106 protein-coding genes, 1 tRNA gene, 1 other RNA gene and 1 riboswitch (1 of these 109 cut by a window edge) are annotated in these 111580 nt (G+C 63.8%); of the genes, 51 read left to right on the top strand and 57 right to left on the bottom strand.

Annotation, left to right across the window (positions count from 1 at the left end):
• The 3 genes in view from RA24_RS01045 to RA24_RS01035 are tightly spaced (at most 10 nt apart) and all read right to left on the bottom strand, a layout consistent with a single transcriptional unit that may run on beyond the window.
• Positions 1-813 carry the 5' portion of an ABC transporter permease gene (locus RA24_RS01045; RefSeq protein ID WP_039189135.1) on the bottom strand. It extends 294 nt beyond the left edge of the window, so the window shows 813 of its 1107 coding nt (coding positions 1-813); it begins with the start codon at positions 811-813; its stop codon lies beyond the left edge, outside the window.
• Between the two features lie 3 nt (positions 814-816).
• Complete coding sequence (locus RA24_RS01040) at positions 817-1902, bottom strand: microcin C ABC transporter permease YejB (protein WP_039189132.1); 1086 nt, start codon at positions 1900-1902, stop codon at positions 817-819.
• Positions 1903-1912: 10 nt separating this feature from the next.
• On the bottom strand, positions 1913-3826 hold the full coding sequence (locus RA24_RS01035) for an extracellular solute-binding protein (protein ID WP_019298217.1): 1914 nt from the start codon (positions 3824-3826) through the stop codon (positions 1913-1915).
• A gap of 228 nt (positions 3827-4054) precedes the next feature.
• Here RA24_RS01035 and RA24_RS01030 point away from each other — a divergent pair, with 228 nt between their 5' ends.
• Positions 4055-4279 (top strand): putative hemolysin, encoded by a 225-nt coding sequence (locus tag RA24_RS01030; protein ID WP_241480876.1) that lies wholly within the window; start codon positions 4055-4057, stop codon positions 4277-4279.
• A 97-nt stretch (positions 4280-4376) separates the two neighbouring features.
• On the opposite strand, the gene RA24_RS01025 is transcribed toward RA24_RS01030, so the two are convergent.
• A complete protein-coding gene (locus RA24_RS01025; protein ID WP_019298219.1) occupies positions 4377-4886 on the bottom strand; it encodes a c-type cytochrome in 510 nt (169 codons plus the stop codon).
• Between the two features lie 118 nt (positions 4887-5004).
• Here RA24_RS01025 and RA24_RS01020 point away from each other — a divergent pair, with 118 nt between their 5' ends.
• Entirely contained in the window at positions 5005-5838 is an 834-nt protein-coding gene (locus RA24_RS01020; RefSeq protein WP_039189131.1) for a prephenate dehydratase, read from the top strand.
• A gap of 100 nt (positions 5839-5938) precedes the next feature.
• Here the strand turns inward: RA24_RS01020 and ffs are convergent.
• Positions 5939-6037, bottom strand: an RNA gene (ffs, locus tag RA24_RS21870) — signal recognition particle sRNA small type.
• Between the two features lie 63 nt (positions 6038-6100).
• Positions 6101-7954, bottom strand: a complete 1854-nt coding sequence (locus tag RA24_RS01015) for a 5'-nucleotidase C-terminal domain-containing protein (protein WP_039189129.1) — start codon at positions 7952-7954, stop codon at positions 6101-6103.
• A gap of 334 nt (positions 7955-8288) precedes the next feature.
• Here RA24_RS01015 and nudC point away from each other — a divergent pair, with 334 nt between their 5' ends.
• Together nudC and RA24_RS01005 are read left to right on the top strand one after the other, a co-directional pair.
• Entirely contained in the window at positions 8289-9272 is a 984-nt protein-coding gene (nudC, locus tag RA24_RS01010) for an NAD(+) diphosphatase (RefSeq protein ID WP_019298222.1), read from the top strand.
• A gap of 56 nt (positions 9273-9328) precedes the next feature.
• Positions 9329-9796, top strand: coding sequence for an SRPBCC family protein (locus RA24_RS01005; protein ID WP_019298223.1), 468 nt, complete (start codon positions 9329-9331; stop codon positions 9794-9796).
• Positions 9797-9807: 11 nt separating this feature from the next.
• Here the strand turns inward: RA24_RS01005 and RA24_RS01000 are convergent, their stop codons facing one another.
• A complete protein-coding gene (locus RA24_RS01000) occupies positions 9808-10686 on the bottom strand; it encodes an alpha/beta hydrolase family protein (RefSeq protein WP_039189127.1) in 879 nt (292 codons plus the stop codon).
• A 70-nt stretch (positions 10687-10756) separates the two neighbouring features.
• On the opposite strand from RA24_RS01000, the gene RA24_RS00995 reads away from it, so the two are divergent.
• Entirely contained in the window at positions 10757-11377 is a 621-nt protein-coding gene (locus tag RA24_RS00995; RefSeq protein WP_039189125.1) for a TetR/AcrR family transcriptional regulator, read from the top strand.
• An 18-nt stretch (positions 11378-11395) separates the two neighbouring features.
• A riboswitch (cobalamin riboswitch) is annotated at positions 11396-11618 on the top strand.
• Positions 11619-11726: 108 nt separating this feature from the next.
• The gene (locus RA24_RS00990) at positions 11727-12131 is read left to right on the top strand and encodes a hypothetical protein (RefSeq protein ID WP_152612453.1); all 405 of its coding nucleotides are present in this window, start codon (positions 11727-11729) and stop codon (positions 12129-12131) included.
• 55 nt (positions 12132-12186) lie between these two features.
• Here the strand turns inward: RA24_RS00990 and RA24_RS00985 are convergent, their stop codons facing one another.
• Positions 12187-12702 carry a protein-tyrosine phosphatase family protein gene (locus RA24_RS00985; RefSeq protein WP_039189123.1) on the bottom strand — a complete coding sequence of 172 codons (516 nt, stop codon included), beginning with the start codon at positions 12700-12702 and terminating at the stop codon, positions 12187-12189.
• Between the two features lie 237 nt (positions 12703-12939).
• Between RA24_RS00985 and RA24_RS00980 the strand changes: the two genes are divergently transcribed.
• The 3 genes from RA24_RS00980 to RA24_RS00970 are packed head-to-tail and all read left to right on the top strand — an operon-like array spanning position 12940 to position 15468.
• A complete protein-coding gene (locus RA24_RS00980) occupies positions 12940-14739 on the top strand; it encodes a DNA polymerase III subunit gamma/tau (RefSeq protein WP_039189120.1) in 1800 nt (599 codons plus the stop codon).
• Positions 14715-15113 carry a hypothetical protein gene (locus RA24_RS00975; RefSeq protein ID WP_039189118.1) on the top strand — a complete coding sequence of 133 codons (399 nt, stop codon included), beginning with the start codon at positions 14715-14717 and terminating at the stop codon, positions 15111-15113. Before RA24_RS00980 ends, RA24_RS00975 begins: the two co-directional genes overlap by 25 nt.
• A 10-nt stretch (positions 15114-15123) precedes the next feature.
• A complete protein-coding gene (locus RA24_RS00970) occupies positions 15124-15468 on the top strand; it encodes a YbaB/EbfC family nucleoid-associated protein (RefSeq protein ID WP_019298230.1) in 345 nt (114 codons plus the stop codon).
• 63 nt (positions 15469-15531) lie between these two features.
• Here the strand turns inward: RA24_RS00970 and RA24_RS00965 are convergent, their stop codons facing one another.
• Positions 15532-16035, bottom strand: coding sequence for a GNAT family N-acetyltransferase (locus RA24_RS00965; protein ID WP_052269498.1), 504 nt, complete (start codon positions 16033-16035; stop codon positions 15532-15534).
• 135 nt (positions 16036-16170) lie between these two features.
• Between RA24_RS00965 and recR the strand changes: the two genes are divergently transcribed.
• Positions 16171-16770 (top strand): recombination mediator RecR, encoded by a 600-nt coding sequence (gene recR, locus RA24_RS00960; protein ID WP_039189113.1) that lies wholly within the window; start codon positions 16171-16173, stop codon positions 16768-16770.
• Between the two features lie 72 nt (positions 16771-16842).
• On the opposite strand, the gene ltaE is transcribed toward recR, so the two are convergent.
• Together ltaE and RA24_RS00950 are read right to left on the bottom strand one after the other, a co-directional pair.
• A complete protein-coding gene (gene ltaE / locus RA24_RS00955; protein ID WP_052269497.1) occupies positions 16843-17892 on the bottom strand; it encodes a low-specificity L-threonine aldolase in 1050 nt (349 codons plus the stop codon).
• A complete protein-coding gene (locus tag RA24_RS00950) occupies positions 17889-18566 on the bottom strand; it encodes a hypothetical protein (protein WP_039189110.1) in 678 nt (225 codons plus the stop codon). Before RA24_RS00950 ends, ltaE begins: the two co-directional genes overlap by 4 nt.
• Before the next feature lie 137 nt (positions 18567-18703).
• Between RA24_RS00950 and RA24_RS00945 the strand changes: the two genes are divergently transcribed.
• Positions 18704-19591: a LysR substrate-binding domain-containing protein gene (locus RA24_RS00945; RefSeq protein WP_039189108.1), complete on the top strand. Its 888-nt coding sequence runs from the start codon at positions 18704-18706 to the stop codon at positions 19589-19591.
• Between the two features lie 103 nt (positions 19592-19694).
• On the opposite strand, the gene RA24_RS00940 is transcribed toward RA24_RS00945, so the two are convergent.
• Both RA24_RS00940 and RA24_RS00935 read right to left on the bottom strand, forming a co-directional pair.
• Entirely contained in the window at positions 19695-21839 is a 2145-nt protein-coding gene (locus tag RA24_RS00940; RefSeq protein ID WP_241480874.1) for an ATP-binding protein, read from the bottom strand.
• A gap of 324 nt (positions 21840-22163) precedes the next feature.
• On the bottom strand, positions 22164-22934 hold the full coding sequence (locus tag RA24_RS00935; RefSeq protein ID WP_039189100.1) for a DUF1013 domain-containing protein: 771 nt from the start codon (positions 22932-22934) through the stop codon (positions 22164-22166).
• 146 nt (positions 22935-23080) lie between these two features.
• On the opposite strand from RA24_RS00935, the gene RA24_RS00930 reads away from it, so the two are divergent.
• From RA24_RS00930 to RA24_RS00920, 3 genes are all read left to right on the top strand, one after another.
• Positions 23081-23728: a ribonuclease T2 family protein gene (locus RA24_RS00930; RefSeq protein ID WP_039170481.1), complete on the top strand. Its 648-nt coding sequence runs from the start codon at positions 23081-23083 to the stop codon at positions 23726-23728.
• A 75-nt stretch (positions 23729-23803) separates the two neighbouring features.
• Entirely contained in the window at positions 23804-24340 is a 537-nt protein-coding gene (locus tag RA24_RS00925; RefSeq protein ID WP_039151593.1) for a hypothetical protein, read from the top strand.
• A 134-nt stretch (positions 24341-24474) separates the two neighbouring features.
• Entirely contained in the window at positions 24475-25332 is an 858-nt protein-coding gene (locus RA24_RS00920) for a DUF2189 domain-containing protein (protein ID WP_019298240.1), read from the top strand.
• Between the two features lie 67 nt (positions 25333-25399).
• Here RA24_RS00920 and RA24_RS00915 read toward each other — a convergent pair whose 3' ends face one another.
• The 3 genes from RA24_RS00915 to RA24_RS00905 all read right to left on the bottom strand — a co-directional run bounded on the left by RA24_RS00915 (position 25400) and on the right by RA24_RS00905 (position 28191).
• Entirely contained in the window at positions 25400-26383 is a 984-nt protein-coding gene (locus RA24_RS00915) for an NAD(P)H-quinone oxidoreductase (RefSeq protein WP_039189097.1), read from the bottom strand.
• Positions 26384-26521: 138 nt separating this feature from the next.
• Positions 26522-27337 carry a methyltransferase domain-containing protein gene (locus RA24_RS21625; RefSeq protein WP_052269496.1) on the bottom strand — a complete coding sequence of 272 codons (816 nt, stop codon included), beginning with the start codon at positions 27335-27337 and terminating at the stop codon, positions 26522-26524.
• Positions 27338-27489: 152 nt separating this feature from the next.
• Positions 27490-28191 (bottom strand): COQ9 family protein, encoded by a 702-nt coding sequence (locus RA24_RS00905; protein ID WP_039151597.1) that lies wholly within the window; start codon positions 28189-28191, stop codon positions 27490-27492.
• A gap of 116 nt (positions 28192-28307) precedes the next feature.
• On the opposite strand from RA24_RS00905, the gene rpsU reads away from it, so the two are divergent.
• Positions 28308-28514 (top strand): 30S ribosomal protein S21, encoded by a 207-nt coding sequence (gene rpsU / locus RA24_RS00900; protein WP_005614280.1) that lies wholly within the window; start codon positions 28308-28310, stop codon positions 28512-28514.
• Between the two features lie 737 nt (positions 28515-29251).
• Entirely contained in the window at positions 29252-30439 is a 1188-nt protein-coding gene (locus tag RA24_RS00895; RefSeq protein WP_039170479.1) for a CAP domain-containing protein, read from the top strand.
• Between the two features lie 67 nt (positions 30440-30506).
• Here RA24_RS00895 and ppk2 read toward each other — a convergent pair whose 3' ends face one another.
• Complete coding sequence (ppk2, locus tag RA24_RS00890) at positions 30507-31424, bottom strand: polyphosphate kinase 2 (protein WP_019298245.1); 918 nt, start codon at positions 31422-31424, stop codon at positions 30507-30509.
• 193 nt (positions 31425-31617) lie between these two features.
• On the opposite strand from ppk2, the gene RA24_RS00885 reads away from it, so the two are divergent.
• Complete coding sequence (locus RA24_RS00885) at positions 31618-32457, top strand: CPBP family intramembrane glutamic endopeptidase (RefSeq protein ID WP_039189094.1); 840 nt, start codon at positions 31618-31620, stop codon at positions 32455-32457.
• 68 nt (positions 32458-32525) lie between these two features.
• Here RA24_RS00885 and RA24_RS00880 read toward each other — a convergent pair whose 3' ends face one another.
• The gene (locus RA24_RS00880) at positions 32526-32984 is read right to left on the bottom strand and encodes an Lrp/AsnC family transcriptional regulator (RefSeq protein ID WP_008556791.1); all 459 of its coding nucleotides are present in this window, start codon (positions 32982-32984) and stop codon (positions 32526-32528) included.
• A 139-nt stretch (positions 32985-33123) separates the two neighbouring features.
• On the opposite strand from RA24_RS00880, the gene ald reads away from it, so the two are divergent.
• From ald to RA24_RS00855, 5 genes are all read left to right on the top strand, one after another.
• Entirely contained in the window at positions 33124-34242 is a 1119-nt protein-coding gene (gene ald, locus RA24_RS00875) for an alanine dehydrogenase (RefSeq protein ID WP_039151601.1), read from the top strand.
• Between the two features lie 138 nt (positions 34243-34380).
• Positions 34381-34977 carry a LysE family translocator gene (locus tag RA24_RS00870; protein ID WP_039151643.1) on the top strand — a complete coding sequence of 199 codons (597 nt, stop codon included), beginning with the start codon at positions 34381-34383 and terminating at the stop codon, positions 34975-34977.
• A gap of 193 nt (positions 34978-35170) precedes the next feature.
• Positions 35171-36064 carry a hypothetical protein gene (locus tag RA24_RS00865; protein WP_039189092.1) on the top strand — a complete coding sequence of 298 codons (894 nt, stop codon included), beginning with the start codon at positions 35171-35173 and terminating at the stop codon, positions 36062-36064.
• Positions 36065-36210: 146 nt separating this feature from the next.
• Complete coding sequence (gene mscL, locus RA24_RS00860) at positions 36211-36642, top strand: large conductance mechanosensitive channel protein MscL (RefSeq protein ID WP_039189089.1); 432 nt, start codon at positions 36211-36213, stop codon at positions 36640-36642.
• A 78-nt stretch (positions 36643-36720) separates the two neighbouring features.
• Positions 36721-37527 (top strand): mechanosensitive ion channel family protein, encoded by an 807-nt coding sequence (locus tag RA24_RS00855; RefSeq protein ID WP_019298252.1) that lies wholly within the window; start codon positions 36721-36723, stop codon positions 37525-37527.
• A 98-nt stretch (positions 37528-37625) separates the two neighbouring features.
• On the opposite strand, the gene RA24_RS00850 is transcribed toward RA24_RS00855, so the two are convergent.
• The 5 genes from RA24_RS00850 to RA24_RS00830 all read right to left on the bottom strand — a co-directional run bounded on the left by RA24_RS00850 (position 37626) and on the right by RA24_RS00830 (position 40647).
• Positions 37626-38162 (bottom strand): hypothetical protein, encoded by a 537-nt coding sequence (locus tag RA24_RS00850; protein ID WP_019298253.1) that lies wholly within the window; start codon positions 38160-38162, stop codon positions 37626-37628.
• A 175-nt stretch (positions 38163-38337) separates the two neighbouring features.
• The gene (locus tag RA24_RS00845) at positions 38338-38865 is read right to left on the bottom strand and encodes a GNAT family N-acetyltransferase (RefSeq protein ID WP_019298254.1); all 528 of its coding nucleotides are present in this window, start codon (positions 38863-38865) and stop codon (positions 38338-38340) included.
• Positions 38862-39311, bottom strand: coding sequence for a YtoQ family protein (locus RA24_RS00840; RefSeq protein ID WP_029205037.1), 450 nt, complete (start codon positions 39309-39311; stop codon positions 38862-38864). The genes RA24_RS00845 and RA24_RS00840 overlap by 4 nt, the downstream gene beginning before the upstream one ends.
• On the bottom strand, positions 39302-39964 hold the full coding sequence (locus RA24_RS00835) for a phosphoribosyltransferase (protein ID WP_039170475.1): 663 nt from the start codon (positions 39962-39964) through the stop codon (positions 39302-39304). The genes RA24_RS00840 and RA24_RS00835 overlap by 10 nt, the downstream gene beginning before the upstream one ends.
• Before the next feature lie 47 nt (positions 39965-40011).
• Positions 40012-40647: a class I SAM-dependent methyltransferase gene (locus RA24_RS00830; protein ID WP_039189088.1), complete on the bottom strand. Its 636-nt coding sequence runs from the start codon at positions 40645-40647 to the stop codon at positions 40012-40014.
• An 87-nt stretch (positions 40648-40734) separates the two neighbouring features.
• Here RA24_RS00830 and RA24_RS00825 point away from each other — a divergent pair, with 87 nt between their 5' ends.
• On the top strand, positions 40735-41628 hold the full coding sequence (locus RA24_RS00825) for a LysR family transcriptional regulator (protein ID WP_039189085.1): 894 nt from the start codon (positions 40735-40737) through the stop codon (positions 41626-41628).
• A gap of 104 nt (positions 41629-41732) precedes the next feature.
• Here the strand turns inward: RA24_RS00825 and pheT are convergent, their stop codons facing one another.
• Positions 41733-44129, bottom strand: coding sequence for a phenylalanine--tRNA ligase subunit beta (gene pheT, locus RA24_RS00820; protein WP_039189082.1), 2397 nt, complete (start codon positions 44127-44129; stop codon positions 41733-41735).
• 89 nt (positions 44130-44218) lie between these two features.
• Complete coding sequence (locus RA24_RS00815) at positions 44219-45034, bottom strand: alpha/beta hydrolase family esterase (RefSeq protein WP_039189079.1); 816 nt, start codon at positions 45032-45034, stop codon at positions 44219-44221.
• Positions 45035-45213: 179 nt separating this feature from the next.
• Between RA24_RS00815 and RA24_RS00810 the strand changes: the two genes are divergently transcribed.
• Complete coding sequence (locus tag RA24_RS00810) at positions 45214-46344, top strand: DUF2652 domain-containing protein (protein ID WP_039189075.1); 1131 nt, start codon at positions 45214-45216, stop codon at positions 46342-46344.
• Positions 46345-46929: 585 nt separating this feature from the next.
• Here the strand turns inward: RA24_RS00810 and pheS are convergent.
• Positions 46930-48003, bottom strand: a complete 1074-nt coding sequence (gene pheS, locus RA24_RS00805; protein ID WP_039189073.1) for a phenylalanine--tRNA ligase subunit alpha — start codon at positions 48001-48003, stop codon at positions 46930-46932.
• Positions 48004-48125: 122 nt separating this feature from the next.
• The gene (locus RA24_RS00800; RefSeq protein WP_193747100.1) at positions 48126-49019 is read right to left on the bottom strand and encodes a LysR family transcriptional regulator; all 894 of its coding nucleotides are present in this window, start codon (positions 49017-49019) and stop codon (positions 48126-48128) included.
• A gap of 100 nt (positions 49020-49119) precedes the next feature.
• On the opposite strand from RA24_RS00800, the gene RA24_RS00795 reads away from it, so the two are divergent.
• From RA24_RS00795 to RA24_RS00785, 3 genes are all read left to right on the top strand, one after another.
• Positions 49120-49572, top strand: coding sequence for a PACE efflux transporter (locus RA24_RS00795; RefSeq protein ID WP_193747099.1), 453 nt, complete (start codon positions 49120-49122; stop codon positions 49570-49572).
• Positions 49573-49660: 88 nt separating this feature from the next.
• Positions 49661-50296: a DUF1326 domain-containing protein gene (locus tag RA24_RS00790; protein WP_039189068.1), complete on the top strand. Its 636-nt coding sequence runs from the start codon at positions 49661-49663 to the stop codon at positions 50294-50296.
• A 108-nt stretch (positions 50297-50404) separates the two neighbouring features.
• The gene (locus RA24_RS00785; protein WP_342586252.1) at positions 50405-50770 is read left to right on the top strand and encodes a GFA family protein; all 366 of its coding nucleotides are present in this window, start codon (positions 50405-50407) and stop codon (positions 50768-50770) included.
• A 3-nt stretch (positions 50771-50773) separates the two neighbouring features.
• Here the strand turns inward: RA24_RS00785 and RA24_RS00780 are convergent, their stop codons facing one another.
• Together RA24_RS00780 and RA24_RS00775 are read right to left on the bottom strand one after the other, a co-directional pair.
• Positions 50774-51940: a sterol desaturase family protein gene (locus RA24_RS00780; protein WP_039189247.1), complete on the bottom strand. Its 1167-nt coding sequence runs from the start codon at positions 51938-51940 to the stop codon at positions 50774-50776.
• A 98-nt stretch (positions 51941-52038) separates the two neighbouring features.
• Positions 52039-52806, bottom strand: a complete 768-nt coding sequence (locus tag RA24_RS00775; RefSeq protein WP_039189065.1) for an AraC family transcriptional regulator — start codon at positions 52804-52806, stop codon at positions 52039-52041.
• A 68-nt stretch (positions 52807-52874) separates the two neighbouring features.
• On the opposite strand from RA24_RS00775, the gene RA24_RS00770 reads away from it, so the two are divergent.
• The 3 genes from RA24_RS00770 to RA24_RS00760 all read left to right on the top strand — a co-directional run bounded on the left by RA24_RS00770 (position 52875) and on the right by RA24_RS00760 (position 56563).
• Complete coding sequence (locus RA24_RS00770) at positions 52875-53477, top strand: pyridoxamine 5'-phosphate oxidase family protein (protein WP_039189064.1); 603 nt, start codon at positions 52875-52877, stop codon at positions 53475-53477.
• Positions 53478-53627: 150 nt separating this feature from the next.
• Entirely contained in the window at positions 53628-54677 is a 1050-nt protein-coding gene (locus tag RA24_RS00765; RefSeq protein WP_241480873.1) for a PAS domain-containing sensor histidine kinase, read from the top strand.
• A gap of 146 nt (positions 54678-54823) precedes the next feature.
• Positions 54824-56563, top strand: a complete 1740-nt coding sequence (locus RA24_RS00760) for an adenylate/guanylate cyclase domain-containing protein (protein ID WP_039189062.1) — start codon at positions 54824-54826, stop codon at positions 56561-56563.
• A gap of 58 nt (positions 56564-56621) precedes the next feature.
• Here RA24_RS00760 and rplT read toward each other — a convergent pair whose 3' ends face one another.
• The 4 genes from rplT to pyk all read right to left on the bottom strand — a co-directional run bounded on the left by rplT (position 56622) and on the right by pyk (position 59071).
• Positions 56622-56987: a 50S ribosomal protein L20 gene (rplT, locus tag RA24_RS00755; protein ID WP_008557989.1), complete on the bottom strand. Its 366-nt coding sequence runs from the start codon at positions 56985-56987 to the stop codon at positions 56622-56624.
• Positions 56988-57002: 15 nt separating this feature from the next.
• Positions 57003-57203, bottom strand: a complete 201-nt coding sequence (gene rpmI / locus RA24_RS00750; RefSeq protein ID WP_019298273.1) for a 50S ribosomal protein L35 — start codon at positions 57201-57203, stop codon at positions 57003-57005.
• Between the two features lie 116 nt (positions 57204-57319).
• Positions 57320-57541 carry a hypothetical protein gene (locus tag RA24_RS00745; protein WP_019298274.1) on the bottom strand — a complete coding sequence of 74 codons (222 nt, stop codon included), beginning with the start codon at positions 57539-57541 and terminating at the stop codon, positions 57320-57322.
• An 84-nt stretch (positions 57542-57625) separates the two neighbouring features.
• A complete protein-coding gene (gene pyk, locus RA24_RS00740; RefSeq protein ID WP_039189061.1) occupies positions 57626-59071 on the bottom strand; it encodes a pyruvate kinase in 1446 nt (481 codons plus the stop codon).
• Between the two features lie 120 nt (positions 59072-59191).
• Here pyk and RA24_RS00735 point away from each other — a divergent pair, with 120 nt between their 5' ends.
• From RA24_RS00735 to RA24_RS00725, 3 genes are all read left to right on the top strand, one after another.
• Complete coding sequence (locus RA24_RS00735) at positions 59192-59929, top strand: N-formylglutamate amidohydrolase (RefSeq protein ID WP_039170462.1); 738 nt, start codon at positions 59192-59194, stop codon at positions 59927-59929.
• A gap of 122 nt (positions 59930-60051) precedes the next feature.
• Positions 60052-60291, top strand: coding sequence for a DUF6868 family protein (locus RA24_RS00730; RefSeq protein ID WP_039170461.1), 240 nt, complete (start codon positions 60052-60054; stop codon positions 60289-60291).
• Between the two features lie 80 nt (positions 60292-60371).
• Complete coding sequence (locus tag RA24_RS00725; protein ID WP_019294972.1) at positions 60372-60686, top strand: DUF1244 domain-containing protein; 315 nt, start codon at positions 60372-60374, stop codon at positions 60684-60686.
• A gap of 109 nt (positions 60687-60795) precedes the next feature.
• Here RA24_RS00725 and RA24_RS00720 read toward each other — a convergent pair whose 3' ends face one another.
• Positions 60796-61284, bottom strand: a complete 489-nt coding sequence (locus RA24_RS00720; protein WP_237754612.1) for a winged helix-turn-helix transcriptional regulator — start codon at positions 61282-61284, stop codon at positions 60796-60798.
• 73 nt (positions 61285-61357) lie between these two features.
• Between RA24_RS00720 and RA24_RS00715 the strand changes: the two genes are divergently transcribed.
• Positions 61358-62185: a dienelactone hydrolase family protein gene (locus RA24_RS00715; protein ID WP_039189059.1), complete on the top strand. Its 828-nt coding sequence runs from the start codon at positions 61358-61360 to the stop codon at positions 62183-62185.
• A gap of 34 nt (positions 62186-62219) precedes the next feature.
• On the opposite strand, the gene RA24_RS00710 is transcribed toward RA24_RS00715, so the two are convergent.
• From RA24_RS00710 to RA24_RS00685, 6 genes are all read right to left on the bottom strand, one after another.
• Positions 62220-63056: an alpha/beta hydrolase family esterase gene (locus RA24_RS00710; protein WP_019294969.1), complete on the bottom strand. Its 837-nt coding sequence runs from the start codon at positions 63054-63056 to the stop codon at positions 62220-62222.
• 170 nt (positions 63057-63226) lie between these two features.
• On the bottom strand, positions 63227-63463 hold the full coding sequence (locus RA24_RS00705) for a hypothetical protein (protein WP_019294968.1): 237 nt from the start codon (positions 63461-63463) through the stop codon (positions 63227-63229).
• Positions 63464-63786: 323 nt separating this feature from the next.
• Positions 63787-64647, bottom strand: coding sequence for a D-amino-acid transaminase (locus RA24_RS00700; RefSeq protein ID WP_039189057.1), 861 nt, complete (start codon positions 64645-64647; stop codon positions 63787-63789).
• A gap of 10 nt (positions 64648-64657) precedes the next feature.
• Entirely contained in the window at positions 64658-65623 is a 966-nt protein-coding gene (dgcA, locus tag RA24_RS00695) for an N-acetyl-D-Glu racemase DgcA (protein ID WP_039189056.1), read from the bottom strand.
• 152 nt (positions 65624-65775) lie between these two features.
• Positions 65776-66777 (bottom strand): N-acetyltransferase DgcN, encoded by a 1002-nt coding sequence (dgcN, locus tag RA24_RS00690; RefSeq protein WP_039189053.1) that lies wholly within the window; start codon positions 66775-66777, stop codon positions 65776-65778.
• 110 nt (positions 66778-66887) lie between these two features.
• Positions 66888-68159, bottom strand: coding sequence for an MFS transporter (locus tag RA24_RS00685; RefSeq protein ID WP_039189244.1), 1272 nt, complete (start codon positions 68157-68159; stop codon positions 66888-66890).
• Between the two features lie 174 nt (positions 68160-68333).
• Between RA24_RS00685 and RA24_RS00680 the strand changes: the two genes are divergently transcribed.
• Together RA24_RS00680 and RA24_RS00675 are read left to right on the top strand one after the other, a co-directional pair.
• Positions 68334-69293 (top strand): L-malyl-CoA/beta-methylmalyl-CoA lyase, encoded by a 960-nt coding sequence (locus tag RA24_RS00680; RefSeq protein ID WP_039189051.1) that lies wholly within the window; start codon positions 68334-68336, stop codon positions 69291-69293.
• Positions 69294-69359: 66 nt separating this feature from the next.
• A complete protein-coding gene (locus tag RA24_RS00675) occupies positions 69360-69974 on the top strand; it encodes a hypothetical protein (RefSeq protein WP_039189049.1) in 615 nt (204 codons plus the stop codon).
• Positions 69975-70411: 437 nt separating this feature from the next.
• Here RA24_RS00675 and RA24_RS00670 read toward each other — a convergent pair whose 3' ends face one another.
• Complete coding sequence (locus RA24_RS00670) at positions 70412-70864, bottom strand: Lrp/AsnC family transcriptional regulator (protein WP_039189047.1); 453 nt, start codon at positions 70862-70864, stop codon at positions 70412-70414.
• 73 nt (positions 70865-70937) lie between these two features.
• Here RA24_RS00670 and RA24_RS00665 point away from each other — a divergent pair, with 73 nt between their 5' ends.
• Positions 70938-71534, top strand: coding sequence for a LysE family translocator (locus tag RA24_RS00665; RefSeq protein ID WP_029204689.1), 597 nt, complete (start codon positions 70938-70940; stop codon positions 71532-71534).
• Positions 71535-71622: 88 nt separating this feature from the next.
• Here RA24_RS00665 and RA24_RS00660 read toward each other — a convergent pair whose 3' ends face one another.
• Positions 71623-72456, bottom strand: a complete 834-nt coding sequence (locus tag RA24_RS00660) for an AraC family transcriptional regulator (protein WP_039151552.1) — start codon at positions 72454-72456, stop codon at positions 71623-71625.
• Between the two features lie 126 nt (positions 72457-72582).
• Between RA24_RS00660 and RA24_RS00655 the strand changes: the two genes are divergently transcribed.
• On the top strand, positions 72583-73545 hold the full coding sequence (locus RA24_RS00655; protein WP_039170453.1) for an acetyl-CoA carboxylase carboxyltransferase subunit alpha: 963 nt from the start codon (positions 72583-72585) through the stop codon (positions 73543-73545).
• 107 nt (positions 73546-73652) lie between these two features.
• On the opposite strand, the gene RA24_RS00650 is transcribed toward RA24_RS00655, so the two are convergent.
• Both RA24_RS00650 and RA24_RS00645 read right to left on the bottom strand, forming a co-directional pair.
• Positions 73653-74858 (bottom strand): tetracycline resistance MFS efflux pump, encoded by a 1206-nt coding sequence (locus RA24_RS00650; RefSeq protein ID WP_039189044.1) that lies wholly within the window; start codon positions 74856-74858, stop codon positions 73653-73655.
• Positions 74859-74945: 87 nt separating this feature from the next.
• The gene (locus RA24_RS00645; RefSeq protein ID WP_019294956.1) at positions 74946-75359 is read right to left on the bottom strand and encodes a winged helix-turn-helix transcriptional regulator; all 414 of its coding nucleotides are present in this window, start codon (positions 75357-75359) and stop codon (positions 74946-74948) included.
• Positions 75360-75448: 89 nt separating this feature from the next.
• Here RA24_RS00645 and RA24_RS00640 point away from each other — a divergent pair, with 89 nt between their 5' ends.
• Complete coding sequence (locus RA24_RS00640) at positions 75449-76210, top strand: YdhR family protein (RefSeq protein WP_039189041.1); 762 nt, start codon at positions 75449-75451, stop codon at positions 76208-76210.
• Positions 76211-76241: 31 nt separating this feature from the next.
• Here RA24_RS00640 and RA24_RS00635 read toward each other — a convergent pair whose 3' ends face one another.
• From RA24_RS00635 to RA24_RS00620, 4 genes are all read right to left on the bottom strand, one after another.
• Positions 76242-78479 (bottom strand): tetratricopeptide repeat protein, encoded by a 2238-nt coding sequence (locus RA24_RS00635; protein ID WP_039189039.1) that lies wholly within the window; start codon positions 78477-78479, stop codon positions 76242-76244.
• A 55-nt stretch (positions 78480-78534) separates the two neighbouring features.
• Entirely contained in the window at positions 78535-79191 is a 657-nt protein-coding gene (locus tag RA24_RS00630; protein WP_019294953.1) for a GntR family transcriptional regulator, read from the bottom strand.
• A gap of 52 nt (positions 79192-79243) precedes the next feature.
• Positions 79244-81100, bottom strand: a complete 1857-nt coding sequence (locus RA24_RS00625) for an adenylate/guanylate cyclase domain-containing protein (protein WP_039189036.1) — start codon at positions 81098-81100, stop codon at positions 79244-79246.
• An 84-nt stretch (positions 81101-81184) separates the two neighbouring features.
• On the bottom strand, positions 81185-81871 hold the full coding sequence (locus RA24_RS00620) for a M48 family metallopeptidase (RefSeq protein WP_019294951.1): 687 nt from the start codon (positions 81869-81871) through the stop codon (positions 81185-81187).
• A gap of 100 nt (positions 81872-81971) precedes the next feature.
• Here RA24_RS00620 and RA24_RS00615 point away from each other — a divergent pair, with 100 nt between their 5' ends.
• Complete coding sequence (locus tag RA24_RS00615; protein ID WP_039151541.1) at positions 81972-82298, top strand: TIGR02300 family protein; 327 nt, start codon at positions 81972-81974, stop codon at positions 82296-82298.
• Between the two features lie 185 nt (positions 82299-82483).
• A tRNA-Ala gene (locus RA24_RS00610) sits at positions 82484-82559 on the top strand.
• Between the two features lie 138 nt (positions 82560-82697).
• Here RA24_RS00610 and RA24_RS00605 read toward each other — a convergent pair.
• From RA24_RS00605 to pcaQ, 3 genes are all read right to left on the bottom strand, one after another.
• A complete protein-coding gene (locus RA24_RS00605) occupies positions 82698-85352 on the bottom strand; it encodes a methyl-accepting chemotaxis protein (RefSeq protein ID WP_039189033.1) in 2655 nt (884 codons plus the stop codon).
• A 214-nt stretch (positions 85353-85566) separates the two neighbouring features.
• Positions 85567-87225 carry a transcriptional regulator gene (locus RA24_RS00600; RefSeq protein ID WP_039170442.1) on the bottom strand — a complete coding sequence of 553 codons (1659 nt, stop codon included), beginning with the start codon at positions 87223-87225 and terminating at the stop codon, positions 85567-85569.
• 304 nt (positions 87226-87529) lie between these two features.
• Positions 87530-88456 (bottom strand): pca operon transcription factor PcaQ, encoded by a 927-nt coding sequence (gene pcaQ, locus RA24_RS00595; RefSeq protein ID WP_039189030.1) that lies wholly within the window; start codon positions 88454-88456, stop codon positions 87530-87532.
• 86 nt (positions 88457-88542) lie between these two features.
• Here pcaQ and pcaC point away from each other — a divergent pair, with 86 nt between their 5' ends.
• The 4 genes from pcaC to RA24_RS00575 are packed head-to-tail and all read left to right on the top strand — an operon-like array spanning position 88543 to position 91134.
• A complete protein-coding gene (gene pcaC, locus RA24_RS00590; RefSeq protein ID WP_241480872.1) occupies positions 88543-88938 on the top strand; it encodes a 4-carboxymuconolactone decarboxylase in 396 nt (131 codons plus the stop codon).
• A complete protein-coding gene (gene pcaH, locus RA24_RS00585; protein WP_019294945.1) occupies positions 88935-89672 on the top strand; it encodes a protocatechuate 3,4-dioxygenase subunit beta in 738 nt (245 codons plus the stop codon). The genes pcaC and pcaH overlap by 4 nt, the downstream gene beginning before the upstream one ends.
• The gene (gene pcaG / locus RA24_RS00580) at positions 89672-90292 is read left to right on the top strand and encodes a protocatechuate 3,4-dioxygenase subunit alpha (protein WP_019294944.1); all 621 of its coding nucleotides are present in this window, start codon (positions 89672-89674) and stop codon (positions 90290-90292) included. Before pcaH ends, pcaG begins: the two co-directional genes overlap by 1 nt.
• 11 nt (positions 90293-90303) lie before the next feature.
• Positions 90304-91134, top strand: coding sequence for a 3-keto-5-aminohexanoate cleavage protein (locus RA24_RS00575; RefSeq protein ID WP_019294943.1), 831 nt, complete (start codon positions 90304-90306; stop codon positions 91132-91134).
• 99 nt (positions 91135-91233) lie between these two features.
• On the opposite strand, the gene cueR is transcribed toward RA24_RS00575, so the two are convergent.
• On the bottom strand, positions 91234-91623 hold the full coding sequence (cueR, locus tag RA24_RS00570; RefSeq protein ID WP_019294942.1) for a Cu(I)-responsive transcriptional regulator: 390 nt from the start codon (positions 91621-91623) through the stop codon (positions 91234-91236).
• Positions 91620-94127 (bottom strand): heavy metal translocating P-type ATPase, encoded by a 2508-nt coding sequence (locus RA24_RS00565; RefSeq protein WP_039189027.1) that lies wholly within the window; start codon positions 94125-94127, stop codon positions 91620-91622. The genes cueR and RA24_RS00565 overlap by 4 nt, the downstream gene beginning before the upstream one ends.
• A 356-nt stretch (positions 94128-94483) precedes the next feature.
• Here RA24_RS00565 and RA24_RS00560 point away from each other — a divergent pair, with 356 nt between their 5' ends.
• A complete protein-coding gene (locus RA24_RS00560; RefSeq protein ID WP_039189239.1) occupies positions 94484-95596 on the top strand; it encodes an S-(hydroxymethyl)glutathione dehydrogenase/class III alcohol dehydrogenase in 1113 nt (370 codons plus the stop codon).
• Positions 95597-95671: 75 nt separating this feature from the next.
• Here the strand turns inward: RA24_RS00560 and RA24_RS00555 are convergent, their stop codons facing one another.
• Genes RA24_RS00555 through RA24_RS00545 form a run of 3 tightly spaced genes read right to left on the bottom strand, consistent with a single transcriptional unit; the run spans position 95672 to position 100463 of the window.
• Positions 95672-97186, bottom strand: a complete 1515-nt coding sequence (locus tag RA24_RS00555; protein WP_039151528.1) for a SpoVR family protein — start codon at positions 97184-97186, stop codon at positions 95672-95674.
• Entirely contained in the window at positions 97173-98510 is a 1338-nt protein-coding gene (locus RA24_RS00550; protein WP_039151526.1) for a YeaH/YhbH family protein, read from the bottom strand. The genes RA24_RS00555 and RA24_RS00550 overlap by 14 nt, the downstream gene beginning before the upstream one ends.
• Before the next feature lie 18 nt (positions 98511-98528).
• Positions 98529-100463 carry a PrkA family serine protein kinase gene (locus RA24_RS00545; RefSeq protein ID WP_019294937.1) on the bottom strand — a complete coding sequence of 645 codons (1935 nt, stop codon included), beginning with the start codon at positions 100461-100463 and terminating at the stop codon, positions 98529-98531.
• A gap of 730 nt (positions 100464-101193) precedes the next feature.
• Between RA24_RS00545 and RA24_RS00540 the strand changes: the two genes are divergently transcribed.
• The 4 genes from RA24_RS00540 (at position 101194) to RA24_RS00525 (ending at position 108614) form a co-directional block, all read left to right on the top strand.
• Complete coding sequence (locus RA24_RS00540; RefSeq protein WP_039189236.1) at positions 101194-103746, top strand: Ig-like domain-containing protein; 2553 nt, start codon at positions 101194-101196, stop codon at positions 103744-103746.
• A 76-nt stretch (positions 103747-103822) separates the two neighbouring features.
• A complete protein-coding gene (locus tag RA24_RS00535) occupies positions 103823-105112 on the top strand; it encodes a TolC family protein (protein ID WP_039189024.1) in 1290 nt (429 codons plus the stop codon).
• A 29-nt stretch (positions 105113-105141) separates the two neighbouring features.
• Positions 105142-107439, top strand: a complete 2298-nt coding sequence (locus RA24_RS00530; protein ID WP_152612785.1) for a type I secretion system permease/ATPase — start codon at positions 105142-105144, stop codon at positions 107437-107439.
• Positions 107436-108614: an HlyD family type I secretion periplasmic adaptor subunit gene (locus RA24_RS00525; protein WP_039189018.1), complete on the top strand. Its 1179-nt coding sequence runs from the start codon at positions 107436-107438 to the stop codon at positions 108612-108614. The genes RA24_RS00530 and RA24_RS00525 overlap by 4 nt, the downstream gene beginning before the upstream one ends.
• A 62-nt stretch (positions 108615-108676) precedes the next feature.
• Here RA24_RS00525 and RA24_RS00520 read toward each other — a convergent pair whose 3' ends face one another.
• Positions 108677-109390, bottom strand: a complete 714-nt coding sequence (locus RA24_RS00520) for a trypsin-like serine peptidase (RefSeq protein WP_019294932.1) — start codon at positions 109388-109390, stop codon at positions 108677-108679.
• A 571-nt stretch (positions 109391-109961) separates the two neighbouring features.
• Between RA24_RS00520 and RA24_RS00515 the strand changes: the two genes are divergently transcribed.
• On the top strand, positions 109962-111580 hold a 1619-nt coding region (locus RA24_RS00515; protein ID WP_052269494.1), incomplete at its 3' end, for a HAMP domain-containing protein.

Raw genomic sequence — 111580 nt, 5'->3', positions numbered from 1 at the left:
GTTGCCGACCCCCAGCGCCTTGGCGGCGCGGACGTATTCCAGGTTGCGGGCGCGCAGGAACTCGGCCCGCACCACGCCGACCAGCGCGGTCCAGCCGAACAGCACCATCAGGAACACCAGCAGCCAAAAGCTGCGGCCAAGGATCGCAAACATGATGATGATGACATAAAGCGAGTTCACCGAGCCCCAGACCTCGATCACGCGCTGGAACACCAAGTCCGTCAACCCGCCGAAATAGCCCTGCACCGCACCGGCAAGAATGCCGATGAGGCTGGCCGCACCCGTCACCATCAGGGTGAACAGGATCGACAGGCGGAAGCCGTAGATCACCCGCGCCAGCACGTCGCGCTTGGTATCATCGGTGCCCAGGAGGTTCAGCCCGCCAGGCGGCAGCGGCGCCGCGCCGGGACGGTCCACGGTGGTGTTGAAGCTGTAGGGGATCGGCGGCCAGAGGGTCCAGCCCTGGTGGAAATCTTCGCCCGTATAGGTGCCAGCGGCGATCTGCTCCAGGATGGTTTCGGGCTCGTCAAAGCAGTCCTCGATGCCGCCGGAGCGGATCAGGCATTCGACCTCCGGGTCGCTGTAGACGGCTTCGGTCTGGAAATCTCCGCCAAAGGCGGTTTCGGGGTAAAACTTGAACACCGGCGCATGGAGTTCGCCGCGGTAGCTGACGAGGATCGGTTTGTCGTTGGCGATGAACTCGGCAAACAGCGACAGGCCAAACAGCACCGCGAAGATCCAAAGCGACCAGTAGGCGCGGCGGTTGCGGCAGAAGTTGCGCCAGCGGCGCTGATTGAGGGGGGAGAGCGCCATGGATCAGCCCTCCCGCTTTTCAAAGTCGATGCGCGGGTCGACCACCACATACATCAGGTCGGAGATGATGCCGACCACCAGCCCCATCAGGCCGAAGATATACATGGTGCCGAACATCACCGGGTAATCGCGCGCCACCGCGGCCTCGAACCCGAGGCGGCCAAGGCCGTCGAGCGAGAAGATCGTCTCGATAATCAGCGAGCCGGCGAAGAACACGCCGATGAACACCGCCGGGAAGCCCGCGATCACGATCAGCATCGCGTTGCGGAACACATGGCCGTAAAGAACCCGGTTCTCGCTCAGGCCCTTGGCGCGGGCGGTCATCACGTATTGCTTCTTGATCTCGTCAAGGAAGGAGTTCTTGGTCAGCAGCGTCAGCGTCGCAAAGGCCGCGATAGTGGAGGCGGTGACCGGCAGCGCGATGTGCCAGAAATAGTCCATGACCTTGCCGAACAGGCTGAGGCTTTCCCAGTTGTCGGATGTCAGGCCGCGCAAAGGGAAGATCTGCCAGTAGGAGCCGCCGGCAAACAGCACCAGCAGCATGATGGCAAACAGGAAGCCGGGGATTGCATAGGCGGCGATGATCACACCGCTGGTCCAGGTGTCAAAAGGCGAGCCGTCGCGCATCGCCTTGCGGATGCCCATCGGGATTGAGATCAGATAGGCAATCAGCGTTGACCACAGGCCCAGCGAAATGGACACCGGCATCTTTTCCAGCACCAGATCGGTGACACCGATCTTGCGGAAATAGCTCTCGCCGAAATCAAAGCGGGCGTAGTTGCCGAGCATGGTCAGAAAGCGTTCCAAAGGCGGCTTGTCGAGGCCGAACTGTTCTTCCAGCTCCTTGATCAGCTCCGGCGGCAGTCCCTGGCGGCCGGCGTAATTGTCATTGGAGCTGATCGCCTCGGTGCCAGTATCGCCGCCGCCGCCGGCAAAGCCCTCGAATACGTCGCCGCCGCCCTCGAGCTGGGCAATGATCTGCTCCACGGGGCCGCCGGGCACAAACTGAACCAAGGCAAAGTTCACCACCAGGATGCCGAACAGCGTCGGGATCACCAGCAGCAGACGCCGGAGGATATAGGCTGCCATCTCTGGTCCCTTACCGCAGCGCGCCGGCGGCTTTGAGTTCCGCCTCGCGCGCCGCATCAATCCACCACAGGTCCAGCAGGCCGGTGTCATAGGGCGGCAGGTTTTCCGGCTGGCGGTACATGTCCCAATAGGCAACCCAGTTCACATCCAGATACCAGGTTGGCACCATGAACCTCTTGGCCCGCAGCACCCGGTCCAAAGCACGCACATTAGCACGCAGGTCTTCCAGGGTTTTGGCCTCGATAACGCCATCAATCAGCACGTCTACTGCCGGATCGGCCAGCCCGGCCGGGTTGAACACCGAATACTCATGCGCCTCCGAGCCGAAATACTGTTGCAGACCGGTCGACGGCTCCAATGACATCGGGAAAGCAGTGAAAATCATGTCGATCTCCTTTTCCCGGCGGCGGCTGGTAAACTGGGCGTAATCGACCCGGTTGACCACCGCATCCACACCCATGGTGCGCAGGTTCGCGACATAGGGCTGCACGATGCGCTCGATGGTGGGGCTGTCCACAAGGAATTCGATCTTCAGCGGTGTGCCTTCTGCGTTGCGGCGCATGCCGTCATCGCCGACGGTCCAGCCGGCCTCGTCCAGCAGCTTCATTCCCCGGCGCAGGTTCTTGCGGTCGCCGGGGCGCGACGCCTTGGAGGCATGCGCCATCACCGGCTCCGACGTCAAAATAGACGGGTCGATCTGATCGCCGAGCGCCTCCAGCAACTCTTTCTCGCGGCCCTCTGGCAGGCCGGTGGCAGCCAGTGGCGTGTCCTGCCAGAAAGAGGAGCGATGCCGGAACAGCCCGTATTGCAGGCTTTCGTTGGTCCATTCGAAATTGAACGCCAGCTGCATCGCCTCGCGCACACGGATGTCCTGAAACTTGGGCCTCAGCAAGTTCATCACGAAACCGGCGGCAGCAGGCACATTTCCGTCTGGAATTTCCGCTTTGATTACCAGACCGTTGTCAACCGCGGCAAAGTCATAAGCGGTTGCCCAGCTCTTCGAATTGCTTTCCGTACGCAGCGTGTAGACACCAGCCTTGAAGCCTTCCATTGCAGCGATTGCATCGCCGAAGTACTCGACCCGGATGCGGTCGTAGTTGTGGCGGCCGGTATTCACGTTCAGATCCTTGCCCCAGTAGTCCGGGTTGCGCTTGTAAACGATGCGTTGGTTCACATCAGCGCTTTCCAGCACATAAGGCCCGGAGCCGATGCCCGGATCGAGGCGTGGCTCGTCAATGCGGCGGTTTTCCGGGTCCGCCTCGAACCAGGCTTTGGAAAACACTGGCGTGCCACCAACCTGGGAGATCATCGCCCGGCGCGGAAAATCCGGGGAAAAGTGGAATTTGACCCGGTGCGGGCCCAGCGCCTCTGCCTTGGGGATGCGTTTGCGGACGGCCTCGGCATAGGACTTCAGCCCCTGATCCAGCAGGATGTTGTGGGAGAATACGACGTCCTCGGCGGTGACAGGTGTACCGTCTGAGAACCTGGCCTCAGGCCGCAGGTTGAAAATCACCCAGTCCTGGCTTTCGGGGTATTCCAGGCTTTCGGCGACCAGCCCGTAGTATGAACCGGGCTCGTCATAGGATTCCACCAGCAGGCTTTCGTAGTGGCTGGAGGCAAGCATCCCGGCGCGGCCCTTGCGGGTGAACGGGTTCATGCTGTCAAAGGTGCCGACTGCGGAAATCGACAGTTCACCGCCTTTGGGGGCTTCTGGATTGACGTAATCGAAATGAGCGAAACCTTCCGGGTATTTCAGCTCCCCGAACTCGGCAAAGCCATGCGCCTTGATGATCGTCTCATCCGCCCTAGCCAGCGTCGCGGCGGCCAGCGCCAGGATCATACCAAAAGCAAGCGCGGCGGCGGCCTGCAGCGGGGTCACTCTGTCCTTGGCGCGCACCCGCGCCGCTGCTCGAGCGGTGTTCATCTGCCATGACCTCCTTTGTCCGGAATTCGGGCCCGGATTTCTCGCCCCAAGCTAATGGCCGGGGGTGGTAACATTCAAGTTGAGATTAGGTGATATCCCCGGCTCTCTTGGCACAAAGCAGCCGAAAACCGTGCTTTTTCAAGGCCGCGCTTGCCCGCAATAAAATTGCCTGCCAGCCTCATATCACGATTGCGTTATGAAACGAGGGAGTTTGCGATGCTGAAGTCAATGAGATTTGCCGCCCTTGCGGTTGCCGGGGCCGCCGCGCTCAGCGCCTGCGCCCAGCAGGAAGAGGAAGTCGTCTACACCAGCCCGGAAGAGGCCTATTGCGTGCAGACCGGCGGCAGTTACGTGCTGCGCAGCGGCAAGGCGGGCACCATCGGCGTCTGCATCCTGCCCGACGGCACAGAGCGCGACGCGCTGGCCTATTACCGGGAAAACAACCCGGCCTGATCCGGCCGCTCACGGAACACCACTCACGCGAACATCAAAAAAGCCGCTGCGATTTGCAGCGGCTTTTTCAATTGGAGTGCTGGGACAGCGGTCCGGCTTAGCCGTCCAGGCTGTCCAGATAGGCGATGAGGTTCACCCGGTCGGCCTGCTTTTTCAGGCCGGAGAACGACATGGTGGTGCCGGAGGCATAGGCCGACGGCTTGGCCAGGAAGGCGTCCAGCTCTTCCGGGGTCCAGGCCTTGCCGGCCAGGCCGGTCAGCGCGCCGGAGTAGCCGAAGCCGGATGCGGAAGCGATATCGCGGCCAACCACACCGTAGAGATACGGGCCGGTTGCGTTGGCGCCGTCTTCCAGCTTGTGGCAGGCGGAGCACTTCTTGAATACCTTGGCGCCTTTGGCGGCGTCGGCGGAGGCCATCAGCTCTTCAAAGCTGACTTCCGGCTCGTCGCTGCCGGCATCTTCGGCCGAGGCGACTTCGATCACATAGGAAGCCTCACCGTGGCTGTCCATGTGATACAGTACTTCTGCGCCCCATTTGCCCAGAAGGAATACCAGGAACGCGCCGCAGATGCCTGCGGTCGCTTTGGTGAGGGTCATCGTGTCAAACATGATCGCGAGTCCATTTAGCTGTCTGCAGGGGTGTCTAAGGCTTCCCCTCCCAAGTGGCAAGGTATAGACAGCGCGACGAAACGCCCAATTCTTGAAGTTTTGCACGGGGAACACACCCATGAGCCGCAAAATCGCCATTCAGGGGGAGCTTGGCTCCTACAGCCACGAGGCCTGCCGCATTGCCCGCCCCGGTATGGAGGTGCTGCCCTGCCGCACGTTCGAGGAGATTCTGGAGGCGGTGCGCAGCGGTGAGGCGCAGCAGGCGATGCTGCCGGTGGAGAACTCCACCTACGGGCGGGTGGCCGACAGCCACCGGCTGCTGCCGCACAGCGGGCTGCACATCATCGACGAGGCCTTTGTGCGGGTGCATATCAACCTGCTGGCGGTGCCGGGCGCGAAACTGGAGGATATCCGCGAGGCGCATTCGCATCTGGTGCTGCTGCCGCAGTGCGGGACGTTCCTGCGCGAGCACGGCATCCGCGGCCGCGTCAGCCCCGACAATGCCCGCGCCGCCCGCGACGTGGCCGAGGCCGGCGACATCCACTCTGCCGCGCTGGCCAGCGAACTGGCGGGCGAGATCTACGGGCTGGACGTGCTGGCCCGCCATATTGAGGACAATGGCGACAACACCACCCGCTTCCTGATCATGGCCAAGGATATTGATTACACCCGCCGCGGTGCCCACAACATGATCACCAGCTTCGTCTTTCAGGTGCGCAACATCCCGGCGGCGCTCTACAAGGCGATGGGCGGCTTTGCCACCAACGGCATCAACATGACCAAGCTGGAAAGCTACATGGTGGACGGCTCGTTCACCGCGACCCAGTTCTATGCCGATATCGAGGGCCACCCCGAGGATGCCAATGTGCAGCTGGCAATGGACGAGCTGAGCTATTTCACCACCAATGTGGAAATTCTCGGCGTCTATCCGGCAGACAACGGCCGGTTCTAGGCCAGCCGGAATTCGGCGCGAATTCCGGCCAGGAAAAATCGATTTTCCTGGCCGTTTTCCTCGCAGGAAAACGGCGTCTCGATCACAGCGCGGCGGGGATAAGTGAGAGGCTGGACATCGACCCAAGCGGGGCTCGTTGTGGCTGCTTCCTTCCGGACCTGACCAGGTTGGCGAGGCGCTTGCCCGCGCCAACCTCTCGAATCCCGATATAAGGACCGCTGCCGGGATTGGCAAGGGCCACTCCGGCACCTCCTTTGGATGCTTAAAGCTGCAGCTCCAGCTCCCAGAATCCGCCGCTGTTGAAACCGCGCGGCGCGGCCAGCCCGGCGGGCAGTTCCTGCAGGTGCTCCGCTGCGCCAGGGCCGGTCACGGCCACTGCGCTGGTGCCCGGCACCGGCGCCAGCTGCCAGGGATAGGGCATCTCTGCCAGCGGCTCCGGCGGCAAACGCCCGGCAATGTAGTCGCGGATCGCCTGGCGGATACGGACCGGCGGCAGCGGCAGCACTTCCGCCTCCTCGAGCATCCGGAACCGGCCGCCGCCGCTGACCCGGTAGCTGTTGAGCGCAACCGCAAAGCGCTGACCGGGGTCCACCGGACGGCCCTGCCAGCAAAGATCGGTGATCCGCGCGGCCTCAGGATTGAGAAGATCCCCTGATGCGGAATACCGCGGCGGCTGGGAGACGTCGATCCGGTAGCTGAGGCCGAAAATCACATCGAAGTTGTGCCCGGCCCGCAGCGGATCGGTCAGCCGCTGGCCGGAGCTGCCCGGCGCAATCCGGTTGAACAGCCCGGCTGACATTTCCAGCCAATCCCGCAGCTGTGCGCCAGTAACGGCCACCGCCCGCAATTCGTTCGGGAAGACCTGCAAATCCGCAATATTGCGGGCACAAAGCCCGCCGGCCGCAATGTCGGTGTAGGATTGCGGCCCGGAGCGGCCTCCGAATTTGCCCGGTGCCGCTGCCGACAAGAGCGGCAGGTCTTCGGCGGCAGTGCCGCGCAGCAGCACCCGCGCTGCGGCGGCCTGGGCGCAGGCTGCCAGTGTCAGGCCCCGGTCCGGTGCAAAAAAAGTGAAGTAGGAATGCATCGCCACCGGGCTGTGGCCTGCCGGTTCCTGCATCCGCTCCTGAGTGCGGGTATGATCCTCTGCCAGCGCCTGCACAAGGACAGGATCCTCTTTTGCCAGCGGAGTTGCGGTGCCGGCTGCGCCAGGCTGCGAAACCGGCTGCAAACAGGCAGAGCCGCCAGCCATCTGCCAGCCGCCAGCAGCATACTCCAGCTCCAGCCGGATCACCCCCAGATGCGACCCATGCGCACCGGGCATCACCACTGGCTTGGCAAAGGGGTGGTCCGGGTGCGGCAGTGTCAGGTGGGTGTGTCCGCCGACCACGGCGTCGATCTCCGCCAGGGCTGCCAAGTCTTCCAATGCGTTTTCGCTGCTGTCGCCGCCCGCCGCTGCCAGCCCGGTATGCGCCAGCGCCAGCACCAGATCGCAGCCTTCCGCCTTCAGCTGCCGCGCCCGCTCTGCTGCGGCTTCAATAATGCCGTCTGCCCGCAGCTGCCCCTCCAGCGCTTGCCGGCACCAGGCCAGCGTCTGCGGCGGCAGCACAGAGATCACTCCGATTTGCACCGGAGGCAGGTCCGGGCAGCAAGGCACTGTCCGCTCCAGCACGGCCGAGGCTGCAAAGGGCAGCGCGCGGCCGGGATCAGCCGCTGACAGGTTGGAGCACAGGACCGGACAGGGCGCGTCCTGCAGCACATTTGCCAGCGCCTCCAGCCCGGAATCGAAATCGTGATTGCCCAGGCCGGCGGCATCATATTCCAGAACCTGGAATGCACGCACCAGCGGATGCGGACCGGACGCCTGCGGCAGAACATCTCCCAGCGGCGCCCCCTGCAAACCGTCGCCATTGTCGACCAGGATACAGGCCGCCCCGCTTTGCGCAGCCTCAGCACGCGCTTGAGAAATCAGGGTTGCGACCCGCGACAGTCCAATGGCCGGATCCGGCCTGTTGGCATAGTAATCATGGCTCAGCAGATTGCAGTGCAGGTCCGTGGTGGCCAGCACATGCAATTCCCCGGCACTGCGGGGCTTGGAGGCCGCCGGCCCGCCTGTCATGTCCAAAATACTGCTGACACCGCCTGCCCGCCGCTCCTCTCGCACCATTCGGCGCCATTCTTGTTCGGCGCTATTTGAATCAGCGTTTTCAGAATTTGCAAAGAATCCTTTTCTCTGCGTATTAACTTTTTCGTAGACGCCCTGAGGCGGCGGCGCGGATGCCCCTGTTCTGCTGCAAAATGACCCTACGTCAACGATGCCAGGTGTGGCGGCACTGCGACAGGCAAGCACAGATCGCAGGCAAATGCTGGCAACGGCTGCGGCACACTGTCATGCATTGCCGCATTTCCCCGTTGAGCGCGGCCAGACGTCCGCCAGCCATAGGAGAATTGCCATGAAACGCGCGGAACAGGTGACCTTTGGCGGCGGCGGGCTGGAGCGCGCGGCGCATCTGCGCACGGACACGGCGGCGCTGGAGGCGGCCTGGAACAGCTCTGAGGCGCAGGTGCTGCTGATGTGGCGCGGCAAGCCGCTCACGCGGCGTGCAGCGGAGGGAGATCTGCCCTGCGGCCTGGCTTGGACCCCGCCCTCGCATCCGCTGGCGGCGGACCGCAAGGGTGACGCAATTTACCTGGGCCAGGCCCCCGGCGGCACGCATTGCTTTGCCTGCGACATCAGCGATTGGCAGCCGCAGGACCTGGACCAGGATGCTCTCAACAGCTTTGCCGACGCCAGCGAGCAGCAGCATCCTGAGCTGCCGGACACACATGTATTTGCAGAGCTGCGCCGGATCATGACCCGCCTCACCCCGCTGGAGGCGGAACTGGCCACCACCGCCAAGGCACTCTTGGCATGGCACCGCAGCCACCGGTTCTGCGCATGCTGCGGCGCGCCCAGTGACATGGCGCAGGCGGGCTGGCAGCGCGTCTGCCCGTCCTGCAAGGCCCCGCATTTCCCGCGCACCGACCCGGTGGTGATCATGCTGATCACCCATGGCGACAGCGTCCTGATGGGCCGCTCCCCCGGTTGGCCTGAAGGCATGTACTCGCTGCTGGCAGGCTTCGTCGAACCGGGCGAGACGCTGGAGGCCGCGGTGCGCCGTGAGGTGCTGGAGGAAACCGGCGTGCGGGTCGGCCCGGTCAGCTACCTGTCCAGCCAGCCCTGGGCCTTTCCGATGTCGCTGATGTTCGGCTGCGCAGGCGAGGCGCTGAGCCGTGAGATCACCATAGACCCGGAAGAGATCGAGGACGCCATGTGGATCAGCCGCCAGGAGATGATGACTGTCTTTGCAGGCGAACACCCGGTTCTGAAACCCGCACGCAAAGGCGCGATTGCGCAGTTTTTGATCAAGAACTGGCTTGCAGACACGCTGGACTAAGGCGCATATTTGCCGGAAACGGCACCGATCCCAAGCCGCAGACGAGGCAGGCGAACATGGAATTTCACAGCAAGGAAGACATCGAAGCCCCGATTGCAGAGGTGTTTGCGGCGATCTCCGACTTCGGCACGCTGGAGCGGTCTGCCCTGCGGCGCGGCATCGAGCTGCAGCGCACCGGCGACCCTGCCCATCCGGGAAATGGCCTGGCCTGGGACCTGTCCTTCAGCTTCCGCGGCAAACCGCGCGCGATCAAGCTGACGATGGCCTCCTACACGCCGCCGTCAGGCATGGCGCTGGATGGCAGCGGCAGCGGGGTTGACGGGCGGATGGAAGTCGAGCTGCTGGCGCTGTCGCCGCAACGGACCCGGATGGCGGTCCGGCTCAAGCTGTCGCCCACCACCCTGACAGGGCGCTTGCTGGTGCAATCGCTGAAACTGGCGCGCAGCAACCTCAATCGCCGCTTCAAACTGCGGCTGGCGGATTATGCCCGCTTGACTGAAGAGCGTCTGAGCCGGACAGCCTGAGGAAGCCCCGGTCAGGCCTGCGGCAGCAGCCGCGGCCACAGCGCGGCATTGGCGCGGGCAAAGGCGCCGAGATGACCGATTTTCTTGACGCCGGCCTGCTGCGGATCCAGCACAATCCGGCGCTGCGGCACATCTCCATAGGCATCGCCCAGCCGCCAGACCGCTAGCGGCGGCACCACGTCGTCATCCGCCATCGCAAACAGATCCACCGGGATGCCGGTTTCCGCCCAGCGGGGCTGCGGCAGCGTGGTGCCGGTCTCCGGCAGGTAGCTGCCCGGCGTGGTGCACCAGCGCCGCCACTGCCAGTAGACACCAGCTGGCAAGTCGGCCCCGAACCCCACCGCGCGCCCGGGCAGATAGCCCAAGGCACGGACCAGCGCCGGCACATGGCCGAACCAGAAGGCCAGCGCCAGCGCGCGGTAGGGCCAGGGATGATCGTGGTGATGCACCAAGCCGCCCGCAACCACGATCATGCGGGCGACGTCCGTCAGGCCTTCCTGCAGGGGCATCAGCATCGCCCCCAGAGAATGGCCAATCACATACATCGGCACGCCCGCATAGTGCCGCTGCATTTCTGTCCGGGCGGCTGGCTGATCCGCCAGCGCCCAATCACCCATGGTGGCCTGTGACCGGCGCGGGTGCATGCGCGCCGAGGCCCCGAAGTCCCGGTAATCGTAGGTGAGGCAAACCATCTGCTGCTCTGCCGCCAGCCAGCGCGCGAAATGCCGGTAATAGCCCTGCGGCACCCCGGTTGCGCCATTCAGCACCACCGCTGCCCTGGCAGGTCCCGCAGGGTGATAGAGCCGCCCGGCCAGCGCCGCATCTCCGGCAGCAAAGCGCACGTCCTCCACCCGGATATCCGCGCTGTGTTCCGCATGGCTGTCGAGCATGGCACCCTCCTAGACCGATTGGTCTATTCCACCTCTGGACCATTCGGTCTAATGCTGTCAACCTGCCGCCATGACTGACGTGACGACACCCTCTGCCGCCCCGGACGGCCCCGTCCCAACCCGCGAGCGGTTGCTGCGGGCGGCCGCCGGCCTGTTCCGCAACAAGGGCTACAGCGGCACCGGCCTGGCGGAATTGCTGGCCGCGGCGGAGGCGCCGAAGGGCTCGCTCTACCACCATTTCCCGAACGGCAAATCCGATCTGGCCCTAGCTGCGGCGGACTGGGCGTCGGAGCAGATGCTGGTGCTGATCGACGCATCTTTCACTCCTGCCCCGACGTTTCAGGAAGGCGCCAAGACGGTCTGCTACAAACTGGCGAAACTCTTTGACAAACAGGGAAAATGGAGCGGCTGCCCGGTGTCCGCCACCCTGTTCGAGGGGCCGGAAAACGAGGCCTTCCACCAGCACGCCGCCAAACTGTTTGAGGGCTGGATCATTGAAACTTCGACCCACGCCCAGCGCCTCGGCCTGGCCGAGGCAGAGGCCCGCGCGGCTGCTGAGAATTTCTATATCCTGCTGCAGGGCGGCTGGCAACTGGCCCGGGTGCGGCGCGATTCGGATGTGATCCGGGGGCTGCACCTGCAGATGCACAGGCCCCTCCCCGCCCATGTGCAGCCGCAGAAAAACGATTGACGACTCGAGGCGGAAGCCGCTACCGCTTGTGGCGATGGTTCCCGCGCCACAGAATCTTGTGTCCGGGATGAAAAGGGAACACGGTGCGGCCCGCCTTCCGGCGACGCCAATTCCGCGACTGCCCCCGCAACTGTAAGCGGCGAGCGACCCCGATAGAGCCACTGGCCCTCTAAGAGGCCGGGAAGGATCGGGAAAGCTGCGACCCGCAAGTCAGGAGACCTGCCATCGAATGTGAAACTCGAACCCGGGCGGGGTGTCCGGACAGGGTCTGATGGCACCGCGGGCTTTCCGCTTTTTCATCCGGTCTCTTGTCCCCAAAACCCCCGCACCACGCGCGGAGGGCGCAAACATGATGTGGACGGACAAGACGCATTTCTATGCGGCAACGGATTGCAAATACCTGGGGCGGCCCTGCCCCGCAGCGGAGCGGATGATCGCCAAACTGGCCGAGGCGATGACCAAGGCCAAGCCGCTGACCCAGGAAGATTTCGAAATCACCGGCACCAGCGCGCTGGACGGATGCCCGCGCAACTGCCCGGCGCAGTTCGTGGCCAGCCATGACCGGATCCGGCTGTTCTGCGGTGTCGGAGAAGAGGCCCCGCGCGAGGGGCTGGACCGGTTTGCCGATGCGATCCTCAGCCGCGACGGCACCGGTTTTGCAGCGTCAAAACTGGACGCCCGCCCCTGCGCGCTGATGGAGGCGCTGCCGAAAACGGCAAAGGCGCATCAGGCAGAGCAGATGCTGGCGCTTTAGGCCAGCAGTCAGGGCACAGGAAAAAAGGTTCGGCAGGCCGCACTGGGCTGCCGCCTTATTGCGGCCGGAACCCCGCGGAACGACCGGCGTAGGCCCATTCCATCTGAGCCTGCGTCTCCACCGCGCAGGGGCGCACGGCCCGCAGCCGGGCCAGCGCCTGCGCAGGATCCTCGCCGCATTCGATCATCAGCCGCAGCACCGCCATGCCGGAGCGGCCGCAGCCGCCTTTGCAATGCACCAGCACCCGGCCGCCGCCCTCCAGCGCCATCCGCGCCGAGGCGCTGGCCTTGGGCCATTTCGCTGCAACCTGCCGGGATGGCACGTCAAAGTCCGGCACCGGCAGATGGATCCAGCGGCTGGCCATGCTCTGGATGTCGCAGCCCAGCCGGTGGCTGCCCGCTGCCGCGTGCTCCTCAGCCGTGGTCATGGAGATCACGAGCCCGGGTTTCCAGGCATTGATCCGGCCCATGTCGCCAGGGTAGTCGCCGCCCTTGCCAGGCAAGGGGCACAGCGCCAGCATCCCGCCCGCGACGGGCACCTCGTATATGGAAATGTTCACAGGCACAGGCATCTCCTGCGCCGCAGTCCCAGAGACTTCGTCAGATCGCATGCCGCCTCCTCGCGTTGCGTTCCAATTCCCACTCCCGCCCAGGGTCTTGCAAGGGGATTCTAACCGCCAAACCCGCCAAATCCAAAACCTTTTCTTGGCCGCACGCTGCCTGCCCTTCTGCGGTGGACGAACCGGCTGCGCTTGAATACCCTGCGCGGAACGCGGGACACCCCCACACCGAATCCGGCACGAGACATCATGAACGATACCCCCACTGGCAGCACCCCCTCCAAGTACCAGGTCCTGGCCCGCAAATACCGGCCCGAGACCTTTGCCGATCTGGTGGGCCAGGACGCCATGGTGCGGACGCTGAAAAACGCCTTTGCCGCCGACCGGATTGCCCAGGCGTTTATCATGACGGGTATCCGCGGCACCGGGAAAACCACCACCGCGCGGATCATTGCCAAAGGCATGAACTGCGTCGGCGAGGACGGCCAAGGCGGCCCCACCACCGATCCATGCGGCAAATGCGAGCATTGCGTGGCGATCATGGAAGGCCGCCATGTGGACGTGATGGAGATGGACGCGGCCTCGCGCACCGGTGTCAACGACATCCGCGAGATCATCGACTCGGTGCAGTACCGCGCCGCCTCGGCCCGCTACAAGATCTACATCATCGACGAAGTTCACATGCTGTCGACCTCCGCCTTTAACGCGCTGTTGAAGACGCTGGAGGAGCCGCCCGCGCATGTGAAGTTCATCTTCGCCACTACGGAAATCCGCAAGGTGCCGGTGACGGTGCTGTCGCGCTGCCAGCGGTTTGACCTGCGCCGGATCGAGCCGGAGGTGATGATTGCCCTGTTGCGCAAGATCGCCACTGCCGAAGGCGCGGAAATTGCCGAGGACGCGCTGGCGCTGATCACCCGCGCTGCTGAGGGTTCCGCGCGCGATGCGACCTCGCTGCTGGATCAGGCGATTTCCCATGGGGCTGGTGAAACCACCGCCGATCAGGTCCGCGCCATGCTGGGCCTGGCCGACCGCGGCCGGGTGCTGGACCTGATGGACATGATCCTGCGCGGCGATGCGGCGGCGGCGCTGACGGAACTCAGCGGCCAGTATGCCGAGGGCGCCGACCCGCTGGCGGTGCTGCGCGATCTGGCAGAGATCACCCATTGGGTCTCGGTGGTGAAGATCACGCCCGATGCCGCCGAGGACCCCACTGTCAGCCCGGACGAGCGCGCCCGCGGCAAGGCGATGGCGGATGCGCTGGCGATGCGCGTCCTGACCCGCATGTGGCAGATGCTGCTGAAGGCGCTGGAGGAAGTGGCCGCCGCGCCGAACGCGATGATGGCCGCGGAAATGGCGGTGATCCGCCTGACCCATGTGGCCGACCTGCCCTCGCCTGAGGAGCTGATCCGCAAGCTGCAGGACACGCCCCCTCCGCCGCCCCCCGGTCCAGGCGGCCCTGGCGGCGGCATGCAAATGCAAGGTATGGGCGCCCAGGCGCTTGGCGGTGCTGCACCGCAAGGCGGCCCGGCAGGCGGCTCATCCGGCGGCGTCCCCATGGCCCACGGCGGCGGCGGCACGGTGACAGCGCTGGCACCGCAGGTCAGCTCCGCGCTGGCCCGCTATCCGTCCTTTGAACATGTGGTCGAACTGATCCGCACCAACCGCGACGTCAAGCTGCTGGTCGAAGTCGAAACCGGCGTGCGGCTGGTCTCCTACCAGCCGGGGCGGATCGAATTCACCCCCTCGGCCCAGGCGCCGCGCGATCTGGCCGCCCGGCTTGGCTCGGCGCTGCAGAATTGGACCGGTGCCCGCTGGGTGGTCTCCATCGCGCCGGACGGCGATGCCGCAACCATTGCCGAGATCCGTGATGCGGCTGAGAACGCCCTGCGTGAAGAGGCGACTGCGCATCCGCTGGTGCAAGCCGTTTTAGAGAACTTCCCCAAGGCCAAAATCACCCGCATCCGCACACCGGAGGAACTGGCCGCCGAAGTTGCCGCCGAAGCCCTGCCCGAGGTGGAGGACGAATGGGATCCCTTCGAGGACGGGTGACGGCGGGCCTGACGGCCCTCTTGCTCAGCTTGCCGGCAGCCGCCTTCGCCACCACTTGCTTTGACACAGGGGAAGCACAAGACAGCGCATGGGATGTCCTTGTGCGGCTCTCGTCCAAACCTGTTGCATTGGCCCTCTTTGCCCTTGCCGGATTCGCACTTTATAGCGGAAAGCGACTGCCGTTTTCACTCGCGGGCGCGCTGTGGGGCCTTCTGGCCTTCGTCATAGCCGTAGATAACCACGAGCTTTTCTTTGATGATAAGAAGGCCTTGGGCATAATCGAAGACTGCACCGCTTCCCCCCACTTGTTCATCGCGCTCGCAATTGCGATATGTGCGGGGATGACTTACGGCGCCCTGCGCCCCCGCACTTAGGAGAACACAGATGCTCAAAGGCCTCGGCGGTCTTGGCGACATGGCCAAGATGATGAAATCGGCACAGGAACTGCAGACCAAGATGGCGCAGATGCAGGAAGACCTGCACAACGTCATGGTGACCGGCGAGGCCGGCGCCGGCCTGGTCAAGGCAACCGCCTCCGCCAAGGGCGACCTGAAAGCCCTGGACATCGACCCGTCGATCTTCAACGGCGACGACAAGGAAGTGGTCGAGGACTTGATCCTGGCCGCGATCAAGGACGCCCAGGCAAAAGCGGCGGAAAAGGCGCAGGACGAGATGGCCAAGCTGACCGAAAGCATGGGTCTTCCCAAGGACATCAAGCTGCCGTTCTAAGAACCGGCAAGCTGAATGCAAAAGAAGGCGGCCCGTCTGGTGCCGCCTTTTTCTTTGCCCGCCTCATCCAGTCTCGAGCCGGAACTTCAAAAAACGCTGCCCCTCGTATTGCACCGCCCCGGTCTGCACCGCCCCCAGCCGTATCAGCGGCAGCAGATGGCGGCGGGTCGGCGGCAGCAGGAAGGTGACAAAGGGAATGCGCGGATCCTGGCGGGCAAACGCCAGTGCCTTGCGCGCGATTGCGGGGCCAAGGCCAAAACAGTCCGCCCGCAGCACCAGCCCGAAATCCCACTCTGCGCCTTCTTTCTGGAACCCGCCCCAGCCGAGGTAATCTTCCCCGCGCAAAAACGCCCAATGGCCCAGCCCGTCGCGCTGCCAGCAGGCCTCCTTGGCCGCCACGAAATCCTTGGCCGCCTCCTCATCCCACGCCCCTGTCAGCAGCGGCATATGCTCGGCCATCCGCGGGTCTGACATGTGGCGGGCAATTTCCTGCGGCGGCACCTCCGTCAGCCGGGCAAAACGCAACTGGGGAACGTCTCCTGCGTCTCGCGCAATCCTGCCGTCCATTCCGAACCCTCCGCCTTTGCAGGCAAGGCATAGCGCCGCGCGCCAGAAAAACAAACCCCGAACATTTTGCCGCCCTGCCCTTGCGCTTCCCTGTCCCGATCAGCCTATATGGCTGGGAAGCAAAGGGCCCAAGGCATGATCAAGAACTCCACCACTGGCATCGAAGACCTGATTGACCTGATGGCCAAGCTGCCGGGGCTGGGGCCGCGCTCGGCGCGCCGCGCGGTGCTGCATCTGATCCGCAAGCGGGCCTTGTTGCTGACGCCCTTGGCCGACGTGATGGGCGAGGTGGCCGCGACAGCTCGCGAATGCCTCAACTGCGGCAATGCCGGCACCAGCGAGATCTGCCCGATCTGCACCGACGAGGTGCGCGGCAACGGCGAGCTGTGCGTGGTCGAGGATGTGGCCGACCTCTGGGCGATGGAACGCTCCGGCGTGTTCAAGGGCCGCTATCACGTGCTGGGCGGAACCTTGTCAGCGCTGAACGCGGTGGGACCGGAGGATCTGCGCATCCCGCGGCTGATCGACCGCGTGGCGACCGAAGGCATCCGCGAGGTGATCCTGGCCTTGAACGCCACCATCGACGGCCAGACCACGGCGCATTACATCGCCGACCAACTGCAGGGACAGGTGAAGCTCACCTCCCTGGCGCAGGGCGTGCCGATCGGCGGTGAGCTGGATTATCTGGACGACGGCACAATTTCCGCCGCGATGCAGGCCCGCAAGGAAATCTGACGCCGCGGCCGGGCGCAGAAAATTCTTTAAATGAATTTTGGCCGGAAAATTCAAATTTTCCGGCGCCCGCAGCTAGCCGTAGAAACGCCGCAACCCCTGCACCATCTGCGCCAGCGCGGCGTCATCCACATTCTTATGCAGCACCATGCGAATGGCACCGGAACTGCCGCCGCCGATCACCAAGCCCTCTGCCGCCAGGTGCATCCGCAGATCGTCGTTGCGTCCGTCACCCGGCGTGAAGAACACCATGTTTGTGGCCTGGGACACGTCACCCGCGCCCAGGCCCCGCAGCACCCCGGCCAGGTCCGCCGCCCGCGCGTGATCCTCCGCCAGCCGCCCCGCGTTATGCTCCAGCGCGTAAAGCCCGGCCGCCGCCAGCACGCCCGCCTGCCGCATGCCGCCGCCCAGCATCTTGCGCCAGCGCCGCGCCTTGGCGATCAGATCCGCTGGCCCGACCAACACTGATCCTGCAGGCGTGCCCAATCCCTTGGACAGGCAGACCGACACCGTATCCGCCAGCCCGGCCAGATCTGTTTCCGAACACCCCAGCGCGGTGATCGCGTTGAAAAACCGCGCCCCGTCCAGATGCACCGACAACCCGGCAGCCCGGCCCGCCTCTGCCGCCGCGGCCATATCCGCCAGCGGCACCGCCAGCCCGTTATGGGTGTTCTCCAGCGACAACAGGCGGCTGATGGGCAGGTGCGGATCATCCTCCTTCACCGCAGCCCGGATCTCTGCCGGGTCCAGCGCCCCGTCCGCGCGCACCGGCAGAGGGCATAGCGCAATGCCGCCCAGCACCGAGGCGCCCGCCGCCTCATAGGCGTTCACATGATAACCCCTGCCGCAGATCACTTCCTCGCCGCGCTGGCAATGCGCCAGCATGGCAGTAAAATTGCTCATCGTGCCAGTAGGAAGGAAAAGACCGGCCGCCTTGCCCAGACGCTCGGCCAGCGCAGCCTCCAGGCGGTTCACCGAAGGGTCCTCGCCAAAGACGTCATCGCCCAGTTCCGCCGCAGCCATCGCCCGCAGCATGCCCGCATCGGGCCGCGTCACCGTATCGCTGCGCAGATCGCACAGGGGTGCATCGCCCCCTGCCCCCGCCAGCCCTGTGTATTGGCTCATTCCGTCACCTGCTCATAAGCCAGCGCCGCCACGATGTGGACGCGCCGGGTTTCGCCTCCGTTCAATGCGGTGTGGTAGCCGCGGGTGTCAGTGAAATAGACCGAACCGTCCGCTGGCAAGTGGGTGACGTGATGATTGACGATGAACAGGGAACCGGGGTTTGTGACAACCGGGATATGCAGCCGCGGCTCCGGGTCGCGGTGCCAGGAGTTGCAGTTATAAAGGCCCTTGGACAGCACCCGCGTGCGCCCGATCGGAAAGCGTTTGGCCAGCTCGCTGTGCACATGCTCGAAATAGGTGCCGGCGAACTTCGGATTGAACTCGGAAAAATCCACCTCCGGCACCAGATCCTCGCGCGGCTCCTCGACATAGCGGTCGTCGGCGCGCAGCCAGTAACGGCCCGACAGGTCGTTGGCGGTCCACTCCGTCTGCCCGGGTCTCTGGGTCAGCGGCAGCGCGGCAAACCCCTGGTCTTGCATGCCGCCCATGAAGTCCTCGCGGCGCAGGCATTCCTCCAGCGCCTCTTGCAGCAGCTGGATGTCGAATGCCAGCTCCAGCCGCTGGATGCCCGGCCCCGGCACAAACTCCGCCACAGAGGCGGAGTCGGGCATGGTTTGCATGGCCCGGGCCACGGCCCCGGCATCGGCGTCGTTGATCTGCGGAACAAATGTCATGCCGCGCGCTCCCAAATTTCGTGCTGTACGTGAGTGGTGATGCATTCGGCGCCATCGTTGCAGGCAGATACGTCTGAATAAAGCCGGGCTTTCGCAAATAGTATTGCAAAAAATGCAACAAGTGGCAGGGTAACCTCATGCGCCGCAAGATCCCGCCCATCTCCGCCCTCTTGTGTTTCGAGGCCGCCGCCCGCTCCGGCAGCTTTGCCCAGGGCGCCCGCGCAATGAACCTGTCGCAAAGCGCCTTCAGCCGCCAGATCCAGGGGCTGGAGGCACAGACCGGCCAGACCCTGTTCAAGCGCGAACGCCAGCGGGTGCAGCTGACCGGCGCCGGCGAAATGCTGCTGCAGGAGCTGGCGCCGCAGCTGGAGGCGCTGGAGGCCACGTTTTACCGGCTGCGCACCCGCGACAATCCTTACGGCGCGCTCAACATCGGCACCTACCCGACGCTGGGCAGCCGCTGGCTGATGCCGCGGCTTGCGGAACTTGCTCAGGCACAGCCGCGGCTGACGGTCAACACCATCACCTATCTGGACAATGCCCAGGTGGATGCCAGCCTGGTGGATCTGGCCATCGTGCAGGGTGATCCGCCCTGGCCGGGTTTCCGCGCCGACCTCCTGATGCCGGAAACCCTGGTGGCAGTGGCGGCGCCCGGCCTGCTGGAGGCACCACTGCAGGACGCCGCCCGGCTGCTGGATCATCCGGCACTGCAGCACAGCACCCGCCCGCTCAGCTGGCAGATCTGGTTTGAGGATCTGGGCGAGGCGCTGCCCGCCCGCCCCGCCGGACCGCTGTTCAGCCAGTTCGAAATGCTGATCGACGCGGTGAAGTACGGCCACGGCGTGGCAGTCCTTCCAGAGCTGCTGGTCCGCCGCGAGCTGGCCGAAGGAACGCTGATCCTGGCCCACCCCCACCGCTGCACGCCTGCCAGTGCCTATTACCTGCTGACGCCGCAGGCTAAGGCCGGGACCAGCCGGATCGAACGGGTCCGGGCCTGGCTGCTGGAACAGGCGCCTTCCGGCTAGACGCTGGCGCGCCGCGCATCCGCGCGGCGCCACGCCCAAGGCTGCCAAGGGGGCCGCAGGGGCACCTGCAGGCGCGGGAGGCCACCACCCGAACCTTTTATCCCTAGCGGAACAGTGCCTTGTAGAGTTTTTCCTTGGTAAAGGGCTTATCCAGCACCTGCACGCCGTTCAGTTCCGGAAACCCCGCCTCCGCCGCGCTGAAGGCAAAACCGCTCATCATCACCGCGTTCAGCCCGGGCTGGACCTGCAGCAGCCGCGCCAGCGTCTCCCAGCCGCCCCGGCCCGGCATGCTCATGTCGATCACCGCGCCGTCAAACGGTCCTTGCGCCTGCAGCTGCGCCAGCGCCGCGTCATAGCCGTCGGCCTGCACCACCTCGCAGCCGCGCAGCTGCAGCAAGCCTGCCACGGCCCGGCGCACCGTATCTTCGTCATCGACCACCAGGAACCGCCGCGCCTGATCCCTGCGGAGAACCGGCCTGGCAGCGGCGTCAGGCGTCCGCTCCGCGTCTGCCGTGCCCGCCGGGAAATAGAAGCGGAAAATGCTGCCGCCGCCCTCCCGGCTGTCCACGGCCAGCCCGCCCCGGTGGCTGCTGATGATGCCCATGGCCGCCGACAGCCCCAACCCGCGGCCGCCGGGCTTGGTGGTGTAGAACGGGTCGAATATCCGCGCCATTGTGTCCTGACCCATGCCGCCGCCGGTGTCGCGCACCTCCAGCAGCAGGCAATCGCCCGCGGGCATCTTCCGTCCCTTCAGCAGCCGCCGCCGCTCCGCCGCACTCAGGCTGATGCGCCGGGTTGCGACCGTCACGGTGCCTGCGCCGGGGCCGATCGCCTCCACCGCATTCAGCACCGCCTGCATCAGCAGCTGGCCTGCCTGCGCCGGGTCGATCTGAGCAGTCAGTTCCCCGCCCGCCAGATCCAGCACCACCGCCTTGCCCAGCTTGCACTCTGACGGCACCAGCGCCAGCGTCTCACGCACGATCCGGTTCAGATCACAGGCCTCCGGCTGCGGCGTGCCGCCGCCCCGGGCAAAGCCCAGCAGCTGCCGCATCAGCCGCGCCGAGTCGCGCAGCCCGTCCCCCACCATCTGCACATGCGCAACCGCCGGGTGGGCCGCCTCCAGATGCGCCAGCGCCAGTTCGCTGCCGCCCTGCATCGAGGCCAGCAGATTGTTGAATTCATGCGCGATGGTGCCTGCCAGCAGCCCCAGGCTTTCGGTCTTGTGGCGCAACAGCAGCGCCTGTTCCGCCTGGCGCCGCCGCCGTTCGGCCCGGCGGCGCTGCAGCACCAGGCCGGCCCGCCGGGCAAACACCCCGATCAGAGGGTCCTTGCTGATATCTTCCCCGATTTCCCGGTCGTGCAGCAGCGCAAAATGCCCGGCCAGCTGCCCCTCAGCATCCCGCAGCGGCACGCCCAGATAAGAGTGCAGCCCCGGCGCCCGCATGTGCGCCTGCGCCGGAAACATCTCCTGCAGCCCCTCCGGCACCAGGAACGGCTCCCCCTCCCGCAGGAAACTGCAGGGGGTGCCCTGATAGGGCACAACGGCATCCTCAATCCCGGCCACGGTCGTCCCGCCCTCGCAGGCGGCCAGCACCCGGTAACCGTCAGGGCGGTCCGCATTGAATTCAGCTATGAAGGCAAACCGCACCCGGAAGGCCTTCTGCAACTGCTCCGCCAGCTGCTGCAGCGCCGCCCGCAGCGGCAGGCTGCCCGGCCCCTGGGCAAGCGCCGTCAGCGCCGCCACCTGCTGCAGCCCGGCCAGCTCCGCCCCCAGGCGCGGGGCAAACTGCTGCATGTGAGCCACAGCCTCCGCTGCCAGTGCCTCTCCCGGTTCCTGCCGCCAGGCCGCCTGCACCAGGCCGACCACGGCGCCAGCGGCGTTTTTCAGCGGCACCCCGGCATAGCTGTTGATGTTTTCCTCGATGAACATCGCGTCTTCGGGATACAGCTGCTGCACCCGGTCCGGAACAACCTGTGCCGTACCGCTCAGCACCACATCGTGGCACGGCGCTCCGCGCGCGTCATATTCGAAGTCCCCCAGCTGCAGCCCGTCAAACCAGCTGGCCACCACCTTCAGGTAGTCGGCCTCCGCGACCTGCAGCAGGCTCACCGTGACCAGATCCGCGCCAAATCCCAGCGCCATCTGATCCGTGAATGCCTGGCAAAACTCCCGGCCGCTCAAGACCGACAATTGCCTTAGATCCAAGCGGCAGCTTTCCCCAAGCGCCGCACCCCCGGATGCGTCCATAACCAATACTCCTGCCATCCCTGCACGGACCGGCCCAAGAGACCGGACCTTTGGCATAACTCGCTAACCACTGTCCCTTTCACATCGCGGAACAGCCCCTTTTCCAGAGACCTGCCCCGCAAACAAAACACCCGCAGGCGGCCTGGAACACGGCCGCGCTGCAACATCATGCTGCGCGAAATACCAGCGCGCAGTCAACATCTTGTATGGTTGAGACTCAATTCTAACAGAAAAAGCCGCAAATCCGGAGCATCGGATCTGCGGCTTTTTACAGATTTTCCGTTTGCCGGGCAGCCCGGCTGCCCTAGGCCGGACAGATCCGGATCAGAAGCGGCTGTCCTCTTCGTCATCCTCGTCATCGCCGCCGGACGGCAGGTTGAAGAAGCTGTCGGCGTCCAGGACGTTCTCTTCCTTCTTCTCTTCGTCGTCGTCATTGAGGCCGCCGCCCAGGGTGAAGGTTTCCAGCCCCTCGATGGCGCTCGGGATCTTCGGCTCGGCATCCATCTCCAGCGACTGCTCGGTCGACACCAGCTTGCGGCGCTCGTCGTCGCTCATCACGCCGCCTTCGGCTGCCTTCTTGGCCGCGGCCTTCTGCACGGCAGAGTCCAGCTCGGACTGTTTGCACAGGCCCAGCGCCACCGGGTCGATCGGCTGCATGTTGGCAATGTTCCAGTGGGTGCGCTCGCGGATCGACTGGATGGTCGGCTTGGTGGTGCCCACCAGCTTGGCAATCTGGCCGTCGCTGAGTTCCGGGTGGAACTTGACCAGCCACAGGATCGAGTTCGGACGGTCCTGACGCTTGGACAGCGGGGTGTAGCGCGGACCGCGGCGCTTTTCCTCGCCGGCCGCGGCCGGGTTGAACTTGAGCTTCAGCTTGTGCAGCGGATTGGCCTGCGCCTTGTCGATCTCTTCCTGGGTCAGCTGGTTGTTCGCCATCGGGTCGAACCCTTTGACGCCGACCGCCACTTCACCGTCGGCGATGCCCTGGATCTCCAGCTCGTGCATGCCCACGAAATCCGCGATTTGCTTGAAGCTGATCGTGGTATTGTCCACCAGCCACACGGCGGTTGCCTTGGCCATCAACGGTTTTGCCATGTGCTCATCTCCTTAAAACACCTTTGATCCCCGGATACATCTCTCCCGCCGCCTGAAATGGCGTCCCCGGCGTTCCGGGGCAGGTTTCCGTTGTCGGGGAACTTCCGCCCTATATAGTCGGCATCATTGCATAAGGAAAGAGGCCAATGCGCAAGTTGTTCACAGGTGTTTTTGCGGCCCTTCTTGCCTTGCTGCCCGCCCTTGCCGCGGCAGACGGCGAACCTGCGGGCGACTTCGACTATTACGTGCTGTCGCTCAGCTGGTCGCCGAACTGGTGTGCGCTGGAAGGTGATGCGCGCAATGCGGACCAATGTGACGCCCGCCATGACTACGGCTGGACCCTGCATGGCCTCTGGCCGCAATACCACCGCGGCTGGCCCAGCTACTGCCGCACCGCAGAGGCCCCGCCCAGCCGTGCAATGAGCCGGGACATGGCCGGCATCATGGGCAGCGCCGGCCTCGCCTGGCACCAGTGGAAGAAACACGGCACCTGCTCCGGCCTCAGCGCGCGGGACTATTACACAGCCATGCGCGAAGCCTACGGGCGCATCACCCGCCCCGCTGCCTTCCGCAGGCTTGAGAAGCCCGTGACCCTGCCGGCCTCTGTCGTTGAACAGGCGTTCCTGCAGGAAAACCCGGACCTGACGCGCGACAGCCTGACCATCACCTGCCGCGACGGCGCCATCCAGGAGGCCCGCATCTGCCTGTCCAAGGCACTGGAGCCGGTGCCCTGCGGGCGGGACGTGATCAAGGACTGCACGCTGAAGAACGCCCGCTTTGCTCCTATGCGCTGAGACCACCTGCTGTTTTCGGGGGACCGATGACACACTGGCGCCAGTTTGCTAGACTGTTGCGCAGGAGAAATTACGATGAGGGTCCTCTTTGCGCTTCTGCTGACAGTCGCTGCGGCGCCATCCTCTGCGCAGGACAGGCTGACTGCAGGCCGCATTTCCTGTCTTGCGGTCGGCAGCGACTATGTTGCCACGGACGGACCCCGGCCCGGCGGAAAAACCGGGCACAGCAGGATAATTCCGGCAGAAACCTCCCTGATCTTTGAGTACCTGCTCGATCATTCCGGTCGCCTGGACGTCTTTTTCAGAGAAGAAAACCACGAAGCCGTGTATTTTGAGGATCCATTTCTGGCTCAGGGGTTCGAAGGCTTCTTGCCCTTTGCCGGGGTGGCGGAGTTCAATTCAAACTACCGTGAGTTCTCCTTGGGGCGCCACCACATCAACTACAGCGGCAACGACCAGCTCTTTCTGAAAAGATGCTCCGGAACGGGCTGGCGCGGCCACTATGTCCAGACGTTTTTCGGGGGCCATAGCACACAGGTCACCAAACTGCTGTGCGAAACCGAAGTGGAGGCAATTGACGAGGTTCTCGCCCGCCTTGGAGCATTGAACTGATCCAAGACAATTTTACCGGCAGTAAATAGCCTGTGAAGCGGAAATCGCCGCATTTCGTGCTACAATTACCCTTGTGCCGCGCCCGGCCCTGCCTGAACGGCACTCCGTTTTGGTCAGCGAGAAGGAGGAAGCGCATGGCAAAAACAATCGGTAACCCGCTCAGCTGGCTTCTGCAGGGTGCAGAGACCACCTCCCACCACGTTGGCCAAACAGTCGGCGAGATGCGCAGCACCGGCGCCGCGGCAATGCCCGAAGCACGCAAGCTCAGCATGGACGACATCATCCATTCGCTGGCCGCCGGGCTGGAGGATTTTGCCGCCTGCCGCTCCGACGCGATGTTCCTGGTGCTGTTTTACCCAATCATCGGCATCGCGCTCATCGTGATGAGCCTGTCGATGAACCTGCTGCCGCTCATCGTGCCGATGATCATGGGCTTCGCCATTCTCGGACCCGTCGCAGCGGTCGGGCTTTATGAAATGTCCTCGCGCCGCGAGGCCGGGCTGGAGACCCGCTGGATGGACGCCTTTGCGGTGATCCGCTCGCCCTCCTTTGGTGCTATCCTGGTGCTGGGCCTGTATCTGGCAGCCCTGTTCATCATCTGGCTTGTGGCGGCGGACATGATCTACAGCCGCACCCTGGGTCCGGAGCCGCCGGCCTCGATCATGGGCTTTATCGGCGATGTGCTGACCACCCGCGAAGGCTGGATGATGTCGATCAGCGGCGGCATCGTGGGCGCGGTTTTTGCCTTTGCCGCATTGGCGATGAGTCTGGTGTCCTTCCCGCTCCTGATGGACCGCCATGTCGGCCTGCCGGTGGCGGTGGCAACCTCGATCAAGGTTCTGCGCAAGAACCCGATGGTCTGCATGGCTTGGGGTGTGATCGTCGGCGTTTCGCTGATCGTCGGATCAATCCCCTTCCTGGCCGGGCTGATCATCGTAGTGCCGGTGCTGGGGCATGCAACCTGGCATCTGTACCGGCGCGCGGTGGAGTGAACATGTGACGCCAAAAAAACAAGGGCCGGCGCATCCGCCGGCCCTTTGCTGTGACTGATTGAGGCCGTCAGGCCACCTTCAGGACGATCTTGCCGATATGGCCGGAGCTTTCCATCCGGGCGTGGGCCGCAGCGGCCTCCTCCAGCATAAATTCGCTGTCCATCACCGGCGCCACCTTGCCCGCTTCGATCAGCGGCCAGACCGCCTCCGCCAAATCCTGCGCAATCTGCGACTTGGCCAGGTCGCTCTGCGGGCGCAGGGTAGATCCGGTCAGCGTGAGCCGCTTGACCATCATCAGGGCAAAATTCAGCTCCACCTTGGGGCCTTGCAGAAAGGCGATCTGCACCAGCCGCCCGTCCTCGGCCATCGCCTTGATGTTGCGCGGGATGTAATCGCCGCCGACCATATCCAGCACCAGATCGGCGCCGCCTTCCTCCCGCATCACCTTGACGAAGTCCTCGTCACGGTAGTTGATCGCCCGCTCCGCGCCCAAGTCCAGGCAGGCCTGGCATTTTTCATCCGAACCCGCAGTTGCAAACACCCGCGCCCCGAACGCCCTGGCCAGCTGGATGGCGGTGGTGCCGATGCCGGAAGAGCCGCCATGCACCAGGAACCGCTCGCCCGCTTTGAGGCCGCCGCGGGTGAAAACGTTGGACCAGACGGTAAAGAAGGTCTCTGGCAAACACGCTGCCTGTTTCAGGTCCAGCCCTTCCGGCACCGGCAGGCAATGCGCCGCAGGCGTAGCCACATATTCCGCGTAACCGCCACCGGGCAGCAGCGCGCAGACCAGATCGCCCACCGCAAGGCCGCTGACGCCTGCGCCCACCGCCACCACCTCGCCGGAGGCTTCCAGCCCCGGCAGGTCGCTGGCGCCCTTGGGCGGATCATAGGCGCCTGCGCGCTGCAGCGCATCGGGGCGGTTCACGCCGGCGTAGGCCACCTTGATCACCACCTCGCCGTGGCCCGGCTGCGGCACCGGGCGCTGGCAAAGCTGCAGCACCTCCGGCCCGCCGGGTTTGGTGATCTCCACCGCGCGCATCATCTCTGTCATCGGCTGATATCCTCCTGATCCTTGCCTCCTGCCTAGCATCCGGCCCGATGCGCGCAAACAGCAAAGGCGCCGCAGTTGGGGCGGAATGCGGACAGCGCCATCCCGGGGCCTTGCAACAGCAGGGCGGATTCCCCGTTGTCAGGGCTTGCGCAGGATATAGGACACGAAGTTGCAGGACCCGAAAAAGGTTCCCGCGGCTGAGGCTGCATGATGCGTCTCCGACCACTGCCGCGCTGCCGCTTCGCTGATGTGGCCCGCCGCCACCATCGCGGGCCTGTAGCTGTCCAGCATGCTCTCGAAAAACTCCGCCTTACCGGCCTCGGCGAGAATCTCAGGCAGGAAATCCGCCAATTCCAGGCCCGACCCGGCAACCAGTTCAGGGAACTGGCGCATCGCCCGCGGGTGGGCCACAACGGTTTTCAGCAACGCCTGCAGCGCTTCGTCATTCAGAGCCGGATCGCCTGCGCCGAATGTGATCGAGGCATAGTCGCCGTCAAAGACCACCACATGGCCACCCGGGGCAGTGACACGGGCGGCCTCCTTCAGAACCTGGGCGGGGCTGGTGACGTGGCTGAGCAGCGTATGCAGCACAACCAGGTCGTACTGGTCCTGATTTGCCTCGGTGCCGTGACTATCGGCAACGTCAAATGAGATCCGGCCGTCAAGACCCTCCTCGGCAGCCAGCCGCCGGGCCACCCCGATCAGCTCTGCAGAAAAGTCAGTCCCTGTCAGATTGGCTCCGCCTGCAAGTCTTGCCGCCAGGGCTCGGGTGACAACGCCGGTTCCGCATCCCATGTCGAGCACCTCGCGGCAGCGCTCCAGCGGCAGCCGGTCAAAATACTGTTCCCGCATGGCAACAAAAGGCGGGTAGGTGCCCCGGTACTCCAGACGGTCCACGACCATCTGCAGTTTTTCACTGTCGAGCGTATCGAGCGACTGAAAGATATCCGCCATCGTGTTTCCTCTCCAACCGGAATACCAAGTAAAGGGAACTTGGCACCAATTCTGGAATCACATCGGCATTCTGTCTACACCCGGTGCCCGCGGGCGGGTGAACCGGATTTCTCAATCCAGCGGGAAGCAGCAAACCGGGCCAGCCCGCTGCCCTACCGCCGGGGATCAACCGACCCCGGCAGATCATCGCGCCCCTTTGGCGGCTTGATCTGTTCGGCCAGCCAGTTCGGTCCCACCAGCAAGGGCTTCAGGAGCGGGTTCTTCTGCAGACCGGCCTTCAGCTTCTCGAAGTCCATCACATTATCAATGCGCCGCTCCAGAAAATCCCAGGTCGCCTGATGCTCCAGGCTGTCATCACCCAGCCAGTACAGCACGGTGGCGGAATAGACACCGGCCAGCGAGGCGCGCTTGGTGTACCAGTTCAGATCGTCCGATCCGTCGCCCAGCGTGTCCCAGATCAGATCGCAGGTGGTCCAGATCGCCTTGACGCCATCGCCGGCATATTGCGGCAGCGCCAGCAGGGTGGTGCCGCGGCGCACCGCCTCCTTGTCCTCGACCGCTTCCAGCCGGAACCGCACCGCCGCCGCCACCTTGTCGCGGAACCGCATCCCCGACAGGTCCTCGGCCTCCAGCCGCTCCAGCATCCGCGAATCGCCGCGGGCGTGAAACGCCAGCGCCAAGTCTACGCCGCCGCGCGGACAGACCGCATGGGCCAGCACCTCCGGCACATCCGCATCCTGGCAGGCGGCGCGGAAGGTCACCTCCGACCAGCCGTCAAACGGCACATGATTCAGCGCCGCATCCAGCAGTTTATCCTTGATATCGTCCTGTGCGTGATCGTGGTCTTCGGTCATCTCACCCTCCCGCTTGCGGCGTGCTGACACCCTACTAGACAAAATTTGCGCACTTTGCTATACGGCCACCTCCTGCAAATCCTTGCAACTCAACTTAGAAAGGTGGTGAAAACCACATGCAGGTTAGTGTTCGCGACAACAACGTCGATCAGGCGCTCCGTGCCCTGAAGAAAAAGCTGCAGCGTGAAGGCGTCTTCCGCGAAATGAAGCTCAAGCAACATTTCGAAAAGCCGTCCGAGAAAAAAGCGCGCGAGAAAGCTGAAGCGATCCGCCGTGCCCGTAAACTGGCACGCAAGAAAGCCCAGCGCGAAGGTCTGCTCTAAGCATACCCTTGCTCTCCAGCTTTGGACAGCACTACGGCAGATCCCCGGATCACGCCGGAACATACGTTCAGACGACCCCCGCGGCCCTGCCCGGGGGTTTGTCATTTGCGGCACCCCTTTCGGATAGCCCAGCGCCCCGGCAGGCCGGTCTGCCCCCTTTGCGGCACACGTAAAAATATCAAATTGATTACAAATACATCTTTAGGGTGTATTTCCCTGCCACCTTCTGCTATACAGGGATCACGGCAGGGCAAATCAGTTGCGTTTCCCTAACCATTGCCCCGCCGGCCGGGCTTGGAACTCCCGGTTACCCGAAACCCTGGGCAGACGGCGCTTCCCCCCGATTACCGGCGCTGGTCTTGGTCCCTGCAAACAAGGCTCGTCTCTCCCGGGTTTTCAATTTTACCGGACGCTGCCACCCCCCGGCAGCGTCCGGACCGTTTCCAGGCCTCTGATTCCATCCTCGCCGCCTGCCTGCTGCCCGTGCGCCAGGGCGAATCCCCTGCCCCCGTCAAGTGGCCGGCAAGGCAGCAGACAATTGCCGCCGGCCTCCGTGGCGGGGCCGCAACGGTCCAAACCGGCAAAACGCGCAGAAATCCGCGTACCATCCGCCGCTCAACGGGCAGGCCTCCGCCGTAAAACCGCAAAACCGCCCCGTCCGACTTCCGGCGGAAACAATTTCCTTTAACCGGATGGCGCACCGCCGGAGGTCCGGCACACTCATGGAGCAGTTAACGATGTCACAGGCAAGCGAACTCGAGCGGCAGATGCTCGAGCTGATCAACGCCGAGCGCACTTCGCGCGGGCTTAACCCGGTACAGCTGGAGCTGCGGCTCAATGATTCCGCCGAGGATCACAGCGAATGGATGCTGCAAGCGGATGTGTTCTCGCACACCGGTTCGGGCGGCTCCAGCGCCGGCGACCGGATGAAGGACGCGGGCTTTGTCTTCTCCGGCAGCTGGACCTGGGCGGAAAACATCGCCTGGCAAAGCGAGCGCGGCGCGCCCGGCCTGGCCGATGACGTGATCGACCTGCACAATTCGCTGATGAACAGCCCCGGCCACCGCGCCAACATCCTGAACGCCAATGTCGAAGTGATCGGCATCGGCATCGAACAGGGCAACTTCAAAGGCTGGGATGCCGTGATGGTCACCCAGAACTTCGCCAAGACCAGCGCCGAACTGCAGCTGGACACCGGGTCGGGCGGCGGCTCCGGCGGCGGTGGCGGTGGCGGCGGCACAAGCCAGCCCACCATGGGCGACGATGTCCTGACCCTGGGCAGCGCCGGTACGCTGGACGGTCTGGACGGCGACGACAAGCTGACCGGCAGCGGCGGCAACGACAGCCTCAAGGGCAACGAAGGCAATGACACCGTCTATGGCGAGGGCGGCAACGACAACCTGCGGGGCGGCAGCCAGGGCGACCGCATGTACGGCGGCACCGGACGCGACACCTTGCTTGGCGATGAAGGCTACGACAAAATCTCCGGGAACGGCGGCGATGACTCCATCGGCGGCGGGGCCGGCTACGACCGGCTCTGGGGCGGCAGCGGCAACGACACCATGCGGGGCAGCTACGGCAATGACAAGCTGTGGGGTGGCACCGGCAATGACATTCTGTATGGCGGCAGCGGCAAGGATACCCTGGACGGCGACGACGGCAATGACCGCCTGACCGGCAAGAGCGGCGCTGACCTGTTTGTCTTCAGCAACGGCAATGACACCGTCACCGATTTCAGCGTGAACACCAGCGGCGAGCGGATCGACCTGGGCGATGCCGACGGTATCACCAGCTACAGCGACCTGATGAACAACCACACCACTCAGACCGCTAACGGCCTGCTGATCACCGACAGCGATGGCGACAGTATGCTGCTGGCCGGCATCACAGAACAGCAGCTGAACTCCGGCGACTTCCTGTTCTGATACTCCCACCGGGCAAACAAGAAAGGGGCGCGCCTAGGCACGCCCCTTTCTGCTGTTCCGTCATGTCTCAGTAGATCTTAGGCACATACAGTTCATCCGGCAGCACCTGGCGCTCGTAATCCGGATTGTACTTGCGGTCCGGCAGCTCGACCTTCTCGTGCTGCACCTCTTCATAAGGAATCTTGGTCAGCAGGTGCTCGATGCAGTTCAGCCGCTCGCGCTTCTTGTCGTTGCCCTCGACAATGTACCAGGGCGCCTCGGGGATGTTTGTGCGCTTGAACATCGCCTCCTTGGCCTTGGTGTACTGTTCCCAGCGGATCCGGCTCTCCAGATCCATCGGCGACAGTTTCCACTGTTTCATCGGGTCGTGGATGCGCATCAAAAACCGCAGCTGCTGTTCCTCATCGGTGATCGAGAACCAGTACTTCAGCAGGATAATGCCAGAGCGCACCAGCATCCGCTCGAATTCGGGAACGTCCTGAAAGAACTGTTCGACCTGGTCTTCGCTGGCAAAGCCCATCACCCGCTCAACGCCGGCCCGGTTATACCAGGAGCGGTCGAACAGCACGATCTCACCGCCTGCGGGCAGATGCGGCACATAGCGCTGGAAATACCACTGGCTTTGCTCGCGGCGGTTCGGCGCCGGCAGTGCCACAACCCGCGCCACCCGCGGGTCCAGCCGCTGGGTGATCCGCTTGATTACCCCGCCCTTGCCGGCGCTGTCGCGGCCTTCCATCAGAATGCAGACCTTGGCGCCGGTGTGCTGCACCCAGTCCTGCACCTTAATCAGCTCCGCCTGCAGCCGCAGCAGGTTGCGGAAATAAACCTGCCGGTCCAGCATCTCCGGGTGCTGCTCGCGGTAGACCTTGCGGATCTCCTGGCTCAGCATCGGCTCGGAAAACTCGATCTCGATGTCCTCGTCCAGCGTGTCCTGCAGTTCCGCTTCCAGCCAGTCGAGGGAGGCGGTTTCAAATTCGCGGGTCACGGGCGGGTTCCTTCCTTGTCAGCTGGTGCAAGTGCTGCTTTCTAGCGGTTCCATATGACGGCTTGATGTCACCCGCCCGGCTGCAGCTCCCTTTAAGGCAAGCGGAATTCCCGGGCAGGTTCAAGCGCAAAAAGAGCAATGCCCCTGCGCCACCTGCTGGAAACCGGGCAGATGAGCGGTTTATGTGCACGCCATGAGCTTTGTTCTATCCTCCCTGCCCCAAACCTGGCCCTGGCTGATCCTGATGGCAGCGCTTGCTGCAGGCTGGAGCGGCCAGCGCGGACTGGCCTTTGCCCTGCTCGCGGTCTTCGGCGGCGTTGCTTTGGCCCTCGGGCATTTGGAACCAATCGCGCTGATGGCGCTGGCCACCGGCCTGCTGTTTGCCGCCTTCATCCCCCGCACCCGCGGCCCCGCCAGGCTGATCGGCCACGCGGTGCTGGTGCTGTGGTCGCTGGCGCTTGGCGCACATCTGCTGCCGGGAGTGCGCAACCTTCTGATCCTGGACCAGGTGCAGGCCGGTCCCGCCAGCGCGCCCTACTCCCTGCACCTGAACCTCGACAAGCCGCTGGTGGTCTTCGCTCTGCTGCTGGCCTGGCCTGCCCTGTTGCAGCGCAATGATCCGGCAGGCAGGCGCGCCTTGATCTCCGGCCTTCTGATCCTCGCCGCCCTGCTGCCGCTGGCCCTGCTCACCGGCGCGCTGGAACTGGAGCCGTCGCTGCCGGACTGGCTCCTCCTGTGGATGGCCTCAAACCTGCTGCTCACCTGCCTGGCAGAGGAAGCCTTCTTCCGCGGCTACCTGCAGCAAGGCCTCAGCCGCCGCTTCGGCCCGGCGGCAGGCATCGCCGCCGCCAGCCTGCTGTTCGGCCTCGCCCACATCGGCGCCGGTCCTGCAGTGGCCGCATTCGCCGCGCTACTGGGGCTGGCCTGCGGGCTGGGCTATTGGGGCGCGGGGCGGTTTTACGTGCCGGTTGCGATGCACTTTGCCTTCAACCTCACCCACCTTTTGCTGTTCACTTACCCCGGTCCGGCCTGAAAATCCGCCTTACCGGTGCACAAGGGGTGCACAGGGGGTGCACGCATGCCACCCCCCAATATCCTGCCTCAGACCGGCAGCGCCGTGGTCTTGAACACCGTGCGCAATGCAAAGCTCGACTGCATCTGCGCCACCCCCGGAAGCCGCGCCAGATGCTGGCGGTGGATGCGGGCGAAATCCTCGGTGTTCTCCGCCACCACCTTGAGGATGTAATCCGCCGTCCCCGCCATCAGATGGCACTCCAGCACATCCGGAATCCGCGACACCGCCTTCTCGAACGCGTCCAGAACTTCGTCCGCCTGGCCCGACAGTGTGATCTCCACAAACACCGTCGACGGCACGTTCATCTTGCGCGCGTCCAGGAGCGCGACATAATCACGGATATAACCCTCCGCCTCCAGCCGCTGCACCCGCCTGTGGCAGGCCGAGGCCGACAGGTTCACCCGCTCCGACAAGTCCGCGTTGGAGATGCGCCCCTGCTTTTGCAGAACCGAGAGTATGCGACGATCTGTTTCGTCCAGCGACATTTTGCGAAGATCCTTGCTGTGTCCTGCCATATTACGCGAAGAATCTTCGAAACGCATGTTTTTATTCTGCCCAAATAAGCAGCACATTCCGGGCCGCCTGCGGCAATATGACCGCAGAGAGTTTTGAGGAGATACTCAGATGAAAATCGGCTGCCCCACCGAAATCAAACCGCAGGAATTCCGCGTCGGCATGACCCCGGACGCCGCCCGCGAGGCCGTCCTGCGCGGCCACGAGGTTGTCATCCAGCAAGGCGCCGGCCTGGGCGCAGGCTTCACCGACGAGGACTATGTCTCCGCCGGTGCCGTGATCCTGGACACTGCCGAGGAAATCTTTGCCACCGCCGACATGATCGTCAAGGTGAAGGAACCCCAGGCGGTTGAGCGCAAGATGCTGCGCGAAGGCCAGCTGCTGTTCACCTACCTGCACCTGGCACCCGATCCGGCACAGACCCACGACCTGCTGGAAAGCGGTTGTACCGCAATCGCTTACGAGACCGTCACCGACGACCGCGGCGGCCTGCCGCTGCTGGCGCCGATGTCGGAAGTGGCCGGCCGTCTGGCGCCGCAGGTTGGCTCGTACACCCTGCAGAAGGCCAACGGCGGCCGCGGCGTGCTGATGGGCGGCGTACCCGGCGTGGCCCCGGCCAAGGTCGTGGTGATCGGCGGCGGTGTTGTCGGCACCCATGCAGCCAAGATCGCGGCTGGCATGGGCGCGGATGTCACCATCCTCGACCGTTCGCTGACCCGCCTGAAGTACCTGGACGACGTCTTCGGCCGCACGTTCAAGAACCAGTACTCCACCGCCGGCGCCACCGCTGAGCTGGTGCGCGACGCTGACATGGTGATCGGTGCGGTTCTGGTCCCTGGTGCGGCAGCCCCGAAACTGGTGTCCCGTGCTCAGCTCTCTGAGATGAAGCCGGGCGCAGTGCTGGTGGACGTCGCCATCGACCAGGGCGGCTGCTTCGAGACCTCCAAGGCAACCACCCACGCAGACCCGATCTATGAAGTCGACGGCATCATGCACTACTGCGTGGCCAACATGCCGGGCGCCGTTGCGCGCACCTCGACCCAGGCACTGGGCAACGCGACCCTGCCGTTCATGCTGAACCTGGCCAACAAGGGCTGGCGTCAGGCCTGCGCAGACGACCGTCACCTGCTGAACGGCCTGAACGTGCACGCAGGCAAGCTGACCTATGCCGCGGTCGGCGAGGCCCTGGGCCTGGACTGCATCTCTGCGGAAGACGCAATCAAAATGTAACTTCCCGCTGTAAAGCAGGAAATCCAAAGAAAGCCCCGCCAAACCGGCGGGGCTTTTTCTGTGCCCCTTTACGCAAGAACCGGATCGACCGGACCTGCGGAAATGGCGTTTCTGGAGCCGCACCAAGAGGTTTTCCAGATGCTCCAGACCGCCGCCGCTCTGATCGTGTTTCTGTTTCCGCTGGCCTACAGCCCCGGTCCCGGCAACCTGTTCTTTGCCGCCAATGCCGCGCGCTTCGGCTTTGCTGCAACGGTTCCGGCCAATGCAGGCTACCACCTGGCGACCTGGATCGTGACAGCTGCGATCGGGCTGGGCTTCCTGACAGTGATGGACCAGGCGCCGCAGCTGTTTGCGGTGCTCAAGACCGCAGGTTCTCTCTATGTCCTGTGGCTCGCCTGGAAACTGGTCCGGGCCGGGGTGCTGAGCGGCGCACAGGAGCCGCAGCCGGCCGGTTTCACAGATGGCGCGGTGCTGTTGGTGCTGAACCCCAAGGCCTACGTGATCATCGCGCTGATGTTCTCGCAGTTCCTGGCCCAGGAGGAGGACGGCCGGCTGCTGCCGGTGCTGCTGATCACAACCGTCTTCACTCTCAACAACCTGCTGGCCTTCACGGTCTGGGCCCTGGCCGGCGGCAGGATCGCCAAGCTGTTCCGAACCTCCGCCGGCGCCCGTCGGCTGAATGTGCTGTTCGGCGCCGTTCTGGCGGCGGTTGCGGTCTGGATGCTGCTGCCCTGAAGACCGGAACGACTCATTTGCCGTTTATCCAATGGAGACAATCAGCCAGCTTTGTTCCCGCAGAGGTGGTTTTTAGCTCACCTCAATTTTGTTAAAAATGAGGCAAATTTGTGAAATTGCGGCATGTCCGGACAGCAGCGGCCGGCAGGGCAAGCCTGCGCAACCATTTCCGGTCACGAGTGAAAGCAAATCAATGCCCGAGACTTCCAAGATCTTTACCTACGCGGTGGACGGCCTTGCCTACACCGTCACCGTTTACGAGGAAAACGGCGAATTCTTTGCTGACATCACCGTCGACGAAGGCGCCATGGACGTGAACGCCATCTATTTCGGGGATGATGATTTTTCCGGCTCCAGCGTGTCTCTGAGCGGCCCGCTGAACATGAACGGCACCCGCCTGGACGGCGAAAAGGTGCAATGGGACGAAGCCACGGAGCTGAGCAACCCCGGCCTGGGGCCGGAGGGCGAAGATAAGGAAACCTACCTGCAGACCGGTGACACGATGACGGTCTCGCTGGACATCGAAAGCCTGGACGAGATCGACATTTTCGGCATCCGCGCCACCTCCACCACCAATGACGCAGGCTCCATCAAAGGCGTGAGCGGCGATCCGGAGGAGCCGGAAGAGCCCGAGGACCCGGAAGAGCCCACTTATGAGAAGGTCTTCTTCGGCGAGGTGTTCTCGGACTCCGGCGACCCGCTGGGCGGCACCTTCATCCTGGACGAAGAACCGGACCCGAACCCCTACAGCATCCCCGCCCTGCCCGAAGGCACGGAACCGACGTTTGACAACTACCTGTCCTACTTCCTGTCGGAAGATATCGGCGGTGACCTGCCTGCTGTGCAGTCGGTGGTGTTTTACGGAACCGGAGAGGACGGCGCGCAGGAAGAGCTGTTCCGCATCGACGCGCCGGAGGGCGGCTTCCAAAGTGCGGACGACCTGCTGGCCGCCTATGACGACGCTCTCGAAGCCACCGGAGACCTGGCCGGTCAGGACCTGATGGCAGCACTGAGTTTGGAGGATCACGCAGAGGCAGATCCGGAGGCTGAAGAGGATCTGGGTGCAGACGAATTCGAGCTGCTATGATCTCCCCAGGGGCGGCCCGGCGGCCGCCCCTTATGCCGCCCTGCGGTTGAGGCGTTTCCAGCCTGATATTCCCCGTTTACAGAGTGAAACGCCGCTCCTAGCCTGAAGCGCATAAACAGCGCGGCAGGGATGGAAAGGAAACGGATATGCTGGACGAGTTCAAGGCCTTCATTGCCAAGGGCAATGTGATGGATATGGCGGTGGGGGTCATTATCGGAGCCGCTTTCACCGCGATCGTGAAGTCCATGGTTGATGATCTGATCAACCCGATCATCGGCCTGTTCACCGGCGGGGTGGATTTCACCAACAACTTCGCCGTGCTGGGTGGCGATGGCGCCAGCTACAGCTCGCTGGAGGCCGCGCGCGAAGCCGGTGCCTCGGTCTTTGCCTACGGCTCCTTCCTGATGGCGGTGCTGAACTTCCTGATCATCGCCTGGGTGGTGTTCCTGCTGGTCAAGTCCGTGAACCGCGCCCGCGACGCGATGGAGAGGCAGGAAGAGGCTCCGGCAGAGGAAGCGCCCGCCGGGCCGACAGAACTTGACGTGCTGCTGGAAATCCGCGACTCGCTGAAAAAATAACGCCGGTGCACCGGCATCAAGGAATTGCAAAGGGGCGGGCTTCCGCTCCTTTAGCGCGTTTGCAAGGGATTGAAACTGATGGAACAATTGATTGAACAGGCCGGGGCCTACTGGCCGCTGCTGGTAAGCGGCGTCAAGGCGCTGGTGGTGCTGATCCTCGGCTGGATCGCCACCGGCTGGATCAGCGGCGCAGTACGCAACCGCATCAACAGGACCCCGCAGATCGACCCGACGCTCGGCAATTTCGCTGCCAGCATGATCCGCTGGGCGCTGCTGGCGGTGGTGCTGGTCGCCATCCTCGGCATCTTCGGCATTCAGGCCACCAGCCTGGTAGCGATGCTGGGCGCCGCCACACTGGCGATCGGCCTGGCGCTGCAGGGCACGCTTAGCGATCTGGCGGCGGGCTTTATGCTGATCCTGTTCCGCCCTTACAAGATCGGCCAGTATGTGGACATCGGCGGCACCGCCGGCACAGTGAAGGACGTGAACCTGTTCGTGACCGAGCTGGCAACACCGGACAACGTGCAGATCATCGTCCCCAACGGCCAGGCCTGGGGCTCGGTTATCACCAACTTCTCGCACCACCCTACCCGCCGTGTCGACCTGGTGTTCGGCATCGACTATGGCGACAGCGCCGACACCGCCAAGGCGGTCATTCTGGCACAGGCCACCGCAGACGCACGGGTTCTGCAAGATCCGGAACCCTGGGTGCGGGTCACCAACCTGGGCGACAGCTCGGTCGATCTCACAGCGCGGGTCTGGTGCAAGGCGGATGATTACTGGGAGGTGAAATTCGCCCTCACTCAGGGCGTGAAGGAAGCCTTTGATGCCAAGGGCATTTCCATCCCCTACCCCCATGCGGTGGAAATCAAGAAAGCGGGCTGAGGCGCTCCCGCCTGACTTTGGCCCCTGCCGGGGCCGCACCCCGTTGGGCCTGGCGCCCCGCCTTTGGCGGGGCGTTTCCGCGTTCCGGGTTCAGGAGATCAACGTTCCCGCGCGGCCTGCATAGCGCGAACAGCCGCATTCCGGGCTCTGGCCTCCCGCGCGCGGTCCTGCACTCTGTTTTCAGGTTCTGCCGGCGGCCAGCCGGCCAGCACCTTGTACCCCTCAAGATCGGTAAACGCCCACTGCGCCGCAATAAGCTGGTAGCTCTTCACTTCCCAGCCGGAAGCGTCTGGCTGAAACCGGAAGCGCCAGGTGCCACGCACCTGCACCGGCAGCCGCAGCTGGCGGATCTGCATCATCGCCTGATGGCCGTTCAGGGCGGCACGCGCGCCCTGTGCCCGCAGCTTTCTCATCCGCTCCACCAGGCTGGCCGCTTCGCGCAGGCGGCGGCCGGCAAAGATCACCTCAATCTCGGCGCCCGGGCTGACCAGCCCCTTCACCACCAGATCGCCGCGGTTGTTACGGCTGAACACCGGCACCAGCTCCACCGGCACATCGCGCACCTCGCGCTTGAACAGCCCCGCATCTTCGACCAGCGGGGTGACTTGCATGGGAGGGCGGCGGCGGTTCGTCATTCAGCAGTCCCGATCACCGCCCTCCGGAGAGAGCGGTGCCATTTCGATCTATTATTTGTCACGGGAAAACTAGCCCGCTCCCGTTAAAGAACCGTTGCTCCGTTCCAGCGATCACAGCTTTTCCAAGTGCAATTCGAACACCGCAAAACATTGAAATACAGGAATGTTTCCAGCTTCACCGGCTGACAGGCCGTTTCATGACCAAAGTTGGGTTGCCCCGATACAGGGCCTCGCCCGCAGGTGCATACCCCAGCTTCAGCGCCACCCGGTGCGACACCGTATGGGCCGGATCGAAGATGCAGGCGGTTTCCGCCCAGTCCGTGGCCTCTGCCGCCCACTCGTGGATGCACCCAACCGCTTCGGTAGCCATTCCCCGCCCATGCACTTCCGGCGCCAGCACCCAGCCCGCTTCCGGCACCCCTGCCAGCGGCGGCTCCATGCTGCGCTGGTAGTCGGCAAAACCCACCTCGCCGATGAACCGGCCACTCTCCCGCAGGGTCACCGCCCAGTAGCCATAGCCCAGCGCCTGCCAGTGACCGATGTAACGCAGCAGCCTTGTCCAGCTTTCCTCCGGCGCCGAGGGTGTCCCGGAGATGAAACGCACCACCTCCGGCTCCGCCCAAAGTGCCGCCACGGCTTCGAAATCCTGCACCCCGTGCGGGCGCAGGATCAGCCGTTCCGTCTCAAGCACGGGAGGTGTCATGCAGGCAGCTTGCCGGTCAGCACATAGGTGAGGATTTCGACCACCTGGCGCGGCTCCTCTGCCACCGCCAGCGCAGCGGCATGAACCTCTTTCAGCGCATGCTGATGCTCCGGCGGGCTGAGCACGATGATCGACTTGCCCAGCGCCGCGGCATAGCCCGCGTCAAAGGCCGCGTTCCACTGCTTGTACTTGTCCCCAAAGCGCACGACCACGACATCGGCGTCCGCAATCCCCTTGCGGGTGCGGATCGCGTTGACCATCGCGCCCTTGTGGTCGTGCCAGTACTTGTTCTCTTCGGCCCCCAGCACCGCCACGCCGCAATCATCGCTGGCATCGTGATCCGTCACTGGTGCGCTGAAGCTCACCTCCAGCCCTTTTGCACCCTCAACGATCTGTTCCCGCCAGTCCGTGTGAATCTCGCCCGAGAGATAAACATTCAATGCCACGTCTTGTCCTTTCCTGCGCCAGCGTCCGGGGCCGCGGCCAGTGCGGCCATGACCTCGTCATCGCTGGTTTGCGTAAAATCCCTGTAATGCGCGCCGACCGCCCAAAACTCCCTGGGGCTCAGCAAACAGACCAGAGTATCCACCAAGGGACGCAGTTCGTCCACCGCTTCCGGCGGCGCAACAGGAACCGCCAGGATCACATTCGCGGGCTTACGTTCCTTCAGCCAGAAATGTGCCGCCATAAAGGTAGCGCCGGTGGCAATCCCGTCGTCCACCACGATCACGGTGCGCCCTTCCAGCACGATCGGGTCGCGCCCTTGCAGATAGCGGGCGCGGCGGGCGGCGTTCTCCTCCCGCGCTTCGGCGACCTGGGCGGCAAAATCCTCTGACCTCATACCCGTGGCCTTCAGCAGAGCACCGTTGAAAATGGGATTGCTGCCTTCGGCCAAGGCCCCCGCAGCCAGCTCCGGGTTGGAGGGCATGCCGATCTTGCGGATCAGGATCAGATCCAGAGGCGCGCCCAGCTGCTGCGCAATGGGAAGTGCCACAGGCACCCCGCCCCGCGGCAGCGCCAGCACCACGGGGTCCGTCATCGGCAGTTCAGCCAGTTCCTTGGCCAGCTGAAGCCCGGCGGAAATCCGGTCCTCGAACATTTCGGCCTCCACCCCGTTACCTAGCGCGGAAGCTGCAAAGGCAAACCTCAGCGCCGCCGCGCCACCAGGTAGCGCCCGGGGGTATCGGCCGGGTAGTTCCCGGTCTCGATGATCTCGAACCCTGCCCTTTGCACCGCGGCCTCCAGCCTGCGGATATCGATGAAGTCCACAAAGCTGGGCGCCTTGCCTGCCAGCCGCATCAGCGGAATGGCGGCCGAAAACAGCCAGTATTTCCAGCTGCCCCGCATTTCGCCCAAGCAGGGAGTCTTTGAGATGAACAGCCCGCCGGGCTTCACCCGTGCCGCGACGCCGTCCAGGACCTCCTCCAGATCCGGCAGCAGATGCAGCAGGTTATGCGCCAGGACCGCATCAAACGGCCCCTCAGGCGCCTGCCCGGCACTGCAGCATTGAAACTCGACATTGCCGGCACCTGCATCCCAAGCCCGCTCTCGGCCGACCTCCAGCATCGCCTCAGACAGATCGGTTGCAAGAATTTTGGAGACGCCGCTGGCCAGCTCAATGGCGGTGGAGCCGGTGCCGCAGCCCAGTTCCAGCACGGCATCCTCCGCCTTGAGATAGGACCGTGTCCGCTCCAGCGCATAGCGGTAGGCGTCCATGTCGCGGATCTTGGACTTGGCGTATTTCGGGGCGATCTTGTTCCAAAAGCGGGCATCAGCGGTCATCGCATGTCTCCTTGGCTGCCCGCACCCTATCTATACATTAACCACGGATAAATTGCCGAAATCCGCAGGGGTGTTATACGTATTTGCATGATTAGCCCCGACTGGAACCATATCCGTGCCTTTCTCGCCACCGCTGAAACCGGCTCACTGTCGGCAGCAGCACGCAAGCTTGGTCTCACCCAGCCGACATTGTCGCGCCAGGTTGCGGCACTGGAGGCAGAGCTGGGCGTGCTGCTGTTCGAACGGCTGGGCCGCTCGCTGGCCCTGACCGAAGCCGGGCGGGAACTGCTGGCGCACAGCCGCAGGATGGGGGAAGCCGCCGACGGGCTGGCCCTTGCGGCAACCGGCCAGGCGCAGACCATCGAAGGGCTGGTGCGCATCACCGCCAGCGACGGCATCTCGGCCCATATCCTGCCCGGGGTGCTGGAGCGGCTGCGCCAGCAGGCGCCGCGGCTGCGGATTGAGATTGTTGCCGCGGACGACATCCGCGACCTGCAGCGGCGCGAAGCCGATATTGCCGTCCGCCACGTCCGCCCGGAGCAGCCGGAGCTGATCGCCCGCAAGATGCAGGACACCACTGCCCGCTTCTATGCCGCCCGCAGCTATCTGGAACGCCGCGGCACCCCGCGCAGCCGCGCCGACCTCAGCACCCATGATTTCGTGTCCTTCGGCGACATTCCTCAGTTCCTCGGCTACTTGGAGCCGCTCGGCATCCGGCTGAGCGAAGAGAACTTCCCCGTCGGCTCCACAAGCGGCCTCGCGGCCTGGGAACTGGTGCGGCAGGGCTTCGGCATTGTGCCGATGCTGGACGCCATCGCCCGCAAGAGCCCCGACGTGGAGCCCTTGGACCTGGAAGATTTGCCAACGCTGGAGTTCCCGTTGTGGCTGGCCACCCACCGCGAGCTGCACACAAGCCGCCGCATCCGCCTGGTGTTCGACATTTTGGCCGACTACCTGACCGGGCTGAAGATGCGCTTCTGAACCGCCGCCGCAAAGGAAAAGGGCGACCCCTGAACCGGGAGCCGCCTAAAAGTTTTCCTCAAAACTTTTGCCAAGGCTTTTTCTCAAAAGCCTTGGGCAAGCCGTCACCCGCGCAGGGTACCGCCGGTGGCCTTGGTCACCTTGGCGATGATCTTCTCGCTCACCGCCTCGATGTCTTTTTCCTTCAGCGTCTGATCGCTGGGCTGCAGCCGCACGGTGATGGCCAGCGACTTCTTGCCCTCACCCAGAGAGCCGCCGATGAACTCGTCAAAGACGCGCACATCCTCGATCAGCGCCTTATCGGCACCTGCCGCGGCATTGACCAGGGTCAGCGCTTCGACGCTATCATCGACGACAAAGGCAAAGTCCCGCTCCACGGCCTGCAGATCGCTGATTGCCAGCGCCGGGCGGGTGGCAGAGGATTTGCGCGGCAGCGGAATCTCATCCGGGAAGATGGTGAAGGCCACGGCGGCCCCCTTGATGCCCATCTCCTTCAGCACCTTCGGGTGCAGCTCGCCAAAGACGCCGAGGGTCTTTTTCGGCCCCAGACAGATGCGGCCATGGCGGCCCGGGTGCCACCAGGCGGCACCTTCGCGCAGGACCTGCACCTTGGCCGGGGCGCCGATGGCCGCCAGAACCGCCTCGATGTCGGACTTGGCATCATAAAGATCCACTGCGCGCGAGGCCCCATGCACGTCCTTGGGCCCGGTGCGGCCAACCAGCAGGCCCGCAATCTGATTGACCTGCTCGCCCGGCTCACCGCCGGTGAAAGCAGGGCCTGCCTCGAACAGCGCCAGGTCCATGAAGCCGCGCGCCTGGTTGCGGGCCGCAGCCTGCAGCAGGCCTGCCAGCAGGTCCGGGCGCATATGCGACATCTCGGAAGAGATCGGGTTGGCCAGCATTGTGGCATCATCGCCGCCGCCGAACAGCGCAGCAGAGGCCTTGTCGATGAAGCTGTAGCTGACAACTTCGTTGTAGCCGAGGCTGGCGCAGGTGCGGCGTGCCATCTGCTGGCGGCGCTGCTGCGGTGTCATCACCGGCTTCGGGATGCCATCGGTCAGCCGCGGCAGCGGCTTGCCCACCAGCTTGGTCAGCGAAGCAATCCGCGCGACTTCTTCCACCAGGTCGGCCTCGCCCTGCACGTCCGGGCGCCAGCTAGGCACATGCGCCATGCTGCCCTCCAGACGGAAGCCCAGGCGGGTCAGGGTCTGGCGCTGGTCGCTTTCCGGAATTTCCATCCCCACCAGCGATTGCACACGATCCGCATCCAGCTTGTACGCGCGGGAATGATCCGGCACGTCGCCCGCGATCACGACCTCGGACGGCTCGCCGCCGCACAGGTCCAGGATCATCTGGGTCGCGCGGTGCAGGCCCTCGATGGTGTATTCCGGATCGACGCCGCGCTCAAAGCGGTAGCGCGCATCGGAGTTGATCTTGAGCGCCCGGCCCGCCATGGCGATCTGCACGTGATCCCAGAACGCGCTCTCCAGGAACACATCCACGGTTTCCTCGGTGCAGCCGGTCTCCTCGCCGCCCATGATGCCGCCGATGCTCTCGGGACCATTGGCATCGGAGATCACCATCTGGCCCGCGCCGAAGGTGTATTCCTTCTCATCGAGCGCCTTCAGCATCTCGCCGCCAACCGCGCGATGAACGCGCAGATCGCCCGCGACCTTGGCGGCATCAAACACATGCAGTGGGCGGTTCTGGTCGAAGGTGAAGAAGTTGGTGATGTCCACCAGCGCCGAAATCGGGCGCAGGCCGATCGCCTTCAGCCGGTCCTGCAGCCACTGCGGGCTGGGGCCGTTCTTCACGCCCTTGATCACCCGGCCCGCAAACAGCGGGCAGCCGTCCAGGGTGTCCTCGTCGATTGTGACCTTGACCGGGCTTGCGAAGTCGCCCGGGATCGCCTCATACGCGCGGGTCTTGAGTGTGCCGAGGCCGCGCGCTGCCAGGTCGCGGGCAATACCATAGACGCCCAGCGCATCGGGGCGGTTCGGAGTGATCGCAATCTCGATCACCGGATCGACCTTGGCCGGATCATTCTCCGCCAGCCAGTCCACGAATTTGTCGCCAACCGCGCCGGAGGGCAGCTCGATGATACCGTCATGTTCTTCCGACAGCTCCAGCTCGCGCTCGGAGGCCATCATGCCAAAGCTCTCGATGCCGCGGATCTTGCCGACGCCGATGGTGATGTCGAGGCCGGGGATATACATGCCCGGCTTGCAGACCACCACGGTGATGCCTTCGCGCGCGTTCGGTGCGCCGCAGATGATCTGCAGCTCGCCTTCGTCGGTGTCCACCTTGCAGACCCGCAGCTTGTCGGCATCCGGGTGCTTCTCGGCGTGTTTCACATAGCCGAGGGTAAAATCCTTCAGCGCGTCCGCCGGATTGACGACCTCTTCGACCTCAAGACCCAGATCGGTCAGGGCATCAGTGATCTCTTCCACCGAGGCGTCGGTGTCGAGGTGGTCTTTCAGCCAGGAAAGCGTGAATTTCATCGGTCGGGGACCCCTTGGCAGACATGCGTGTTTGACCTGAGGCAATGGCAAAGAATGCGCCAAGGTTCAAGGGTTCAGCACGCCAGCACTCAAGGATAGCTGGGAGTGAGGTTCAAAAGCTCATCCAATTGCCGCCCGATCCAGCCATGCGGGATGAAATGACCGCCGGGATGGGTGTCCAGCACCACCTGCCCTTGCGTGCAGCCCGCCCAGACCGTGCGGTCCAGCTTGAGGAACTCTACCACCTGCCACTGCCCCAGCGCCCGTGCCGCACCGCAGCCCAGCCGCGCCCGCCACAGCGCTACCGGATAGGTCCGCTCGCCGCCGGGGCCATAGGGGAAATCCATCACCGTATCCTTCAGCCCGTGCACATGGCGCACCTCGCGCGGGGCCTCAGTGCAATTCTCAGTTTGCTGGATGGTGCCTGCCACCGCCAGCAAAGCCGCCACATCATTGCCGCTGTGGCAGACATAACGCCAGGCCATGGCAGAGCCATAGGAGTAGCCGGAGACGTAAATGCGATCCGGATCAACCGGGTAACGTTCGGCGACGTCCGCCAGCACCCGGTCGGCAAAAGCAACGTCATCTGTTTCCGCGGACCAGAAATCCCAGGTCTTGTTGCGCCCGTTCGGCGTCACCAGCAAGACACCCCGCCGCTTGGCAGAGACCCCCACCCGCTCGCTTTTCTGCGCATGGCGCCCGGTGCGCGACCAGCCGTGGAAATGCAGCAGAATCGGCAGGGGCGAGGTCCCGTCCCAGCCCTCCGGCTCCATCACATGATAGGAGCGGTCACCCAGTTCGCAGGGCGTTGCGCCAAGGCATTCAGCGGGTTTTGACGGCCCCATGGCGGCAGCGGCAGTAGCCCACAGCAGGGCGGCGGAGAGAGAAAGAACTGCTCGGATCATTCGCCCTAGGGTAGCCACAACGCCGCAGCTGTCACGTCACAAGTTTGTGGGGCGCGTGCGGCTGCGCCGATGCCTGGCCACAAACTGGCAACCCACCCCTCAAACATTCCCGACACGCGATGTTTTGAGATTCCCCCATCTTCGCGCATACTGATCCCCTCACTGCCAGGGAGACACCGATGACGGATCAGCATTCCGGGGTTCAAAACGCCTTCTTCGTCATTGCCGACCTGTCGGGCTACACCAAATTCATGGCCGGCACCCCGCTGGAGCATTCCAAGGGCATCCTCGATGCGCTCTTCGGCAGCCTGATCCCCGCTATCCGCGCACCGCTTCAGATCTCCGGCCTGCAGGGCGATGCGGTCTTTGCCTATGCCTTCGAAAGCGAGGTGATGACCAAGCAGTTCATCCTCGACTTTGCCGAAAGCCTTTACTGCATTTTCGCCCGCGAAAAGGAGAAAATGATCCTCAACACCGGCTGCACCTGCGATGCCTGCAGCAAGATCGGCGATCTGGAGCTGAAACTGGTGGTGCATCACGGCGAATGCATCCTGCAGGACACAAGGGGCAGCAACGAGCTGGCCGGCCCCGACGTGATCACCGCCTTCCGGCTGCTCAAGAACTCGGTCACCGAACGCACCGGCCTCACCGCCTATACGCTTATTTCCTGCGATGCGCTGCGGGCGATGGATCTGGTCGATTTCTTTGAGGAGAGCGAGTTTCACAGCGAGGACATCGAACACATCGGCCCGGTTGAGTACGTGGTGCGCGACATGCGTGTGGCCTGGCAGCGCCGCCGCTCAACCGAGCGCAGCTTTGTCGGCGCCACGGATGACCTGCTGTTTGACGAATGGATCGTCCCGCTGGCCGTCTCGCCTGAGATCGCCTTTACCATCTGCACCCGCCCCGATCTGCGGACCGAATGGCTGGGCGCCGACAGGATGGACCTGCTGAACACCAACAAGGGCAAGATCGAACCCGGCACGATGTATCACTGCTACCACGGCGACGCGCTGTTTCCTTACGAAGTGCTGGACTGGAACCCCGGCGAATATGTCACCGGCCGCTACAACCTGCCGATGGGGCTGATGATGTATGAAACCATCGAGATGGAGGAGGTCGGCGGCGGAACATTGGTCAAGTTGCGCTATGCCAAGACGCGTTCCCCCAAGCTCCTGGGCAAGCTGATGGCCGGCATGATCAACCGCAAGCTCCGCGGCTTCATCATTCCTGACAAGGAAAACCGGGTCGCCAAGATCAAGGCGCTGGGAAAACGGTTGGGCGGCGAACCAGCGGCAGCGCCTGCCTGAGATGCCCTGGCCAAGCCGCGCCACCGCCTGACCGCGGGGAGGCGATCCAACGGCCGTGTGTGGCAGTTTATCCCGGCCCAATCCGTACGACGTCTAACTGGTGCGCTTGCGCATCCAAATCGCCTGCCCGTGCGGGCGGTCTCTCGTGCATTGCAAAGCTATGCACTGCCGACAGGCGATTGCTCGCAATCGCCGAGAGGCAAGCGATGGCGCGGCGGCCTCTCGGCCTTGATTCCGCGCTTAGAGCTGAACCCGATCGCACCGTTACTTGACGCGATCGCACCCGCACCAAGACTTAGCACGCCTAGTCGGAACTCGCATGCTAGGAGCTGCGAAATCAGCAAACATTTACACTTACATGCGCTTGGCCCAAACTTTCTGGTGAGCATGCAGAAACTTTGAAGCCATAGGAGCTGCAATGAGAATATAAGCAGCTCCGACCAACGCCGGTGCATGCGCAATCAGCAACCAGCATGGCACAACTGCACAAACCGGGATGGCAAAACCAGCCCACCACGGAATTCTTTCGCAAAACGCAGTACACCAGTCATAGTACCGCGCCAGAAAAATCCCGATTAGATACACTTACCGGCTCAAACCGCCATGCAGCGCCGGCATGTCCAGGCTCTGGAAGCCGTAGTGGCGCAGCCAGCGCAGGTCGCTGTCGAAGAAGGCGCGCAGGTCCGGGATGCCGTATTTCAGCATCGCCAAACGGTCAATGCCGATGCCGAAGGCAAAGCCCTGGTAGATCTCCGGGTCGATGCCGCCGGCCGCGATCACCTTGGGATGCACCATGCCGGAGCCGAGGATCTCCATCCAGTCGTCACCCTCGCCGATCTTAAGCGTGCCGCCCTCCCAGGAGCAGCGGATATCCACCTCTGCCGACGGCTCGGTGAAGGGGAAATGCGAGGCGCGGAAGCGCAGCTCGACGTCATCCACTTCAAAGAAGGATTTGACAAACTCCTCCAGCACCCACTTGAGGTTCGCCATCGAGATGTCCTTGTCCAGCGCCAGGCCTTCGACCTGGTGAAACATCGGCGTGTGGGTCTGGTCGTAGTCGGCGCGGTAGACCCCGCCCGGGCAGATGATGCGCAGCGGCGCGCCCATCTTCTCCATCGAGCGTATCTGCACCGGCGAGGTATGGGTGCGCAGCACATGCGGCGGGCGGTTGTCGCCCTCGGCACGGTGCATGTAGAACGTGTCCATCTCGGCGCGCGCCGGATGGTGGCCGGGAATGTTCAGCGCATCGAAGTTATACCAGTCGGTGTCGATCCGCGGCCCTTCGGCAACCGAGAAGCCCAACTCAGCAAAGATCGCGGTGATCTCTTCCTGCACCTGGCTGATCGGATGCAGGCTGCCCTGGCGGGCGGGGCGCGACGGCAGGGTCACGTCCAGCCATTCGGTGCGCAGGCGCTCATCCAGTGCGGCATCTTCCAGGCCCGCCTTCTTGGCCGCCAGCGCCGAGTTGATCTCATCCTTCAGCGCGTTCAGCGCGGGACCTGCCACCTGGCGTTCTTCCGGGGTCATCTTGCCCAGCTCGCGCATCTTCAGCGCCACTTCGCCCTTCTTACCGACGGCGGCAAGGCGGATCGCCTCCAGCGCCGACTCGTCGGCGGCCTCTGCAATCTGACCCAGGTATTTGGCTTTAAGATCGTCCATCACGGCCCCTCGAATTCTGCTTGTGCCCTGCTACCACAAGGGCGCGCGAAAGCAAGAGGGCGGGGGCGGATGCAACAACGGTGTGTCACCAAGGCGCGCCGCCGTGGCGGGTGCCAGCGCCTTCACCCCCGCCACGCCTCCTGCGGCAGCCTTAACAGGTTCTGCTGCAGCCATTGCCCGGCCTGCCCCAGCACCCGCTGCGACGTCCAGACCACGTCGATGCCGGCCAGCGCATCGCTCTGCTGGAAGCCATAGCGCAACCGCACCAGGGCGCCGCTGTCCAGATGCGGCTGCACCGCGGGCAGCGGCAGTTCGGCCCAGCCCAGCCCCTGCCGCAGCAGCTCGATAATCATCCCCGGGCTTTCCGCGCACCAGAGAGAGGCGCTGTAGGCCTCACCGATCAGCCAGCGGGCCTCCTGCGAGCGGCTTTGCAGCACCAGCTGCCGGTGCGCCCGCAGGTCGCGGTGCGCGAGGGGGCCAAGGGCAGCCAGCGGGTGATCCCGCCCGCAAACCGGCACCGCCACCGTGTGGCCAACGCCGCGGAACTGGAACCCCTCCGGGTAGCTCTCCTGCTCCGTCATCAGCCCCAGATCGGCGCGGCCTTCCTTCAGCAATGCGGCCGTATCATTGGGTCCCGCCGACAGAATCTCCACCGCCACATGCGGAAAGGCCTCGGCAAAGCCGCGCAGCGCCTCCAGCAGCGGCGCCTGGTTCAGTCCCTGCTCCACTGCCAGGCACAGGCTGTCCTCCACCCCCTCGGCCATCGACGCAGCTTTGGCGGTAAACTCCCGCTGACCCAAAAGAATGCCGTGCGCATGCGGCAGCATCTCGCGGCCCGCCTTTGTCAGCGCAGGCGACCGTCCGCTGCGGTCGAACAGCTGCAGGCCGCAGTCGATCTCCAGATTGGCAATTGCAGTGGACACCGCCGACTGCGCCTTGCCCATCCTGCGCGCCGCGGCTGAGAAGGAGCCCAGTTCGGCGGCCAACACAAAGGCCTGCAGGGTTTCCGGAGACATCATGGACCACCCATCTGATTTTCAGATACATACTGACTGGAAGCATCATGAAATAGGGATAGAACAAAGACAACGCCCAGACTTCAAAAGGAGGCACAGAATGGCAGGCAAAGTTGCAATGCGTACCGCAAGGGACCGGCTGCGCTATACCGTCAGCTTCGAAATCCTGCTGATGGCAATGCTGGTGCCCGTTGGCGCAGCATTCTTTGACAAACCGCTCAGCGACATCGGCCTCCTGGGCGCCTTCCTGTCCGTGAAGGCAATGCTGCTGAACCTCCTCTACAACTGGATCTTCGATCACGCGGATGCCAGAGCAGGCCGGGTCGCCAGCGACCGCTCGCCGCTGGGCCGCCTGCTCCATGCCGCAGGGTTCGAGGCAACGCTGCTGCTGACCTCGCTTCCAGTCTATATCTGGTGGCTGAACCTGGGCCTGCTGCAGGCGCTGGCCGCAGACCTGACGGTGACCTCCTTCGTGGTGGTCTACACCTACGGTTTCACCCTCGCCTATGACCGCCTGTTCCCGGTCGCAGCGGCGGCGAACAGCAGCTCCTGACCTGCCGCCCGGCAGAGCCTGCGGTTTTATGCTATACTTGCGGCGCGCGGCACAGCGCATCCCATTCAGCAGCAACCGGAGGACAGCCATGGCACATGTGGATTGGTATATCGAAGGCCCCAGCTTCGGGAACTGCAACTGCAACTACGGCTGCCCCTGCCAGTTCGAGGATCTGCCCACCCATGGGCATTGCACCGGGTTCGAGGTGATCCGTATCGACAAGGGCCATTTCGGCAGCACCGACCTGACCGGCACCCGCGCAGCGCTGTTCTACGCCTGGCCCGGCCCGGTTTTCGAGGGCAAGGGGGCGCTGCAGGCGATCATCGACGACCGCGCCACCGACGCCCAGCGCGCGGCGCTGGAAACCGTGATGCTGGGCGGCGAAACCGATGAGGAAGCCACCCACTGGTGGGTGTTCCGCGCCATGTGCGACACCGTGCACGAGACGCTGATCAAGCGGATCGACTACGAAGTCGACATCGAAAACCGCACTGCCAAACTCGACATCGAAGGGCTGGTCACTTCAACCGGCCGGCCGATCCAGGCCCCACATGGCGGCGGCGAGCACCGGGTCCGCATCGATATCCCCGGCGGCATCGAGTTCACCCTGGCCGAGATCGGCAGCGCCAGCACCAAGTCTGACGCGGCGATCAAGCTGGACCTGGATGACAGCTATGGCCAATGGGCCATCATCCGCCACGGTCCGCACGGAATCGCGGCCTGATATGCCCGCTCCGCTGGTGTAACAGGCGTTTCCAGACCTGTCGCTGTCGCCCGCGGGCCTGCACAGTGTGCATCCTGTTGCATCTTATCTGCGTATTCCACTCAACTTATGAGGCCAGTGATGGAAACCTACTCCGGGACCTGCCATTGTGGCGCAGTCCGCTTCACCTTCCGCACCCGGGAAATCTCCAGCGCCATGCTTTGCGACTGCTCGATTTGCTCCCGCAGAGGGGCTGGCTTGACACCGGAAACCATCCCGCCCGCCGATATGCACATCACGGCTGCCCCCGGCACCCTGAAAACCTACCAGTTCGGCACCAAGACCGCGCAGCACCATTTCTGCGGCACATGCGGCATCCACACCTTTGTGGAAACCCGCCTCAACCCTGGGCACTACCGGGTGAACCTCGGCTGCATCAAGGGACTGGATGCGCTGCGGCTGCCATCAGAAATCTACGACGGCCAAAACCTCTGAGCCTCAGCCCTTGCCACCCTCATCCGGCTTCTTCTTCCAGCGCTTTTGGTTGAACGGGTACAGGAATTGCCGCCAGTAGCCGTTTGGCACCGTGTCACCGGCCACCCCGTATTTCGACGGCCATTCCTTCTCCGGCAGGTGGTGGGTGCCAAACAGCCAGTCATAGAGCGGGAAATGCGAGGCATAGTTGATGTCGATCGCCGCCCGCTCGCTGCCATGATGCCAATGGTGATAGCGCGGGGTGACCAGGAACCGCTCCACAAAGCCCAGCTTCCAGCCGATATTGGCGTGGATGAAGCTAGAGTAGAAATAGACGATCAGCAGATAGCCCTGGATCGCCTCCGGCTTGAAGCCGAGCGTAAACATCGGCACTGCAGTCAGCCCGCGCAGCACCGCGATCTCGATGAAATGCATCCGCGCCCCGGCCAGCCAGTCCATCTTCTTGGCGGAGTGGTGGATCGCATGGAAATGCCACAGCGCCGGGAAGGTGTGAAAAGCGCGGTGCACCCAGTACTGCACGAAATCCGTTGCCGCCATGATGATCAGCACCTGCATCGCAAAGGGCAGATTGGTGATATGGGCGCGGATCCCCTCCAGATTGAATTCGGTGTTCACATAGTTCGCGGGCGCCATGGTCAGGAACGTTAGCACCTGCACCAGCATGGAACTGATCAGATAATAGAACATGTCCTCGCGCCATTCGGTGCGGAACACGGTCTGCTCGCGCCGCGCTGGAAAGACCCGCTCCAGCGGCACGAACAGAAAACCCACCAGCAGCACGTTCACGACAAAATAGTCGAGCCCGAAATACAAGCTCTGCGGAGCCTCGCCCGCGTGCTGGGGCTGCGCCGTAGCCATCAGCGAGGCAACTACAGACAGACCCAGCGCCGCCCAGCCCAGGCTTTTCTGGCGGCTCAGGATCAGGCTCAGCAGCGACAGCGCATAGCCCGCCAGCAGCACAAACCGCAGGAAGGCGGTCACATAGCCGCTGGAATGCACAAATGCGATCTGCGGATAAGAGAACGTCTCAGGGTACCAGCGCAGCAGCACCAGCAGCAGCCCGGTGATGGCCGCCAAAAGCGCCATTGAGCCCGACAGCCAGCCGCTGCCCAGCGGCCGAACCTCGCGCGGGGATTCCAGTTGCGCGATCACATTCCGGATGAATTTCATGCCTGCCTCATTGCCGCCGTTCCGGCGCAACCTGCCACAGATAGCAGCGGCCTGCGACTACGGAAATCATGACACCGGCCAGCCGTCCTCGCCGGGCGTCACACCAGCCGCCGCATCATCGCCAGCAGCGACTGGCGGCTGGCGTAGCCCAGCCTTTGCGCCACCTGCTCCAACCGCGCGCCGCGTGCCTCTGCCCGCAGTGCGATCTGGCAGCGCAGCCGGTCGCGCCAGCCACCGAAACTCAGCCCCGTCTGCTGCTGGAACCGGCGGGTGAAGCTGCGGCGGCTCATCCCTGCCAGCGCCGCCCAATGGTCAAGCGTGTGCGGCGCGCCCGGTGCGCCGATCAGCGCATCGCAGACCCGCTGCAGCCGCGCGTCCGCAGGGTACGGCAGCGCCAGCGGGGATTTCGGCGCCGCCGCCAGTTCTATCAGGATCAGCTGGCTTAGATGGTGCGCCCGCGGCGGCAGCGGCCAGGGATTGTTCATGGCGCACAGCGCCGCAATCAGCCCCGCCAGCAGCGGCTCCACGGTCACCGCCCGGCACTCCGCCATCATCTCCGCCCCAGATGCCGCCGGATCGATATAGAGCGACTGCAGCTGCACTTCGCCCGCCATGCGGATCTCGTGCAGCATTCCCGCCGGCACGATCAGCCCAGACCCCGCAGGCACCGCCCAGCTGGTGCCGCCGGCCTCTGCCATCATCAGCCCGGCCACTGCATAGACCAGCTGGTGGCGCGGGTGGTCATGCCAGGCGGAGATATAGCCGTCCGCGTATGAGCGCGCGTAGGATGCCACCCCATGCGGCAGCATCTGCACCGCATCGGACGAAGGCGATCCCCGCCGCCGGATATCCGCATTCTGGCCCATTTGCGCAAAAACTGGCCCCATCGCCGCGAAAGGGCAAGCTAAAACGCAACCAAAAGGAGGCCGGCCCCATGCAGACCATCACCAGCACCAATGAGCTTGAAGAGATCTACGGCGCCCCGGTGCCGCAATCGCTGACCAAGGTCACCACCCGCCTGACGCCGCTCTACCGCGACTGGATCGGCGCCTCGAGGTTCCTGGTGCTGTCCACCGTTGGCCCCGAGGGCACAGACGCCACCCCGCGCGGCGATGACGGCCCTGTGGTGCATATGGCGGACGAGCGCACCCTCTGGCTGCCCGACTGGCGCGGCAACAACCGCATCGACAGCTTGCGCAATATCGTCCGCGACAGCCGCGTCAGCCTGATGTTCATGGTGCCTGGCTGCAACAACGTGGTTCGGGTGAACGGCACCGCCGTGCTGACCGCGGCCGAGGCCATTCGCTCCCATTTTGCCCGCAAATCCCTGCGGCCCGCGACTGTGGCGGTAATCACGATTCAAGAGCTCTATTTCCAATGCGCCAAGGCGCTGATGCGCTCCCGCCTGTGGGACCTGGAGGCGAACCGCCCCGCGGTGCCCACCGCTGGCCAGTTCCTGAAAGAGCAGGAGGAGAGCTTTGAGGCAGAGGCATATGACGCAGGATATGCGGAATACGCCAAGTCCCGCATGTGGTGATGGCGTTTCCGCGGCTGCCCGTCTGGTCCAGCGAGGCAAACGCATGCCGCAGCAGACAGTTTTTCCCGCAAGTGCGGCACCTTAGCGCTTGCCAGCAGGCAGGCAACCTGTGCAAGTTGCAGACCTGCCGTCCCAAAGAGATGTACTGCCGTGCCCACACAAATGGACCGCACCAGCCAGACCTGGAAGGTCACGCCAGACCTGTTGGGCATCATCGACGCCTCCGGCATCTTCACAGACACAAACCCGGCCTGGTTCACCACGCTGGGCCTGCTGCCGGAAGAGATCGAAAGCCGCCAGTTCTTCGACTTCCTGCACCCCGACGACATGTCCCGGACCGAGGCCGCCTTTGAGCGCGTCAAGCAGGGCAAGCCGGTGCTGCAGTTCGAAAACCGCTACCGGCACAAGGACGGCAGCTATCGCTGGCTGTCCTGGAACGCGGTTCCGGAAGGCGAACGCTTTTACTGCAGTGCCCGGGATGTAACCAAAGCCAAGGAAAACGCCGCCAATCTGGCCTCCCGCGAGCAGGAAGCCCATTTCCGCGAGCAGTTCATCGCTGTGCTGGGCCACGATCTGCGCAACCCGCTGTCGGCGATCGGCGCCACGCTGCGGCTGTTGGAGAATGAACCGCAATCAGCCAAGGCGCTGGAGATCCTGGCGCTCGGGCGCCAGTCCGTCACCCGGATGTCGGCGCTGATCAACGACATTCTGGACTTTGCCCGGTCGCGCCTTGGAGAAGGCATTGAAATCACGCGGTCGGACAGCGCGGAGCTGCGGCCGGTCCTGGCGCAAACGGTTGAGGAAATCCGGCTGGCAAATCCGGGCACCCCGATCACCGAGAACTACAGTTTCACCGACCCGCTGAACTGCGACACGGACCGCATCGCCCAGCTGGTCTCCAACCTTCTGTCCAATGCAGTGACTCACGGCGCCCAAGGCAAACCGGTCATCGTGACAGCCCGCGAGGACGGCAGCGATTTCACTCTGTCCGTTGCCAACCAGGGGGAACCGATCCCTGAGGCAACCATGGCCCTGCTGTTCGAACCCTTCACCCGCACCCACACCCGCGAGTCGCAGAACGGCCTGGGCCTCGGCCTCTACATCGCCCAGCAAATCGCCAAGGCGCATGGCGGCCTGATCGTGGCAGCGTCGGATCGCCAGCAAACCATCTTTACCCTGCGGATGCCGCGCCAAGGCTGAGCACGGCAGGGGTCAGCAAATATTCGGCGCTGTTTTCTGCTTTCGGTTCCTTGCACCCGATAGCAGCAGCTTTCTGCACCTCAGCACTGGGAACTGGTTTTTTACCACCGCTCCCGCTACCCTGACCCAAAGGGGAGGGCCAGTGGATGGAGCGCCGCCTGGCTGCAATTCTAGCAGCAGATGTCGTGGGTTATTCCAAACTCGTTCAGGCGGACGAGGCGGCAACGCTCAAACGGATGAAAGTCATCTGGAGCGAAATCTTCATCCCTCTTGTGACCGGAAACAGGGGCCGCATCTTCAAGACCATGGGCGATGGCGCCCTTGCTGAATTCGCCAGCGCCGTGGATGCGGTGGAATGTGCGGTTGCGCTGCAAAACGCTCTGCGCGCAAGAAATTCTGAAAACGCAGATCTGGACCCGATTGATTTCAGGATAGGCATCAACCTGGGCGACATCGTTGTCGAGGGCGACGACGTGCTGGGTGAAGGCGTCAACGTCGCCGCCCGGCTGGAAGCCGCCGCGCCCTGCGGCGGCGTTCTGACCTCCGACCACGTGCACAGCCAGGTCCGCGGCAAAGTGGGCGCCACCTTCATCGACGCCGGCAAGATCAGCCTCAAGAACATCGACGGCCCCTTCCGGGTCTGGCGCTGGGACGGCGGCACGTCCACAGCCAAACCTGCAGCCCGGAAACGGGAAAAACTGTCCATCGCTGTGCTGCCCTTCACCAACATGTCCGCCGACCCAGAGCAGGAGTTTCTTGCCGACGGGCTAAGCGAGGACATCATCACCGGACTGTCGAAAATCCGCTGGTTCCTGGTGATCGCCCGCAATTCCACCTTCACCTACAAAGGCCAGGCCGTCGACATCAAACGCGTCGCCGCCGAACTCGGCGTTCGCTACGTGCTCGAGGGCAGCGTGCGGCGGGCCGGCAACCGCGTCCGCGTCACCGCGCAGCTGATTGATGCGCCGACCGGACTGCATGTCTGGGCGGAACATTACGACCGTGAGCTGCAGGATATTTTCGATCTGCAGGACGAGATCACCCGGACCATCGTCGGCCGGGTGGAGCCGGAAATGGCCGCTGCCGAACGCGAAAAGGCAATCAGCCGCAGAACAGAAAGCCTGGATGCCTGGGCCTGCTACCAGCGCGGCCTCTGGCACATGTGGGACTACAGCCGCGAGGACCACCAGAAGTCTCTGGACCTTCTCCGGCGGGCAACAGAGCTTGATCCGGAGTTTTCCACCGCGCACGCGTATCTGTGCTACGCCTACTATGAGGGCGTGGTAATGGGCTGGCCGGACGACCCGGAGCACCATCTGGAACTGGGCATGGCGTCCGCACGCCGCGCCTTGCAGATCGACGACACCGACCCGGTGGGTTATTTCGCCATCGGCCGGATCCACATGATGCAGGGCAGCCACGACTTGTCGATTGCAGCGCTGCAGCGGGCGATCCAGCTCAACCCCAGCTTCAGCCAGGCGCACCACGGGCTGGGCATGGTGCTGACCCTGGCCGGCCGCCTGGACGAAGCGCGCGCCTGCGAAGAACGTGTCGAGCCGTTGAGTCCGCGCGATCCGATCCTCTGGGCGACGACAATTACCCATGCGCTGGCGGATGTGCTGGCCGGAGATACAGAGGCCGCCCTGGCCTGGGTGGACAAGACAATGCAGCTGCCCCGGGCAACCGGCTATTGGCCGCATGCGGTCAAGGCAGCCGCCCTGGTGCAGGCCGGGCGCCTGGACGAGGCCAGGGTCTCAGTACAGACCGCGATTGGCGAACTGCCGAAACTATCCCTCAGCTACCTGGCCCGCAGCCTGCCCGTCAAACATCCCGGCGGCCTGGATCCCTATCTGAACGCGCTCCGTACGGCAGGGTTGCCGGAATAGCGGCAACAAAAAAGGCCGCCCCGATGGGCGGCCTTCTCTGAATTCGAACTCTGGAACCTTAGGCTGCCAGCGCGTCCTGTGCCTGACGGACGATCGCACCGAAGGCTTCGGGCTCGTGCACGGCCAGGTCGGCCAGAACCTTGCGGTCCACTTCGATGCCGGCCAGGGTCAGGCCGTTGATGAAGCGGGAGTACGTCAGCGCTTCGTCGTGCGAACGCACAGCAGCGTTGATACGCTGGATCCACAGCGCGCGGAAGTTGCGCTTGCGGTTCTTACGGTCGCGGGTTGCGTACTGGTTGGCCTTGTCGACGGCCTGACGGGCAACCTTGAAGGTGTTCTTGCGGCGGCCGTAGTAACCTTTGGCTGCCTTGATGACCTTCTTGTGACGGGCGTGAGTTGTGGTACCACCTTTAACGCGGGACATATCTCAGATCTCCTCTTAGCGGTCGTAGGGCATGAAGCCCTTGACGATCTTTGCGTCCGGTGCGGACAGGGTGGTGGTGCCGCGGGCGTCACGGATGAACTTGGTGGTGCGCTTGATCATGCCGTGGCGCTTGCCGGCCTGACCCGCTTTCACCTTGCCGGTGGCGGTAATCTTGAAGCGCTTCTTGGCGCTCGACTTTGTCTTCATCTTGGGCATTTCCGTCTCCTTCAATGCAGGTTCGCTAGACGCGCGACTCGGCATGCCTCGACGGCCGGCCGCGCGGAACAGAGCTGCCCTTTAAGCAATGCTGGCAGGATGGGCAAGCGGATTCTCTAAAGTAGGCGCCCGACGACCCTGAAAAACACGTCCGGGATCTCATCAATCGCATATCCGCCAGGTTTCTGCACCACGGCATAGGCGATCAGCGAGATGGCGATCAATATGGTGAGAATTGACGCCCGCGGCGGGCGGCGTTCACTCAGGGAGGACATGACCGATGGCACCGTGAATGCCGCAATCACCAGCCCCAGGATCAACGCCAGATCCGTATCCATGAACCATCTCCCCCATGACCTCAGCAACCTGAGAGATGGTAGGGGCAGGTGGCGGCATTTCAATCGCCGCCGGCCGCCTTGGGGTCATTCCGGATCGGTGCTGTAGATCAGCCGCTCGTCGCAGGGGGCGATGCGCAGGATGTTGGTGGTGCCCGGCACGTTGAAGGGCACGCCGGCAGTCACCACGATCTGGTCGCCCTCGGAGGCGTAGCCGCCCGACCGCGCCGCCCGCGCGGCGCTGACCACCGCGCCCTTGAACCGGTCCAGCTCCGGCGTCATCACGCATTTGCAGCCCCAGCTGAGGCACAGCCGGCGGGCAGTGGCGCTGACCGGGGTCATGGCGATGATGGGCACACCAGGGCGTTCCCGCGCGGTCAGCAGCGCGGTGGTGCCGGACTGGGTGAAACAGCAGATCGCCTTGATCTCGGTCTTCTCCGCAATCTCCCGTGCTGCGGCGACGATTCCGTCAGCCACCGTGGTGCCCTTGGCTGAGCGCGAAGACGCGATGATCTGGGTGTAAGTCGGGTCAGCCTCAACTTCGACCGCCACCTTGTCCATGGTCTGCACCGCTTGCACCGGATACTGGCCCGCCGCGCTCTCGGCGCTCAGCATTACCGCATCGGCGCCCTCATAGATGGCGGTGGCAACGTCGGAGACCTCGGCCCGGGTCGGCATCGGGCTTTCGATCATGCTTTCCAGCATCTGGGTTGCCACGATCACCGGCTTGGCCGCGGCCCGGCACTTGCGCACCAGACGTTTCTGGATCGGCGGCACCGCCGCCACCGGCAGCTCCACCCCCAGGTCGCCGCGTGCCACCATGATACCGTCAGAGGCATCCAGAATGGCCTCGAAATCCTCCACCGCCTGCGGCTTTTCAATCTTCGACAGCACCGCCGCGCGGCCATCGGCCAGTGCGCGCGCCTCATAAACATCCTTGGCCCGCTGCACAAAGGACAGCGCCAGCCAGTCCACCCCCAGGGCGCAGACAAATTCCAGGTCCGCACGGTCCTTCTCGGACAAGGCCGCCAGCGGCAGCACCACGTCGGGCACATTTACGCCCTTGCGGTTCGAAATCGTGCCGCCGGTCTCCACCGTGCAATCAGCAAAGTCCGGGCCGCAGTCATCCACCACCAGGCGGATCTTGCCGTCGTTCACCAGCAGGTGCGCACCCGGCTCCAGCGCCTGGAAAATCTCCGGATGCGGCAGGCACACGCGCGACACGCCGCCCTCCGCCTCATCCAAGTCGAGGCGGAACTTCGCCCCCTCCTCCAGGTCTTCGGCGCCGTTGGCAAACACACCCACCCGCAGCTTCGGCCCCTGCAAGTCAGCGAGAATCGCAATCGGGCTGTCCAGGTCCTGCTCCACCTGGCGGATGATCTTGTGCTTCTCGGCGATCTCCGGGTGGCTGCCGTGCGACATGTTCAGGCGGAACACATCTGCGCCCGCCTCATGCAGCGCGCGGATGGTCTCGTAGGTCTCCGAGGCCGGCCCCAAAGTGGCGACAATCTTCACATTGCGCGATCGTTTCATTGGGGTCCTCTCCTTCGGATCTCGTCTTCATGTTACCGCAAACAGCTCGGGGTGCTTATCCCCCAATTCCCATTTCCGCGCAACTCCCGTAAAGAGAATGCGGCAAAACATATCAGGCTCATGACATACACACCGTTTTTTGTTCACGGCGCAGACCGTCCCGCCCGCTGGCTGATCACCTGCGACCACGCAACCAACCATGTGCCGGATTTTGCCGGCGGCGGCGACCTCGGCCTCCCGCGCGAGGACATGGAGCGCCACATCGCCTATGACGTCGGCGCCTATGAGGTGTCCAAGCTCTTGGGCGAGATGCTGGACGCGCCGGTGGTGGCCTCGAATTTCTCCCGCCTGGTGATCGACCCCAACCGCGGCGAGGACGACCCGACCCTCTTGATGAAGCTCTATGACGGCACCATCATCCCGGCCAACCGCCACGCGGGCGAGGCAGAACTGAAGGAGCGGCTGGAAAGCTGCTACCGCCCCTACCACCGGGCGCTGGCCCGGCTGGCAGAGCGGCCGCGCACGGTGATCGTCTCGGTCCACAGCTTCACCCGCCAGCTGCGCGGGCGTGCGCCGCGGCCCTGGGAAATCGGCATCCTGTTCCCCGAGGGCGAGCGGTTCTCGCCCTTCGTCATTGAGGAGCTGAACCGCGAGGACGGCCTGTGTGTGGGCGTCAATGAGCCCTACACCGGCTATCTGCCCGGCGACGCGATCGAAACCCATGCCACCAAGCCGGGCCGCCCCAACACGCTGGTCGAGCTGAGGAACGATCTGATTGCAGAGCACGAGGGCCAGCACGAATGGGCCGAGCGCCTCGCCCGTATCCTGCCCAAGGCACTGGACGCCTCTGAGCTCTGACCTGCCGGGCACCGGAATTCGGCGCGAATTCCGGCTCGGAAAACGGCGCTGACATTGCAGAACGGGCCGCGCGCACCCATATTTGTAACGGAAACGCGGGATTTTCGGGGAAAGGAGCAGTCATGACCCAGGAAACCCTTTCTGCCTTTTTCGGATGGCTGACCGTTTTGCATATCGGACTGTTCACCCTCTCTGCCGTGCTTCTGATGCTGATGCGGGACTGGGTGGCTGGGCTGCACGCCCGCATGTTCGGGCTGGCGCCCGCGGATGTCAGCCTGACGGTCTACCGCTGGCTCGGCACCTATAAGATCGTGATCTTTGCCACCGCGCTGGGGCCCTGGCTGGCGCTGCAGCTGATCTGACCAACCGCCCGCCCCCATTGCCCGCCCCTGTCCCGGCTGCTAGGCCTGCGGGGACGCAAGACAACTCCGGAGCCACTGCCATGGACAAGCAAACCGAGATCGAAATCCAGGCCGCCGCCTTCCGCCGCCTGCAAAAGCACCTGATGGAAGACCGCACCGATGTGCAGAACATCGACCTGATGAACATGGCCGGCTTCTGCCGCAACTGCCTGGCCCGCTGGTACCAGGAAGCCGCCAACGAGCGCGGCATCGAGATGGGCAAGACCGAAGCGCGTGAAATCTACTATGGCATGACCATGGATGAGTGGAAGGCCAACTACCAGACCGAGGCCAGCGCCGAGAAACAGGCGGCCTTCGAGGTGGCGTTCAAGGAAAACGTGACCGACAAGCAGTAAGCAGCTGCTCCGCTAAACCGGGACAGAGGGGCGCTGCCCCTCTTGGCCGTGCGGCCAATTCACCCCGGAGTATTTGCCCAAAGGTGAAAGAACCGGGTCGGCCGCAGCCTCAGCCTCTCAGCCGCAGGGCCGCGCGCGCTGGATCAACCGGCGCACCATCCGCATCCATCAGCCCCACCCGCAGCGGCGCACCGCTCTCCCGGTCCACCACCCCGACCGGTGCCGCGCCGCCGGTGACATGCGCCTCCCCCCATTGCGCCAGCGCCAGAAAGGTCAGCGCCAATCCGCGCCCGGCTTCGGTCAGCACATAGGCCTGGCGCACCCGGTCGCCCGCCTCCTGATAGGGCTGCTTCTCCAGCACCCCGCGCGCCACCAGGCTGTTCAGCCGGTCCGTCAGCGTCGAGCGCGGCGCCTTCAGGTCTTCGCGCATGTCGTCATAGCGGCAAACGCCATAGAAAGCCTCCCGCAGGATCAAGAGCGTCCAGCGGTCGCCGAGGATTTCGGCGGCCAGCGCCATCGGGCACTGCTCCTTGGGCACCAGGGCGCGGCGGCGGACGGCGGGCAGGGTTTCACGGGAATCAGAAGCTGGGTTTGACATGCGGACCCAGATAGGGGATTTCTACCTGAGTTCAAAATTTAGACTCAGATTCGCATTCGAAAGGACAGCCCCGATGACCCAGCAGCGCCCGATGGACCGCGACGATACGCTCGAAGACTTCGAGCCGCGCCGGATCACCCTCAACGATGCGGAGAAAACCGTGCATGTGTCCGGCAACGGCCCGGCGGTTATCGTGATGGCGGAAATGCCCGGGATCAGCCCGCATGTGGCCCGCTTTGCCCGCTGGGTGCGTGATGCAGGCTTCACCGTCTACATGCCCTCGCTGTTCGGCAAGGACGGCGCCGTGGCCACCGCAGAGGACGGCGCAGAGGTGTTCCGCCGCGCCTGCGTCAGCGCCGAATTCCGCGCCTTTGCGGGCAATGGCGCCAGCCCGGTCACCCAGTGGCTGCGGGCGCTGGCACGGCTTGCGCATGAGGAATGCGGCGGTCCCGGCACCGGTGCCATCGGCATGTGCTTCACCGGCAATTTCGCCCTGTCGATGATGCTGGAGCCCGCCATGCTTGCTCCGGTTCTGGCGCAGCCCTCTCTGCCGCTGGACAACCCGGCGGGTGTCGAAAGCCCGCCAGAGGAACTGGCCGCTGTGCGTGAGCGGCTGGAGCGCGAGGACCTCACGGTGCTGGCCTACCGGTTTCAGGGTGACGACTTCTGCCAGGCGCAGCGCTTTGCGGCTTATGCCGAAGCCTTGGGAGAGCGCTTTGACGCCCGCACCCTGCCGGACAGCGCCGCCGCTGCCGAAGTGCCGCCGTTCTTTGCCAAACACGTCCCCACCCCGCACAGCGTGGTCACCGCGCATTTGGTGGATGAGGCAGGCAGCCCGACCCTGACCGCACGGGATGAGATCCTGGCATTCTTCAGGCAACGGCTAACAGCAGGCAGCTGATCTAACGGGCGGCGGCGCTGCCTCGCCCGCCGCCTCAGCGCTCCAGGCTTTCAAACCAGTCCAGCGCCATAGTGCTCCATCCCTTGGGCAGGCCATGGCCGCCCTTGTGCAGGATCAGCTCAAGCCCGCCGGCTTCACAGTCCCAGCGCTTGCGCCAGATGCCATCTTCGATCTGATGGTCAGCAGCATTTCTGCGGCAGCTGTTTTCGCGCCGCCACAGCTGCAGACCTTCCCAGATGTCAGCCTGTATGATCTCGGCCACCGAGCCCTGAATTACCCGGCCTTCCAGCGGCACCACCTTGTCGGTAAACCCGTGAATGTGCAGCAGCTTCACCGGCCCCTTGCAGTCCCGTACCATTGGCAGCCAGAAGCCGCCGGAAACCGGAACATAGGCGGCTGCGAACTCCGGCATCTGGCAGGCCGCATCCCAGACCATAGAGCCGCCGCGGGAAAAGCCGCTCAGCAGCAGCTGGTCCGGCTCTACCCCGGCACGCTCCGTGGCATCCGCCAGTACATCGCGCAGGAATACCAGGTCACGGCGCGGATAGGTGTTCCAGCCGTCACGCACCGACCAGTCGGCGGGTTTGCCCTCTGCCCAAGGCAGCCCGCTGGGGGCAATCACCGCATAGCCGCGACGGCTGAAAGCCCCCACCAGCCCGGTATTGGCAATCACCTTGGCACCGCTGCTGCCGTAGCCATGCAGGAACATCACTGCCGGCCCGCCCTGCCAGCCCTCCGGCAAAGCCAAGTGGTAGTCACCGCCATCTATCGGGCACGGCGTCTCCCCGCCGCACGGCGCGGCCTCTTCCGCTGCTCCTGTTGGCGCGGCCAGCAGCCCCGCTATCAGCAGCATCCATATCCGGCTCAGCATCTGCGCCCCTCCCCCATACGGTACAGAACCGAGGCTAGCACAATCCGCAGGCGCTGCAGCTGACAGGAACAAGAAAAAGGCCGCCCGTTCTGGGCGGCCGCTGCAAAATGTCTTACTTAAATTCCCTGGACCACCGGTCCGCAGCAGGGCGCGCACCCCCGATGGCGCGCCTAGCCGCGGAAGCGGCCCAGAAGCCGGGAGGCCAGTGCACCAGAGGCCGGACGTTCCCGCGCCAGGAGCTTGCCAGCCAGCCACCCCCGGCTGGCAGGCGCCTCGGCATAGTCGGGATGCTCCACTACTTCTGCGGTCAGCACCTGACGGACAGCGGCCAGAATTTCCGCGTCGCTCGGCTCTGCGGCCTGGCTGTTCACGGCTTCCCCGATCTCTGGCTGATAACACTGTTGCATCTGGCACCTCCATGGTCTGCGGCTCTGGCTGGCGGCCCCCCTGGCCGGCTCCTATCACCTGAAATCAGGTTACCGCATTCCTGACGCGACGGGGTCATTTTGTGTAAAATTAGTTAAAATCCTGAGCCGAAGCAGGGGTTTTCCGGGACAGTCGTTCGGCCAGCCGCCCATTGTTGCCAGAGGCTGGAAAATACGCAGTCTCACCGCTTTCAAGGCCTCGCTTTCCGGACCAGCCATACGGCCCGGAACAGCCGAATTGATTCTCTTTTGAACAAAAAGACCGCCCCGAAGGGCGGCCTTTCGTAACAGTGCGGCAAGCAGCCTCAGACGGCTTTCTTGCGGCTTTCCTCCAGGTAGATCTCGCGCAGACGCTTGGCGATCGGACCGGGGATGCCGTCGCCGAGCTGCACGCCGTCGATCTCGACCACCGGCATCACAAAGGCGCTGGCGGAGGTGGTGAAGGCCTCATCCGCCTCCTTGGCTTCCTCGATGGTAAACAGACGCTCCTCGATCTCCATCTGAGCCTCTGCCGCCAGACGCAGCACCGCGGCGCGGGTGATGCCGTGCAGGATATCGTTGGACAGCGGACGGGTCACGATCTTGCCGTTCTTGACGTAATAAGCGTTGTTGGAGGTGCCTTCGGTCACATAGCCGTCTTCGATCAGCCAGGCATCATCGCAGCCTGCCTTCTTGGCCATCATCTTGCCCATCGACGGGTACAGCAGCTGAACGGTCTTGATGTCGCGGCGGCCCCAGCGGATGTCCTCGATCGAGATGATCTTGGCGCCTTTGGCAGCGGCCGGGCTGTCCGCTAGGCCGGGCTTGTTCTGGGTGAACAGCACCAGGCTCGGCGGGGTGTCTTCGGACGGGAACACAAAGTCCCGGTCACCGTCAGAGCCGCGCGAGACCTGCAGGTAAACCAGCCCTTCTTCGATGCCGTTCAGCTCCACCAGCTTGCGGTGGATCTCCAAGAGCTCCTCCTTGGAGCAGGGCGACGCCATGTCCAGCTCTTTCAGCGAGCGGTCCAGGCGCACGGCGTGGCCTTCAAAGTCGATCAGCTTGCCGTCCAGAACCGAGGTCACCTCATAAACCGCATCGGCAAACAGAAAGCCGCGGTCAAAGATCGAAACCTTGGCTTCACCCTCGGGCAGGTATTCGCCATTCACATAAACGGTACGGGTCATCTTGGTCTCCTCAACCCCAAAGTGCCGGTTTCGGCGGGTGCACGCCCTCGGCATCAAACAACAATGGTTCCTCGCGGTCTTCGGCCAGAAGCAGCGGACCGTCAAGATCCGTAACCGCCGCACCCTGCGCCACAAGCGTCGCAGGCGCCATCGCCAGCGAAGATCCGACCATGCAGCCGACCATCACCTCATACCCCTCGGCCAGTGCCTGCTCCCGCAGCTTCAGCGCCTCAGTGAGGCCGCCGGTCTTGTCCAGCTTGATATTGACCACGTCATATTTGCCCTTGAGCTTGGGCAGGCTCTCGCGGTCATGGCAGCTTTCGTCCGCGCAGACCGGCACCGGGCGCTCCATTCCGATCAGCGCCTCGTCCTCACCCGCGGGCAAGGGCTGCTCTACCAGTTCCACGCCGAGGCGCACCAAATGCGGCGCCAGTTCGGCATAGACTTCTGCCGACCAGCCCTCGTTGGCGTCAATGATGATCTTGGCGTCCGGCGCACCGGCGCGGACCGCTTCCAGGCGGGGCATGTCGTCCGGGGTGCCGAGTTTGATCTTCAACAGCGGCCGGTGAGCGTTCTCCGCCGCCTGCGCTTGCATCTTTTCGGGCGTATCCAGCGAAAGGGTGTAAGCGGTGATCTCAGGCCCCGGCGCTGGCAAGCCTGCCAGTTCCCAGACGCGCTTACCGGCCTGTTTCGCCTCCAGATCCCACAGCGCGCAGTCAACCGCGTTGCGGGCGGCACCGGCGGGCAGCAGCGATTGCAGTTCTTCGCGGGTGAAATCGGCAGGCAGCCCTTCGATCTCTGCAGTCACGCTCTCCAGCGTCTCGTTATAGCGGGCATAGGGTACGCATTCGCCCCAGCCGGTGACGCCGTCCTTTTCCACCCGCACGGTCAGCACCTTGGCCTCGGTGCGCGAGCCGCGAGAGATGGTGAAGACCTGCGCCAGTTTGAAGACGTCCGGGGTGACGGTAATGTTCATGAAACTGCCCTTTCCTGCGGCCCTGCGCGCGCCGCGGCGGACCTTGGCACGATGCCCTTCATCCGGGGCACCTGCTCTTTCATCTTGCTAAAAATACTCCCGCCGGAGGCATCCCAGGCTGCGCCTGAGCACCTCCGGCGGGGGCTGTTAGATCAGACCGCGGCCAGCGCGTCCACCAGGCGTCCGGCGCCGTGGCGGTAGGGGTCGACGGCGGGCAGGCCCATGCGCTCTTCGACCTCGGCCAGGTACTTGACCGCTTCGTCTTCGCTCAGGTGCTGGGTGTTCACCGAGATGCCCACGATCTGGCAGGCCGGGTTGGCGCGCTGTGCCAGCGGCAGGGCGACGTCGCGCAGCTCTTCCAGGGTCGGCACGTCATATTCCGGCAGGCCGCGCATATGGGTGCGGGTCGGCTCGTGGCACAGGATCAGCGCATCCGGCTGGCCGCCGTGCACCAGCGCCATGGTCACGCCCGAGTAGGAGACGTGGAACAGCGAGCCCTGGCCTTCGATCAGATCCCAGTGGTCGTCATCGTTGTCCGGGGTCAGATACTCGATAGAGCCCGCCATGAAGTCGGCGATGACCGCGTCCAGCGGCACGCCGTGGCCGGTGATCAGGATGCCGGTCTGGCCAGTGGCGCGGAAAGTCGACTTCATGCCGCGCTCGCGCATCTCGTTGTCCATCGCCATTGCGGTGTACATCTTGCCGACCGAGCAGTCGGTGCCAACCGCCAGGCAGCGCTTGCCGGTGCGCGGCTTGCCGTTGGCGATCGGGTAGCCGACGGTGGGGACGCGCACGTCGTGCAGGGTGCCGCCGTGGGTCTGGGCCGCGGCCACCAGGTCGCCTTCGTCGCGCAGCAGGTTGTGCAGGCCGGAGGCCAGGTCATAGCCCATTTCCAGCGCTTCGATCAGAACTGCCTTCCAAGCGTCGGAAATCACGCCGCCGCGGTTGGCAACACCAATCACCAGCGTCTTGGCGCCGGCTTCCTTGGCCTCGGCCAGGGTCATCTCCTTCAAGCCCAGGTCGGCACCGCAGCCCGGCAGGGAGATCTGGCCGACGGCGTGGTCGGGGCGCCAGTCACGGATGCCGATGGCAACCTTGGCAGCCAGCATATCGGGCACGTCGCCCAGGAACAGCAGATAAGGGGTTTCGATCATGGCGGGTTTCCTCTTCACTCTTGCCGGTGAGTTTGCGGAGATTCCCGCACAAGTTCATGCCTAATCCGCTGCGCAGCGCGCCTGGAGCGCAAGATTATCCGTCACTTTTGTCAATTTGCCGAAGATTCCCGCGGTATGTCACCATTGCTGACATTATTTTCCTCCTCCAGCCAAGATTCGGCCTGAAGCACCCCGGTTTGGGGCGCTCCAAGCACCGCTATGGCCTGCTGGGAGCCGGTTTCCTCTGGCGCATCGGCCTGCGTCCGCCGCAGCGCAGCAACCCCCGCGACCATAAAACACAGGGCTGCAAGCAGGATCAGCAATCCATTTCCGTCAGCAATGCTGACCATATTTGGGGCCGCCAGCGTGCCGCCAAACTGGCCGACGTTCAAAAGGAACACCATCGCGCCGCTGGCCGGCACGATCTGGGAGGGTTTCAGTTGGTCGTTGGCATGGGCAGAGCAGACCGCGTACATCGGCAGGCTGGCGCCCGCGAGCACCGCAAAACCGATCACCAGCGCCTGCGGTGTGGGGGTCGCCAGCATCCACAGGCAGGCCGCGGCGCCGATGACGCCGAGCCCCACCAGCACGAGCCGCCGGTCGGTCTTGTCGCTGATCCAGCCGACCGGGTATTGCACCACGGCGCCGACAACCATCGCCACCACCAGCGCACCAGAGGCCTCTGCCGGGCTCATACCGCGCGACAGCGCATACAGCGGCAGCGCGATGAACCAGCCGGCCACCGCGGTCGCACTCACCAGATTGCCCAGCACCGCCATCGGCGACACGCGGTACAGTTTACGCACCGGCATCCGGTCCGGCACCTCATACTCCGGCGCTTTGTTGCCTGACAGCAAGAGCGGAACGATCGACAGCGAGATCAAGATCGAAACCGCCCCGAACAGAAGGTTGCCGCTGGGATCGGGCAGCGCCACCAGTGCAGTGCCGATGGCCGGGCCTGCCATCCAGATCATGAAGTAGATCGACAGGATCTGCGCCCGGTTCTTGTTTTCCGATTTTGCCTGCAGCCAGCTTTCGGTGATCACATACATGCCGGGATAACAGACCCCGGCCAGGAACCGCATCGCCGACCAGGAATAGGGATCGGAGGTCAGCAGGTGCAGGATCGCCGAGATCGACACCAAAGAGGCCAGCGCCGAAAACGCCCGAATGTGGCCCACCTTGGCCACCATCCCCGGCGCCATCACGGTGCCCAGCAGGGCGCCGGCAGGATAGGCCGCCTGCATGATCGAAATGGTGAGGTCGGAGAAGCCAAGCCCCGCACCCCGGATTGTCAGCAAGGTGACCAGAAGCCCGTTGGCCACCATCAGCATCAGCATGCCCAGAAACAGGGCCCAGTTTTCAATAAATGCACGTTTCATGCCCGGTTGCTCGCACGGGCGCCGCGGGCTTGCGCGCCTGTTTGCGGCAAAGTTTCCGGCGCCGCATCGCAGCGGCACTTTCTGCATGTGCAAAATCCCCTTGCACATACCCGCGCAACTTTCTAACACTTCACCCTAGCAGAATTGAAATGTCATTACCCGGAGGATTGCCCCATGAGCTTCCGCATCCAGCCCGCCGCCCCGGCGCGCCCCAACCGTTGCCAGCTGTTCGGCCCCGGCTCCAAAGTGAAGCTGTTCGAGAAGATGGCGGCCTCGGCGGCGGATGTCATCAACCTCGACCTGGAGGATTCGGTGGCGCCGGATGACAAGGATCAGGCCCGCGCCAACGTGATCGAGGCGATCAATAGCGTCGATTGGGGCAATAAATACCTGTCGGTGCGGATCAACGGGCTCGACACCCCCTACTGGTACCGCGACGTGGTGGACATTCTTGAGCAGGCCGGTGACCGGCTCGACCAGGTCATGATCCCCAAGGTGGGCTGCGCCGAGGATGTCTATGCGGTGGATGCGCTGGTCACGGCCATCGAGCGCGCCAAGGGCCGCACCAAACCGGTATCCTTTGAGGTGATCATCGAGTCGGCAGCTGGCATCGCCCATGCTGAAGACATTGCCAAATCCTCCCCCCGCCTGCAGGCGATGAGCCTGGGGGCTGCGGATTTTGCAGCCTCGATGGGAATGCAGACCACCGGGATCGGCGGCACCCAGGAGAACTACTACATGATCCGCGAGGGCCAGAAGCACTGGTCCGACCCCTGGCACTGGGCGCAGGCAGCGATTGTCGCGGCCTGCCGCACCCATGGCATCCTGCCGGTGGACGGGCCGTTTGGCGACTTCTCCGACGAGGACGGCTATATCGCCCAGGCGAAACGCTCCGCGACGCTGGGCATGGTCGGCAAATGGGCGATCCACCCCAGCCAGATTGACCTGGCCAACCAGGTGTTCACCCCGTCGGACGAGGCGGTCGCAGAAGCCCGCGAGATCCTGGCGGCGATGGAGGAGGCCAAGGCCTCCGGTGCCGGTGCAACCGTTTACAAGGGCCGTCTCGTGGACATCGCCTCGATCAAGCAGGCGGAAGTGATTGTGGCGCAGGCCGAACTGATCGCGGGCAGCTGACGCCGGTCCGCGACGAGAGGTTCCAAGGGCGTCCCCAGGGGGCGCCCTTTTTGATTGGAGGAAGAGATGCCGGATTTGACCTTGCTGCATACGGCTGAGGTGCATGTGGAAACCTTTCGCGCGCTGGCGCCTGAGGCTGATCTGGACCAGCATGTGCGCGCCGATTGGCTGGAGCGGGCGCAAAGCGGGATTGATGCCGCGCTTAAGGCCGAGATTGCCGAGACCGTTGAGGCCGCGGACGGGCCGGTCCTGTGCACCTGCACCACCCTTGGCCCGGTGGCGGAGAAAGCGGGCGCCATCCGCATCGACTGGCCGATGATGCTGGAAGCGGCGCGATTGGGCGGGCCGGTGCTGATGGCCTATTGCCTGGAGAGCACCGCCGGGCCTTCGGAAGCGTTGCTGCGCCGCGCCTTCGGGGCGCGTGACCCGGAGCTTACTTGCCTTGAACTGGGCCAGCACTGGCCGCTGTTTGAAGCCGGAGAAGGAGCGGGTTTTGCAGCTGCCATCGCAGAGGATGTGGCCGAGGCCCTGGCGGCAATGGATTTTGGCTGTGTGGTGCTGGCGCAGGCCTCGATGGCCGGGGCGGCTGAGCTGCTGCGAGAGCAGACACGGGTGCCGGTGCTTGCCTCTCCGGAGATTGCAGTGCGGGCTTTGCTCGCGGAGCATAAGGCAGGCGCCTGACCTAGGAGAGGCGAGCAGCGGCATGGCATACGGTTTTCCCGGCCAAGGCCCCTGCCCCGCCGGTGTGCCTGATCCGTTTTTGCCTGTATCCATGATCTGCTTCAGCGAAGGCGTTATGGACTGGCGGCGCCGCCAGAATGGCGGAGATGGACGGGCGTATCCGCCCGCGTGCTAAACGTTGTCTCTGCACGGCCCCGCTGCCAGGCAGGGGTCCGGTTCCAAAGATGCCGGGGAGCCAAGCCCCGGCGGGTGATCGCGACCGGGAGCAAGACTGCCAAAAGCGGCTTAAGATCCGGTGAGAGCAGCGTACGCAGGGTGCGCAACACCTGCAGCCGCGCGCCGGTGGATACCGTAGTGCAGTGAGTATTTGGGGAAAGATGAAGCGCATCAGCCTTTCATCTTTCCCCAAATACTCAAAATCCAGCCTCAGCCAAAGTTCACGCCCGCAGGTCCTTGGGCGAGCCCATCACCACATAGGTGGTGATCGCGGTGACATAGGGCGAGGTGCCGAGGATGTCGGTATGGAACTTCTTGTAGCTGGGCAGATCGGCGCATTCGACACGCAGCAAGTATTCGATGGTGCCGGTGATGTTGTGGCATTCCACCACCTCCGGCGCCGCCTGCATGGCGCGCTCAAACGCCTCCTGCGCCTCCTTGGTGTGCTCGCCCAGGCCGACGCCGATATAGGTGGCAAAGCCCACCCCCAGCTTCTGCCGGTCCAGAACCGCGCGGTAGCCGGTGATGACGCCTGCGCGCTCCAGCTCCTGCACCCGGCGCAGGCAGGCCGAGGGCGACAGGCCCACCCGCTCAGCCAGTTCCAGATTGCTGATGCGGCCGTCGCGGGTGAGCTCCTGCAATATCTGCCGGTTTATCTTGTCATTTTTCGCCATTAGTTGTGAAATTACGCGCAAGTAATGGCAGAACGCAATTTCATTTGGCGCGTTTGGCGCAATGATTTTGCGCATGACCTATGAACTCCTCACCGCGCTTGCGCTCTTCGCCTTTGTCTCCTCGATCACTCCGGGGCCAAACAACCTGATGCTGATGGCCTCGGGCGCCAATTTCGGCTTCCGCCGCACCATCCCGCATATGCTGGGGGTGGCGCTGGGGTTCGTGTTCATGGTGCTGCTGGTCGGCGCCGGGCTGGTGCAGGTGTTTGATGCCTTCCCGGTCAGCTACACAGTTCTGAAGGCGGTTTCGGTTGTGTATCTGCTGTGGCTGGCGTGGAAGATCGCCAATGCGGCACCGGTGCAGGCCAAAGGCGCGGAAGGCCGTCCGATGACGTTTTTGCAGGCGGCGGCGTTTCAATGGGTGAACCCCAAGGCCTGGGCGATGGCCCTGACCGCAATCAGCGCCTACACGCCGGATCAGACGCTGGCGGCAATCCTGCTGGTGGGGGCGATTTTCGGCGCGATCAACCTGCCCTCGGTCGGCTCCTGGACGGTGCTGGGCCAGCAAATGGCGCGGTTCCTGACCAGCCCGCGCCGCCTGGTGCTGTTCAACTGGACCATGGCGGCGCTGCTGGTGGCCTCGCTTTATCCGGTGATCTGGCCGCAATAACGCAAGCAGCACTCCCAGCCTGAAGGGAAGGAGCGCCCGCCCCCGCACAAGAGGGCGGGCGCTGCCCGGCCTGATGCCGGGCGGGACGTCATTTCAGGGGCAGGCAGATCTCGGTCAGAAGATCCTCCGGCGCGGTGTCGCGGGGGTTGTTGAGATAGACCTCGTAGCAGGGCTGGTCAGCCGGCTCTTCGTTCGAGGCGGGCAGCCAGTTGCCAAACAGACTGTGATAGGCGGCGTGGATGCCGGAATACGGCCCCTTGTAGGTGAGCACCGCGACGCGGCCGCCGGGCAGGCTTACTTCCTCCATGCCTTCCGGCAGCGCATCGCCGGTGAACTCTCCCCCGGCAAAGCTGCGCAGGTCCGCCTCCGCCACCTCGTCGGGGCTGTCGAAATAGACCCCCAGCACCGCGCCCAGATGCGGCCACAGCTGGCGGGTTTCGCAAATGGCGCCAAAGGCCTCGAAGCTTTTGCCGATTTCATGGTAGGCGCCCTTGTGCGGCAGGCCAGCCAGGCGGCGGGCGGGGTCGGTGCGGGTGATCACATCATACATGGGATAGCTTCCTGTTCTGAGGGCTGGGTTGGGCAGCCGCACCTGGCCGTCGCGGCGAAAGGCTGCCGGGCTGCTGCCGTAAGACTCAGAGAACGCGCGGGAGAAGCTGTTCTGGTTCGGGTAGCCAGCGCGGGCGGCCACCTGCGCGATAGGCATGTCGTCCTTCGCCAGCCAAACCGCGGCCCTATGCAGCCGGATCCGGCGCACCGCTTGGGCGCAGGTTTCGCCCGTCAGGGCGCGGAACACCCGGTGCCAGTGGAACCGCGACATCGCCGCCACGTCCGCCAGCCTGTCCAGCGACAGGTCTCCATCAGTGTTATCATGGATATGGGCCAGAACCCGCAGGATCCGGTCTTCGTAGCTGGCGGCCATTTGCGGCGTCTCCTTCGTGTCTCTCTGCTCTCAGGTGATGGCATAAGCCTAGATCACAAATCTTGCTGAGTTGCATCTTGGCGCAGCTAAGGCCATATAGCTGCAAACCTGCAGAGCAGAGGCAACATGACCCAGTATCTGGAATTCGAAAAACCGCTGGCCGAAATCGAGGGCAAGGCGGAGGAGCTGCGGGCGCTGGCGCGCGCGAATGAGGAAATGGATGTGGCGGATGAGGCCAAGGCGCTGGACGCCAAGGCCGCCCAGCTGCTGCAGGACCTCTACAAGAATCTGACGCCCTGGCGGAAGTGCCAGGTGGCGCGCCATCCGGAGCGCCCGCATTGCAAGGATTACATCGAGGCGCTGTTCACTGAGTACACGCCGCTGGCCGGCGACCGGAACTTTGCCGATGATCTGGCGGTGATGGGAGGCCTTGCGCGCTTCAACGACCAGCCGGTGGTGGTGATCGGCCACGAGAAGGGCTCGGACACCAAGTCGCGGATCGAGCGCAACTTCGGCATGGCGCGGCCTGAGGGCTACCGCAAGGCGATCCGGCTGATGGAGATGGCCAGCCGCTTCAAGCTGCCGGTGATCACCCTGGTGGACACTGCCGGCGCCTACCCCGGCAAAGGCGCCGAGGAGCGCGGCCAGTCCGAGGCGATTGCGCGTTCGACCGAGATGTGCCTGAAGATCGGCGTGCCGCTGATCTCAGTCATCATCGGCGAAGGCGGATCCGGCGGTGCGGTGGCCTTTGCCACGGCGAACCGTGTGGCGATGCTGGAGCATTCGATCTATTCGGTGATCTCGCCCGAAGGCTGTGCCTCGATCCTGTGGAAAGACGCCGAGAAGATGCGCGAAGCCGCCGAGGCGCTGCGCCTGACCGCGCAAGACCTGAACAAGCTGGGCGTCAACGACCGGATCATCCCGGAACCGCTGGGCGGCGCCCACCGCGATGCCAAGGCCGCGATTGCATCCGTCAGCGGCGCAATCCAGGAGATGCTGGATGAGCTGAAGGACATGGACTCTGCCGCGCTGGTCAAGGACCGGCGCCAGAAGTTCCTCGCCATCGGCTCCAAGGGGCTGGCTGCGTAAGCACCGGTATCAGCGAAAGACAGATAACCCGGCTGAGAGGCCGGGTTTTTTTGTTGTGCCCGAGAGTTGTGCGTGCGGGCTGAACCAACAGGTTGGTCACGGCCCTGTCAGGTGGAGGCATGGCCTTTCAAGCGGACCGCCAAGGGCATCATCGCGATGACCAGAACCGCCGCGAACAGGAAGGGCGCGCCCGGTAGATAGAGGCCATCCGCATCGACGGAGGCCTGAAACAGAGAGGTCATCGCAAGCGGCGACACGATTGCAGCCACCGAAGACAGCGACGCAATCACGCCCTGCACCACGCCCTGACGGTCCTCATCTGTCTGGTTGGAAGCCATGGCCGTCATCAGGGCCGGCACCAGGTCCGAAAGGGCAGCAAGCACAAGGAACACCGTCAATCCTGCAATAGATCCTGTGAAGCCAAAGCCGATCATGCCAATCAGGGCAGACGCCATCCCGAGCATCAGGGTGGGGAAATCCCCGAACCACCTGATGAGGTTGAGCAGCAGCCCGCCCTGAACCAGCGCCAGTAGCACGCCGTAGGCTGCCAGTGACAGGCCGATGTAGAGAGTCGGCCAGCCGAACACTTCGCGGGTCCAGAAGGCCCAGATCGTCGGGTAGACCATATTGGCAAACTCGAACATGAAGATGCACAGCAGCGGCACTGCAAGGCCCGGCAGGCGGAAGGCATCGAAGATCGACTTGAAGGGATTAAGGTCGCGCTTGCCGAAGGGGCGGCGCTTGTCCGGTGCCAGGCTTTCGGGCAGCACGAGTATCCCGAACAGTGCGTTGGCCGCCGACAAGCCTGCCGCGATCCAGAACGGCGCCGCGAGGCTGATCTCCGCGGCGAGACCGCCGATTGCCGGACCCAGCACGAAGCCGATCCCGAAAGCCGCGCCGATGAGGCCGAAGTTCGCCGCCTTTTCCTGGGGTGAGGAAATGTCGGCAATATAGGCGGTTGCGGTGATGTAGGTTGCACCGGCGAGCCCCGCGAGCGTGCGCCCGAGCAGCAACAGCCAGAAGCTGCCGGCAAGCGCCATGATCACATAATCCAGTGCCAGCATGGCAAGCGCAGCAATCAGCACCGGCCTGCGCCCGGCCGAGTCAGAGATGCTGCCGACAACGGGGCCGCACAGAAACAGCGCACCTGAATAGGCGGCCATCAGCAGCCCGCCCCAAAACGCCCCCTGCCCGGTTCCGCCCGCTCCGACCCGGTTCATCAGGTCCGGCATGATCGGGAACACAATGCCGATGCCGATGGCATCAATCATCAGCGTGATCAGAATGAAGGTAATGGCACGGTTCTTGAACATACTGCCCTATCGGACGGGGACCGGGCAAAAGCAAGTCTTGTGAAAGCTGCGGCCAGCGGCCCTGTTGCCGAAACCAGGAGACCAGCCTCAGGGCAGCTCCCCTGCCCGCATCCTGGCCTCAGTTCCGGGCCGGTCGGCCTCGATCTTGTCCAGGAAACCGGTCATGGCGTGGGCGGCGGGGTTGTGGCGACCGCTCCACAGGGCAATCTCGATCAGCACTGGCGCTAGGCCGCGGCCCTTTTCTGTCAGCGCATAAACGTAACTGCGGCCATTGTCCGGATCCTTGGCCTTGGTGACGATGCCCGCCTCTTCCAGCTGCTTCAGCCGCTGCGCCAGGATGTTGGTGGAGATCCCCTCCCACCCTGCCAGCAACTCGCCATAGGTGCGCGCGCCCTTCACCGCCATGTCGCGGATCACCAGAAGGCTCCAGCGGTCGCCGAAAATGTCCAGCGCATAGGCGACGGGACAGCCGGAGTCGTATTTGCTGCGCGATTGGGTCATACAGCCTGCCTAAAGTTTTCACTTGCAAAGTGCAAGCACTCATGCGAGCCATTGAATCACTTGCAAAACGCAAGCAATCAGGAGTGACCATGAATAAGACACCAACAAACGCGGAATCCCGCGAACGATCGCGGCTGTCCCGCCGCCAGCTGCTGGCCGCCTCGGCGGGCGCGCTGCTGCTGCCCTCACTTGCCAAAACACAGGAAACCGCCATGACCCCCAAAGCCTTTGTCTATACCGAAGTTGCCATCTCCGTGCCGTTCGGCCAGGCGCCCTGGCAGCAGATCAACGAGCAGATCCGGCAGCAGCCGGGGTTCCTGAACAAGACCTGGCTGTCGGGCCACGGCAACAACTCTCTGGGCGGTTTCTATGGTTTTGACAGCATTGAAAACGCCCGCAAATTCGTGACCGGCTATTTCCCGTCAGAGCCGCGCGTCTTTGGCGTCGCGCATAACACTCGGGTGTTTGATGCAGAGGTGACCGAGGCTGCCAGCCGCGACATGGGCGCGGTGCATTACGGCGGCCCGGCAGCAGCCCCCGGCGCCTTTGTCTATACCGAGCTGCAATTGTCGGTCCCGTTTGAAGACGCGCCCTGGCAGGCCCGCAACAAGGCGCTGAAGATGCTGCCGGGGCTGCAGAACAAGGTCTGGCTCAGCGGGCTGCTGACACAGACGCTAGGCGGGTTCGATGCCTTCGCCACGCTGGATCAGGCGCTGGATTTTGCGGTGAACATGTTCCCGGAAACGGCCGCAGAGCTGGGCTGTGCCTTCTATACACGGGTGTTTGACGCGGCGGTGACGGAGACCGCCAGCCGGGCGATGAATTCACCCTACTACAGCCCGGCCGCCTGACGCCCGGCCGGGTTCACAACAGCCGCCCCTGTCAGAGGTCCTTCTCAGCAAGGCTGCTGCGGATTCGTTCCGCAGCCAGGGCCGCACGTTTACCGGCCAGACCCGTGCCAGCGAGGGAGTCCAGAGCCGCCAAGGCCGGCTCAGCCGCTGCGCCAATACTGCCGAGGGCATTGGCGGCCTCCTTGCGCACAAAGGCGGAGGGGCTGTCCAGAAGCGCGGTCAGCTCCGGCACCGCCGGGGCTGCCGCAGCGCCGAACAAGCCCAGCGCCCGCGCCGCCTGGCGCTGGGTGCTGGCATCGGACAGCGACAGTTCCGCCCTCAGGCTGGCGACTGTTGTGCCCGGCGGCAGCGCCGCCAGCCGCAGCCCGTCTGACAGCCGCCGGTTCAAGTGCTGGCTGGCGCCGGTCCAGCGCAGGATGAAGAAATAGTCCTGCACCGCGGCCGGCAGCGAGGCGGTGCTGCCGCCGCTGTGCCAGCGCTCCACCATTTCACGCGCAGCCCGAAGATCCCCCTGCAACGCCAGCACAGAGGCCGCAACCGGCATCAGCTCGCTGGCATGCGGGTTGCGGTCCAACTCCGCCTGCAGCACGTCGGCGGCCTGCAGCAGATCATCCATTGCAAAAAGGGCTGCCGCCTCGAACAGCACGTAGTGGCTGGGATGCTTGGGATCAAGCCGCATGGCGGCGCGGACAAAGGCCAGCCCCTGTTCCGGCTCGCCCGCGGCAATCAGCGCCCAGCCCATTGTCAGATGAGCCTCAGGATCGCTGGGCTGGAGGGCAATCGCTTTGGCCGCTTCCTGCCGGGCCTCGATGGTGCCGCGGCTGCCGCCATAGACCCCCTCCCAGTCCGGCAGGTTCAAGAGCACCATCGCCCGGATCACGTGCCGGAGCGGCGTGTCGTGCCGGACAGCTTCGCGCAGGTGTTTGTAGAACTGGCCGATGTGCGTCTGGCCGGTGGCCGGGGTGTAGCCCCGCCAGTGGTGCAGGATATGCGGGCGCAGATGCGCCATTGCCAGGACAGCCCAGGCGCGGCCATAGCCCGGATCCAGCACCACCGCCTGTTCGAAATGCGGGATTGCGGCCAGATTGTCCTGCTCGTTGAACCGCGCGTACAGTTCCCAGCCCTGCTGGAAGGCTTCGCGCGCGGCGATAGTGGCGGTGTCCTGCTGTTCGATGCCGCTGCGCTCTTCAGCGTCCAAGGACAGGCCAAGCGCCTGGGCGATGGCCAGAGCGATGCGGTCCTGGAGCGCGAAGACATCCTCCAGCGGGCCATCGAACCGCTCTGCCCAGACCAGCTGGCCGCTGGCCGTGTCGGTCAGACGCACAGTGGCCCGGAACGCCGCGCCGGTGCGGCGCAGACTGCCGTCGACCACATAGCGCACGCCCAGCTCCTCGGCGAACTGGGCGGGACTGATCTGCTGATCCTGATAGGCAAAGGAGCTGTTGCCGGAGATCACGAACAGGCCGGAAATCCGCGACAGGTCGGTGATCAGGTCTTCAGAAAAACCATCCGCCAGCATCGCGTTGCCGCTGTCACCGGTGGTGTCGGCAAGCGGCAGCACCGCAATGGAGGGCAGATCCGGCAGCGGGAAGGCCATCCGCGCCGCCACCGCCTGGTCCGGGTTGGGCTGCCAGGGTGCAATCCACAATACCGCCACTGCTGCAGCGGCGGCGAGAAGGCCGGCCCAGGCGGCCAGCCGGGAGCGCAGGGCCTTGGACCCGGATGCCGGCCGCGGCGCCTGCCCGGCCTTTTGGACCCGGTAAGCCTCCACCGGCTCCGGTATATTCTTGACCTTTTGCGGGCCCATCGGGATGTAGTCCGCAGCGATGCTTTTGCGGGCATAGCTGACCGCGGCCTGCGAGGCGGTGATGCCACCCGGCTCTGCCAGGGCTTCCAGCCGGGCCGCCACATTGACGCCGTCGCCCAGGATGTCCCCGCCGTTGGAGATGACGTCGCCCACGTTGAGGCCGATGCGCAACAGGATGGCGCGGTCCGCTGCCACGCCGGCATTGCGGGCCTGCAGCCTGTCCTGGATGCTGAGAGCCGCGCGCAGGGCATCAACGGCGCTGCGGAACTCGATCAGGAAACTGTCGCCCGCGGTATTAGCGATGCGGCCGCCGTGCTGCTCTGTCAGCGGCTCGACCACCTCGCTGCGGATGGCGCGAAGGGCGGCAACCGTGCCTTCCTCATCCGCGGCGGTCAGCCGGGAATAGCACGCTACATCAGCAGCCAGGATCGCTGCCAGGCGGCGATTTGAAGGGCTTTTCATAGGCTTGGAGTGTACCAGTTCACCCGCAGCCTGGGAACCGGTTTCACAGACCGGCTTAGCTTGCCAGCAGCCGCAGGCCCTGGGTGACGTCGGAGCGCACCGCCAGCCGCAGGCCAGGCTCATCCCCCGCCTTGAGTGCGGCGATGATCAGACGGTGGTTCTGCGGCGGATCGGTGCGGCGCAACCGGCCATAGAGAGCACGCATCGTGGGCCCCAGCTGCAGCCAGACGGTTTCCGCCATCGCAAGCATCGCGGGCGCCTGGGCGCGCAGGTAGAGTGTGCGGTGAAACTCCAGATTGGTGCGGATGTAACCGACCGCATCGCGTTTCGAGACCATCTCAGCGACGTTGGAATTGATCGTCTGCAGCCGGTCGATCAGCGCCATGTGCGCGCGCGGCAGGGCGCGGCTGGCCAGTTCCACCTCCAGCAATGCGCGCAGGGCAGCCAGTTCCTCGATCCGTTCGTTTGTCAGCTCCGGCGTCGTCACCCTGCCTGAGGAAGACAGAAACAGTGCACCCTCGGCAGCCAGGCGTCGCACCGCTTCGCGGGCGGGTGTCATCGAAACGCCGAATTCACCGCCGATTCCGCGCAGGGTCAGCGCGGCGCCGGGGGTGATCTCGCCATGCATGATGCGAGTGCGCAGGGCGCGGTAAACACGGTCATGAGCGGGCGCTGAGGCGGCTTCCTGGGCGGGGCGGACAGTCTGGTTCATGCCATTCATGTGATCACAAATCCCGCTGCGGTCAACCGCGCAATTGCGCGCGTCAGGGGCGGCCCGCAAGTCCGGCCAGGCTGAGACCGGTGCGCAGCGCCCGCTGCGGGGCCGCGGCAGAATAGGGAAAGGCTGCTGCCGCCTGATCCAGCGTCAGCGGCGCGCCTTTGAGCCCGGCGCAGGCGGCGGCGGCCTCGTCAAAACTGCCCAGTGCAGCCAGGCTGGCGCAGAGCAGCACCCGCGCCTGCTGCGCCGCAGGCTCAAGCGCCAGGGCCTCGGCCGCCGCCGCTGCGGCTTCCGCGTCCTGCCCGGCCGCAAGGTGCATCGAGGACTGCAGTGTCAGGGCCATTGGCTGCGGCAGCGGATCCAGTTGGCGGACAAGGCCGAGAACTTTTTGAGCGCCGCTCCCTTGTCCGGTCAGATGAAGCAGCCAGGCACGCAGCAGCTGACCTTGAGCGTCGTTGGGGTAGGCCTCAGCCGATTGTTCGGCCAGCCGCAAGGCTGCGTCGGGTTCACCGGCAAACTGCGCCGCCAGCGCCCGCAGTTGCAGGACGCCAGCCTGTGGCGGCAATCCGGCCGCGATCTGCGCCGCCTCTGCCGCGCGCTGCGGCAGTGCGGCCACCGGGCCGGTCAGCATATCGAGGTGCCAAAGCGCCGCCAGCGCCTGTGCTTCCGGCCAATCCGGAGCCATCTGCAGCGCCCTGCGCAGGGCCAGCTCCGCCCCGCTGCGGCTGCCTTGCTCCCTCAGGCTGCGGGCGGCCAGCAGCTGCACCACCGCGTCGTCAGGCACTTCCGGGCGGACAGGCTCCGGCAAGGGTTTTCCGAAGTAACGGACAATGTTTGCCGCAAGCTGCGGGGCCAGTGGCGCCGCAGCTGCCAGCCGCTGCGGCGGCAGAATGCTGAGCGGTTTTGCCCCGGCCTCGCCGCCGCTGCCAGCCGCTGCCTGCAGGATCTCTAATCGCACCCCGTCATGGAGGGTGCCGGGCAAATGGCCCGTGACCACGAAATCCGCCCCCAAGAGCGCCGCAGCCTCGCCCGGCAGCAGACCTGCAGCGGCACGGCTGCTGGACGGCGCAATAATGCGGACATCGCTGGCGGCAGCCAGGCTGCGGGCCACGTCCTGCGACAGCATCCGCGCGGTTTCCGGCTGCAACGTCTCGGCTGTGAAAGGCAGCACCGCAATCACCGGGCGGCCCTCAAATGCCGCGGCAGCGGGCTGACCGGGCACGGGTGCGGCGCTGCCCTGGCGGCCCGCTTGCTGCCAGCCCCAGATCCCGGCCACAGCTGTGGCCGCCCCCAGGCAGCCTGCCAGCAGCAGCACCGCGGGGCGCATGCCGGCGCGCTGCGCAGGCGCGGGCGGCCTGGGCGGCTGGGTGCTGCGGCGCAAGGACGGCAGCGAGGTCAGTTCTTCTCCAAGGACAAAGACCTGCACCGGATCGGGAATATTCTTAACCTCATGCAGACCGAAATCCTCGAAATCATAGGGAATGCGGTTGCGGACTTGGTCATAGGCGGCGGCCGACAGCGCCACCCCGCCGGGCTGCGCCAGGCTTTCGAGCCGGGCAGCGATGTTCACCTCGTCGCCGAAAACGTCGCCCTGGGCGATTAGCACCTCGCCCAGATTGATGCCGATGCGCAGCTGCAGATGCCGGGTGCGCGCCGCATCCGACTGGATCTGCGCTGCGGCCTCCACAGCCGAGATCACGCTGGGAAACAGCGCCAGCACCCCGTCGCCCATCAGCTTGACGATGCGGCCGCCATGGCTGCGGATGGCGGGCGCAATCAATGTCTGCTGCTGTGCCAGCACCTGGTTCAGGGTGCCGGCCTCGTCCTGGGCCATCATCCGGCTGAAGCCGGAGACATCCAGCATGAAGATGGCGGCAAGGCGTCTTTGCGGCTTGTCTGACACGGGACACGGGCCTTTTGACCGGGAACTGGCAACTGCAACTGGTGTCAGCTTAGCCCGCGCGCCCGCCGGCTCAAAGCCCTGATTCTATTCGCCGAAACGGAAGCGGTGCAGGCTGGCGCCGTTTTCGCGCAGCCAGGCGCGAGGTTCCTGCCAGCGGCCGTGGATGCGCTCCACCGTGTCCCAGAAGGCCTGCGAGTGGTTCATTTCCGCCAGATGCGCCACCTCATGGGCGGCGACATAGCGCAGCACCGCGGGCGGTGCCAGGATCAGCCGCCAGGAGTACATCAGCCCGCCATCCGCAGTGCAGGACCCCCAACGCGAGCGGGTGTCGCGCAGAGTCAGGCGGCTGTAGCCCCTGCCCAGCCGGGCAGCGTAGAAATCGGAAGCCTCGGCCAGCCGGTTGCGCGCTAGTTCCTTGAGGTACCGCTGCAAGGGACGGCCCGGATTGGATCCCGGTACTGCGATGCGGCCGGCATCCAGCTGGATGCGGCGGCCTGGTGCGGGCTTGATCACCCGGTCCTGTCCGTCGATTGGCAGCACCGCGCCAAAGACCGCATCCACCGCGTCAGGGTGCTTTTCCAGGTTGGCACGGATCCAGTCGGCTTTTTCCTCCGCAAAGGCCAGCGCGGTGCGCTCCGGCAGCCCCTTAGGCAGGGTCAGCGTCACCCGCCCGTCCAGCGAGGAAATCCGCAGGCTGATCCGCCGCGCCCGAGCAGAACGGCGCAGAGTCAGCGGCACTGGCGGGTTCCCGGAGAGATGATAGTCGGCCATGCGCGCGCCCTTTCCAGGCTTTGGCTTTGACAGTGCCCCCCTCATATGGCAAGGCACCGGAATCGTCGATACGACTCACCAGTAAATCAAGGGGATCCACATGCCCAAGGAAGAATGGGGTGTAAAGCGCGTCTGCCCCACCACTGGCAAGCGCTTTTATGACCTGAACAAGGACCCGATCGTCAGCCCCTACACGGGCGAGGTCGTCGAGCTGGATACCGGCAAGACCCGAATGATCGAAGCAGATGCCGAAGATGCGGCCACCCTGAAGGCCAAAGAAAACATGGACGCGGATGACGTGGTCCTGGATGATGACGAAGACGTCGATGTCGATCTGGGCGATGATGTCCTGGACGACGACGATGATGATGACAACGTCTCGCTGGACGACATCGCCGACATGTCGTCGCCGGACGACGATTCCTAAGGCGTTTCAAGCGGTTCGGGGGCGCGGTCTGCTGCCCCCGGACCGTCCGCTTTGACCGGCGGCAAAAATTTTCGGACCCGGCGCATTTTTCCGCTTGCAGCCCGCGCCGCCGTCCCGTAAACGACGCTCACACCGCAAGACGGACCGCACCGGAGACGGAACGGACACTGAAAGCGGACAGGTTTGGGGCCTTAGCTCAGCTGGGAGAGCGCCTGCATGGCATGCAGGAGGTCAGCGGTTCGATCCCGCTAGGCTCCACCAAATCCTCTCTTTTGATAACCTGCGAAGACCAGCCATTGCATCTGCGCCGCGCTGCAATCCGCAGCTCCGGACGCGTGGCAAAAGCCCCTTTGCCCCCTTGTGCTGGCCGCCCCGCGAGGCTGCCGGGCCACATTCCCATCAGGCTTGCAGCCGCCAGCCGTCTCCCTCTGACAGCGCAGCCTCATCCCAGGCCGGTTCCGCCGCAGCCGTATTGGTGCGGAAGGCGCCAAGGGCGCCAGCCATGGCCTGGGCCTCTTTCGAGAGCCCTTGGCTGGAGGATGTGACTTCTTCAAACAGCCCTGCATTACGGGTGGTGGCATCGTCGAGATTGGCCATCGCCGAGTTGATCTCCTGCAGGCTTCCGGACTGTTCCGAGGAGGCCTGGGAGATTGTTTTCATAAGGTCGGCAGCACTGGCGACGGATTCCGAGATTTCACCGATGGCGGCGCGGGTCTGCTCGACCAGGTCAGCACCCAGTTCGACATTCTGGCTGGCCTCATCGACAAGGGCGGCGATTTCGGTCGCAGCCTCCTTGGACCGGTGTGCCAGGGTGCGGACCTCGGAGGCGACAACGGCAAACCCCTTGCCGACGGAGCCTGCGCGGGCGGCCTCAACGCCGGCATTCAACGCCAGCAGGTTGGTCTGCTGGGCAATCGCTTCGATCATGCCGATGATGCGGGAGATCTTTTCGGAGCTTTCCTTGATCGCCTCCATGGCGCCATAGGTGCGTTTCACCACCTCAATGCTGCCGGTCGCGTTGCGGCGGGCCGCTTCGACAGAAGCGGAGGCCTCACCCGAAGCCTGAGCGGTGCCGGCGATCGACACCGACAGCTGATTCACCGCGGCAGCAGTGCCCGCCAGGGTTTGCGCGGTGCGCTCAGACCGTTCCGACAAGTCGTGGGAGGCGGCAGAAATTTCGGTACTGACACCGGCAATGGACTGACCGTTGGCGCTGAGGCTGCGCACCGAAGCTTCGAGCTTTTCCAGTGCCGCGTTAAAATCGTCCCGCAGCTTGGCGTAGCCCTCGCCCATTTCTTCGCGGATGCGGAAGGTCAGGTCGCCTTGCGACAGCCGCTCCAGCCCGTTGCCGATTGCGGTTACGGCAACGGTCTGCTCTGCCAGACGGGCATTGCGCTCCTCATTGGACGCGGCTTCGACCTCAGCCTTTTCCACCAGACCGTCACGGAACACCGCAAGAGCCATGGCAATGCGGCGGATTTCATCACTGGACCGCTCGTACCCCTTCACCGGGCGCAGGTTACCTGCCGCCAGGCGCTCTGTCGTGCCGCTGATGTCCGCCAATGGGCGCAGGATCAGGATCCGGGTCAGGATCAAAGCGGCCACGAACACTCCGGCGGAGACTGCAGCCAGGACCTGCAATTGGTGCTGCGCCCCCGTTACATCGGCTGCAAGACCGTTAGCAATTGCGGCGATCTCAAGCTGGCTTTCATTGCCCAGCGCGGTTGCACGGCCGGCAAATTGCAGAACCGCCTCGACCGTGGCCTCCGAAGCTGCGTCCGCTTCCGCCGCGGCCTCCAGCGAGGCGACTTTGAATGCCGGCAGCCCCTGGGAAGGGTCCGCCAGCCCTATCATGCCTTCCAGCTCCGCTGCAAAAACGCCGCCGCCGAATCCGGTATAGCCTTGCAGCGCCGCAGCTGCCTCCTGCAGCGGGACGGCGGCAGCATTGGCGGCTTCGATACTATGCGCGGCCGCCATATCCAGCGCAGCAACCTGAAAGGCGCTGGTCCAGCCGTTGATCTCCAGCAGGCGCAAAAGCACATCAACCTGATTGTCCAGCAGCCCCTGAATGGCAGTGCGGTTGTCGGCGCTGGCCTGGGTGGCGGCGACCGACAGGGTAAACACCATCCGCTCCATCGCCTGGGTCAGCGGCCGGACGCTGGCATTCCGGGCACTCAGCACCTGTTTGCGGCTTTCCTTCAGTTCCTTCCGGCTGGCTGTCAGAGTGTAGCGGAACAGTTCAACCCCCTCCGTCACCTTTTTGGCGCGGAACGCATCGAGGCCCAGCTCTTCAAGTCGACCCAGTACAGGTTCCAGCCGTTTCAGGGCATCAGTCGCCATCTTCTTGAGCGCGCGCTTGGTTGGCACATCGCGGACATGGCCCAGCGCCAGCGCAGCACCGGACAGAATGCTGATGTCAGCACGCGCTTCCAGCAGGGTCTGCAAGCTGCCGAACTGCTGGTCCACCAGATTGTTCAGGACCTCGTCGACCTGGATAATGGTCTCCTCGCCGCCATCCATCAGGCTGTCGCGCGCCTCAGCCGCCACTTGAACCAGTTTTTCCTGCACCCCCTGGCTGAGGGTCTGAAGGTCAGCAGTCTGGGTGTCGATCCAGGCCTGATTACGGAACGCTGCCTGGCGCGCAGCAAGCAGGTTGCTGAGCCGCTCCGAGGACGCTGCCGCTTCAGGGGCGAATTGAGCCTGCTCTTCTGCAGGAAGCTCCGCAACACTGCCCTCAAGGGTGGAAACCGCGGCAGCGGCGGCCTCCTCTGCTGCTGCCAGCTCCTCCACCGAGGCGGCCTGCAGCACGCCAATCATCGCATTCTTGGCCTGGCTTGCAGCATTAACCATGCGGCTGCTGAGTTCCAGTTGCGGTACTTTCTCGCCGGTCAGGACCTCCATCTGGCGGCCGGTCTGGGCAAACACAAGGGTGACAAGAACACCGCCGACTGCCGCCGTCGCGCCCATTGCCATCAGGATCAGCGTGATCTTAGCACCGATGCTGGAAAACAGCCGGAACCTGCGTTTCGCCGGGAGGTCTTTCTTCGAACTCATTCTATCACCCAAGTCTTCAGCCCGCACCCCGGGCACTTCTAGCAGCGCTGGCCCCGCTGAAGTGCAGGGGCCTGCATTTCCCTAAAGAAGGGCCGCAAGACGTAAAGAAAGGGTGAGAATGCGGCGGATATTACCGCGTATTTTAACGACCCGCTTGCGCAGGCCGCCAACATTCGCGCAGCCGCCGCCTCCGGCCAGGGCAGCTCTGGAACGGTTAATCCGGAACGCCGGCCTGCCGCAGGGCGCTGGCCCATTCCTGGCCAGCCGGGCTCATGGCAGCCGGGTTATCGCGCTGGAATTGCGACAGGCAGAATTCCGGCGCTGCCTCCAGCAGCTTTTGGACGGTGCTGCGCGCCTCCGCGTCCTGGCCCGACATCTGCAGCGCAATCGCCTTGGACCGCAACGGCACCGGGAAGGCCTGCTTGGCCTCAAGCGAGCGGTCCGCCAGTTCGATGGCGCGGCCGTAATTGCGCGCCGACAGGTTTGCCAGTGCCGACAACGCATCGAAATAGTAGCATTGCGGCCCCAGCGGCGTCAGGCGCCGGGCGGCATCGGTCATCTGCACGGCTTCGTCCGCCATATCCTGATAGGCCAGCGTTGCGCCCTTGAGCAGCAGCGCCAGCGCCTCGTTCGGGTTATCGCGCAGCGCGAGATCATAGGCGTCCAGGGCTTGATCGAAGCGGAAGGTCAGGTGGCTGGAAATCAACCCCTTGAGAGTATGGGCCAAGGAAAACCCCGGCGCGGCCTCAGTCGCGGCATCAGCCATCTGGCAAGCCAGCCGGCTGTCTTCCTCGCGGTTGCGGGACAGCCCGCGTTCGACCCGCATCACATGCCAGAATCCCATCCAGGTCAGCGGCAGCGCGTGGCCAGGCTCACGCTCCAGCAAATGCGACAGGATACCGTAGGCCTGCTGGAATTTCTGCACATCCATTTCCTGCATCAAGGATATGGCGGCCATCAGCAGGGTGTGGCTTTCCAACCCCGCCAGCGGCTTGAAATCGGCCAGCCGCACCGCCTCGCCCGCGGCGGTCTGGCCGATCTGCAAGGTGGCGTTGCGCAGTACAGAGCTGCGGCCCTCCATCAGATTGTCCAGCGAGCCTTCGAACCTGCGTGACCAGATCACCTTTTCCCGCACCGCATCATGCAGGTCGATTTCGGCATGGAAACGGCCCCTGCTGCAAGTGACTGCGCCCGACACCAGATAGTCTGCGCCAGCCACCGAGGAAACCTCCGCCGGGCGCACGGTTGCCGGGTCGAACTGGCGGGAGGCCAAATAGGAGGTGACCGAGAATGCCCAGCTGCGCGACAGGTAGCGCGACAGTTCTTCTGAGATCAGCGAACCGAGCGGTGCGGTTGCTTCCCCCGGGGACCGGTGCACAAAGGGCAGTACTGCAATGGAAGGCAGCAGCCCATCCAGGATCACCCGGCCCGGCGACGTGCCCCCTTGGGCAGCCGGAGCCGCGGGCCTGCGGGAAAGCTCTGTCCGGGCCTCATCCAGCCAGGTATTGAACACAGCTTCATGCGGCAGCTCGAAGCCTTCCATGAAGTCTGCCCCGCCCGCGCGGCTGTCCAGCTCCACCCGGGTCAGGTCCAGAATGACCCGCTCCCGGTTGGCATAGAGCAGCCTGGCCGCCTCCGGGCCAAGGTGCCGCCGCAGCGTCGACAGGGCCGTGCGCAAACTGGCCTTGGCCTGCTCCGGCTGCGCCAGGCACCACAATGTCTTCTCCAGAAAGGCCCTGGTGCGGATACCGCCCTCAGCAGTGGACAGCAAAGCCATCAAAGCCTGATGCTTGGCGCCAAGCTGCACGCCCGCCCCGTCCGCATGGAAAACACCAAAAGCTCCGAACCGGCGAATTTTCAGAAGAACAGTCATCTGCCACCCCACTCCACGCGTGATACATTCAATATTAAAGTACCGTTATGGTGCACACCTTTAGGTTGTTTTGCAATTACTGATTGCATTATCCGGAAAATTCACCTTCAGCAGCCTGCCAGAAGAGAGAAGGCGAGCTGTATAATGTATTTAAATTCAGTGGTATAAAGTAAGGAAAGTTGCGACATAAATGACGCGCAGAAACAGCCCTGCACCGCTGCCCCAGACTCAAGAGATGGGTAAATGCTCGCAAAAGGTGCATTTAATGCTATAAAAAGCAACCGCTCACATTGGCAATTGCAGGCTACCCCAGTCCCCGTTCCTTACAAGTGCTGCGCAAGGCATTGCAGAACCGCGCCGCAGCGGGTGACAGCTGGTGCTCCAGACGGGCACACAGGCCGACCGGCCCAAGGGTGGTGCTGGTGTCAAACGGCAAAGCCGTCATCGTGCCCGCGTCAAGGTCCGGCCGCACCACGCCCTGGCTGATGATCCAGATGGCCTGATGTGCCAGCACAAAGCGCCGCCCGAAACTGGACGAAACGGTTTCAACCGGGAACCGGGGCATCGCCAGCCCTTGCTCCAGAAACATCCGTTCCACCAGCGGCCGGATCACCGCCCCTTCTGACGGCATCAGCACCGGATAGTCCTCAAAGGCAGAAGGCAGCAGGCGGCCGGCACTGGCCAGCGGGTGGTCCCGGGCCACAACTGCGGCCACACGCTCGCGGTAAAGCGGATCGAAACCGATCCCAGCCATGGTCTCCGGCGCCGGCATCCGCCCAACCACCACATCCAGCCTGCCCCGGCGCAGCTGGTCGATCAGATAGCGGTTGTCCCCGGACACCACCACGAACCGGCCCGGTGCGCCGCTGCTGCGCAGCTCTGCCAGCGTGTCCGGAACCAGATCTGCCGCCGCCGTGGGCAGGGCGCCGATGGCAACCAGCGGCCCATCGGCTTCATCCAGGCCGCGCAGCAGCGCCACACCGTCGCGGGCCAGCGCCAGGCTGCGGCCTGCATGATCACGGAACAGCTCGCCATAGCTGCTGAGCCGGATGCCGCGGCCATGTTTCTCCACCAGAGGCTTGCCGCAGACCGCTTCCAGCTCTCGCAGAGCCCGGGTGACAGCGGGCTGGGACATCCCCAGTGCCTCCGCCGCCAGGGTGACGCTCATCTTGCGGGCGACTTCGACGAAGACCTCCAGATGGCGCAGCTTCAAGGATGACGATAGACGCATATCACACAGGTTATTTGTTTATGCCTTTTTGAAGATTATACAGATCACTTGCGGTATGCGATACTCCTGAGCAAAGGGAGACTGGAATGATGCAAGACCGTTACGACCGCGGTTTGCAGGTGCGGCGCAGGGTTCTGGGCGACGCCCATGTGGACCGCGCGGAGGCCGCCAAGACCGCGCTGGACCAGCCGTTTCAGGAGCTGATTACCGAAGGCGCCTGGGGCACAGTCTGGGCCTCGGACAGGATCAGCCTGCGGGAACGCTCAATGCTAACGCTGGCGCTGCTGGCGGCGACTGGCAACTTTGACGAAATCCCGATGCACATTCGCGCCACCACCCGCACCGGCGCCAGCCGGGAGGATGTGCTGGAGGCCTTCCAACATGTGGCGATCTATGCCGGGGTGCCGCGGGCCAACCGCGCGCTGAAACTGGCCAAACAGACCTATGCCGAAATGGAGAGCGAGGGAGAGGACACCGCATGACCAAGCCGCCGCAGCCCGGGGAGTTCTACCAGAGGGACCGCCACTGGCACCCCCCTGCCCTGTCGCAGGATTACAAGACCTCGGTCACCCGCTCGCCGAAGTTCCCCCTGATCAGCCTGGAAAACACCGCCAGCGAGATCACCGGGCCGGTGTTCGGCCATAACGACATCAATGCCGCCGACAATGACCTGCTGTCGAATTTTGCCCAGCCCGGCCAGAGCCCGATCGGCGAACGCATCATCGTGCACGGCCGGGTGCTGGATGAAAACGCGCGCCCGGTGCCGAATACGCTGGTGGAAATCTGGCAGGCCAATGCCTCCGGCCGATACCGGCACAAGAAGGATACCTACCTTGGCGCGCTGGACCCGAATTTCGGCGGCTGCGGCCGGACGCTGACGGATGAGAACGGCTGCTACCACTTCCGCACCGTGAAGCCCGGCGCTTATCCTTGGCGCAACTGGGTGAACGACTGGCGGCCGGCGCATATCCATGTCTCGGTCTTTGGCACCGGGTTTGCGCAGCGGCTGATCACCCAGTTGTATTTTGAAGGCGACCCGCTGATTGCGCGCTGCCCGATCGTGAACACCATCCCGGACCCGGAGGCCGTTGATATGCTGATTGCGCGCCTCGACATGAACGCCACCATTCCGCTGGACACTATCGCCTACAAGTTCGACATCGTGCTGCGCGGGCGGCGGTCCACCCTGTTTGAGAACCGGCTGGAGGGGAACTGATGCGCCAAAAGCTGGACTATCTGAAGGAAACCCCCTCGCAGACCGCTGGCCCCTATGTCCATATCGGCCTGGCCCCCGGCACGGCGGGGTTTGAGATCTACGGTCAGGAGCTTGGCTGGGACATTGCCGGACCCAACGCCAAGGGCGAGCGCATCCGGGTGGAGGGCGTGGTGACCGATGGCACCGGCTCGCCGGTCAAGGACGTGCTGCTGGAGGCCTGGCAGGCCAATGCGGACGGCCTCTATGCCCATCCGGAACACACAGGCGAGGTGGAGGACGGTTTTCGCGGCTGGGGCCGGGTGATCACCGATTTCGAAACCGGCGAATGGGGATTTGACACGGTGAAGCCCGGGCCGGTGACGGGCAGCAACGGGCAGATGATGGCGCCCCATATCAACCTGTGGATCGTGGCGCGCGGCATCAACGTCGGGCTGAACACGCGGATCTACTTTGAGGATGAGGCCGCGGCCAACACTGCCGACCCGGTGCTGAATGTGATAGAGTGGGAGCGCCGCCGCGCCACCCTGATCGCCAGGCGCGCGCTGCGGGACGGTCTGGCCGTCTACCGGTTCGACATCCGCCTGCAGGGCGAAGATGAAACTGTGTTTTTCGACATCTGAAGGGGAAATCCATGAGCAAACCCTGCATCATCTGCGTTGCCATTACCGGCTCAGTCCCGACCAAGGAAAACAACCCGGCGGTGCCGGTCACCATCGCGGAACAGATCGAAAGCACGCATGAGGCGTTTGAGGCTGGGGCCTCAATCGCCCATTGCCATGTGCGGAACGACGACCAGACTCCGACCTCGGACCCGGAAAGGTTCGCGCGGCTGATGGAAGATCTGCAGAAACACTGCCCCGGCATGATCATCCAGCTGTCAACCGGCGGCCGCTCCGGCGCGGGCCACGAACGCGGCGGCATGCTGCCGCTGCGCCCGGACATGGCGTCGCTGTCGGTGGGGTCCAACAATTTCCCCACCAGGGTCTATGAGAACTCCCCCGATCTGGTGGACTGGCTGGCATCGGAGATGCGCACTTACGGCGTGAAGCCGGAGATCGAGGCCTTTGACCTGTCGCATATCCACCAGGCGGTGAAGATGAACCGCGAGGGACGCATTCCCGGCACGCTTTATGTGCAGTTCGTGATGGGGGTGAAGAACGCGATGCCGGTCGACAAGGATGTGTTCGACTACTACGTCAAGACCATGCAGCGGCTGGCGCCCGAGGCCCAGTGGTGCGGCGCCGGTGTCGGGCCCGGGCAGATCCTGGTCAACGAATGGTCGATCGCCGCGGGCGGCCATACCCGCACTGGGCTGGAGGACAACATGCGGCTGGACCGCGAAACGCTGGCGCCCTCCAACGCCGCGCTGGTGAAACGGGCGGCAGAGCTGTGTGAAAAATACGAGCGCCCTGTTGCCACCTGGCAGCAGGCCCGCGAGATCCTGGAGCTGCGCCCCGGCTGAGACTGCCTGCTTCGGGCCACGAGACCCGAAGCCTTGACCTTATCCGCCAGGCTGCTCGGCCGGGCAACCGTAGGCGCGGGAGCCCTTGCTCCCCGCGGGTCATCCTTCGCCGGACAAGTCCTTGAGGATCGGGCAGTCCGGGCGGCTGTCGCCTGCACAGCAGTTGACCAGCTCGCCCAGCGTGTCATGCATCGCCTGCAAATCCGCGATCTTTTCCTCGATCTTGGCCAGATGTTCCTGCGCCAGCTGTTTCACATCAGCGCTGGCGCGGCTTTCGTCTTCGTAAAGCGCCATCAGGGTGCGGCAGTCCTCGATGGTGAAGCCCAGCGCCCGGGCGCGGCCTAGAAAGGCCAGCTTGTGCAGGTCGGTCTCGGCAAAGCAGCGGTAGCCGTTGGCGCTGCGGTGCGGCTTGATCAGGCCGATGTCCTCGTAATAGCGGATCGTCTTGGCCGGAAGCCCTGAGCGGCTGGAAACATCCCCGATATTCATGCGCGCGCCTCCTGTTTGGTGTCCGCCTTGGGTGCCGGTGCGGCCTGATCCTCATCTATGGCCGGTTTCAGGCGGCGCAAGCGCAGCGCGTTCGACAGCACAAAAACACTCGACAGCGCCATGGCGCCTGCCGCCAGCGCAGGCGACAGCAGCGGCCCGCCGAAGGGGTAGAGCAGGCCCGCCGCCACCGGGATCAGCAGCACGTTATAGCCGAAGGCCCAGCCCAGGTTCTGGCGGATGTTGCGCATGGTGGCGCGGCTGACGGTCAGCGCGTTGACCACGCCGCGCAGATCGCCGGAGACCAGCACCACATCCGCCGCCTCGATCGCCACGTCGGTGCCGGTGCCGATGGCGATGCCCGCATCTGCTGCTGCCAGCGCCGGAGCGTCATTGATGCCATCGCCGACGAAGGCCAGCGTGCCGTGTTCCGCCTGCAGTTCCTGCAGCGCCTTTACCTTGTCCGCAGGCAGGCATTCGGCCTTCACCGCGTCAATGCCCAGCCGCCTGGCAATCGCCTGCGCCGTCGCGGCCGCATCGCCGGTGATCATGGCCACCTTCAGCCCCTGCTCGTGGAACGCCTTGATCGCTGCCGGGGTGCCTGGCTTGATCGGGTCCGCCACCGCAATCACCGCCGCAAGCCGGCCGTCAACGGCAGCATAGAGCGGGGTTTCGCCACGCTCAGCCAATCTCTCGCCTTCCGCTTGCAGCGCGCCAAAGGCAATGCCTTCACGCGCCATCAGACGGGCAGCACCGGCCAGCACCACGCGGCCTTCGACCTCTGCCCGCAGGCCGTAGCCCGGGATAGCCTCAAAACCTGATGCCTTGGGCAGCCCCTTGCCCGCCGCGGCCGTAATGGCGCGGGCAATCGGGTGTTCGGACTGTGCTTCAGCAGCGCCAGTCAGGCGCAGCACCTCCTCTCGGGTGCAGCCCTCGGCGCAGATCAATTCGGTCAGCGCCGGACGGCCCTCGGTCAATGTGCCTGTCTTGTCGAGCGCCACCACCTTGACTTCCTGCAGCCGCTGCAGCGCGTCACCCTTGCGGAACAGCACCCCCATCTGGGCAGCACGGCCGATGCCCACCATGATCGAGGTCGGGGTTGCCAGCCCCATGGCGCAGGGGCAAGCAATGATCAGCACGGAGACGCCAGCCACCAAGGCCAGCGGCAGCGACGGCGCCGGGCCGAACACGGACCAGGCCAGCACGGTCAGCGCCGCCACCGCAATGACGGCAGGCACGAACCACAGAGTGATCCGGTCGACCAGTCCCTGCACCTGCAGCTTGGCGCCCTGCGCCTGCTCCACCATGCGGATGATCTGCGCCAGCACAGTGTCGCGCCCCACCCGTGTCGCGCGGAACTCCAGCGCGCTGTTGCCGTTGATTGTGCCCGCCGTGACCTCATCGCCGCGGGACTTGGCTACCGGCACCGGCTCGCCCGAAATCATGCTCTCGTCGATATAGGAGCTGCCCGAGACAATCTCGCCATCCACCGCAATCCGTTCACCCGGACGGACCCGGATCAGATCCCCTGCCCCGATCTCCTCCACCGGGGTTTCCACGGCATCACCGCCCGCAACCACCATGGCAGTCTTGGGCTGCAGTCCCGCCAGCTTGCGGATCGCGGCGCCGGTGCGGCCCTTGGCGCGGGCTTCCAGGAAGCGGCCTGTCAAGATCAGAACGACAATGACCGCTGCGGCCTCGTAATAGACATTGGCGGTGCCTGCGGGCAGCAGCCGGGGTGCGAAGGTGGAAATAACCGAGAACCCGTATGCCGCGGCAGTGCCCAAAGCCACCAGCGCGTTCATGTCGGGTGCGCCCCGGAGAAGCGCCGGGAAACCCTTGGCATAGAACTGCCGTCCCGGCCCCGCCAGCACCAGGGTGGTCAGGGCGAATTGCAGCAAGTAACTGTTCTGCATGCCGATATTTGCCGCCACCCAGTGATGCAGCGCCGGAACCATATGGCCGCCCATCTCGATCAGGAACACCGGCAGGGTCAGCAGCGCGGCGATCAGCACCTGGCGGCCCAGTGCGGAAATTTCATCCGCCTTGCGCTGGCTGGCCTGTTCCGCCTCATCCTCCACCGCACCGCTGAGACGGGCCGGATAGCCGGCCTCCGTCACCTTGCGGGCCAGATCCGCAGCGCGGGCGGCACCGGTCAGATAGCGGATCTGCGCGGTCTCGTTTGCCAGGTTGACGCTGGCCGACAGCACCCCCGGCACCGCCAGCAGCGCCTTTTCCACGCGACCCACGCAGGAAGCACAGTTCATGCCGCTAATCACCACTACAGCCTGCGATTCCGCGGCCGGATAGCCGGCATCGGTCAGGGCGCCGGTCAAATCCGTCAGCGCCACATCCTGGGCGGCCTCCACTTGGCCGGTGGCATTGGCGAGGTTTACGGAGGCCGACTGAACCCCCTCCACTGCCGCCAGCGCGCGCTCCGCCCGGCCAGCGCAGCCCGCACAGCTGAGGCCTGTGATATGCAAGGATATTTGGGTCGTGTCTGACATCGGAAATCCGCCGGTTCTATACCATTGACAGTGGATATGAGGGTTCCAGTCAGGGGAAGGTCAAGGGGTGGCAGCATAATTCCTTCCCAAAACTGGAAGCCTGCAGGCAAACTGCTGGAAACCGGGGATTTTTCATTGCGCCTGGATGGCGCGGACCGCGGCTCAGCTGTCGCTTTCGGGGCAAAGCCCAGGGTGCCTCCCCTGTTAGGGTGCCGAGGCAATGCTTGCGCGTGCCGGTTCGCAAATGTAACGCTGGGTCATTCCGGCCCGCGGCGCAGCCGCCGGCACCGCATTCACCCCGGACCCGCCTGTCGGCGGCCCGGTCCCGAAGAAAAGAACGAAGGACCAGTCACATGATCAAGACCCGCGCTGCCGTTGCGGTTGCCCCCGGCAAACCGCTGGAAATCATGGAAGTGAACCTGGAAGGCCCCAAGGCGGGCGAGGTTCTGGTGGAAATCAAGGCAACCGGCCTGTGCCACACCGACGAATTCACCCGCTCCGGCGACGACCCGGAAGGCATCTTTCCGGCGATCCTGGGCCATGAGGGCGCGGGCGTCGTGGTTGAGGTCGGCGAAGGCGTGACCAGCCTGAAGCCGGGCGATCATGTCATCCCGCTTTACACCCCGGAATGCCGTGAGTGCGAGTACTGCCTCAACCCCAAGACCAACCTGTGCCAGGCGATCCGCTCCACCCAAGGCCAGGGCCTGCTGCCCGATGGCAGCACCCGGTTCTCGATGCTGGACGGCACCCCGATCCACCACTACATGGGCTGCTCGACCTTCGCGAACCACACCGTGGTTCCGGAAATCGCGCTGGCGAAAATCCGTGAGGACGCGCCGTTTGACAAGGTCTGCTACATCGGCTGCGGCGTCACCACCGGCATTGGTGCTGTGATCAACACCGCCAAGGTGGAAATCGGCTCCCGCGCGGTGGTGTTTGGCCTCGGCGGTATCGGCCTCAACGTGATCCAGGGCCTGCGGATGGCCGGCGCCGACCAGATCGTCGGTGTCGACCTGAACCCGGGCAAAGTGGAGATGGCTGAGAAATTCGGCATGACCGATTTCGTGAACCCAGCGGAGGTCGAGGGCGACCTGGTGGCGCATCTGGTGGAACTGACCGGCGGCGGCGCGGATTATACCTTTGACGCAACCGGCAACGTCAACGTGATGCGTACCGCGCTGGAATGCGCGCACAAGGGCTGGGGTGAATCAATCATCATCGGTGTTGCGCCTGCGGGGGCCGAGATTTCCACCCGCCCGTTCCAGTTGGTCACCGGCCGCAGCTGGCGCGGCACCGCCTTTGGCGGTGCGTCGGGCCGCACCGATGTGCCGAAGATCGTTGACTGGTACATGGACGGCAAGATCGAAATTGACCCGATGATCACCCACAAGCTGACGCTGGACCAGATCAACGAGGGCTTCGAGCTGATGCATGAAGGCAAGTCGATCCGCGCGGTAGTGGAATTCTGATCCCGGGATTCATGTGAAACACCAAAACGCAGGCCCGAGGGCCTGCGTTTTCTTTTGGCATCGCGTGTCCTGCCGTCAGCTTTCCGTGGTGGCCTCCACCGCATCGAGTCTGACGCCATAGCCCCAGAGCCGGCGCAAGTGCTTCAGTACTTCCTCCTGGTCGTCCTCATCCAGATGGATGCCATCGCGCACGTTGTGGGTCAGCTTCAGTTCCCGGTCGCCGCGCAGATCAGCGTCTGTCACCTGGATATCCGGCTCCAGATAGGCGAGGTCATACTGTTTCGCCAAATCGCGCCGGATGGCCTTGTATCCGGCCCGGTTGTGGATCTGGCTGACCACCAGATTGGGCAGCTCCGCGTCATTCGTAAGCGTGAACAGCTTGAACTTGCGGATCAGGTTGGGCGACAGGAACTGCTGGATGAAGCTTTCATCCCGGTAATTCGCCCAGGCATCCCGCAGCACCCCGCGCCAGTCCGGGTTGCCGGCAAAGTCCGGAAACCACTCGCGATCCTCGTCAGTCGGATCCTGGCAGATGCGGCGGATGTCCTGCATCATCGCAAAGCCCAGCGCATAAGGGTTGATGCCGGAATAACGCGGATCGTCATATTCAGGCTGCATCACCACATTGGTATGGCTGTGCAGCATTTCCATATAGGCTCCTTGCGTGATCTGACCCTGCTCATGGAGCTTGTTGATGATGTAGTAATGCACGAAGGTTGCACAGCCCTCGTTCATGACCTTGGTCTGTTTCTGCGGATACAGATACTGCGCCAGCATCCGCACGATACGCAGGATCTCGCATTGCCAGGGTTCCAGAACCGGGCTGTGTTTCTCCAGGAAATACAGGATGTTCTCCTGCGGCAGGTTCATCATCTTGCGGCGCGCGCTGAAGTCGGCATCCTCGATCAGTTCCAGCTTGTCCCGGCCAAGGGTTGAGTCGGTCCAGATATCAAGCACGCTCTGGCCGCTTTCATACCCTTCGCGCACTTTCTGCATCGCCACCAGTTCCTCGTTGGTGGGTTTGGGCGGGCGGCCGTAGCGGAACACCCCCTGAGACTGCATCGCATGGGCGGCGTCCAGCACCTCTTCCACCGCCATCGGGCCATAGCGTTCCTCGCAGGCGGCGATGTAGTTCTTGGCGAACGCCAGGTAGTCATGGATGCCGGCCGCATCGGTCCATTGCTGGAACAAGTAGTTGTTCTTGAAGAAATGGTTATGCCCGAAAGCTGCATGCGCCATCACCAGCGTCTGCATCGCCATGGTATTTTCTTCCATGTTATAGCTGATGCAGGGGTTGGAGTTGATGACGATCTCATAGGCCAGGCCCTGGCGACCGGTGCGGTAGAGCGCCTCGTCGCGGGCGAAGTGTTTTCCGAAAGACCAGTGCTGGTACATCAGCGGCAGGCCGACGCAGGAATAGGCGTCCAGCATCTGCTCCGCAGAGATGATCTCGATCTGATTGGGATAGACGTCCAGCCCGAGGTCTTCGAGCGCGATCTTTTCGATCGCGTCGCGCGCCTTTTCCATCAGTTCGAAGGTCCATTCCGGCCCGTCAAACAGCGGCTCGCACGCCTTTTCAGCTGCCTGCATGCTGCATCCCTTTCACCTTGGGGAGGAAGAATTCCCGGAAAATCGGATAGATGTGGCCGGGCTGCGAAACCCGCTGCATCTCGAAATGCTGCGCCTGCGCCTTCACCTCGCGGTAGTTCTGCCACAGGTCTTCGCCTGCTTCGGGGTTGTTCAGCAGCATCTCCGCCGCCTCGTCTACAATTTCCACATAGGCGTAGAACTGGCTGACCGGCAGCAGATCATTCAGCAGCAGATTCTTGCAGCGCACTGAATCATTGCCGAAGTTTTCGCCGTCCGAGGCCTGGGCGCCGTAGATGTTCCACTCGTCCGGCGGATAGCGTTCCTCGATGATCTCCTTCATCTTTTCCAGCGCGGTCGACACGATGGTGCCGCCGGTTTCGCGCGCATAGAAGAAGGTTTCCTCATCCACTTCCTGGGCGTGGTGGGTATGGCGCACGAACACCAGCTCGGTGTGTTCATAGCAGCGCTCCAGGAACAGGTGCAGCAGCAGGAAGAAGCGTTTCGCCAGATCCTTCTCGCGTTCCTGCATGGAGCCGGAGACATCCATCAGGCAGAACACCACGGCACGGGAGTTGCGGATTTTTTCCGGCACAAAGGTGTCATAGCGCAGGTCCAGCGGGTCGATGTATCCGACCACCTTGCGCTTGCGAATGATACCTTCCAGCCGCATTTTCAGCGTCGCCAGGAATTCCTCCTGCGGCGGGGTGCGCTCATCCAGCGCTTCCAGCTCAGCGATCTGCTCCTCAAGCTCACGCTGGGATTTGGTGGTGGGTCGCTGCAAAGCAATGCGGCGGCCCAGCGAGTTGCGCATGGTGCGCACCAAGTTCAGGTTGTTCGGGGTGCCCGCTGTTGTCAGACCAGCCCGGCGGGTGCCGATAGTTTCAGTTTCCACCGTGGCCTTTTCCACGAGGTCCGGCAGTTCCAGCCCCTCAAACAGAATTTCCAGGTATTCTTCCTGGGTCAGGGTGAAGGAAAACTCGTCCTCACCATCCCCGTCCTCCGATGCCTGGCGGCCGCCCTGTCCGGCACCGCCCTGCGGCCGCTTGATGGTGTCGCCGACAACAAAATCCTTGTTGCCGGGCAGCACATGGCGGCGCATGCCGCCCTTGGAGGAATGGAAGAACCGCGGCTCCTTCAGCCCCCGTGTGGGAATGGTGACCTTTTCGCCTTCGTCCGGGACACCGCTTCCGCTTTGGATCGACTTCCCCCGGACCGACTGATCGACGCGCTCCTTAATATTCTCCCGGGCCCGCCGCAGGAACCGTTGGCGGTTCCCGAGGCTCTTGCCCTTTGGATTGGCGCGCCTGTCGATGAAATGATGCATGTTGCACAGCGCTCCTCTTTAGCCCGCCTTGTTGACCCGCATGTACCATTCGACCAGGCGCCGCACCTGGCGGTCGGTGTAACCGTGGCCGCGCATCCGCTCGACGAACTCCTGATGCTTGCCTTCGGTCTTGCTGTCCTTCTTGGACCCGAAGGAAATCACTGGCAGCAGTTCCTCGACCTGGCTGAACATGTGCTTCTCGATCACATCGCGCAGCTTCTCGTAGGAGTTCCAGGCCGGGTTCTTGCCAGTGTTGGCGCGGTGGCGCAGCGCAAACTTGACCACCTCGTTGCGGAAATCCTTGGGGTTAGCAATGCCGACCGGCTTCTCGATCTTGCTGAGCTCCGCATCCAGAACCTCGCGGTTGTAGAGCTGGCCGGTGTCAGGATCCTTGTAGTCCTGCTCCTCGATCCATGCGTCAGCATAGGAGATATACCGGTCAAAGACGTTTTGACCGTATTCGGTATAACTTTCGAGGTACGCCTTCTGGATCTCGTTACCGATGAATTCCTCATAGCGCGGTGCCAGTTCGGTCTTGATGAACTCAAGATACTTCTGTTCCGTCTCCTGCGGGAACTGCTCACGCTTGATCATCTGCTCCAGCACGTACATCAGATGCACCGGGTCCGCCGCAACTTCGTTGGTGTCGAAGTTGAATGTGGTCGAAAGCACCTTGAAAGCAAAACGGGTGGAAATGCCGTTCATCCCTTCGTCGACGCCGGCGCGGTCCTGATATTCCTGCACCGTCTTCGCCTTGGGATCGGTGTCTTTCAGGCTTTCGCCATCATAGACCCGCATCTTGGAGTAGAGGTTCGAATTCTCATGCGGCTTCAGGCGTGTCAGCACCGAGAAGCGGCTGAGGATTTTCAGCGTCTCCGGCGCACAGGGCGCGTCACGCAGTTCGCTGAACTCGATCAGCTTTTCATAGATCGAGGTTTCATCCGAGACCCGCAGGCAATAGGGCACCTTGACGATCGACACCCGGTCAATGAAGGCCTCGTTGTTCTTGTTGTTCTTGAAGGACTGCCATTCGGACTCATTTGAATGCGCCAGGATCAGTCCGTTGAAGGGAATGGCACCAAAGCTTTCGGTGCCCATGTAGTTGCCTTCCTGGGTCGCCGTCAGCAGCGGGTGCAGCATTTTGATCGGCGCCTTAAACATCTCAACAAATTCCAAGACGCCCTGGGTTGATCGGTTCAGGCCTCCGGAGAAGCTGTAGGCATCCGGATTATCCTGGCTGAAATGCTCCAGCTGTCGGATGTCCACTTTGCCGACCAGGGTAGAGATGTCCTGGTTGTTTTCATCGCCAGGCTCCACCTTGGCAACACAGATCCGGCGCAGCCTAGACGGATACATGCGGACAACCGAGAACTTGTTGATATCGCCGTCGAATTCATCCAGCCGCTGCACGGCCCAGGGCGACATCAGCCCCGGCAGCCGGTGCTGGGCAATGCCGTATTCCTCTTCCAGCACCTTGCCCATGCGGACCGGGTCAAAGAGACCCAGCGGGCTTTCGAAGATCGGCGAAATCTGGTCACCGGCCTTGAGAACATAAATTGGTTGATCTTCGACCAGGCGTTTCAAGCGCTCCGCCAGCGAGGACTTACCGCCACCGACCGGACCCAGCAGGTAAAGGATCTGCTTGCGCTCCTCCAGCCCTTGCGCGGCGTGGCGGAAGTAGCCGACGATGCGCTCGATCGTATCTTCCATGCCGTAGAAGTCGTGAAAGGCGCTGTAGCGCTTGATCGTGCGGTTCTGAAAGATCGGCCCGAGCCGTGCGTCCTTGGACGTATCCACAAGCTCCTCTTCGCCAATTGCCTTCAGCATCCTCTCGGCGACGTTTGCGTACAGGCTCGGATCGTCACGGCAGGCGTTCAAATACTCCTGCAGCGGCATTTCCTGCTCGCGCGTTTCGCCGTACTGCTCTGCAAAAAGTTCGGCAATGTCTTTCATCTTGGATCAAGCCTCCTGGTTAACTCGCGCCGTTCCTCCTGGCGTTTAAGATCGCGCACGGACAGAGAGTGCCCAGCACGTGGGCATAGGTGTCCGCGTCAGTGTTGAGTTCTGATTTCTGCTCGGCGCCGCTTCTGGCGTCATACGTCCGGCTGGCCGCTCTTGGCGGCGGCCTGCGCCCGGAGTCCAGGCTGGCGGCGTCGTGTTAGTTACTTCCGAGCTTACACCAATTACGAACTTCTTACTATCTGAAAGTGGTGTACTTTTAATTAATTGCCAGAAACTTTTGCGGGAAATTTTCTTCACATCACGGCGATCACCGCTGCTGCACGGACCTTCTGCGTCGCGGCATTTCAAAGGCTTCTGCAGCAATCTGACCGTCAAACCCGAGCTTCACGGCAACTTTTCCCTTTCGGCGCAGCGCCTCCGGGAACACCGCACCCAGCGGGCTTTGCCAGCCGGTTTCAGTGCGTGCGCAGGGGGCATTTGCGCCCGGTGCAGCATCACAGTCGCGTTAAAAAACTTAGAAAATCTGCGGCAGCCAGGACACGGTTGGCGGCAAAATAACCTCACACACGCCCTGCATATACTGGACAGGACAGAAAAAATTGTCACATTGTGGCCTCAAAATGGCCGCAAAAGACGGCCGCTGGGCAAAAATACAGGCAACTTAACCATAAGCCGATGGCCAATTTCCGGGCCGCGGCGCATTCAGATGGGCGGTAAGTTTATGAGCACGGTCGCATTTATCACCCGCGATATGGCGGGCACCACGCAGCATGGAAATTTCTCTGAAGGCACCCCGGCGCGCATTGATGCCAGCCAGGCCAAGGACATTTCGCTGAACCTCAGCCCTGCTGACGTCGAAAGCTACTCCCGGCAGGGCAGCAACCTGCATGTGACCTTGGCGAACGGCCAGGAGCTGGTGCTGGAGAACTATTATTCCTTCGGTGCAACCGGCGGCAAGAACCTGTTCCTCAGCCAAGAAGGCCAATTCATCGAAGTGGTGCTGGAGGACAAGTCCAGCGGGATGCTGTTTGCCACCTACGAGCCGCTTGACCTGGCCGGCAAGTGGAGCGCCTATGATGAGATGGTGTTCCTGGACGTCGACCGGATTGAACCTGTTGTGGCACCGCTGGCGGCACCGCTGTTCGGCGGCCTGGGCGCGGCCGGAGCCGCTGCGGGCGCTGTTGGCGTCGCAGCGATCGCAAGCGGCGGCGGCGGTGATGGAGGCGGCGGTGGCGGCGGTGGCGTTGGCGGCAATAACGGTGACACGTTTGTGACTGTCGACAGCGGCCTTGCCGGAGGGGACGACACGATCAGCGCAGCTGAAGCTGCAGACGGCGTTACGCTGACTGGCACCGCGGAGGCTGGATCCACTGTGGAAGTCACCTTTCAGGGGGTGACCCGCACAGTGACCGCTACCGATGAAGGCACCTGGAGCGCTGATTTCGCTTCCTCCGAAATCACCGGCGGCGAGTACGACGCGGAGGTAACGGCCACATCGACAAACACCTCCGGAGCTACGGCAACCGCCACCTCCACAATCCGCATCGACACCGAAACCTCCGTCGCTCTTGATGACGGCCAGGCCGGTGGTGATGACATGATCAATGGCGCGGAGGCCGCGGACGGGGTGACCCTGACCGGCACCGCCGAAGCCGGGGCAACCGTGAACGTGACCTTTCAGGGGGTGACACGCACGGTGACGGCCACCGATGAGGGCACTTGGAGCGCCGATTTCGCCGCGTCCGAAATCCTGTCCGGCGAATACGACGCGGAGGTAACGGCCACCGCGACCGATGCCTATGGCAACACCGAGACGACCACCGGCACGATCCGTGTAGACACCACCACTGAGGTGGCAATTGACAGCGGCCAAGCGGGCGGTGACGACCTCGTCAATAACGCCGAAGCCGCAGCAGGGCTCACCCTGACCGGGACCGGCGAGGCCGGCGCTTCGGTCAGCGTGACCGTCGAAGGCGTGACCCGGACTGCGACAGTGGATTCCGATGGCAACTGGGCTGCAGAGTTCGAGGCGGGCTCCCTGCCTGCCGGTGAATATGACACAACGATCAGCGTCACTTCGACCGACGCAGCGGGCAATAGCGCAACTGCAACAGCTGACCTGCATGTGGACACCCTGGTCGATCCGCTCACCGTTGAGACAGCAACTGTTGAGGGGGATGGCGTCGTCAATGAGGACGAGCACAGCGACGGGATCACTTTAACTGGCACGGTGGAGCCGGGCTCAACCGTGGTGGTGCAGTTGGGTGATGCTACCGAAACTGCAACAGTGGATGGCGACGGCAACTGGAGCGTGGATTTTGCAGCCTCCGACATCCCTGACGGCAGCTATGAAGCCGATGTCACCGTCACAGCCACGGACGCTGCCGGCAACACGGCGGAAATCACAGACACCCTTACCATCGACACCGAAGTTGTGCCCTTCGAAGCCGACAGCATCGCCGATGATGACATCGTCAACATCGCCGAACGCGCCGCGGGGCTGACTCTGACTGGCACGGTGGAGGCTGGCTCCACGGTCGACGTCACCATCGAAGGTGTAACCCGGGCCGCATCCGTCGATGCCGATGGCAACTGGAGCGTGGAGTTTGACGCGGACGATCTGCCGGAGGGCACCTACACCAGCCGCGCAGAAATCACTGCGACCGACCCCGCAGGCAACACCGCAACCCTGACAGAGACCTTTGAAGTCGATACCGAATACGATGCACCGAATGTGGGCAGCGTTGTCAGCACCGGCTCCGGCGTCACAGGCTTCTTCAGCGACGACTATGAAGACGGCGACACCACGCATGAGCTGACAAGCGGCGGCGGCGTGGAGGATGTTTCCGGCACCGAGACAGACATTGGCGGCAGCACCCTGTTCAGCTTCGACGAAACCGTGCCGGACGGGTCAAACCTGGTGGTCAACCGCGTGGACGAAGCCGGCAACAGCTCTGGCACCATGGTTGTTTTTGAAGACAGTGCCGACGCCACCGTTCTGGATCACTCGGGCCTGTCGCAGTTCAACATTGACGAACTGAACCTTGTCCATGCAGACAACGTCGACCTGACCCTGACCGAAGCGGACATTAACGCGCTGTCCGGCAACGGCGACACATTGACGGTGCACGGCGGCTCCGATGACACGCTGACCATCACCGGTGCAACCGCAGACGGGTCTCAGACCATCGATGGCGAGACTTACGATGTCTATACTTTGGGCGACGACGGCACCACGATCCTTGTTGATGAAGACGTCAACACCGTGATCTGATTTTCTGGTCTGGCAGCGGCACCTGCTGCCAGACCCAAATCATCAAAAGCCTTGAACAAAAGGGCAAAAGGGCAGGATGCAACCGGGACGCTTTCTTTGCGCCATCGCAGTGATGTGCAGCCTGTCTGGCTGCGCAACGGCCCCGTTTGGCGGCGCGAACGAGGCAGCGGACGGAGCCCCGCTCAGCAATTTCACTCAAACGGGGGAGACTTCCTCCGCGGTCATCAGCGCCCTGATGAACCGGCGTTCGCTGCTGGCGGAAGACAGCGCCTACGGTCAGGTCGCGTCAGCTGCCATCGCCGCCTCTTCCCGCGCTGCCGAGGCAGAATTGATCAGTGCCAAACTGCGGGCCGAAGCCGCCTCAAAAAATTGGTTTCCAACCCTGGGACCCTCGGTCAGCCTGACCGATCTAGGCGACTTGGTGGCCGGGCTGCTGATCGAGCAGGTTCTGTTCGACAATGGCCGCCGCAAGGCGGAACGCGAATTTGCCGCCGCCGATGTTGAGGTCGCCGCCGTCAGCCTGTCAGAGGACATGAACGGCCGGGTAGAGACCGCTGTCGGGCTTTATGCCGCCGCCCTGCGCGGCGACGAAAAGGCGGCCTATGGCGACCGCGCGCTGCGCAGGATGCAGGAATTCCGCCGGATTGTTCAGGGGCGGGTCGATGGCGGGGTCTCGGACCGCGCAGATCTCAACGTGGTAGACAGCAAGATCAGCGGCATACGCACCGCCACTGCCACCGCCCGCGATGCTGCAGCCACCGCTCGCGCCGAGTTGCAGGCGATGACCGGCCAAAGTTTCGATCAGAAACCGTCGCACCTGGCCATAGGCACACCGCCGGAACAGGGACAGTTTCTGTCTGTGCTAAAAGCCGGCGCCGAGGCAGAACGCACCATTGCACAGGCCAAATCCGGACGCGCCGGGCTGCTGCCGCAGATTTCCGCAGCCGGTAACGTCACCACGGACGGCTCTGGCGCCGGCATCACCCTGGGGGTCGGCCAGCCGCTGGGACTGGGTACTCCAGCCGCAATCCAGGCGCTGGAAGCCTCCAAGGAGGCCGCAATGCGCCAAGTGGGCGAGGCCGAGGAAACCGCCCGGCGCGCCTACAGCCGCCAGGTGCAGCAAATCGCCTCTTACCAGCGGCAAGAAGGCGAGACCGCGGTGCTGGTGCGCCGCAGCCGCGAGACCTACGAGCTGTTCCAGAAGCAGTTTGAGGCGGGCCAGCGCCCGGTGATGGAGGTGATCCAGGTCTACGAGGAACTGGTACGCCGTGAGCAAGCCTATATCGACGCAAAATACGAGGTGGTGCTGATCCAGCTGGCGCTGGCGCGCGACCTGGGGCTTTTGGCTGATGGGGACAAGATTTGACCGATACCACGCAAAAGCCGTCCCGTCGCATGCCCGCCCCTGGCCAGAAGCCGGTTCTGCGGTCGGTCCCTGCTGCCGCTCCCAGGACCGCGGCGCAGGACGGGCTGCAGCCCGCCAACATCCCTGCCACAGCCGCTGGCCCCAATGCGCAGGTGAAACCCAAGACCGACAACCGGCCCAAGCCGCAGGACGCCCAACCTGAGGTCGGCTCGCTGCTGGAAGGGGCAGCCGCGCGCATCCAGCACCGGGCCAGCCTGATTGCCACCCTTGCCGCCCTGAAGGGCAGCGAGGTGCCGGTCAGCGACGTCGCCGCCTTCCTTTGGCAGGAAACGCCGGGCGATCTGTCGCTGCACACGCTGGCAAAGGCAGTGCAAACTGTCGGCCTGCAACCCAAGGTGCTAGAGAAGCAAAGCCTTGCCCCCGCGCTATGGCCCGCTCTGGCAATCATGTCCGGCGGCCAATGCGTGCTGGTTCTGGGTCAGGCCGACGATGCGCTGACCATCTATGACACTGCCTGCCCGGACAACCGGACCGAGGTACCGCTGGCGGAGTTCAGCCCCTATTTCACCGGCACCGTGCTGTCAGCCCGCCCATCGCTCAAACAGATGGCAGCCAAGCACACTCCACAGATCGACCCGGGCCATTGGTTCTGGAGCGAGTTCCCCAAGTACCGCCGACAGGTGGGCGAGATCATGCTGGGGTCGCTGGTGGCCAATATACTGGCGGTGTCGGTCGCCCTGTTCAGCTTGCAGGTCTACGACCGTGTGGTGCCGCACCAGTCGCACGCAACCCTATGGGTGCTGGCGGTGGGCGCCTTTCTGGCAATCGCGCTGGAAGCAATGCTGAAACTGGCGCGCGCGCGGCTGACCGATGCGGCCGGCCGCCAGATCGAGCTGTCGGTGCAGCACAACCTGATGCGCCGCCTGATCGGGATGCGCTCTGACAAGAAACCCTTGCCGCCCTCCGGCCTGTTTGCCGCGATGCGCGATTTCGGCTCGGTACGGGAGTTCTTTACCTCCTCCACCATCTCAACTCTGGCGGACATCCCCTTTATCGCGGTGTTCCTGCTGCTGGTCGCCTCCATCGCCGGGCCGGTGGTCTGGGTGATCATTGCTGGCGGCGTCCTGATGCTGCTGCCTGCCTATTTCATGCAGAAGAAGATGATCGCCTATACCCGGCAGACCCAAGGTGCGAATGCCAAGGCGGGCCGCCTGCTGCATGAGGTGGTGACAGAACTCGACACCGTGAAGACCCAGCGCGGCGAGGAACGGGTGCTGCGGCTGTGGGATGAACTGAACACGCTGTCGTCGCACTCCGCGACCGAGCAGCGCAAGCTGTCCAGCGCCCTCACCTACTGGTCGCAAGGGGTGCAGCAGGCCACCTATATCACCGCAGTGGTTCTGGGCACGCTTTTGGTTTTTGCCGGCGAATTTACTGTCGGCACCATCATTGCAACCGGTATCCTGACCAGCCGCACCCTGGCGCCGCTGACGCAATTCGCTGCCACCCTGGCACGCTGGAGCAACGTCAAGGCAGCCCTGGAAGGACTGGATGCTATTGCCCAGGCACCGCAAGAGAAAGAGCAAGAACGGACCTATCTGCGCCGCCAGAAGATTGAGGGCCGGTTTGAGCTGCGTGAGATCATGTTCCGCTATGAGGATGACGCCGCGCCGACCCTGGACGTGCAGGCGGTGGCGGTCACACCGGGCCAGCGGGTTGCGGTGCTGGGGGTCAACGGCTCTGGCAAGTCGACGCTGCTGAAGCTGCTGTCGGGACTGTACGCACCGGACCGCGGCCGTATCCTGCTGGACGGCACAGATATGGCGCAGATTGACCCGCGCGACCTGCGGGCGAACATCGGCTATCTCAGCCAGGACGTGCGGCTGTTCGCAGGTTCCTTGCGCGACAACCTGAACCTCAACCAGTTGGAGCGCGACGACGACCGGCTGATGGAAGCGCTGGAGTTCGCAGGCCTCGGCGCCCATGTGCGCAACCACCACAAGGGGCTGGATCTGGAGATCAGCGACGGCGGCCATGGCCTGTCGATCGGCCAGCGCCAGTCGATTGGCTGGGCGCGGCTGTGGCTGCAGAACCCCTCTGTCGTGTTGCTGGATGAACCCACCGCGGCGCTGGACCAGACGCTGGAACGCACCCTGGTCAGCCGCCTGGAAAGCTGGCTGGAGGGACGGACCGCGGTGATCGCCACGCACCGGATGCCGATCCTGTCGCTGACCAACCGTACCCTGATCCTGCAGTCAGGCCGAATGGTGGTGGACGGCCCGCGAGATCAGGTTCTGGCGCATCTGGCCGCAGGAGAGGGCAAATGAGCATGGCACTGCATGATCCCTACGGTGATGCGCAGACGCCGCGCAGCGCCAGCCGTATCATCTATCTGGCGCTGGCCGCCGTGCTCACCTTCCTGATCTGGGCCGCCTTTGCCTCCATCGACGAGATCGTGCGCGGCGAGGGCCAGGTGGTTTCCTCCTCCCGCGCCCAGATCGTGCAGAACCTGGAGGGCGGCATCCTGGCAGAGCTGCATGTCCGCCAAGGCGACATCGTGACGGCTGGCCAGGTGCTGGCCAAGCTGCAGGACACCAAGTTCCGCACTGCTGCGGATGAGCTGCAAAACCAGATCGACGCGCTGGAAATCCGGCGCCACCGGCTGGAAGCGCAAATGAAGGGCGCCTTTGAATTCGCCGTGCCGGACATGCTGGCACAGCGCTCCCCCGGCATCCTGGCTTCCGAGCGCAGCTTGCTTACCGCGCGGCAAACGGACTTTGCAAGCCGCCGCGACAGCGCCCGGCAGGTCATGGATCAGCTGAATGCGGAGCTTGCCAATATGGAGAAGCTCTTCAAGCAGAAGATCGTGGCGCTGATCGAAGTAAACAAGGCCCGCAAGGCGGCCACCGACGCCCGCGCGAAATATAACGAAATCGGAACCCAGGCGGAACTGGAGCAGGCCGAGGAATATGCCCAGACCCTGCGGGAGATTACTACTTTGCGGCAGGAGCAGCGGCTCGCTGTCGATCAGTTGAACCGCACCATCATCACCTCCCCCATGGCAGGCATCGTCAATAGCCTGGCGGTGACCACTATCGGCGGCGTGATCCGCCCGGGTGAGGAGATCCTGGAGATCATCCCGCTGGGTGAGGAACTGTTTGTGGAGGCACGGGTCAAGCCCGAAGACATCGCCAGCGTGCAGCCCGGCCAGGACGCTACCATCAAACTGTCGGCCTATGACTATACCATTTACGGCGCGCTCCGCGGCAAGGTGGACTTCGTGTCCGCCGACACCTTCGAGGATGAGCGCAATCCGCGCGCCGAGCCCTATTACAGGGTAACGGTTCGGGTCGACAAATCCGGCTTTAGCGAACGTCAGCAATCCATAGAGATCCGCCCGGGCATGCGCGCCATCGCGGAACTGCAGACTGGCGCCAAAACCGTGCTGCAATACCTGCTGAAACCGCTTTACAAATCCCGCGAAGCATTGCGCGAACCCTAATACAGAAAGGGGCAGCCCCAGATCGAAGCAGCCCCTGCCTTTTGACGTGCGGGAAGCACCTGTCAGCCGGCGCGGCGGATCAGATCGCTGAGCGTGGCGTCCAAGGCGGTGCCGATCGACACCCTCCTGCTGCCCATGGCGGCTTTGGCCGAAATCACCGAAACCAGCCGCGGTGCCCGGCCCGGCCGCAATTCCAGAACCGGCGACCCGGACGCCCCGAAATCAACCAGACAGGACATCACCAGCGTGCGGCTTTTGCGGGCGAGAACACTGCACGAGCGTTTCAGCCGGGGCCGAGTCGCATGCGCCCGGGTATAGGACAGAACATCCAGTGTATCACCTAGCTGGGCATCACCTGCCATGGCGAGCGGCGCAGCCTGACGACTGCTGATTGGCCGGTCCAAGCGCAGAACCGCCAGATCACTGCCGATCTGATGCGCTCCGGACGGCCGGTACCGGTACTGCGGGTGCACAACCGCCTTCACCACCTGCCGCAAGGCAACGGCCCGGCGCCCTGACAGTCCGGCCTCAAACCAGATGCTTTGCGGATCGACCCTGGCACCGGTTCTGGGATCGAACAGGCAATGCGCTGCGGTCAGCACCAGGTTGGGCGCAACCAGCGCTCCGGTGCACATGTTCCGGTTCGCAATATTCAGCCGCCCCACGGCCTCCAGACCTTGTATTTCTCCGGCGCGAGGCTGCGGCTCATCCGCAGCGGCGCTTATTGGCATGCCCAAGGACAGGCATGCCGCAATTGCAGCAATAGTCAGTCTCATAACCCACTCCAGCTTCCCACATGGGCATCGTCATTCAGGCGTGCGGCTGGAATGAGACCCAAAGTTGCCGGGCTGAGACCAAAAGGTGGACAGAATGCGGCAGCGTTAACAATTCCCTAACCCCCCGGTTATTGATGCTTAACCATGGCAAAAAAGCCTGCGGCTTGGCTAGGAAAAGTAAACAAAGCGTAAATATTTTTTCCAACCCGCGAACAACAAAAGAGAACTCAGCAGTCAATTCCGGACGTAACCCGGGTGAGGGGCCCCCGGCCCGGCGCGATTCGACACCATCCGAGCCGCAAAAGGTTAACGAATCCAATCCGCCCGGCCGGGTGCCCGCCATCAGCCGTTAACCGGTCAAACGCACACTATCAGGCCAATTCCTTAACGCCGGTTCGGTCAATAGACGCCAAGGCAGGCCAGCGCCGCCTGCAGGATGCAATCATTTTGAAAATTTTTTCCGCCTTTTTTTGGAGCATTAACGGATCGAAAATCAATCTGTCGTTGTATCAGCCCCAGTCTCAGTCCCTTATCCCCGGCGGCAAGCCGAGGGATACCTGCCGGAGGTTTTATGTTGAAGATGTTGCAGAATTTTAAACTTTCCCAAAAGCTTCCCCTGCTGATCGTCGGAACCGCACTAACGGTAACAGTAGTCCTGATTGCTTTCTCCAGCAGCTACTTCCGGCGCAGCGTCGTCCACGATGCAGAGATTGTCCTGAAATCCTTGGTCCGCGACCGAGAAGCCGGGCTGCAATCCTACCTGGCATCCATTGAAGCGGCAATTCTGACAGTCTCAGCCGTACCCTCCACCGCAAAGGCGATGAAGGACATGGGCATAACCTGGAGCAGCCGTGGCGGCAGCGGCCAGGAGGAAGTCAGCAACCTGTCGATGTTTGCCTCGGCCTCATCGCCGTATGATATTCATTTTGAGCGCAATCACCCTGCATTCGCAGGAATGATGGAACGGCTTGGCTACTATGACATCTTTCTGGTCAATCCTGAGGGTGACGTGATCTTCTCTGTTGCGAAAGAAGCTGACTATGCCACCAACCTGACTTCCGGCCCCTACACCGAAAGCGGCTTGGCGCAAGCCTTCCGTCTGGCCGCTGAGGGAGAAAAAGAACAGGTCTATTTTTCTGACATCGCCCCTTACGCACCTAGTGCAGACGCTCCTGCGGCCTTTGCGGCGACCCGTATCCTGGACAGCGGCGGCCGTTACATCGGCGTCTTTGCACTGCAGGTTGCTATCGACGAAATCGCTGCGATTACTTCCAGCTTCGAAGGAGATCTGAAGACGCTTGACGTGTACCTGGCCGGGGCGGACCTCAAGGCCCGCACGCCCTCGCGTCTCCAAGGTGGCCATGAGCTGCTCGAAGACTTGCCGGCACTGCCGCACATCCAAGAGGCCTTTGCATTTACTTCGGCCTCGTCAGGTGAGGCGCCGGCGAACACTGATGCCTCCTTCTACCCGTCCGTCATCAGGGACAACGGGCGTGAGGTCACCGCAGCTTCTGCACCTGTCAGTTTCCGCAATTTGCAATGGGCTTTGGTCGCAGAGCTTGACCGGACAGAGGTCCTGGCTCCGGCAACCGCCCAGCAGCGGATCATGCTCCTGATCTCGCTGGCCTGCGCAACCCTGGTGTCCTTCTTCGGCTGGCTGTTTGCGCGGTCGATCACCCGGCCGATCGACCGGATCTGCAGCGATATGGAAGCGGTGTCCTCCGGTGATCTCGACACCGAAGTTGCGGCGGCCAGCCGCGGCGACGAGATCGGCAAGATCGGCAAGACGCTGGTGTCCATGCAGGACGACCTGAAGCTGGCCCGCGCCGCCGAGGAGGAGCGCGCCGAGATGCAGCGGCAGCAGCAGCAGGTGGTTGAGAAGCTGAGCAGCGGCCTGGTGCAGCTGGCAGACGGCGATTTCTCGCAACCGATCAACAGCGCCTTCCCGGAGGAATACGAGCAGCTGCGGCAGAACTTCAACAGCACCGTCAGCAACCTCAGCGCCACCGTGCAGCAGGTGATCGAGGCCTCCGGCAGCATCCGCAACGGCGCCGCCGAGATCAGCCAGGCCTCCGACGACCTGTCGCACCGCACCGAGAGCCAGGCGGCCACCCTGGAGGAAACCGCCGCGGCGCTGGATGAGCTGACCGCGTCCGTCAAATCCGCCGCCGACGGCGCCCGCAGCGTCGA

Source organism: Leisingera sp. ANG-M6 (assembly GCF_000813905.1).
GTDB lineage: Bacteria > Pseudomonadota > Alphaproteobacteria > Rhodobacterales > Rhodobacteraceae > Leisingera.
Note: the sequence above shows the minus strand (reverse complement) of the source record. Positions and strands in the feature narration are given on the sequence as shown.

What these genes read in the sequence shown, in the direction of transcription:
- RA24_RS01040 (WP_039189132.1), bottom strand. Translation starts at nt 1,902, where the DNA reads ATGGCAGCCTATATCCTCCGGCGTCTGCTGCTGGTGATCCCGACGCTG.
- RA24_RS01035 (WP_019298217.1), bottom strand. Translation starts at nt 3,826, where the DNA reads ATGAACACCGCTCGAGCAGCGGCGCGGGTGCGCGCCAAGGACAGAGTG.
- RA24_RS01030 (WP_241480876.1), top strand. Translation starts at nt 4,055, where the DNA reads ATGAGATTTGCCGCCCTTGCGGTTGCCGGGGCCGCCGCGCTCAGCGCC.
- RA24_RS01025 (WP_019298219.1), bottom strand. Translation starts at nt 4,886, where the DNA reads ATGTTTGACACGATGACCCTCACCAAAGCGACCGCAGGCATCTGCGGC.
- RA24_RS01020 (WP_039189131.1), top strand. Translation starts at nt 5,005, where the DNA reads ATGAGCCGCAAAATCGCCATTCAGGGGGAGCTTGGCTCCTACAGCCAC.
- RA24_RS01015 (WP_039189129.1), bottom strand. Translation starts at nt 7,954, where the DNA reads ATGACAGGCGGGCCGGCGGCCTCCAAGCCCCGCAGTGCCGGGGAATTG.
- nudC (WP_019298222.1), top strand. Translation starts at nt 8,289, where the DNA reads ATGAAACGCGCGGAACAGGTGACCTTTGGCGGCGGCGGGCTGGAGCGC.
- RA24_RS01005 (WP_019298223.1), top strand. Translation starts at nt 9,329, where the DNA reads ATGGAATTTCACAGCAAGGAAGACATCGAAGCCCCGATTGCAGAGGTG.
- RA24_RS01000 (WP_039189127.1), bottom strand. Translation starts at nt 10,686, where the DNA reads ATGCTCGACAGCCATGCGGAACACAGCGCGGATATCCGGGTGGAGGAC.
- RA24_RS00995 (WP_039189125.1), top strand. Translation starts at nt 10,757, where the DNA reads ATGACTGACGTGACGACACCCTCTGCCGCCCCGGACGGCCCCGTCCCA.
- RA24_RS00990 (WP_152612453.1), top strand. Translation starts at nt 11,727, where the DNA reads ATGATGTGGACGGACAAGACGCATTTCTATGCGGCAACGGATTGCAAA.
- RA24_RS00985 (WP_039189123.1), bottom strand. Translation starts at nt 12,702, where the DNA reads ATGCCTGTGCCTGTGAACATTTCCATATACGAGGTGCCCGTCGCGGGC.
- RA24_RS00980 (WP_039189120.1), top strand. Translation starts at nt 12,940, where the DNA reads ATGAACGATACCCCCACTGGCAGCACCCCCTCCAAGTACCAGGTCCTG.
- RA24_RS00975 (WP_039189118.1), top strand. Translation starts at nt 14,715, where the DNA reads ATGGGATCCCTTCGAGGACGGGTGACGGCGGGCCTGACGGCCCTCTTG.
- RA24_RS00970 (WP_019298230.1), top strand. Translation starts at nt 15,124, where the DNA reads ATGCTCAAAGGCCTCGGCGGTCTTGGCGACATGGCCAAGATGATGAAA.
- RA24_RS00965 (WP_052269498.1), bottom strand. Translation starts at nt 16,035, where the DNA reads ATGGACGGCAGGATTGCGCGAGACGCAGGAGACGTTCCCCAGTTGCGT.
- recR (WP_039189113.1), top strand. Translation starts at nt 16,171, where the DNA reads ATGATCAAGAACTCCACCACTGGCATCGAAGACCTGATTGACCTGATG.
- ltaE (WP_052269497.1), bottom strand. Translation starts at nt 17,892, where the DNA reads ATGAGCCAATACACAGGGCTGGCGGGGGCAGGGGGCGATGCACCCCTG.
- RA24_RS00950 (WP_039189110.1), bottom strand. Translation starts at nt 18,566, where the DNA reads ATGACATTTGTTCCGCAGATCAACGACGCCGATGCCGGGGCCGTGGCC.
- RA24_RS00945 (WP_039189108.1), top strand. Translation starts at nt 18,704, where the DNA reads ATGCGCCGCAAGATCCCGCCCATCTCCGCCCTCTTGTGTTTCGAGGCC.
- RA24_RS00940 (WP_241480874.1), bottom strand. Translation starts at nt 21,839, where the DNA reads ATGGACGCATCCGGGGGTGCGGCGCTTGGGGAAAGCTGCCGCTTGGAT.
- RA24_RS00935 (WP_039189100.1), bottom strand. Translation starts at nt 22,934, where the DNA reads ATGGCAAAACCGTTGATGGCCAAGGCAACCGCCGTGTGGCTGGTGGAC.
- RA24_RS00930 (WP_039170481.1), top strand. Translation starts at nt 23,081, where the DNA reads ATGCGCAAGTTGTTCACAGGTGTTTTTGCGGCCCTTCTTGCCTTGCTG.
- RA24_RS00925 (WP_039151593.1), top strand. Translation starts at nt 23,804, where the DNA reads ATGAGGGTCCTCTTTGCGCTTCTGCTGACAGTCGCTGCGGCGCCATCC.
- RA24_RS00920 (WP_019298240.1), top strand. Translation starts at nt 24,475, where the DNA reads ATGGCAAAAACAATCGGTAACCCGCTCAGCTGGCTTCTGCAGGGTGCA.
- RA24_RS00915 (WP_039189097.1), bottom strand. Translation starts at nt 26,383, where the DNA reads ATGACAGAGATGATGCGCGCGGTGGAGATCACCAAACCCGGCGGGCCG.
- RA24_RS21625 (WP_052269496.1), bottom strand. Translation starts at nt 27,337, where the DNA reads ATGGCGGATATCTTTCAGTCGCTCGATACGCTCGACAGTGAAAAACTG.
- RA24_RS00905 (WP_039151597.1), bottom strand. Translation starts at nt 28,191, where the DNA reads ATGACCGAAGACCACGATCACGCACAGGACGATATCAAGGATAAACTG.
- rpsU (WP_005614280.1), top strand. Translation starts at nt 28,308, where the DNA reads ATGCAGGTTAGTGTTCGCGACAACAACGTCGATCAGGCGCTCCGTGCC.
- RA24_RS00895 (WP_039170479.1), top strand. Translation starts at nt 29,252, where the DNA reads ATGTCACAGGCAAGCGAACTCGAGCGGCAGATGCTCGAGCTGATCAAC.
- RA24_RS00885 (WP_039189094.1), top strand. Translation starts at nt 31,618, where the DNA reads ATGAGCTTTGTTCTATCCTCCCTGCCCCAAACCTGGCCCTGGCTGATC.
- RA24_RS00880 (WP_008556791.1), bottom strand. Translation starts at nt 32,984, where the DNA reads ATGTCGCTGGACGAAACAGATCGTCGCATACTCTCGGTTCTGCAAAAG.
- ald (WP_039151601.1), top strand. Translation starts at nt 33,124, where the DNA reads ATGAAAATCGGCTGCCCCACCGAAATCAAACCGCAGGAATTCCGCGTC.
- RA24_RS00870 (WP_039151643.1), top strand. Translation starts at nt 34,381, where the DNA reads ATGCTCCAGACCGCCGCCGCTCTGATCGTGTTTCTGTTTCCGCTGGCC.
- RA24_RS00865 (WP_039189092.1), top strand. Translation starts at nt 35,171, where the DNA reads ATGCCCGAGACTTCCAAGATCTTTACCTACGCGGTGGACGGCCTTGCC.
- mscL (WP_039189089.1), top strand. Translation starts at nt 36,211, where the DNA reads ATGCTGGACGAGTTCAAGGCCTTCATTGCCAAGGGCAATGTGATGGAT.
- RA24_RS00855 (WP_019298252.1), top strand. Translation starts at nt 36,721, where the DNA reads ATGGAACAATTGATTGAACAGGCCGGGGCCTACTGGCCGCTGCTGGTA.
- RA24_RS00850 (WP_019298253.1), bottom strand. Translation starts at nt 38,162, where the DNA reads ATGACGAACCGCCGCCGCCCTCCCATGCAAGTCACCCCGCTGGTCGAA.
- RA24_RS00845 (WP_019298254.1), bottom strand. Translation starts at nt 38,865, where the DNA reads ATGACACCTCCCGTGCTTGAGACGGAACGGCTGATCCTGCGCCCGCAC.
- RA24_RS00835 (WP_039170475.1), bottom strand. Translation starts at nt 39,964, where the DNA reads ATGTTCGAGGACCGGATTTCCGCCGGGCTTCAGCTGGCCAAGGAACTG.
- RA24_RS00830 (WP_039189088.1), bottom strand. Translation starts at nt 40,647, where the DNA reads ATGACCGCTGATGCCCGCTTTTGGAACAAGATCGCCCCGAAATACGCC.
- RA24_RS00825 (WP_039189085.1), top strand. Translation starts at nt 40,735, where the DNA reads ATGATTAGCCCCGACTGGAACCATATCCGTGCCTTTCTCGCCACCGCT.
- pheT (WP_039189082.1), bottom strand. Translation starts at nt 44,129, where the DNA reads ATGAAATTCACGCTTTCCTGGCTGAAAGACCACCTCGACACCGACGCC.
- RA24_RS00815 (WP_039189079.1), bottom strand. Translation starts at nt 45,034, where the DNA reads ATGATCCGAGCAGTTCTTTCTCTCTCCGCCGCCCTGCTGTGGGCTACT.
- RA24_RS00810 (WP_039189075.1), top strand. Translation starts at nt 45,214, where the DNA reads ATGACGGATCAGCATTCCGGGGTTCAAAACGCCTTCTTCGTCATTGCC.
- pheS (WP_039189073.1), bottom strand. Translation starts at nt 48,003, where the DNA reads ATGGACGATCTTAAAGCCAAATACCTGGGTCAGATTGCAGAGGCCGCC.
- RA24_RS00800 (WP_193747100.1), bottom strand. Translation starts at nt 49,019, where the DNA reads ATGTCTCCGGAAACCCTGCAGGCCTTTGTGTTGGCCGCCGAACTGGGC.
- RA24_RS00795 (WP_193747099.1), top strand. Translation starts at nt 49,120, where the DNA reads ATGGCAGGCAAAGTTGCAATGCGTACCGCAAGGGACCGGCTGCGCTAT.
- RA24_RS00790 (WP_039189068.1), top strand. Translation starts at nt 49,661, where the DNA reads ATGGCACATGTGGATTGGTATATCGAAGGCCCCAGCTTCGGGAACTGC.
- RA24_RS00785 (WP_342586252.1), top strand. Translation starts at nt 50,405, where the DNA reads ATGAGGCCAGTGATGGAAACCTACTCCGGGACCTGCCATTGTGGCGCA.
- RA24_RS00780 (WP_039189247.1), bottom strand. Translation starts at nt 51,940, where the DNA reads ATGAAATTCATCCGGAATGTGATCGCGCAACTGGAATCCCCGCGCGAG.
- RA24_RS00775 (WP_039189065.1), bottom strand. Translation starts at nt 52,806, where the DNA reads ATGGGCCAGAATGCGGATATCCGGCGGCGGGGATCGCCTTCGTCCGAT.
- RA24_RS00770 (WP_039189064.1), top strand. Translation starts at nt 52,875, where the DNA reads ATGCAGACCATCACCAGCACCAATGAGCTTGAAGAGATCTACGGCGCC.
- RA24_RS00760 (WP_039189062.1), top strand. Translation starts at nt 54,824, where the DNA reads ATGGAGCGCCGCCTGGCTGCAATTCTAGCAGCAGATGTCGTGGGTTAT.
- rplT (WP_008557989.1), bottom strand. Translation starts at nt 56,987, where the DNA reads ATGTCCCGCGTTAAAGGTGGTACCACAACTCACGCCCGTCACAAGAAG.
- rpmI (WP_019298273.1), bottom strand. Translation starts at nt 57,203, where the DNA reads ATGCCCAAGATGAAGACAAAGTCGAGCGCCAAGAAGCGCTTCAAGATT.
- RA24_RS00745 (WP_019298274.1), bottom strand. Translation starts at nt 57,541, where the DNA reads ATGGATACGGATCTGGCGTTGATCCTGGGGCTGGTGATTGCGGCATTC.
- pyk (WP_039189061.1), bottom strand. Translation starts at nt 59,071, where the DNA reads ATGAAACGATCGCGCAATGTGAAGATTGTCGCCACTTTGGGGCCGGCC.
- RA24_RS00735 (WP_039170462.1), top strand. Translation starts at nt 59,192, where the DNA reads ATGACATACACACCGTTTTTTGTTCACGGCGCAGACCGTCCCGCCCGC.
- RA24_RS00730 (WP_039170461.1), top strand. Translation starts at nt 60,052, where the DNA reads ATGACCCAGGAAACCCTTTCTGCCTTTTTCGGATGGCTGACCGTTTTG.
- RA24_RS00725 (WP_019294972.1), top strand. Translation starts at nt 60,372, where the DNA reads ATGGACAAGCAAACCGAGATCGAAATCCAGGCCGCCGCCTTCCGCCGC.
- RA24_RS00720 (WP_237754612.1), bottom strand. Translation starts at nt 61,284, where the DNA reads ATGTCAAACCCAGCTTCTGATTCCCGTGAAACCCTGCCCGCCGTCCGC.
- RA24_RS00715 (WP_039189059.1), top strand. Translation starts at nt 61,358, where the DNA reads ATGACCCAGCAGCGCCCGATGGACCGCGACGATACGCTCGAAGACTTC.
- RA24_RS00710 (WP_019294969.1), bottom strand. Translation starts at nt 63,056, where the DNA reads ATGCTGAGCCGGATATGGATGCTGCTGATAGCGGGGCTGCTGGCCGCG.
- RA24_RS00705 (WP_019294968.1), bottom strand. Translation starts at nt 63,463, where the DNA reads ATGCAACAGTGTTATCAGCCAGAGATCGGGGAAGCCGTGAACAGCCAG.
- RA24_RS00700 (WP_039189057.1), bottom strand. Translation starts at nt 64,647, where the DNA reads ATGACCCGTACCGTTTATGTGAATGGCGAATACCTGCCCGAGGGTGAA.
- dgcA (WP_039189056.1), bottom strand. Translation starts at nt 65,623, where the DNA reads ATGAACATTACCGTCACCCCGGACGTCTTCAAACTGGCGCAGGTCTTC.
- dgcN (WP_039189053.1), bottom strand. Translation starts at nt 66,777, where the DNA reads ATGATCGAAACCCCTTATCTGCTGTTCCTGGGCGACGTGCCCGATATG.
- RA24_RS00685 (WP_039189244.1), bottom strand. Translation starts at nt 68,159, where the DNA reads ATGAAACGTGCATTTATTGAAAACTGGGCCCTGTTTCTGGGCATGCTG.
- RA24_RS00680 (WP_039189051.1), top strand. Translation starts at nt 68,334, where the DNA reads ATGAGCTTCCGCATCCAGCCCGCCGCCCCGGCGCGCCCCAACCGTTGC.
- RA24_RS00675 (WP_039189049.1), top strand. Translation starts at nt 69,360, where the DNA reads ATGCCGGATTTGACCTTGCTGCATACGGCTGAGGTGCATGTGGAAACC.
- RA24_RS00670 (WP_039189047.1), bottom strand. Translation starts at nt 70,864, where the DNA reads ATGGCGAAAAATGACAAGATAAACCGGCAGATATTGCAGGAGCTCACC.
- RA24_RS00665 (WP_029204689.1), top strand. Translation starts at nt 70,938, where the DNA reads ATGACCTATGAACTCCTCACCGCGCTTGCGCTCTTCGCCTTTGTCTCC.
- RA24_RS00660 (WP_039151552.1), bottom strand. Translation starts at nt 72,456, where the DNA reads ATGGCCGCCAGCTACGAAGACCGGATCCTGCGGGTTCTGGCCCATATC.
- RA24_RS00655 (WP_039170453.1), top strand. Translation starts at nt 72,583, where the DNA reads ATGACCCAGTATCTGGAATTCGAAAAACCGCTGGCCGAAATCGAGGGC.
- RA24_RS00650 (WP_039189044.1), bottom strand. Translation starts at nt 74,858, where the DNA reads ATGTTCAAGAACCGTGCCATTACCTTCATTCTGATCACGCTGATGATT.
- RA24_RS00645 (WP_019294956.1), bottom strand. Translation starts at nt 75,359, where the DNA reads ATGACCCAATCGCGCAGCAAATACGACTCCGGCTGTCCCGTCGCCTAT.
- RA24_RS00640 (WP_039189041.1), top strand. Translation starts at nt 75,449, where the DNA reads ATGAATAAGACACCAACAAACGCGGAATCCCGCGAACGATCGCGGCTG.
- RA24_RS00635 (WP_039189039.1), bottom strand. Translation starts at nt 78,479, where the DNA reads ATGAAAAGCCCTTCAAATCGCCGCCTGGCAGCGATCCTGGCTGCTGAT.
- RA24_RS00630 (WP_019294953.1), bottom strand. Translation starts at nt 79,191, where the DNA reads ATGAACCAGACTGTCCGCCCCGCCCAGGAAGCCGCCTCAGCGCCCGCT.
- RA24_RS00620 (WP_019294951.1), bottom strand. Translation starts at nt 81,871, where the DNA reads ATGGCCGACTATCATCTCTCCGGGAACCCGCCAGTGCCGCTGACTCTG.
- RA24_RS00615 (WP_039151541.1), top strand. Translation starts at nt 81,972, where the DNA reads ATGCCCAAGGAAGAATGGGGTGTAAAGCGCGTCTGCCCCACCACTGGC.
- RA24_RS00605 (WP_039189033.1), bottom strand. Translation starts at nt 85,352, where the DNA reads ATGAGTTCGAAGAAAGACCTCCCGGCGAAACGCAGGTTCCGGCTGTTT.
- RA24_RS00600 (WP_039170442.1), bottom strand. Translation starts at nt 87,225, where the DNA reads ATGACTGTTCTTCTGAAAATTCGCCGGTTCGGAGCTTTTGGTGTTTTC.
- pcaQ (WP_039189030.1), bottom strand. Translation starts at nt 88,456, where the DNA reads ATGCGTCTATCGTCATCCTTGAAGCTGCGCCATCTGGAGGTCTTCGTC.
- pcaC (WP_241480872.1), top strand. Translation starts at nt 88,543, where the DNA reads ATGATGCAAGACCGTTACGACCGCGGTTTGCAGGTGCGGCGCAGGGTT.
- pcaH (WP_019294945.1), top strand. Translation starts at nt 88,935, where the DNA reads ATGACCAAGCCGCCGCAGCCCGGGGAGTTCTACCAGAGGGACCGCCAC.
- pcaG (WP_019294944.1), top strand. Translation starts at nt 89,672, where the DNA reads ATGCGCCAAAAGCTGGACTATCTGAAGGAAACCCCCTCGCAGACCGCT.
- RA24_RS00575 (WP_019294943.1), top strand. Translation starts at nt 90,304, where the DNA reads ATGAGCAAACCCTGCATCATCTGCGTTGCCATTACCGGCTCAGTCCCG.
- cueR (WP_019294942.1), bottom strand. Translation starts at nt 91,623, where the DNA reads ATGAATATCGGGGATGTTTCCAGCCGCTCAGGGCTTCCGGCCAAGACG.
- RA24_RS00565 (WP_039189027.1), bottom strand. Translation starts at nt 94,127, where the DNA reads ATGTCAGACACGACCCAAATATCCTTGCATATCACAGGCCTCAGCTGT.
- RA24_RS00555 (WP_039151528.1), bottom strand. Translation starts at nt 97,186, where the DNA reads ATGCAGGCAGCTGAAAAGGCGTGCGAGCCGCTGTTTGACGGGCCGGAA.
- RA24_RS00550 (WP_039151526.1), bottom strand. Translation starts at nt 98,510, where the DNA reads ATGCATCATTTCATCGACAGGCGCGCCAATCCAAAGGGCAAGAGCCTC.
- RA24_RS00545 (WP_019294937.1), bottom strand. Translation starts at nt 100,463, where the DNA reads ATGAAAGACATTGCCGAACTTTTTGCAGAGCAGTACGGCGAAACGCGC.
- RA24_RS00540 (WP_039189236.1), top strand. Translation starts at nt 101,194, where the DNA reads ATGAGCACGGTCGCATTTATCACCCGCGATATGGCGGGCACCACGCAG.
- RA24_RS00535 (WP_039189024.1), top strand. Translation starts at nt 103,823, where the DNA reads ATGCAACCGGGACGCTTTCTTTGCGCCATCGCAGTGATGTGCAGCCTG.
- RA24_RS00530 (WP_152612785.1), top strand. Translation starts at nt 105,142, where the DNA reads ATGCCCGCCCCTGGCCAGAAGCCGGTTCTGCGGTCGGTCCCTGCTGCC.
- RA24_RS00525 (WP_039189018.1), top strand. Translation starts at nt 107,436, where the DNA reads ATGAGCATGGCACTGCATGATCCCTACGGTGATGCGCAGACGCCGCGC.
- RA24_RS00520 (WP_019294932.1), bottom strand. Translation starts at nt 109,390, where the DNA reads ATGAGACTGACTATTGCTGCAATTGCGGCATGCCTGTCCTTGGGCATG.